General features: G+C 44.2%; 106 protein-coding genes and 1 tRNA gene (2 of these 107 cut by a window edge). 42 read left to right on the forward strand and 65 right to left on the reverse strand.

Annotated features, from left to right (window positions below; all coding sequences use genetic code 11):
• The 3 genes in view from ABHV44_RS09495 to ABHV44_RS09505 are tightly spaced (at most 39 nt apart) and all read left to right on the forward strand, a layout consistent with a single transcriptional unit that may run on beyond the window.
• Positions 1–24, forward strand: partial view of a T9SS type B sorting domain-containing protein gene (locus tag ABHV44_RS09495; protein ID WP_459074445.1) — the end only. 3,075 nt of this gene lie to the left of the window's left edge; the window shows 24 of its 3,099 coding nt (coding positions 3,076–3,099); its start codon lies beyond the left edge, outside the window; its stop codon occupies positions 22–24.
• A 10-nt stretch (positions 25–34) separates the two neighbouring features.
• Positions 35–970, forward strand: coding sequence for a PorP/SprF family type IX secretion system membrane protein (locus tag ABHV44_RS09500; protein WP_459074446.1), 936 nt, complete (start codon positions 35–37; stop codon positions 968–970).
• A 39-nt stretch (positions 971–1,009) separates the two neighbouring features.
• The gene (locus tag ABHV44_RS09505) at positions 1,010–1,624 is read left to right on the forward strand and encodes a hypothetical protein (RefSeq protein ID WP_459074447.1); all 615 of its coding nucleotides are present in this window, start codon (positions 1,010–1,012) and stop codon (positions 1,622–1,624) included.
• A 23-nt stretch (positions 1,625–1,647) separates the two neighbouring features.
• Here the strand turns inward: ABHV44_RS09505 and msrB (ABHV44_RS09510) are convergent, their stop codons facing one another.
• Positions 1,648–2,169 (reverse strand): peptide-methionine (R)-S-oxide reductase MsrB, encoded by a 522-nt coding sequence (msrB, locus tag ABHV44_RS09510; protein ID WP_459074448.1) that lies wholly within the window; start codon positions 2,167–2,169, stop codon positions 1,648–1,650.
• 46 nt (positions 2,170–2,215) lie between these two features.
• On the reverse strand, positions 2,216–5,050 hold the full coding sequence (uvrA, locus tag ABHV44_RS09515; RefSeq protein ID WP_459074449.1) for an excinuclease ABC subunit UvrA: 2,835 nt from the start codon (positions 5,048–5,050) through the stop codon (positions 2,216–2,218).
• Between the two features lie 254 nt (positions 5,051–5,304).
• Here uvrA and ABHV44_RS09520 point away from each other — a divergent pair, with 254 nt between their 5' ends.
• Both ABHV44_RS09520 and ABHV44_RS09525 read left to right on the forward strand, forming a co-directional pair.
• Positions 5,305–5,895, forward strand: a complete 591-nt coding sequence (locus ABHV44_RS09520; protein WP_459074450.1) for an RNA polymerase sigma factor — start codon at positions 5,305–5,307, stop codon at positions 5,893–5,895.
• 76 nt (positions 5,896–5,971) lie between these two features.
• Positions 5,972–6,181, forward strand: a complete 210-nt coding sequence (locus ABHV44_RS09525) for a hypothetical protein (RefSeq protein WP_459074451.1) — start codon at positions 5,972–5,974, stop codon at positions 6,179–6,181.
• A gap of 48 nt (positions 6,182–6,229) precedes the next feature.
• Here the strand turns inward: ABHV44_RS09525 and ABHV44_RS09530 are convergent, their stop codons facing one another.
• Positions 6,230–7,579 (reverse strand): exonuclease domain-containing protein, encoded by a 1,350-nt coding sequence (locus ABHV44_RS09530; protein ID WP_459074452.1) that lies wholly within the window; start codon positions 7,577–7,579, stop codon positions 6,230–6,232.
• Positions 7,580–7,669: 90 nt separating this feature from the next.
• Between ABHV44_RS09530 and ABHV44_RS09535 the strand changes: the two genes are divergently transcribed.
• From ABHV44_RS09535 to ABHV44_RS09545, 3 genes are all read left to right on the forward strand, one after another.
• Positions 7,670–8,518, forward strand: a complete 849-nt coding sequence (locus tag ABHV44_RS09535) for a peptidylprolyl isomerase (protein WP_459074453.1) — start codon at positions 7,670–7,672, stop codon at positions 8,516–8,518.
• A gap of 29 nt (positions 8,519–8,547) precedes the next feature.
• Positions 8,548–9,492, forward strand: coding sequence for a hypothetical protein (locus ABHV44_RS09540; RefSeq protein WP_459074454.1), 945 nt, complete (start codon positions 8,548–8,550; stop codon positions 9,490–9,492).
• Between the two features lie 225 nt (positions 9,493–9,717).
• Positions 9,718–10,242 (forward strand): DinB family protein, encoded by a 525-nt coding sequence (locus ABHV44_RS09545; RefSeq protein ID WP_459074455.1) that lies wholly within the window; start codon positions 9,718–9,720, stop codon positions 10,240–10,242.
• Positions 10,243–10,341: 99 nt separating this feature from the next.
• Here ABHV44_RS09545 and ABHV44_RS09550 read toward each other — a convergent pair.
• Positions 10,342–10,415 (reverse strand) — tRNA-Arg (locus ABHV44_RS09550).
• Positions 10,416–10,577: 162 nt separating this feature from the next.
• On the opposite strand from ABHV44_RS09550, the gene ABHV44_RS09555 reads away from it, so the two are divergent.
• Positions 10,578–11,168, forward strand: coding sequence for a Smr/MutS family protein (locus ABHV44_RS09555; RefSeq protein ID WP_459074456.1), 591 nt, complete (start codon positions 10,578–10,580; stop codon positions 11,166–11,168).
• A gap of 1 nt (position 11,169) precedes the next feature.
• Here ABHV44_RS09555 and ABHV44_RS09560 read toward each other — a convergent pair whose 3' ends face one another.
• Both ABHV44_RS09560 and ABHV44_RS09565 read right to left on the reverse strand, forming a co-directional pair.
• Complete coding sequence (locus ABHV44_RS09560; RefSeq protein WP_459074457.1) at positions 11,170–12,051, reverse strand: hypothetical protein; 882 nt, start codon at positions 12,049–12,051, stop codon at positions 11,170–11,172.
• Between the two features lie 131 nt (positions 12,052–12,182).
• Positions 12,183–12,530: a 4Fe-4S dicluster domain-containing protein gene (locus ABHV44_RS09565; protein WP_459074458.1), complete on the reverse strand. Its 348-nt coding sequence runs from the start codon at positions 12,528–12,530 to the stop codon at positions 12,183–12,185.
• Positions 12,531–12,631: 101 nt separating this feature from the next.
• On the opposite strand from ABHV44_RS09565, the gene ABHV44_RS09570 reads away from it, so the two are divergent.
• The 3 genes from ABHV44_RS09570 (at position 12,632) to ABHV44_RS09580 (ending at position 15,403) form a co-directional block, all read left to right on the forward strand.
• Positions 12,632–13,687, forward strand: a complete 1,056-nt coding sequence (locus ABHV44_RS09570; protein ID WP_459074459.1) for an acyl-CoA reductase — start codon at positions 12,632–12,634, stop codon at positions 13,685–13,687.
• 108 nt (positions 13,688–13,795) lie between these two features.
• Complete coding sequence (locus tag ABHV44_RS09575) at positions 13,796–14,911, forward strand: hypothetical protein (RefSeq protein ID WP_459074460.1); 1,116 nt, start codon at positions 13,796–13,798, stop codon at positions 14,909–14,911.
• A gap of 81 nt (positions 14,912–14,992) precedes the next feature.
• On the forward strand, positions 14,993–15,403 hold the full coding sequence (locus ABHV44_RS09580; protein WP_459074461.1) for a DUF7793 family protein: 411 nt from the start codon (positions 14,993–14,995) through the stop codon (positions 15,401–15,403).
• On the opposite strand, the gene ABHV44_RS09585 is transcribed toward ABHV44_RS09580, so the two are convergent.
• The gene (locus ABHV44_RS09585) at positions 15,400–15,588 is read right to left on the reverse strand and encodes a Lacal_2735 family protein (protein WP_459074462.1); all 189 of its coding nucleotides are present in this window, start codon (positions 15,586–15,588) and stop codon (positions 15,400–15,402) included. The two genes, ABHV44_RS09580 and ABHV44_RS09585, sit on opposite strands and share 4 nt — an antisense overlap.
• A 58-nt stretch (positions 15,589–15,646) precedes the next feature.
• The gene (locus tag ABHV44_RS09590) at positions 15,647–20,032 is read right to left on the reverse strand and encodes a translocation/assembly module TamB domain-containing protein (RefSeq protein WP_459074463.1); all 4,386 of its coding nucleotides are present in this window, start codon (positions 20,030–20,032) and stop codon (positions 15,647–15,649) included.
• 173 nt (positions 20,033–20,205) lie between these two features.
• Between ABHV44_RS09590 and tsaD the strand changes: the two genes are divergently transcribed.
• Positions 20,206–21,237 carry a tRNA (adenosine(37)-N6)-threonylcarbamoyltransferase complex transferase subunit TsaD gene (gene tsaD / locus ABHV44_RS09595; protein ID WP_459074464.1) on the forward strand — a complete coding sequence of 344 codons (1,032 nt, stop codon included), beginning with the start codon at positions 20,206–20,208 and terminating at the stop codon, positions 21,235–21,237.
• Here the strand turns inward: tsaD and ABHV44_RS09600 are convergent.
• The 3 genes from ABHV44_RS09600 to ABHV44_RS09610 all read right to left on the reverse strand — a co-directional run bounded on the left by ABHV44_RS09600 (position 21,230) and on the right by ABHV44_RS09610 (position 25,630).
• The gene (locus ABHV44_RS09600) at positions 21,230–21,658 is read right to left on the reverse strand and encodes an SRPBCC domain-containing protein (protein ID WP_459074465.1); all 429 of its coding nucleotides are present in this window, start codon (positions 21,656–21,658) and stop codon (positions 21,230–21,232) included. The genes tsaD and ABHV44_RS09600 overlap by 8 nt on opposite strands.
• Positions 21,659–21,907: 249 nt before the next feature.
• A complete protein-coding gene (locus tag ABHV44_RS09605; protein WP_459074466.1) occupies positions 21,908–23,725 on the reverse strand; it encodes a T9SS type B sorting domain-containing protein in 1,818 nt (605 codons plus the stop codon).
• Between the two features lie 381 nt (positions 23,726–24,106).
• A complete protein-coding gene (locus ABHV44_RS09610; protein ID WP_459074467.1) occupies positions 24,107–25,630 on the reverse strand; it encodes a DEAD/DEAH box helicase in 1,524 nt (507 codons plus the stop codon).
• A gap of 173 nt (positions 25,631–25,803) precedes the next feature.
• On the opposite strand from ABHV44_RS09610, the gene ung reads away from it, so the two are divergent.
• The 5 genes from ung (at position 25,804) to ABHV44_RS09635 (ending at position 30,981) form a co-directional block, all read left to right on the forward strand.
• Positions 25,804–26,466, forward strand: a complete 663-nt coding sequence (gene ung / locus ABHV44_RS09615; protein ID WP_459074468.1) for a uracil-DNA glycosylase — start codon at positions 25,804–25,806, stop codon at positions 26,464–26,466.
• 54 nt (positions 26,467–26,520) lie between these two features.
• Positions 26,521–26,874 (forward strand): hypothetical protein, encoded by a 354-nt coding sequence (locus ABHV44_RS09620; protein WP_459074469.1) that lies wholly within the window; start codon positions 26,521–26,523, stop codon positions 26,872–26,874.
• Between the two features lie 80 nt (positions 26,875–26,954).
• Positions 26,955–29,321: a TonB-dependent receptor gene (locus ABHV44_RS09625; RefSeq protein WP_459074470.1), complete on the forward strand. Its 2,367-nt coding sequence runs from the start codon at positions 26,955–26,957 to the stop codon at positions 29,319–29,321.
• A 21-nt stretch (positions 29,322–29,342) separates the two neighbouring features.
• Positions 29,343–30,152, forward strand: coding sequence for a DUF4625 domain-containing protein (locus ABHV44_RS09630; RefSeq protein ID WP_459074471.1), 810 nt, complete (start codon positions 29,343–29,345; stop codon positions 30,150–30,152).
• Between the two features lie 67 nt (positions 30,153–30,219).
• On the forward strand, positions 30,220–30,981 hold the full coding sequence (locus ABHV44_RS09635) for a hypothetical protein (RefSeq protein ID WP_459074472.1): 762 nt from the start codon (positions 30,220–30,222) through the stop codon (positions 30,979–30,981).
• Positions 30,982–31,144: 163 nt separating this feature from the next.
• On the opposite strand, the gene ABHV44_RS09640 is transcribed toward ABHV44_RS09635, so the two are convergent.
• The 3 genes from ABHV44_RS09640 to ABHV44_RS09650 form a co-directional block, all read right to left on the reverse strand.
• Positions 31,145–31,777 (reverse strand): 2OG-Fe(II) oxygenase, encoded by a 633-nt coding sequence (locus ABHV44_RS09640; RefSeq protein WP_459074473.1) that lies wholly within the window; start codon positions 31,775–31,777, stop codon positions 31,145–31,147.
• A gap of 186 nt (positions 31,778–31,963) precedes the next feature.
• Positions 31,964–32,359: a response regulator gene (locus ABHV44_RS09645; RefSeq protein ID WP_459074474.1), complete on the reverse strand. Its 396-nt coding sequence runs from the start codon at positions 32,357–32,359 to the stop codon at positions 31,964–31,966.
• Positions 32,346–33,488: a sensor histidine kinase gene (locus tag ABHV44_RS09650; RefSeq protein WP_459074475.1), complete on the reverse strand. Its 1,143-nt coding sequence runs from the start codon at positions 33,486–33,488 to the stop codon at positions 32,346–32,348. Before ABHV44_RS09650 ends, ABHV44_RS09645 begins: the two co-directional genes overlap by 14 nt.
• Before the next feature lie 169 nt (positions 33,489–33,657).
• Here ABHV44_RS09650 and ABHV44_RS09655 point away from each other — a divergent pair, with 169 nt between their 5' ends.
• Positions 33,658–34,062 carry a hypothetical protein gene (locus ABHV44_RS09655; RefSeq protein ID WP_459074476.1) on the forward strand — a complete coding sequence of 135 codons (405 nt, stop codon included), beginning with the start codon at positions 33,658–33,660 and terminating at the stop codon, positions 34,060–34,062.
• Positions 34,063–34,287: 225 nt separating this feature from the next.
• Positions 34,288–34,785 carry a DUF4168 domain-containing protein gene (locus tag ABHV44_RS09660; protein ID WP_459074477.1) on the forward strand — a complete coding sequence of 166 codons (498 nt, stop codon included), beginning with the start codon at positions 34,288–34,290 and terminating at the stop codon, positions 34,783–34,785.
• 315 nt (positions 34,786–35,100) lie between these two features.
• Here ABHV44_RS09660 and ABHV44_RS09665 read toward each other — a convergent pair whose 3' ends face one another.
• The 3 genes from ABHV44_RS09665 to ABHV44_RS09675 form a co-directional block, all read right to left on the reverse strand.
• Positions 35,101–36,831 carry a sodium:solute symporter family protein gene (locus ABHV44_RS09665; protein WP_459074478.1) on the reverse strand — a complete coding sequence of 577 codons (1,731 nt, stop codon included), beginning with the start codon at positions 36,829–36,831 and terminating at the stop codon, positions 35,101–35,103.
• Positions 36,832–36,931: 100 nt separating this feature from the next.
• Positions 36,932–39,448, reverse strand: coding sequence for a PIG-L family deacetylase (locus ABHV44_RS09670; RefSeq protein ID WP_459074479.1), 2,517 nt, complete (start codon positions 39,446–39,448; stop codon positions 36,932–36,934).
• 85 nt (positions 39,449–39,533) lie between these two features.
• Positions 39,534–39,695, reverse strand: a complete 162-nt coding sequence (locus tag ABHV44_RS09675; RefSeq protein ID WP_459074480.1) for a hypothetical protein — start codon at positions 39,693–39,695, stop codon at positions 39,534–39,536.
• A gap of 131 nt (positions 39,696–39,826) precedes the next feature.
• Between ABHV44_RS09675 and ABHV44_RS09680 the strand changes: the two genes are divergently transcribed.
• Entirely contained in the window at positions 39,827–41,458 is a 1,632-nt protein-coding gene (locus tag ABHV44_RS09680; protein ID WP_459074481.1) for a T9SS type A sorting domain-containing protein, read from the forward strand.
• 6 nt (positions 41,459–41,464) lie between these two features.
• On the opposite strand, the gene ABHV44_RS09685 is transcribed toward ABHV44_RS09680, so the two are convergent.
• The 5 genes from ABHV44_RS09685 to ABHV44_RS09705 form a co-directional block, all read right to left on the reverse strand.
• Positions 41,465–41,776 (reverse strand): hypothetical protein, encoded by a 312-nt coding sequence (locus tag ABHV44_RS09685; protein WP_459074482.1) that lies wholly within the window; start codon positions 41,774–41,776, stop codon positions 41,465–41,467.
• Positions 41,777–41,782: 6 nt separating this feature from the next.
• Positions 41,783–42,793 (reverse strand): ABC transporter ATP-binding protein, encoded by a 1,011-nt coding sequence (locus ABHV44_RS09690; RefSeq protein ID WP_459074483.1) that lies wholly within the window; start codon positions 42,791–42,793, stop codon positions 41,783–41,785.
• A gap of 1 nt (position 42,794) precedes the next feature.
• Positions 42,795–44,432 carry an ABC transporter permease gene (locus tag ABHV44_RS09695; protein WP_459074484.1) on the reverse strand — a complete coding sequence of 546 codons (1,638 nt, stop codon included), beginning with the start codon at positions 44,430–44,432 and terminating at the stop codon, positions 42,795–42,797.
• Between the two features lie 13 nt (positions 44,433–44,445).
• Positions 44,446–45,501: a Fe(3+) ABC transporter substrate-binding protein gene (locus ABHV44_RS09700; RefSeq protein WP_459074485.1), complete on the reverse strand. Its 1,056-nt coding sequence runs from the start codon at positions 45,499–45,501 to the stop codon at positions 44,446–44,448.
• 444 nt (positions 45,502–45,945) lie between these two features.
• Positions 45,946–46,857, reverse strand: coding sequence for a WD40 repeat domain-containing protein (locus ABHV44_RS09705; protein ID WP_459074486.1), 912 nt, complete (start codon positions 46,855–46,857; stop codon positions 45,946–45,948).
• 199 nt (positions 46,858–47,056) lie between these two features.
• On the opposite strand from ABHV44_RS09705, the gene hisS reads away from it, so the two are divergent.
• Entirely contained in the window at positions 47,057–48,436 is a 1,380-nt protein-coding gene (gene hisS, locus ABHV44_RS09710) for a histidine--tRNA ligase (protein ID WP_459074487.1), read from the forward strand.
• Positions 48,429–48,887, forward strand: coding sequence for a DinB family protein (locus ABHV44_RS09715; RefSeq protein ID WP_459074488.1), 459 nt, complete (start codon positions 48,429–48,431; stop codon positions 48,885–48,887). Before hisS ends, ABHV44_RS09715 begins: the two co-directional genes overlap by 8 nt.
• On the opposite strand, the gene meaB is transcribed toward ABHV44_RS09715, so the two are convergent.
• On the reverse strand, positions 48,884–49,933 hold the full coding sequence (gene meaB / locus ABHV44_RS09720) for a methylmalonyl Co-A mutase-associated GTPase MeaB (protein ID WP_459074489.1): 1,050 nt from the start codon (positions 49,931–49,933) through the stop codon (positions 48,884–48,886). The genes ABHV44_RS09715 and meaB overlap by 4 nt on opposite strands.
• 125 nt (positions 49,934–50,058) lie before the next feature.
• Here meaB and ABHV44_RS09725 point away from each other — a divergent pair, with 125 nt between their 5' ends.
• Positions 50,059–50,544: a DUF6265 family protein gene (locus ABHV44_RS09725; protein WP_459074490.1), complete on the forward strand. Its 486-nt coding sequence runs from the start codon at positions 50,059–50,061 to the stop codon at positions 50,542–50,544.
• A gap of 62 nt (positions 50,545–50,606) precedes the next feature.
• On the opposite strand, the gene dnaA is transcribed toward ABHV44_RS09725, so the two are convergent.
• Entirely contained in the window at positions 50,607–52,037 is a 1,431-nt protein-coding gene (dnaA, locus tag ABHV44_RS09730) for a chromosomal replication initiator protein DnaA (RefSeq protein WP_459074491.1), read from the reverse strand.
• A gap of 386 nt (positions 52,038–52,423) precedes the next feature.
• On the opposite strand from dnaA, the gene ABHV44_RS09735 reads away from it, so the two are divergent.
• Positions 52,424–52,828, forward strand: a complete 405-nt coding sequence (locus ABHV44_RS09735) for an acyl-CoA thioesterase (protein ID WP_459074492.1) — start codon at positions 52,424–52,426, stop codon at positions 52,826–52,828.
• A 20-nt stretch (positions 52,829–52,848) separates the two neighbouring features.
• Here ABHV44_RS09735 and ABHV44_RS09740 read toward each other — a convergent pair whose 3' ends face one another.
• From ABHV44_RS09740 to ABHV44_RS09780, 9 genes are all read right to left on the reverse strand, one after another.
• The gene (locus ABHV44_RS09740; protein ID WP_459074493.1) at positions 52,849–53,661 is read right to left on the reverse strand and encodes a hypothetical protein; all 813 of its coding nucleotides are present in this window, start codon (positions 53,659–53,661) and stop codon (positions 52,849–52,851) included.
• Positions 53,662–53,753: 92 nt separating this feature from the next.
• Complete coding sequence (locus ABHV44_RS09745; protein WP_459074494.1) at positions 53,754–54,176, reverse strand: hypothetical protein; 423 nt, start codon at positions 54,174–54,176, stop codon at positions 53,754–53,756.
• Between the two features lie 34 nt (positions 54,177–54,210).
• Positions 54,211–55,065, reverse strand: a complete 855-nt coding sequence (locus ABHV44_RS09750) for a hypothetical protein (protein WP_459074495.1) — start codon at positions 55,063–55,065, stop codon at positions 54,211–54,213.
• A 173-nt stretch (positions 55,066–55,238) separates the two neighbouring features.
• Positions 55,239–56,354: a tRNA-queuosine alpha-mannosyltransferase domain-containing protein gene (locus ABHV44_RS09755; protein ID WP_459074496.1), complete on the reverse strand. Its 1,116-nt coding sequence runs from the start codon at positions 56,352–56,354 to the stop codon at positions 55,239–55,241.
• A gap of 84 nt (positions 56,355–56,438) precedes the next feature.
• Positions 56,439–56,942, reverse strand: a complete 504-nt coding sequence (locus ABHV44_RS09760) for a hypothetical protein (protein ID WP_459074497.1) — start codon at positions 56,940–56,942, stop codon at positions 56,439–56,441.
• Positions 56,943–57,018: 76 nt separating this feature from the next.
• Entirely contained in the window at positions 57,019–58,017 is a 999-nt protein-coding gene (locus ABHV44_RS09765; protein WP_459074498.1) for a zinc dependent phospholipase C family protein, read from the reverse strand.
• Positions 57,998–58,747, reverse strand: coding sequence for a 2-phosphosulfolactate phosphatase (locus ABHV44_RS09770; RefSeq protein ID WP_459074499.1), 750 nt, complete (start codon positions 58,745–58,747; stop codon positions 57,998–58,000). The genes ABHV44_RS09765 and ABHV44_RS09770 overlap by 20 nt, the downstream gene beginning before the upstream one ends.
• 4 nt (positions 58,748–58,751) lie before the next feature.
• Entirely contained in the window at positions 58,752–59,858 is a 1,107-nt protein-coding gene (gene gcvT / locus ABHV44_RS09775) for a glycine cleavage system aminomethyltransferase GcvT (RefSeq protein ID WP_459074500.1), read from the reverse strand.
• A gap of 128 nt (positions 59,859–59,986) precedes the next feature.
• Positions 59,987–62,113: a S9 family peptidase gene (locus ABHV44_RS09780; protein ID WP_459074501.1), complete on the reverse strand. Its 2,127-nt coding sequence runs from the start codon at positions 62,111–62,113 to the stop codon at positions 59,987–59,989.
• Positions 62,114–62,207: 94 nt separating this feature from the next.
• On the opposite strand from ABHV44_RS09780, the gene ABHV44_RS09785 reads away from it, so the two are divergent.
• A complete protein-coding gene (locus ABHV44_RS09785) occupies positions 62,208–62,507 on the forward strand; it encodes a type II toxin-antitoxin system RelE/ParE family toxin (RefSeq protein ID WP_459074502.1) in 300 nt (99 codons plus the stop codon).
• Here ABHV44_RS09785 and ABHV44_RS09790 read toward each other — a convergent pair.
• From ABHV44_RS09790 to ABHV44_RS09820, 7 genes are all read right to left on the reverse strand, one after another.
• Complete coding sequence (locus ABHV44_RS09790) at positions 62,504–63,124, reverse strand: WbqC family protein (protein ID WP_459074503.1); 621 nt, start codon at positions 63,122–63,124, stop codon at positions 62,504–62,506. The genes ABHV44_RS09785 and ABHV44_RS09790 overlap by 4 nt on opposite strands.
• A gap of 10 nt (positions 63,125–63,134) precedes the next feature.
• A complete protein-coding gene (locus tag ABHV44_RS09795; protein WP_459074504.1) occupies positions 63,135–64,736 on the reverse strand; it encodes a S26 family signal peptidase in 1,602 nt (533 codons plus the stop codon).
• An 85-nt stretch (positions 64,737–64,821) separates the two neighbouring features.
• Positions 64,822–65,538 (reverse strand): 4-hydroxy-tetrahydrodipicolinate reductase, encoded by a 717-nt coding sequence (dapB, locus tag ABHV44_RS09800; RefSeq protein WP_459074505.1) that lies wholly within the window; start codon positions 65,536–65,538, stop codon positions 64,822–64,824.
• A gap of 16 nt (positions 65,539–65,554) precedes the next feature.
• The gene (locus tag ABHV44_RS09805) at positions 65,555–66,130 is read right to left on the reverse strand and encodes a DUF5683 domain-containing protein (RefSeq protein ID WP_459074506.1); all 576 of its coding nucleotides are present in this window, start codon (positions 66,128–66,130) and stop codon (positions 65,555–65,557) included.
• Positions 66,127–67,026: a ParB/RepB/Spo0J family partition protein gene (locus tag ABHV44_RS09810; RefSeq protein WP_459074507.1), complete on the reverse strand. Its 900-nt coding sequence runs from the start codon at positions 67,024–67,026 to the stop codon at positions 66,127–66,129. Before ABHV44_RS09810 ends, ABHV44_RS09805 begins: the two co-directional genes overlap by 4 nt.
• Entirely contained in the window at positions 67,019–67,831 is an 813-nt protein-coding gene (locus tag ABHV44_RS09815) for a ParA family protein (protein WP_459074508.1), read from the reverse strand. Before ABHV44_RS09815 ends, ABHV44_RS09810 begins: the two co-directional genes overlap by 8 nt.
• A gap of 9 nt (positions 67,832–67,840) precedes the next feature.
• Entirely contained in the window at positions 67,841–68,524 is a 684-nt protein-coding gene (locus ABHV44_RS09820) for a metal-dependent hydrolase (RefSeq protein ID WP_459074509.1), read from the reverse strand.
• A gap of 256 nt (positions 68,525–68,780) precedes the next feature.
• Between ABHV44_RS09820 and ABHV44_RS09825 the strand changes: the two genes are divergently transcribed.
• On the forward strand, positions 68,781–69,311 hold the full coding sequence (locus ABHV44_RS09825; RefSeq protein WP_459074510.1) for an NADPH-dependent FMN reductase: 531 nt from the start codon (positions 68,781–68,783) through the stop codon (positions 69,309–69,311).
• A 2-nt stretch (positions 69,312–69,313) separates the two neighbouring features.
• Here the strand turns inward: ABHV44_RS09825 and ABHV44_RS09830 are convergent, their stop codons facing one another.
• Together ABHV44_RS09830 and ABHV44_RS09835 are read right to left on the reverse strand one after the other, a co-directional pair.
• A complete protein-coding gene (locus ABHV44_RS09830; RefSeq protein ID WP_459074511.1) occupies positions 69,314–69,730 on the reverse strand; it encodes a DUF3276 family protein in 417 nt (138 codons plus the stop codon).
• A gap of 85 nt (positions 69,731–69,815) precedes the next feature.
• The gene (locus ABHV44_RS09835) at positions 69,816–72,494 is read right to left on the reverse strand and encodes a PKD domain-containing protein (protein WP_459074512.1); all 2,679 of its coding nucleotides are present in this window, start codon (positions 72,492–72,494) and stop codon (positions 69,816–69,818) included.
• 264 nt (positions 72,495–72,758) lie between these two features.
• Here ABHV44_RS09835 and ABHV44_RS09840 point away from each other — a divergent pair, with 264 nt between their 5' ends.
• From ABHV44_RS09840 to ABHV44_RS09850, 3 genes are all read left to right on the forward strand, one after another.
• Complete coding sequence (locus tag ABHV44_RS09840) at positions 72,759–73,994, forward strand: DEAD/DEAH box helicase (protein ID WP_459074513.1); 1,236 nt, start codon at positions 72,759–72,761, stop codon at positions 73,992–73,994.
• Positions 73,942–74,358, forward strand: a complete 417-nt coding sequence (msrB, locus tag ABHV44_RS09845) for a peptide-methionine (R)-S-oxide reductase MsrB (RefSeq protein ID WP_459074514.1) — start codon at positions 73,942–73,944, stop codon at positions 74,356–74,358. The genes ABHV44_RS09840 and msrB (ABHV44_RS09845) overlap by 53 nt, the downstream gene beginning before the upstream one ends.
• Positions 74,359–74,519: 161 nt before the next feature.
• Positions 74,520–75,086, forward strand: coding sequence for a class I SAM-dependent methyltransferase (locus ABHV44_RS09850; RefSeq protein WP_459074515.1), 567 nt, complete (start codon positions 74,520–74,522; stop codon positions 75,084–75,086).
• Here ABHV44_RS09850 and ABHV44_RS09855 read toward each other — a convergent pair whose 3' ends face one another.
• Genes ABHV44_RS09855 through mtaB form a run of 3 tightly spaced genes read right to left on the reverse strand, consistent with a single transcriptional unit; the run spans position 75,087 to position 78,100 of the window.
• Positions 75,087–75,548, reverse strand: coding sequence for a Cif family virulence factor (locus ABHV44_RS09855; RefSeq protein WP_459074516.1), 462 nt, complete (start codon positions 75,546–75,548; stop codon positions 75,087–75,089).
• Positions 75,549–75,575: 27 nt separating this feature from the next.
• Positions 75,576–76,772 (reverse strand): prolipoprotein diacylglyceryl transferase, encoded by a 1,197-nt coding sequence (locus tag ABHV44_RS09860; protein WP_459074517.1) that lies wholly within the window; start codon positions 76,770–76,772, stop codon positions 75,576–75,578.
• 14 nt (positions 76,773–76,786) lie between these two features.
• A complete protein-coding gene (gene mtaB, locus ABHV44_RS09865) occupies positions 76,787–78,100 on the reverse strand; it encodes a tRNA (N(6)-L-threonylcarbamoyladenosine(37)-C(2))-methylthiotransferase MtaB (protein WP_459074518.1) in 1,314 nt (437 codons plus the stop codon).
• A gap of 168 nt (positions 78,101–78,268) precedes the next feature.
• Here mtaB and ABHV44_RS09870 point away from each other — a divergent pair, with 168 nt between their 5' ends.
• The 3 genes from ABHV44_RS09870 to ABHV44_RS09880 all read left to right on the forward strand — a co-directional run bounded on the left by ABHV44_RS09870 (position 78,269) and on the right by ABHV44_RS09880 (position 84,457).
• The gene (locus ABHV44_RS09870; RefSeq protein ID WP_459074519.1) at positions 78,269–79,645 is read left to right on the forward strand and encodes an NAD(P)/FAD-dependent oxidoreductase; all 1,377 of its coding nucleotides are present in this window, start codon (positions 78,269–78,271) and stop codon (positions 79,643–79,645) included.
• Positions 79,642–81,492 carry a 4Fe-4S binding protein gene (locus ABHV44_RS09875; RefSeq protein ID WP_459074520.1) on the forward strand — a complete coding sequence of 617 codons (1,851 nt, stop codon included), beginning with the start codon at positions 79,642–79,644 and terminating at the stop codon, positions 81,490–81,492. Before ABHV44_RS09870 ends, ABHV44_RS09875 begins: the two co-directional genes overlap by 4 nt.
• Positions 81,493–81,625: 133 nt before the next feature.
• Positions 81,626–84,457: an FG-GAP-like repeat-containing protein gene (locus tag ABHV44_RS09880; protein WP_459074521.1), complete on the forward strand. Its 2,832-nt coding sequence runs from the start codon at positions 81,626–81,628 to the stop codon at positions 84,455–84,457.
• Between the two features lie 55 nt (positions 84,458–84,512).
• On the opposite strand, the gene ABHV44_RS09885 is transcribed toward ABHV44_RS09880, so the two are convergent.
• The 8 genes from ABHV44_RS09885 to rho form a co-directional block, all read right to left on the reverse strand.
• Positions 84,513–85,796, reverse strand: coding sequence for a glycosyltransferase (locus tag ABHV44_RS09885; protein ID WP_459074522.1), 1,284 nt, complete (start codon positions 85,794–85,796; stop codon positions 84,513–84,515).
• Positions 85,789–86,838 (reverse strand): NAD-dependent epimerase/dehydratase family protein, encoded by a 1,050-nt coding sequence (locus tag ABHV44_RS09890; protein ID WP_459074523.1) that lies wholly within the window; start codon positions 86,836–86,838, stop codon positions 85,789–85,791. The genes ABHV44_RS09885 and ABHV44_RS09890 overlap by 8 nt, the downstream gene beginning before the upstream one ends.
• A 79-nt stretch (positions 86,839–86,917) precedes the next feature.
• Positions 86,918–87,547, reverse strand: coding sequence for an IMPACT family protein (locus ABHV44_RS09895; RefSeq protein WP_459074575.1), 630 nt, complete (start codon positions 87,545–87,547; stop codon positions 86,918–86,920).
• Positions 87,548–87,949, reverse strand: coding sequence for a hypothetical protein (locus tag ABHV44_RS09900; protein WP_459074524.1), 402 nt, complete (start codon positions 87,947–87,949; stop codon positions 87,548–87,550).
• Positions 87,950–87,978: 29 nt separating this feature from the next.
• Entirely contained in the window at positions 87,979–89,889 is a 1,911-nt protein-coding gene (locus ABHV44_RS09905; RefSeq protein WP_459074525.1) for a polysaccharide biosynthesis protein, read from the reverse strand.
• Positions 89,890–89,924: 35 nt separating this feature from the next.
• Positions 89,925–90,644: a type IX secretion/gliding motility protein PorT/SprT gene (porT, locus tag ABHV44_RS09910; protein ID WP_459074526.1), complete on the reverse strand. Its 720-nt coding sequence runs from the start codon at positions 90,642–90,644 to the stop codon at positions 89,925–89,927.
• 41 nt (positions 90,645–90,685) lie between these two features.
• Complete coding sequence (locus ABHV44_RS09915) at positions 90,686–91,306, reverse strand: hypothetical protein (protein WP_459074527.1); 621 nt, start codon at positions 91,304–91,306, stop codon at positions 90,686–90,688.
• Positions 91,307–91,374: 68 nt separating this feature from the next.
• A complete protein-coding gene (gene rho, locus ABHV44_RS09920; protein ID WP_459074528.1) occupies positions 91,375–93,114 on the reverse strand; it encodes a transcription termination factor Rho in 1,740 nt (579 codons plus the stop codon).
• Positions 93,115–93,363: 249 nt separating this feature from the next.
• Here rho and ABHV44_RS09925 point away from each other — a divergent pair, with 249 nt between their 5' ends.
• Positions 93,364–93,834 (forward strand): DUF4293 domain-containing protein, encoded by a 471-nt coding sequence (locus ABHV44_RS09925; protein ID WP_459074529.1) that lies wholly within the window; start codon positions 93,364–93,366, stop codon positions 93,832–93,834.
• Here the strand turns inward: ABHV44_RS09925 and ABHV44_RS09930 are convergent.
• Positions 93,809–94,333 (reverse strand): metallophosphoesterase family protein, encoded by a 525-nt coding sequence (locus tag ABHV44_RS09930; protein WP_459074530.1) that lies wholly within the window; start codon positions 94,331–94,333, stop codon positions 93,809–93,811. The genes ABHV44_RS09925 and ABHV44_RS09930 overlap by 26 nt on opposite strands.
• A 146-nt stretch (positions 94,334–94,479) precedes the next feature.
• Between ABHV44_RS09930 and ABHV44_RS09935 the strand changes: the two genes are divergently transcribed.
• On the forward strand, positions 94,480–96,438 hold the full coding sequence (locus ABHV44_RS09935) for an OmpA family protein (RefSeq protein WP_459074531.1): 1,959 nt from the start codon (positions 94,480–94,482) through the stop codon (positions 96,436–96,438).
• A 404-nt stretch (positions 96,439–96,842) separates the two neighbouring features.
• Positions 96,843–97,490: a pyridoxamine 5'-phosphate oxidase gene (gene pdxH / locus ABHV44_RS09940; RefSeq protein WP_459074532.1), complete on the forward strand. Its 648-nt coding sequence runs from the start codon at positions 96,843–96,845 to the stop codon at positions 97,488–97,490.
• A gap of 13 nt (positions 97,491–97,503) precedes the next feature.
• On the opposite strand, the gene argS is transcribed toward pdxH, so the two are convergent.
• From argS to ABHV44_RS09955, 3 genes are read right to left on the reverse strand one after another with little or no spacing between them, the layout of a single operon-like run.
• Positions 97,504–99,288, reverse strand: a complete 1,785-nt coding sequence (gene argS, locus ABHV44_RS09945) for an arginine--tRNA ligase (RefSeq protein WP_459074533.1) — start codon at positions 99,286–99,288, stop codon at positions 97,504–97,506.
• A 20-nt stretch (positions 99,289–99,308) separates the two neighbouring features.
• Positions 99,309–100,250 carry a citrulline utilization hydrolase CtlX gene (gene ctlX / locus ABHV44_RS09950; protein ID WP_459074534.1) on the reverse strand — a complete coding sequence of 314 codons (942 nt, stop codon included), beginning with the start codon at positions 100,248–100,250 and terminating at the stop codon, positions 99,309–99,311.
• 16 nt (positions 100,251–100,266) lie between these two features.
• Positions 100,267–101,187, reverse strand: coding sequence for a dimethylarginine dimethylaminohydrolase family protein (locus ABHV44_RS09955; RefSeq protein WP_459074535.1), 921 nt, complete (start codon positions 101,185–101,187; stop codon positions 100,267–100,269).
• A 239-nt stretch (positions 101,188–101,426) separates the two neighbouring features.
• On the opposite strand from ABHV44_RS09955, the gene ABHV44_RS09960 reads away from it, so the two are divergent.
• Complete coding sequence (locus ABHV44_RS09960; RefSeq protein ID WP_459074536.1) at positions 101,427–102,137, forward strand: hypothetical protein; 711 nt, start codon at positions 101,427–101,429, stop codon at positions 102,135–102,137.
• Here ABHV44_RS09960 and ABHV44_RS09965 read toward each other — a convergent pair whose 3' ends face one another.
• Entirely contained in the window at positions 102,138–102,557 is a 420-nt protein-coding gene (locus ABHV44_RS09965; protein WP_459074537.1) for a hypothetical protein, read from the reverse strand.
• A gap of 424 nt (positions 102,558–102,981) precedes the next feature.
• Between ABHV44_RS09965 and ABHV44_RS09970 the strand changes: the two genes are divergently transcribed.
• Entirely contained in the window at positions 102,982–103,824 is an 843-nt protein-coding gene (locus ABHV44_RS09970) for an RnfABCDGE type electron transport complex subunit D (RefSeq protein WP_459074538.1), read from the forward strand.
• Positions 103,825–103,848: 24 nt separating this feature from the next.
• Positions 103,849–105,297, forward strand: a complete 1,449-nt coding sequence (locus ABHV44_RS09975) for a DUF2330 domain-containing protein (RefSeq protein ID WP_459074539.1) — start codon at positions 103,849–103,851, stop codon at positions 105,295–105,297.
• 70 nt (positions 105,298–105,367) lie between these two features.
• Here the strand turns inward: ABHV44_RS09975 and ABHV44_RS09980 are convergent, their stop codons facing one another.
• The 3 genes from ABHV44_RS09980 to ABHV44_RS09990 form a co-directional block, all read right to left on the reverse strand.
• A complete protein-coding gene (locus tag ABHV44_RS09980; protein WP_459074540.1) occupies positions 105,368–105,994 on the reverse strand; it encodes an LON peptidase substrate-binding domain-containing protein in 627 nt (208 codons plus the stop codon).
• A gap of 95 nt (positions 105,995–106,089) precedes the next feature.
• Positions 106,090–107,553, reverse strand: coding sequence for a glyceraldehyde-3-phosphate dehydrogenase (locus ABHV44_RS09985; protein WP_459074541.1), 1,464 nt, complete (start codon positions 107,551–107,553; stop codon positions 106,090–106,092).
• Positions 107,554–108,131: 578 nt separating this feature from the next.
• Complete coding sequence (locus ABHV44_RS09990; protein WP_459074542.1) at positions 108,132–109,592, reverse strand: Do family serine endopeptidase; 1,461 nt, start codon at positions 109,590–109,592, stop codon at positions 108,132–108,134.
• A 221-nt stretch (positions 109,593–109,813) separates the two neighbouring features.
• On the opposite strand from ABHV44_RS09990, the gene ABHV44_RS09995 reads away from it, so the two are divergent.
• Complete coding sequence (locus ABHV44_RS09995) at positions 109,814–110,389, forward strand: hypothetical protein (protein ID WP_459074543.1); 576 nt, start codon at positions 109,814–109,816, stop codon at positions 110,387–110,389.
• 235 nt (positions 110,390–110,624) lie between these two features.
• Here the strand turns inward: ABHV44_RS09995 and trxA are convergent, their stop codons facing one another.
• Positions 110,625–110,939, reverse strand: a complete 315-nt coding sequence (trxA, locus tag ABHV44_RS10000; protein ID WP_459074544.1) for a thioredoxin — start codon at positions 110,937–110,939, stop codon at positions 110,625–110,627.
• Between the two features lie 11 nt (positions 110,940–110,950).
• Positions 110,951–111,583 carry a thioredoxin family protein gene (locus ABHV44_RS10005; protein ID WP_459074545.1) on the reverse strand — a complete coding sequence of 211 codons (633 nt, stop codon included), beginning with the start codon at positions 111,581–111,583 and terminating at the stop codon, positions 110,951–110,953.
• 166 nt (positions 111,584–111,749) lie between these two features.
• On the opposite strand from ABHV44_RS10005, the gene ABHV44_RS10010 reads away from it, so the two are divergent.
• Positions 111,750–112,565: a DUF2797 domain-containing protein gene (locus ABHV44_RS10010; RefSeq protein WP_459074546.1), complete on the forward strand. Its 816-nt coding sequence runs from the start codon at positions 111,750–111,752 to the stop codon at positions 112,563–112,565.
• Between the two features lie 499 nt (positions 112,566–113,064).
• Here ABHV44_RS10010 and ABHV44_RS10015 read toward each other — a convergent pair whose 3' ends face one another.
• Positions 113,065–113,610, reverse strand: coding sequence for a hypothetical protein (locus ABHV44_RS10015; protein ID WP_459074547.1), 546 nt, complete (start codon positions 113,608–113,610; stop codon positions 113,065–113,067).
• Between the two features lie 90 nt (positions 113,611–113,700).
• The gene (locus ABHV44_RS10020) at positions 113,701–114,507 is read right to left on the reverse strand and encodes an SOS response-associated peptidase (RefSeq protein ID WP_459074548.1); all 807 of its coding nucleotides are present in this window, start codon (positions 114,505–114,507) and stop codon (positions 113,701–113,703) included.
• A gap of 218 nt (positions 114,508–114,725) precedes the next feature.
• Here ABHV44_RS10020 and ABHV44_RS10025 point away from each other — a divergent pair, with 218 nt between their 5' ends.
• Positions 114,726–115,343: the 5' portion of a choice-of-anchor L domain-containing protein gene (locus ABHV44_RS10025; protein ID WP_459074549.1), read on the forward strand. 1,233 nt of this gene lie beyond the right edge of the window; 618 of the gene's 1,851 nt are visible here — the first part of the coding sequence; it begins with the start codon at positions 114,726–114,728; its stop codon lies off the right edge, out of view.

Here is a 115,343-nt window from a genome sequence, read left to right on the forward strand (position 1 = left end):
GGAACTGTAACAATCAAATACTAATCAGACCAGGATGAAAAGACTTTTACTAATAACTATAGCTCTTGCATTTTTTAGCCAGGCCGATGCGCAGCAGTTGTTCAGAAGGACTCAGTTTATGAACAACCGGTACCTCGTCAATCCTGCCGTGGCTGGATCTCAACTTTATTCACCGGTGATGGTAACTTACCGAAATCAATGGGCAGGATTCGAGCAAGCTCCGGTGAGCTACTCAATGAGCGCGCACACCAGCTGGCCGCATGGTTTTGGCTTCGGAGTTATACTTTATTCAGATGACACCGGTGGGGCTATTTCTAGAACAGGAGCCGATCTCACAGTTGCATACAAGGCCGATCTTAATCAATTTAATAGAATCTCATTTGGGTTGAGTGGTATGTTGGGCCAGTACAGTTTTAACAACAGTGAGCTCACAGTTGAACAAGCAGACGACCCGGCTTTGAACGGAATGCAAGACGAAACTCAATTCCTCTTCGATGCTACATTTGGATTCCAGGTTTGGGGAGAGCAATACTTTTTCGGAGCAGCAGTGCCCAACATGCTTCAAACTACACTCAAGGTAGTGAACAACGCTTCTGCGGTGGAGAATCAGGACATCAGACACTATTACCTTATGGGTGGATACACTTTTGAGGCTGCGGATAAATTTGACATCGAACCTTCTGGAATGATGCGCTTCACTGAAGTGACTCCGGTGCAGGTTGATGTAAATGTGAAGGGAACATACAACGACATGTTCTCAGCCGGTCTCACTTACCGTCACAATGACGCTGTAGGAGTGATGGCAGGAGTGGAGTACAAAAACTTCATGTTTTTCTATTCTTACGACATCACCTTCACCGGGGCCAACAACCTGAGTCCGAGTACTCATGAGATTGCCGTGGGATACAATATTCAGCGTCAAACAAAATTCAATACTCAATCTAAATTCGACTCCAGATTTAGAAGATAAATCAGGAAAAAATTGTAAAATCAACACACCTGACCACTCATGAAAAAGATTGCATTAGCGGCACTGATAGCATTTTTTCCAACTTTTCTCTTTGCTCAGTTCGATTCCATTTTGATCGAAGAAGTCGATAATAAAGGACTGGTAGAAGGGAGAACTTTTCGCATTTATGTAGTCGTCAAAAATGAGGGAGATCAGGTACATGCTATTTTCGCTGATAGCAACAATGATCTTTTCATTAAGAGCACAGAGCCCTTTTATCAAAACGATTATGGTGGTGCGTTGGCATCTAATGTGAATAAAAGATTAAAGCGAGAAAAGCCTGAGCTGAATTACGATAGTTGGTTTACCATTGGATATTCTGATAATTATCGAAACCAGGTGAAAGAATGGGCACTTGACTTTTCATCATTCGAAAGTGGGGGTGACTTTATTTTGAAAGATGGAGCCTGGTTTGTTACTCCAGATGACAGTCAGGCCTATGCCAAGGCCGATAAGAAAATTCTCATTGCTCAGTTAACAACAACTGGAACAATCACCGGTAGCATAAACATTCAGGGGCGCACCGGGGAGAACGAAACCGACCAGTATGGTAATTTGCAATGGCAAACCTGGAAAGTTGTGGACATCGAGTTCACCTGTGGAGGTGAACAATAAAAATAAGCTGAAGTACAGGAAAGCTACTCTGGAACAAAATCGAGTGCAGCCGAGTTGAGGCAATATCTCAAGCCTGTAGGATTTGGTCCATCTTCGAAAACATGGCCAAGGTGACCCTTACACCTGGCGCAAACCACCTCTGTTCGCACAGTTCCGTAACTCGTATCTTTTCTCTCTTCAACAAATTGCTGCTTGATAGGGTCGTAAAAACTCGGCCAACCCGTTCCTGATTTGAACTTCGTATTGGAGTGAAATAGTGGAAGTGCGCACCCTGCACAGATGTAAACTCCTTCTTCTTTATTGTCCCAATAGTCACCTGTGAATGCGCGTTCTGTGCCGGAATTTCTCAGAATTTCGTATTCCTCATCTGTTAGTTCGGATTTCCATTCTTCCGAAGATTTTTTCACAGTAGTGCCATCCCAGTTCATGTCAAGCTCTTTCGGGAGCTCTTCAACAGATTCTGAGTTAGTGCCGCTTTCCTGACCGCAGGAACTGAAGCTGAAAATTAGAGAAACGAGCAAAAAGGTAATTACTTTGAAATTCATTTTAAAGATACTTTTAGAGATAGAACGCCTAAGTGGTCTGATTAGTTCAAGTCACTTTCGTTTGCTCAAATTTAGGCGCGAGAAACTTGGCAGTGAATGAGTTTTGGATTTCTGTCAAATCCTTTGGTGTTCCCTCGAATACAACTTCTCCACCGGCTTTTCCTCCGTCAGGTCCAAGGTCAATTACCCAATCTGCACATTTTATAACATCTGGGTCGTGTTCGATGACAATCACCGTGTTACCTTGTTCTACAAGAGCGTTGAAAGAATCTAACAACTTCTGGATGTCGTGAAAATGCAAACCGGTGGTAGGCTCATCGAAGATAAAAAGGGTGTGCTGGCCGCGATCGCCACGACTGAGGAAGGAAGCGAGTTTTATGCGCTGAGCTTCACCACCACTGAGTGTATTGGATGGCTGACCAAGCGTGAGATAGCCTAGCCCGACTTCCTGAAGTGGCGAAATTTTCTTGACCAGGTTCTCTACAGCCTTCGTGTCATTATCGAGATCTTGGAAAAACCTTACAGCGTCATCAATGGTCAGATCGAGAATATCGCTAACATTTTTACCACCAATTTTCACTTCCAGAATATCTTCCTGATAGCGTTTTCCTTTACAGACTTCGCATTGCAACTTTATGTCGGCCATGAACTGCATTTCTATAGTCACTTCACCTTCACCTTCGCAGTTTTCGCAGCGGCCACCAGGAACGTTGAATGAGAAATGGGAAGGCTTGTAAGCCCTTGACTTCGCCAATTTAGTTCTACTCAGCAAAGTTCTTATTTCGTCAAAAGCCTTCACGTATGTTACAGGGTTTGAGCGAGAAGACTTGCCAATCGGGTTTTGATCCACCGACTCCACAGCCTTCACGACTTCAATGTCTCCGGTGAGATCTCCGTAAGAGCCTGTCTTATGCGCATAACCTCCCAGCCGCTTTTGAAGGGCAGGGGAGAAGAGGTCATTCACCAGTGTAGATTTACCTGATCCGCTGACACCGCTCACTACTGTGAAAATTCCCAGAGGGAAATCGACAGTAAGATTTTTCAGGTTGTTTTCCGAAGCTCCCGAAATGGTGATTTTATCCTTCCATTTTCTGGTTTGCGATGGAATGGGAATTTCCCGACTTCCAGTAAGATACTGTGCTGTGAGACTGTCTTTTGCTTTGTTTAATTTCGAGTGATTACCCTGGAAAACCAGATTTCCGCCACCAGTTCCCGCCAATGGCCCCATGTCCACCAACTGATCAGCAGCCTTCATGATTTCCTCATCATGTTCCACCACAATCACTGTGTTGCCGAGATTTTGCAGTCTCTTCAAAACTTTAATTAGTCGATGAGTGTCCCGCGGATGCAACCCAATGCTGGGCTCGTCCAGGATGTACATTGAGCCAACGAGGCTGCTTCCAAGAGATGTGGCAAGGTTTATTCTTTGTGATTCACCGCCAGAAAGTGTACTCGACTCGCGATTCAAGGTCAGATATGAAAGACCAACATCATTCAGGTATTCGAGCCTCGAGCGGATTTCAGTGAGCAGTCGCTTTGCCACTTCATGATCGTGCGCATTTAAGCTAAGGTTTTCGAAAAACACCGTGAGCTCAGATAATGGAAGCTTGACCAAATCTGCGATCGAACTGCCATCGATCTTTACGTAGTGTGCATCTTTTCTAAGTCGTGTGCCTTTGCAATCGGGACATTTTGTTTTTCCGCGATAGCGACTCAACATCACGCGGTACTGAATTTTATAGGCATTTTCCTCGAGCATTTTGAAGAAGGCACTCAGTCCGCCAAAGTATTGGTTTCCCGTCCACACAAGTTCTCTTTGTTCTTCGGATAACTCTCTGTAAGGCTTGTGAACAGGGAAGTCGAACTTTTCAGCATTCAGGACGAGTTCTCTCTTCCAGGCGCTCATTTTGTCGCCTTTCCAGGCCACAACAGCATCATCGTAAATCGACTTGCCTTTGTTAGGTATCACAAGATCTTCATCAATACCGATAACGGAGCCAAATCCTTCACAAGTTTTACATGCACCTACTGGATTATTGAAGCTGAAAAAATGAACAGAAGGCTCTTCGAAGGTGATGCCATCCAATTCAAATCGATTGGAGAACGAAAACTTAGTGTTCTTTTCATCCATCACTTGCACCACACATTCGCCTCTTCCTTCAAAAAAAGCAGATTCGGTACTGTCGGCAATTCGAGCCTTGTTCTCATCCGTGTCTTTGGCAATTAATCGATCAATTACAATACAGATTTCATCTTTCGAACCAATTTCTTTCTCTACTCCGTCTTCAATTCTCTTTACCTCTCCTTTGTGCCAAATTCTAACAAACCCTTGTTGTGAGAGTATTTTGAGTTGGTCCTTTAATGATCTATCTGACTTGCGATGGAGTGGAGCCAGAATCAGGAGTTTGGTGCCCTCTTCTAAATTAAGGATAGCATCCTGAACATCCTCAACCCGGTGTCGTTTAACTTCTTTGCCGGAAACAGGAGAAATGGTTTTGCCCACTCTGGCAAAAAGCAATTTCAGGTAGTCGTAAACTTCTGTGGTTGTTCCAACTGTAGAGCGACTACTTCTTGACACGACTTTCTGCTCGATTGCAATTGCTGGAGATATTCCTTTGATGTAGTCCACCTCTGGCTTGTCGAGCCTGCCCAAAAACTGGCGAGCGTAAGAAGAAAGGCTTTCTACATATCGCCTTTGACCTTCGGCATAGAGCGTGTCAAAGGCCAAAGACGATTTTCCCGATCCAGAAAGACCGGTAATCACTACAAATTGATTTCTCGGTATGGCAACGGACACATTCTTGAGATTGTGTACCCGAGCATTTTTTATGATGATGTTTTTCCGGGGATCTAACTGATCTACAGACGATTTTTCGTGCAACTCTTTTTCTCCTTTTTGAGTATTCGTAATGAGTTCAAAATTAAAATGATTTGACTTTTTAAATTGTTTTTCTTTATATTTGTTTTAGCAGCGACTGGAATTACCTTCGCTCTACAGTGAAAAGAAAAAATTTGTCTGGGCGCTTTTGCCCAAATTCCATCACCAAAAAATAGGAGATTAGATATAGCAAAAACTCTACTCAACAAAAGTTTACGTACGATTAAGTATTGAATTTTAATTAAAGGGAGGGTTTTATGCACTTATCTAATGAAGTTTCAGACCGCGTATTGGTACGCCAATATTTGGATGGAGATGACAGAGCTTTTGAACAGCTCGTTTCAAAACACAAAAATGCCATCTACACGAAAGTGTTCATGATGGTAAGAGATCAGGATATCGCTGAAGATATCTTTCAGGATACCTTTATCAAGGTGATCAACACACTCAAATCAGGACGATACAACGAAGAGGGTAAATTTTTGCCCTGGGTAATGCGAATTGCGCACAACCTAACGATAGATCATTTTCGCAAAAACAAGAAGATGCCTACCGTTAGAGGTGACGATGATTACGATGTATTCGCGACCATCAGCCAAAGCGACATGCACATTGAAGATAAGATGGCCTGGGAGCAAATTCTGAGCGATGTGAAAGGATTAATCAAATATTTGCCAGACGAACAGCAGCAGGTTGTAATGATGCGACACTATTATAAAATGAGTTTTAAGGAGATTTCCGAGAAGCTCGATATCAGCATTAACACTGCGCTGGGTAGAATGAGATACGCTCTGATTAACATGCGCAAACTGATTGATAAGCACGGTATCAGATTAACCATGTCATAAATTTGTAGTTCGTTAACAATAAGGTAAGATCGCTTGTCGTTATAGCTGGGAAACCAATAAAAGTAACCACAAGCCTATGAATGATTTTACTCTAGATGATTTAGCATCTTTCTCTCGTGAAGAAGATAGCTTTTATCAAATTTTCAAAAACAAAGACATGGTAGAAATGCCGGAAGTGGAGCTGGAGCCCAGCGATGATGCTTTGAACAGGATTTTCGCGTACAACAAAGCAGTTAGCGTTCGCGAGTCTGAAAAAATGGACAGGATCAACATGGTCCTCAATTAACCTCAAAAATTTAGCAGAAAAGCTCTTCCAGTTTTGGAAGGGCTTTTTTTATTGCGCCATGCTTTCGTCCTTGAGAGGCACGACTCCTTTTAAGCCTCTTTTTTCGATATGGTGAAAAATGTGAGACTCTATAGTTTGAGAAGAGGTCATGTGAATCAGAAAGGTCTCTGCTTCTTCTACACTGCGAATAGGAACGTCATTTTCGATGAAACCAATTCCTTTAAAATGTCCGCGTTCTATCAGAATAAATGAGTGTTCGTCACTGCTTCTGCCTTTGCTTCTGAGTGCAAACGAACTTCGAGAATTATTTTCACCTTCCAGTGCCTCGTGTAGCTTTTTGTTGTGAACCTCAGGTGTTGAATCGCTTGTGGCACTTACAGGAAGACCGCAAAATTCATAAGGAATATCGTGACGGTCGGCAAACCTGAAAAGCCAGTTGCGCGCTTCGAAAGCTGAGTGAAATCTTCTCACCGGTTGGTGAGACCTGCTCACTTTTTGAACCGCTAATCTGTAAAAGCCTTTTTGATCGAGATATTTGAAAACGCCATACTTTCCGGCCTGAGATTTTTGAGCGTAATTAAATTTTGGCCACAACCTTCTGATTTCATTGTCTTCAATGAGAAATGCGATCAGCTCTGTTCCTGTTAGTTGATAAGTGATGTCTCTAATTTCCCTGGCAAATGTCTGTCGTCTTGCACTTTTCATACCCCCGCTGAAGTGCGATCGCACGCGCTTCTTGATGTTTTTTGCCTTGCCGACATAAATTACTTTGCCACTACTGTCGTGGAAATAATAAACTCCAGGCGATTCTGGCAATGCATGATAAATGGATTTGTCCAGGTTTTGTGGGAGAAAGTGATCTCCAGACCCGCGCTTTAGAGCTTTCTCAATTTCTCCGTGTTCATCATTTTGCAGAAGCTGGGTGAAGAGTTCGCTTGTTGCGCGAGTGTCTCCTAGAGCGCGGTGAGGCGCCTCGTTGTTGATCTCCCGTTGTCGGCACAAGTTGGAGAGACTGTAAGATCGGTATCCGGGAAATATTTTCCTGCTGAGTCGCACGGTGCACAGTTTCGATCGGTTCCATCGTATACCTTCGAGCTCAAAAGCTTTCTTTATGAAAGAGTAATCAAAATGAACATTGTGAGCTACAAAAACGGCATCTTTCGTGAACTCGTCAATCTCCTTAGCCAATTCAGAAAACGAAGGAGCGTCTTCTACCATTTCGTTCGTGATTCCTGTCAATCTGGTAATGTGATAGGGAATCGGTTTATCTGGGTTCACTAAACTGTGCCATTCGTCTATCACTTTTTCACCATTGTGAAGACAAATAGCTATCTCGGTGATGGTGTGGCCGCTTGCGTAGCTTCCCGTTGTTTCTATGTCGGTAATTGCGAATATCATTTCTCAAAAAGAGCTCCTTACTCCGTAACCTATTTGCGATGTGATTGAAAATATTGCAAATTCGGCAAGATTTCAATCAAACTTTTAGCGATGTTTCAAAAAGGATTTTTTCGACTAACTCTTTGCCTCTTAGTTTTCCTCGCAGCTTGTGACTCAGACACTGATAAAAAGTCTTCTGGAAACAAGAAGGAAGTAGACAAAGATACTGAACAGTCAGAACCCAAACCAACTGAAAAGGGTGATGCTGAAGCAGCGCAAGAAAAGCAAGAATCGGTCGAAGAGAAGCCATCCAAACCGCTCTACCCGAGGCTCAACGATGAAAATGCCGAGGAGTTCCTGAGAGAATACGGCAAGGATCATCCTCAAACGCGTGTTCTGATCCAAACCAATTACGGAGATATCACAGTGAAGCTCTACGAGGACACTCCTCTTCATCGAGCAAACTTCCTTTACCTAATTGAAAGAGGCTATTACGATCCGGTCGAGATTACGCGAATCATCGATGAATTCATGATTCAGGGAGGAAACTCGCAGGACAGCAAACCTTCGGACATGCGATACCTGATTGGAAAGTACACGATCCCATCTGAGTTCAGGCTTCACCACATTCACAAAAAAGGAGCACTGGCAATGTCCCGCAATTATGAGGACAATCCAGAAAAAAGGTCGTCAGCCTACAATTTTTATCTCGTTGACGGCAGAAAAATAGGCGATATGGGTTTATTCAATGCCGAAAAGCAAAGAGGTGAGAAGTACTCCGAAAAGCAGGAAGAGATTTACAGAACCGTTGGGGGCGCAGCTCACCTCGATTACGAGCACACAGTCTTTGGTGAAGTAGTAGACGGAATGGAAGTGGTAGAGGAAATATCACAGCTCAGGACTGATAAAGCAGACTGGCCGATCAAGCTGGTGGAAGTGAGAATGAAGGTGCTCGATTAATTCTTATTTTTGAACAAACCCACAAAGAGATGAAAAGATCGATTCAGGTAAATTTTGCTGCTGTGCTGTTGATGTTGTTTTCAGTGACTCTTGCCAGGGCGCAAAGCGTTAATGGAAACTCTGCGGTTATTCCGATTTACCAGGGAGGTGAAGATGAGTTTGATCCTGAAGAAAGAAATGGATTCAGCATTGGACTCACCATGGGGATGTATTTCGCCAATAAGAAAAGCGCTCAGTTTTACAACGGTGCTTGCCAGAATCAACTCGAAGATAACATTGCTAGGTGTTATGATATCGCTACCAGGTTGACTCCAATTCAGAATGGCGGAACTTTAAGCTCTAATGCCTACAACGATATTCTCGATCACTATGGAGCTTCTGGAGGTTACCTGGAGTTTCCCAGAGATATGCATCCAGCAAATATGCGCTATCGACCATCTTTCATGTACGGCCTGCAGGTGAAGTACAATTTTAATTACACCAGTGGGCTGGTATTCGCCTTAAATGTCACTAATCTCAAAACGGTTGATGTTTACACTGTGAATATCGTAGGTGCTTCTCCAGAGCAAAACGAACAGAATAACATTCAAGTACTGGACATTAATGGTACTGAAGATCGTTTTCACATGACACTGGGTTACAGAACTGGTTTTGAGACCGGGCCAAACGCCAATTTCTTTTTTGAGGGTGGTGGAACCTTATTGGGAACAAGAGTAAAGTCGAATGAAATTTTCATTGCAGAACGATCCTACGAGCTTTTCATTGGAATCGATAATCCCAATCAGGCTCCTCAGCAATACAATCCTCGCACAGAGGTAGGGATTGGCTTTTACGGAGCAATGGGTTGGGAGATGTTCTTCAATGACCGTTACGAAGTAGAACTTGGTGGAAGAATTTCAAGAGATCCAGTGAAGATGGGAACCTATGAAGAAGCGCTCTTCAGTTCTCAGATTTACCTCACTTTCTCCATCTAACCGTAGTAGCTACAAAATAAAACCGGCTCCAGTTGGGGGACTGAAGCCGGCTCGTAAACCTTAACCAAAATGATACTAACTAACTCAAATTCTTTCTTTGAAGAAGAATCTGATATCAAAGATAGGTGGCTGCTTTCGGTTAAAAGGCCTCAAATTGACTTGCGGTATCAAAAATGAAACGAACGGTCAGACTTAATGATTTAATGCAAATTCAAAACTGAGCAAATGAGTCACACAACAAACAGAAATAAAGCTCCAGAGTATTATCTCAGATACATTGAACTGGCAAATGCAAAGCAAATGACAGTTGAGGAGCTTCTGAGTGATGGGGAGCGTGAGTGGCAACAGTTGTTTCAGAACATCGATGATGAGGCAGCAGAAAAACCTTATGCAGATGGGAAGTGGAGTTTAAAAGAGCTTATTCAACACGTGATTGATGTTGAGCGAGTGATGAGCTACCGAGCCCTGATGTTCGCCAGAGGCACTGAAAAACGCCTGGTTGGTTTTGATCACGATCAGTTCGTTAGCAGATCGAATGCAAACAATCGAACCTTGCTCAATTTAATGGAGGAGTCTGCAGTGGTGAGGAGCTCGACTATTCATCTCTTCAAAAGTTTCTCTCAGCAGATGCTCGAAAAAGAAGGGCACTTTAGCGATAACGATGCTACAGCATCTGTGGAAGCACTTGGCTATATCATTGCCGGCCATCAACTCCATCACATGAAGGTGGTTCAGGAAAAGTATTTGTAAATAAAAAACCCCGACATTTTCATGTCAGGGTTTTCAGTTTCCTGGTTTTTTACAGAAGCACCGAACTGTTGCTCGGCACTCTTGCTCCAAACTGTTTTGTGACTCCGCTAGGATTCAAACCTAGGACCTCTTGAGCCGTAATCAAGTGCTCTATTCAGCTGAGCTACGGAGCCATTTCGATCTCTATCGCTTTAGAGATGCCCGTTGATTTTCTCAAACGGGGCGCAAATATATAAATTCCTTTTTATTCCAAACCAATTTTTATTGGCAATTCAATGCTCAATTGATTACCAAATCTTGAGAAACTTTGTCACATCCCTTTCTATCTTTGCCTCATGAATTTTAAAGCAGGGGATCACGTAAGGTTTTTGGACGAAGAAGGACAGGCCATTGTAAAATCGGTTATTGATAGCAAGACAGTTTTGATTGAAGACGAAACAGGTTTTGATTACGAGATAGATGCGGCCAAGCTGGTGAAGACTGCTTCTCCCGATGAAGAAAATGGAAAGTACGAGCAGGTGCAGCCAGACATAAGAAATGTTCTGGAAAGAAACCTCGATGAAAGTGCAGCCAAAAAGGCGAGTGACGACTTCAAGGTGAAGTATAAAAGACCGACAGCATCGCCAAAGCGTAAGGGCGAGTTTATGGAGGTCGACCTGCACATTCACGAAATTCGAGAGCAGAGTAGTGGGATGAGCAATTCAGAAATTGTGCAGATACAGATGGATCACTTCAATCGCATGATGCGCATGGCTAAGCAAAAGCGCCTTGACAGAATCATTTTTATCCATGGAGTGGGCAAGGGTGTGCTGCGCATGGAAATTAGAAATGCTCTGGCCAACTATTTTCCCGAATGTACTTTTCACGATGCTCCTTATACCGAATATGGTTATGGAGCCACAGAGGTGATTTTGCGAAAAGTCTAGTTCATCGTCTTCTTTCTGGCCTTGGATCGAGATAAGGTCGACTGTCGGGTCCCTGTCGGACGTCCACATTCGATTCGAGCGTCCATTTACCTTTATCCAGCTGAAGAGCATCGAAAGTGAGGTCAGGACCATAAAAAGCGTAGTTTCCTTCCATGCCGCCACTGCGGGGAGCCAGGTGGTCAAAAATGATTCGCTCTTTTCGGGGATAGAACTTCAGCGACATCGACACTTCATTTGCGTATTCGAAAATCACGCGCTTCTGCACTCCGTTTTCCAAGTGAAAAACCGATGCCCCAAATCGAGGTTCATTTCTGGAATCGAAGCTCAACACTTCAATAAATTTCCTGTTAGTGATACCGTCTTTGCCGTCCCAGCCCAACAGCACGTAGTAATCTTTTCTGCCGCGGTCCATCTCAATGATGTTGTAGTAGAGCGCGCCATACCACTCGTCAGCTCTCAGGGTGCGGTTTTTTAAATTTGAAGGAGGTCGGTTGGATTTTTCGAGCTGTACCCAACTCAACTCGCCATCGGTGGAATCATCTTTAATCAACAAGAAAGCTTCGTAGCTGTGAAGGGCATCTTCAAGCGGAATGTTCCAGTTGAAAATCCTGAAACGCTCATCTGGAGAGGTCAACACTTGCATTCCCTGAATCCTTTCAAACGGATAATCAAAAAATCCAGGTTCGTTCCAGTTGTCGTTGAGCAACATTTTGCACGAGTCACTTGCTGCAATTCTTTCGTCTACATTGTCCGAGCTACCAATAACCTCTTGGTAGTAATTGAGTTGATTTTCGATTGCTGAAAAATCTCCTTCTTTCTGAGCCGAAATGCCCGAAACAGAGATTAGTGAAAGACAGAAAAGTGCAAAAGAAATGCTTCTCATCGATTGTTATTTGTTTGTGCAAGCTAACGAAAGAAAATTCGAAATCATTGTTCAAAAATATTGCCACAAAAAAAGTCGTCCTCAGCAAAGAGAACGACTTTCTTTAAAAGTTTTATAACGATGGGAATCCCTTAGAGATGCATGAACTCTTTCTTAGCGAGGAGCTCCTCTTCAGATTCTCTGTGGTCTGGATCGTCTACACAGCAATCAACCGGGCAAACTGCAGCGCACTGAGGTTCATCGTGAAACCCAACACACTCGGTACATTTATCTGTCACGATGTAGTACACGTCCATGTCTACAGGATCGTTCTCCGCATCGGCATCTATATCTGTTCCGTCCAGTTTTTTTGCTCTTCCCTTCAGGCCGGTTCCATCGCTGTATTTCCACTCCATGCCTCCTTCGTAAATCGCGTTGTTGGGGCATTCCGGCTCACATGCACCGCAATTGATGCATTCGTCTGTAATCATTATTGCCATATCACTGACTTTTTCTTTTGAGAGATTTACTTTTGCAAATATATCAATAGAAAATCCCCGAAGACCGGGGATCAATTGCAAATTTTATCTGTTTATCATTTATGCAGTTACAACAGCGAATAAAGGCGTTTGTTCAGTTGGGTAAAGTGTTGAAGGCCATAGGGTCCAGAGGGCCATGGCCAGGTTTTGAAATTGGAGTTGGCCAGACAGAGTACGAAAGTCTCGAACGACAAGTGCAACAAGCTCAGATCCACAACAAGTGGTTTACCGAAGAAAACGTTCGAAAAGCAATGAAAGCCTGGGGTGAGCAGCTCACAGCTGAAAACCTCGAGAAGTGGCTGGAAGATTATTCAACTGATTTTGAGCAACCGATTGACAAAACGGTAGGCATTGTGATGGCCGGAAATATTCCTCTTGTTGGTTTTCACGATCTACTCACGGTTTTGATTTCAGGAGCAAAAGCCAAGGTGAAAATGTCTTCGGATGACACTGTGCTCATGCAACAAGTGATAGAAACCGTGATTTTGATTGAGCCTGATTTTAAGGATAGAGTGGAACTTGCACCAGATCGTCTGAAAGGAATTGATGCAGTGATGGCCACCGGAAGTAACAACACAGCGCGCTACTTCGAGTACTATTTTTCCGAAATGCCTAACATCATTCGAAAAAACCGAAACTCAGTTGCAGTTCTTACGGGTGATGAAAGTGCCGAAGAGCTGCATCAACTGGGGACAGATATTTTTGCATACTACGGCCTGGGATGCCGCAATGTCTCAAAGATTTACCTTCCCGAGAGCTACGATCTGGATGCTTTTTTCAAAGGAATTTTCGAGTATAAAGATGTGATTGATCACAACAAATACGGTAACAATTACGACTACAACAAGACCATTTGGTTGATGAACAAGGAGACTATTTACGACAATGGCTTTCTGCTGTTAAAAGAAGAAAAGTCTCTTTCATCTCCTCTGGCTACAGTCTACTACGAGCGGTACAACGATATAGACGATGTGAAGACCGAGCTTGAGAATCGAAGCGAAGAGCTGCAGTGTGTTGTTGGTAAGGATTTCCTTCCTTTTGGAGAAGCGCAGCAGCCGGCACTTTGGGATTATGCCGATGGCGTGAACACCCTTGACTTCATGAAATCGCTTCGTTAGAAATGAAATTTTAACCGGGGATTGTTGTTTGATTGATCTGAATTGGATCCATTTCAATTTCAGAAATGAGTTCAGTTCACTTACTTTTGTCCACCAACTTAGAGGAATATGAAATTAAGATTGATTTTCGGGTTAGCACTGCTTTCCCTCGTTTTTGGCTGTAGCACAGAAGTTGAGCTCAATGCTCCATACAAATCGACCACCGTTGTTTTCGGAATTCTGGATGCCAAGGAGAGCAGACAATACGTTAAAATCAACCGCACCTACCTCGGTGACGGCAACAATGCCGAGTACGCCCAAATTCGCGATAGCCTTGAGTACGAATGGGATGAGTTCAACTCAATCACCATGTCGGAGATTGTAAACGGTAGCGTAGTTCAGACTTATGAGTTGGATTCAATCACCATTGAGAACAAGGATACAGATGGTGTTTTTTATGCACCGGTTCAAACCGTTTATTACTTTGACGTGGCCCAGGCTGACGAAGATGGAAACTACCTCAATCCAGATGCGATCTACGAGCTGAATGTTGATTTCAAAAACAAAGAAGACGTCTCTGCGCAGACAGATATTATCGATGCCCGGGATGGAAATATCAATCAGAGTCCTTTCGGTTCAATGGTTCAAACCATCATCGGTGGTCAACCGATCTACAACGAAAACGTTTCTCTTCGCTGGACGACTTCGGCAGGAGCAAAGCGCTACGAGTATTCATTGAGGTTTTATTACAGGGAGAACGTATGGGCAGATCTTGAGCAAACTCAACTCGAGGATTCGTATATCGACAGCATTACCTGGAAGCTGGGAGAGTTTGAGACGGAGAACACCAATGGTGGACTTTTGATAGAGCAAAGCTTTAATGGACTTTCATTTTACAACAATGTTGCTTCAAGACTTGAGTCGGATCCTTACATCTCTAGAGAGATGAACATCCAGGACGAGGAGGGAGATTATGTTTCAGTTTCACTGATACTGTCTATTGCAAATGACGAGCTCAATACGTTTATCAGTGTAAATGAACCTGTCACAGGTATTGTGCAAGAACGTCCTTCTTACACAAACGTGAGCAACGGAATTGGAATCCTGGCCTCAAAATCCAGCGCGAGCAGAGGACCGATTGCACTTAGTAAGTTTTCCAGAGAAGAACTCGCTACAGGGGCGGTAACCAGTGACCTCGACTTTTGCTCCAACAGTGATCCGCAAGAGACTTTCTCCTGTGATTAATCGAATTATAACTGTTCGTAAACGTTTTTTTTCAATCGGCTTTCGTAAATTCGTTTAAAGCTAGCTAAAGCGAGAGTCGATATGACAGAGGATTTCCGATCAGAAAATTATTTTGCAACCTACAGGCTTTCCGATGGGATTCTCACCGTAGAGTTCAAGCCTGATGTCATTATTGATCTTCGTGTAGCAAAGAAGGTAGTGGCCGCCAGACACGAGCTCGTCAAAGGTCAGGTTTACCCAACGATGACGGTCATCAACAACGATTATCTTTTACTCGAAAAAGACGCTTATCGCTATCTGGGCTCGGCCGATGGAGTAAAATACATGAGTGCTGGTGCTATCGTTATCAACTCTCCTCTGAGAAGAATCCTCACCAATTTTCAACTGACTTTTTACAAACAAAAAGTGCCATTGAGAGTGTTTTCTTCTCGCAGCGATGCAAGACTTTGGCTTTTAGACTTCATTAAAGACCGCGAAGAAGTCGGCCGCTAATTCTTGCTGTCTTTTTCGTTGGCTTTCATTTTATCAATTTCGTTGGCAAGCTCTTCGGCCTCTGCCAACAGCGCATCACCTTTTGAGCGATCTGAATGCGAAATTTCGTAAGCTTTACTTAGCAGCTTTCGGTGCTTGTCTTCGAGCTTTTCGATTTTACTTTTCTTTTTGAATAGTCCAAACATGGCTGTCAATTTTAGAGAGAACAGCCGAAATCCGATATTGTTAATGCAATTGCATTAATTACTCACAGTCAATTTTAGAATCGTCCTTTCTAAAAAGATTTTTGAAACCGCAGTAGAATTCTTCCATGTCGTCAAACTCTTCGCGATACAGCACACCTACGCCTTGTGTGGTCATACTCTGGTTTCCTCGAGCCACATCGAAATCATTGCTTTCGTTGTAAACTACCAGCCTGATTTTTCCCTCTTCAGTGATCTTGTACTCCAATCGAATATCTCCGATTATATTGCTGTTGTTGGCATTCTGATTTGCAGCGGTTCCGTGAGAAACACCAAAGTTTCCGCTCAGAGAAAGCCGCTCATTAAACAGTTGTGTGGAAAGGGCAACAGCAATCTCCTCATTGGTGATTCTGTCTCCAGGACGGTATCGAACTCCAATGTCGAATTCATTGCTAATCTGCGATAGCCAGTTGCTGATTTGACTCGATAAAAACTCCGAAGAATTTTCGGCCACCCCAATAGAACCGGCTCCCTCCGTTGCCACGTTCGGTGGAGAAACAAACTTCTTTAAGACCAGAAGCGCAAAAGCCTGTCGGTTTCTTTCCTGATCTGTGCTAATGGCGCTTTCCACTCTGGTCCTGGTAATTTGATCGGCATTTGGCAGCTCAATGTCAAAAGCAATAGCGGGATTGAGTAGTTTTCCTTCCAGCTCCATGATGAGGTTTACTGGCACCCTCTGAGAGTACTGCTCTGCATTTCCGCCCATCAAATCGTAGAGTGGGGCAGTGAGCTTGTAAACCGTTTCCAGGTCGATGTCTGCAGCAAAGGGATCGCCATACCAACTGATGGTTCCTCCGGGTAAGATTGTAAACTCTTTGTTGATGAGGTTTTTGAGCGTGAAAAGGTAGTTTCCACCCTGCACTTCGATTGTACCAAACATGCTGAAATCTCCAAAATTGTTGATCTCCAGGTTCAAATGACCTTCACCGGTTCCCTGTAAAATGTCACCGGCAACTTCATCAAAAATCAGCTTGAACTTTGCCTCTGGAGTAATGTCGAGTTCAAAATTCAGAGAGATCCCACTCAGGTCGAGGTCCTGCTCATATTCGAGCGAATCAGCAGAATGATCTACAAAAGAAATGAAGTCTTCGAACTCCACCTCACCGCTGCTCCCCACGGGCATAGAAATGTCGGTTCCTTTTTCGGAGCGAGCATTGATATCGAAGATTAAATTGTCAGCATAACCAGAAACGTTTAGGTATCCGGTGGCATAGGCCTTTCCGTAGTAGAGCTCGTTCATCTCCTCGGTGGTGTTCATGCACAGAAATGGCTCTTTCTCCATGTTCACGGTTACATCGAAGTTCCACATCTTAAAATTGTCGTGAATCACAGTTCCCGTTAACCTTCCAGAATTTCCCTCCTGATCGCGGACCACAATGTTGTCCATCGTAAACATGTCGGGATAAATACCGGCCTCGTCTTCAATTTTATAGGTTGTGTTGAGGTAATCGATCCTCACACTGGTGTTGTCAAACTTCAGTCCGCCACTGAGAAGAGGTTTGTCGGGTCTTCCGCGAACGTTCACCTTTCCGTTGAGCTTTCCGTTCAGGTCGGAAATTCCTTCATCGATAAAGGCATTCACGAAGTCAATTTTGAACGCGTTAAAAGTGACATCAATATCGAGAGGAGACTCGCTTTTGGAAGGTTTGTAAAATCCATCGAAGCTCAGCGGAGTGATATCATTTCTGGAGACAAACCCACCGATCTTGAGTTGTTTTTCCCTGTCGATCCAACTGCTGACGACAGAGATGTTGCCAATTTTGTACTCGTTCACTTCGAACTGACTCACAGAGAGGTCTGAGGTGAAGAGCTTCTCCTCATAAATGTCTTCAATTCCCGCAGTTCCGTCAACTCTTCCTGAAAGTGTCAGTCCTTCGTCCTTTAAAAAACGAGAGAAAAAAGACAGGTCGAAATCCTGCAGTTCTGCATTAAGCCTGTCTTCTGGAGATTCTGATGCTGTACCATTTATCGCGATAAATTCCTTTTCATTGAAAAGTCGAAATCCATTTACTGCAACCGAGGATGAATCAATGAAAACGGTGGCGCTATCTTCAAGATCCCATTTTTTACCCTGAACTGTGAGAGAAGATCTGCCAAAATAGAAGTCGAACTTATCGTTGTCGAGAATCCGAAAGCGGCCTTTAATTTCTGCAGAGGTACTGTCTTGCTCATTGTTCCAAACCAAATCGGTGAAAAGCGTGTCGTTCTCTGAGCGCACATCCAGGTTGAGGTTTCTGAGAGAGTAGGAGTCTTTGTAGTGTACTTCTTCAGTGCCGAGTGTGAGGTATACAGCTTTCTCGTAATTCGATAAATCGAAAACCGCATTATGCACGTGAGCTCCGTAGAGGTAAAGGCTGTCTGACGCTACAACCCCGTGAAAGCTGTTTCCAGGTTCGTCCACTTCCAGTCTCACGAATGTGCCTTCTGCAATGTGCACTTTGGGCAAAAAGACCTCTTGAATGGGATTCCAGTCCTCGATTCGGAGAGTGCTTTCAAAATGTTGGTTTTTATCGGAGCGAGAGTCCTCGTAGTGATAAGCCGGAATCACGTTTGCCAGAATTGACCGAAACGAGTTTTCCAGGTTTTCAAAGTCGAACTGACCGATAATTTTTCCGGAGGCGATGGGAGATTCCAGAGAGATCCTCCTTCTTTCTTTCACGCTCTCAGCTTCGAGCTGGATGTTGTCAAAAAAGTAATCTTTTGTAAGGGTGCAGTAGCTCATGTTCTCCACATCAAGCTCTCCGATAAAGTTATCGAGGTTGTTGCCTGTTCCAGAAATGGAGAGCTCAGCGGCCAGGGTGCCGTAGGGATAATCGTTGAGGAAATTGAGGTTCACCAGATCGAGATGTCGCACATCGGACGCAAAGTTGAATGAAGGTGTACGGCCGGTAAAATCGACTCCTCCGCTGAATTCCATTATCAGGTTTTTGTCCTCGATACTCAAGTCTCCATTGAAGTAATTTTCCTTGAGTGTACCGTTAACATCGATGTTGTTGTAGCTGTAGCGATTAAAGGTTAGTTTTTCGATTTTCCCCTCAATGTCTGCTCGCATGGTCTCGAGCTTAATCCCGGATCCTTCCACAGAAAGACTGGAGGTGAGCTCACCCAGTAGTGTGTCTCTGTAAAACTTACCAAGGTTAAATCGATCGGTGCTCAGGCTTCCGGAGTAGCTGTAATCGCCAGATTCTGTTTGCTTTAAAGAAAGGTCGGAAGAAACGGAGCCGATGGCAGTGCTTAAGGTTCCATAGGCTACAAAATCCTTGAGAAAGCCGGTGAAGTTTCCGGTGAAGTTCATCCTTCCCAATCGGTAGAAGTTGGATGGGGTTTTAATGGTTTTGCCTTCGTCAAAAGGAGGGAGCGGGATTTGATCGATGGCATCCTTGTCGGCAGTGAGGTTTTTGATGCGAAGCGTGATAAAGGTTTGCTCGAAGTCTGGCATTCCATTTAAAGTAATGTCACCTTTGAAGAAGCCGTTTCTGCCAAACTGAATCATCAGATCCCGACCTTTGAGATTTTCCACCACTCCCTTAAATTTTCCATCAATTTCCAGTTCTTTTTGCAAACCTTTGAGCTCAGGTGCGAAATAGGCGAGGTCGCTCATCTGCAATGTAGATTGCTCAAAATTGTGATTCATTTCTACCTCAGAAACGAAATTGTTCCAGCCTCTGTAGGTTTCGTACTCAAAACCAATTTGCCCATTTATTGTAGAGTTGTTCGTCTTTAACCGTGAGTTCGTGATGAACGCATGTCTCGGGTCTATGATGAAATCTCCGGCCAGCGAATCGAGCTCAAATCCGGAAGACTCGTAAGCTTGCATCCTGCCAATCTTTGCCTTGATGGAGTCTCCTGCAATTGCAAAATTTTGTGCGGACAAGTTTATCTCCCTAACATCCAGATAGTCGTAATCCATCCCCACCGAATCGCGCGACTTGTTGAAGTTCTCATATCGAAAAGTTCCATCTTCCAGATCGATTTGATCAAAGTCAATTTTCCATTGATTAGAGCTGGTGTCACTTTGTGAACTCTTAAAGTAATCCGACAAAAATTGCACATTGGTGAGAGTGTCACCGTTTCTGATTTTGATGTAAAAGTTCGGGTTGTTCAGTAGAATCTCACTGGCTCGAATAAATTTTTTCTCTCGATTAAACTTGATCCCATCTACACTTAGTCGATCGAATTGGGCAAGTGTATCTCCTTGTTGGTCTTCGAGGTAAACGTTTTCGAGGTTGATTTTTGTGAAGAGATCCAAGTCAACCTTGTCGATTTCAATTTTGGTGTTGAGCTCATCTGAGAGATAGGACGCTGCTCGTTGCGCAAGCCAGGTTTGAACGGGCGAAGTCTGCACCAAAAGAAACAGCGCGATCAGCAGTAGAATGAAGATCAGCACCGAATATTTAACTATTTTGAAAAACCTTTTGATGAGCTTCCGTTTAACATCAATTATACCAAAGAAATGCCAATCATCTCCGTGCAAAATACGCTATTTTTGCCGCCACCGGCAAGTCTCAAATTACTTCGACAAATGGTCTTTGTGAAACAATGTAAACCGCTGAAATCGAAATGAGTAATCAGGAAAAAGACATTTATATTCTCGCCATTGAAAGTTCATGTGACGACACCTCGGCTGCAGTTTTTTGTAACGACAGGTTACTTTCAAACGAAGTAGCCACTCAGGCCATCCACAAAAAATACGGAGGAGTGGTACCCGAACTTGCTAGTCGTGCGCATCAAAAGAACATCGTGCCGGTGGTGGATATTGCCCTGAAAAATGCCGGTGTGGATCGTTCTCAAATTGGAGCTATGGCTTTCACACGCGGACCGGGACTGCTAGGCTCTCTGCTCGTAGGTGTTTCTTTTGCCAAGTCTTTTGCACTGGCCAGAAATATTCCTCTCCTTGAGGTTAACCACATGCAGGCGCACATTCTGGCTCACTTCATAAAAGATGAAGATGAGAAGGACGCTCCCGAATTTCCGTTTCTCTGCCTCACCGTTTCTGGTGGGCACACCCAAATCGTGAAAGTGAACAGTCATCTCGACATGGAGTTGATCGGCCACACCATTGACGATGCTGCTGGTGAAGCATTTGATAAAGGAGCTAAGATTCTTGGGCTTCCTTATCCCGGAGGTCCGCATGTCGACAAGCGCGCCAGGGAGGGAGACCCGGAAAAGTTTGCTTTTACCATTCCGAACGTGCCGGGGCTTGACTTTAGCTTCAGCGGTTTAAAAACCAGTTTGCTTTATTTCATTCGCGACAATGAAAAGGAGAACCCCAACTTTTTAGAGGAAAACCTGAATGATATTTGCGCTTCTTATCAGCAGGCGATAGTCACTTTCCTCTTGCAGAAGTTGAAGCGAGCAGCCAGAGAAACGGGAGTGAAAAATATCTGTCTTGCGGGTGGTGTTTCGGCCAACTCCAATTTGCGAAATCAACTCACAGAGTTGGGGGAAAGCCAGGGCTGGAAAGTGTTTATTCCGCGATTTGAATACTGCACAGACAACGCAGCAATGATTGGCATTGCCGGATACTTCAAATATTTAAAAGGCGAATTTGCTTCTCAGGACATAACTCCAGCAGCTCGCTTGTCTATTTAGCAGTTGCGAGTTTCTTCTTTCCCGCTTTTTCGAAATAGTTTTCCAGTGGCATCCAGTAGGTCTTGCGCCACATTTCGGTGAGCCAACCGGCACAAATCTCGGGAACTCCTATGTGGTTGAAGTTGAGTCGAGTACCGTTTTTTGTTTTTTCCAACTCGATATCGACTACACTAAATTGCTGGCCGGGAAAATTTTTGTGGCTCCATGCCTGAACGATCTTCTTGTTCTTGATGAGCTTGGTCGTAAAACCAAAAACGCGCTTGTTGCACGTTTCAAATTGTCCACCTTCCTCTTCGGAGATGGATGCTTTCATCCGCGTAAAATCACGGTGTTTCTTGCTGTTCATCAGGGCTTCATAAACCTCTGATGGTTTGGCGTTGAGTTCAACTACCTGAAAAATATTGTCCGATTTGATTTGCATATGGGCGGTTTAAATCGATTAGTAGTTATAAACAGATAAACTCAAAGTTGGGAAAAATTCGGACGCGGTCAGCAATCTGGGCTGTTAAATGTTTTCAACCGGAAGCGTTTCACTTTTAGTTGAAGTTAAAAGTTTGGTGTCAACTTTCTTGACTGTTACTGATTTCATCAAAGTCCAAAATATGTGGTAAGGAGATATGGTTTCATTCGTTCATACTTGGATTGAAGAATTAAAAGCATTTGAGAAAGTTTATCTGATCAATGATACAAAGCCTTTCAGCTCCTGAACTTCAGCATCCTCTACATGAACCTTAACTCTGTACGCATAAACTCCATTGGGCGCAAAGTGATTCGATCCCTGACCGCCCCTCCCGTCCCAGGAGACTGATACACCTTCTGTATAGTAAATTTGCTCTCCAAAGCGGTTGAAGATCCATAATTTAACTTTTTGTATTCCAATGCCCTCAACCTGAAATACTTCATTTAAACCATCTCCATCAGGAGTGAAGGCGTTGGGAATATAGATGTTTTTTTCACCTATGCATGACCGATTGAAATTCGGGTCATTTGGTTCAAGGCATTCACCGCAGTCATCAATAACAGCTGTCCCATACGGGACTCCAGCACAATCTGAACAAGACTGATTGAAACTTGATCCGGTCGGTACATTGCACTCACCGCAGTCATCAATCACCGCCATCCCATTCGGGACTCCGGCACAATCTGAGCAAGACTGATTGAAGTTTGGATCATCTGGCTCAAGGCATTCACCACAGTCATCAACTATCGATGTTCCATTGAAGACTCCAGCACAATCTATACATAACTGATTGAAATTTGGATCATTCGGTTCAAGACATTCACCACAATCATCAATCACCGCTGATCCATTCGGTATTCCTGCACAGTCTGCACAGGACTGATTGAAATCTGGGTCAATTGGTTCAAGGCATTGACCACAATCATCAATCACCGCTAGCCCGTTGGGCACTCCAGCACAATCCACACAAGATTGGTTGAAATTCGGGTCGTTTGGTTCAAGACATTCTCCACAGTCATCGATTATCGCTGTTCCATTTGGAACTCCATCACAATCTACACATGATTCATTGAAATCCGGGTCATCTGGTTCAAGGCACTCACCGCAATCATCTATCACTGCTGTTCCATTAGGAACTCCGTCACAATCTGCACAAGACTGATTGAAATTCGGGTCGTTTGGTTCAAGACATTCACCGCAATCATCAAACACCGCTGCGCCATTTGGGACTCCAGCGCAATCTGCGCAAGACTGATTGAAATTCGGATCATTTGGTTCAAGGCATTCACCACAATCGTCAATCACAGCTGTTCCATTTGGGACTCCAGCACAATCAGAAGGAATAGAAAAAAGTGCACAAACGGCATCTATGTCTGCTCCAGAGGTTGCGGTACTACAATCTCCGTCAAGGACATCTTTAATCTCAATCGCATCGAATTTAAGTTCTCCTGCTGTATATCCTGGTATTGCCAAGTCGATGTCAAAACTTGAAGTAGCTCCACCAAGAGTGCCAACTTCATAATATCCATCTGAATTTGCATCTGAAATTCCTGAGTTTTGTAATTGTGTTTCGGTAAAATTATCCAGAGGTCGAAGCGCTATGTCAATTGATTCAACAATTGCACCTATCTCAAATACCCACAAGTCATCCTGATTATCACCAGAATTAGAAAGAACGTTGTTGGTGAATCCAAGTTTAATAAAGCCTCCTTCTCCAAGAAAAACAAATGTTGGATTGTCCCCTGGTTCAAAATTATAATCAGCCACACCTAAAGCTCCTTGCGGCAAAGGGTCACTAAAAGGGCATCCTGAAGAATATTCGAATACAACATCAGCAAAACTACTCCCATCGCCACAAAGAGAACATCCATCATCGGATAAGTTGATGCAACCAGGGTCCTCGCAATCTACTAACCCATCATTGTCGTTATCAATTCCGTCTGAACACAGAATTGCGTTGTTCTCCTGAGCTATCAATAGAAAAGGTAAAAAAGTTAATGCTGTAATTGTAATGAGCTTGTTTTTCATCTTTCTTGGTGTAAGCAGATGTGCATCTAAAGAATCAATCTTTTTTATGATTTTATAACCGCTTCTGTTTTAAGTTGTTGTCAAGTTTGTTAAAGCTATTAGGTCGGACGGAAGAGCTTTCCTTCTTTGCAAAATTTTCACAAGAATTTTCATATTTAATGCTAATTCAAAATTCGCGTACTCCAATTTTGAAAGTGTTATCTTTAGCTTTGGGTATTTCCACGTTCTCAAAATCAAAACTGAAAGTACGTGAACAAAACCGAGATTACAAATCAACCTCCGTTGAAATTTCGATGACAAGCCATTCTCCGTTGAAAATTAAGGTGATAGGCATAATTATTTATATAAACCTAGCTGTCGATTCATATTTGATAAACAAGTCTACTCACTCTGGAAAATCTCTCTAACTCTTTGCTTCAATTTGCGGTCGTAGTCGTCTTTGAGCCACTTCAGGTAGTTGTTGGTGCTTTTAGAAATGCAGTAGCTGTAGCGCTTCAATCGGTATTCGATTTCTTTTTCGAGCAGTCCCATCAATTCGATGGCGTCAAAAAAGTCATCGGCATTGTCGGTTACCATGCGAGCGTGGTTCTCAATTGAGGCCTGCACTGCCAACTTTGGTTTTTCACCCTCGCGGGTCACTTTGAGGTATTCCTCTTTAATATCGAAGTTGCCAATTTCCGAGTTGGAGAATCGCTCTTTGACCTCGTCTGGCATTTCGTACTTAAACTCGCGCTCGATCTGCTCGTCAGAGTAGAGCCCATCGAGGTAGGCATTAGGCGCACGGAAGATGTCCTGCCAGTTTACGTAAGACTCCCACAAGCCAAAGCGCCTGGCGTTGTTGCCCAGGTCTATAACGGTGAATTTACTTTTGTCGGGAAGCACGCGCGATCCACGACCAATCATTTGGTGATAAAGAGTGAGCGATTTTGTGGCTCTGTTCAGAATGATTGTCTCTACCGTTGGCTCGTCAAAACCTGTTGTGAGAATCGAAACGGAAGAGAGAATCGCATTTGGCTTGGTCTTAAACCAGTGCAAAATCTCCTTACGCTCTTTTTCGCTGTGAGTGTTGTCTAGGTGGCGAATGTCGTAGCCCTCGTCCTTAAACATCTGATAAACCTGCAGCGATGTATTAATTCCGTTGTTGAAGATCAACGTTTTAGTTCCTTTTGCTTTTTCTTCGTAAGCGTAAAGAAGCTTTTCCTGCATTAGGTAATTCCCGTAAAGTCTCTCGGAACTGCTCACAGTGTAATCACCGTTGATTCCAATCTTCAGTGACTTTAGATTCACATCGTAGCTGTAAGTAGTAGCTTCCGAGAGAAACCCTTTTTCGATGAGCGCTTTAATGGAATCACCAACAATCAACTCGTTGTAGTTGTCGTGGAGTGGAAGCTTGATATTGGAGCTTAGCGGAGTGGCAGTAACACCGAGAATTACGCCTTTATTGAAAAACTTAAAGAGCTTGCGAAATGAGTTGTAGTGTGCCTCATCGACAATCACAAGTCCAACGTTGTCTACCTCAATTTTTTCGTCATTCAGACGATTATTGAGGGTTTCGACCATAGCAACAAAACAGTGGTGATCTTCAGGATCTTCAATCTCCTTCACCTTGCTGTCGATTATTTTGTTCTTCACCCCGATGTCGAGGAGCATCTGAGAGGTTTGCCCCAGGAGCTCAATGCGGTGAGTGAGAATGAGAACTTTTTTTCTTGTTTCCAGAATATACTGGCGGGCAATCTCTGAGAAAATTACAGTCTTGCCGCCTCCGGTTGGAAGCTGAAAGAGCAAGTTGTAGTTTTCCGGATGCTTGCGAAGTCGTTCGAAGATGTTGTCAATCGCCTCCTTTTGGTAGTCGTAAAGTTTCTTCCCCTGTGTCTTCTCGAGCGATTCGATTGTTCCCAAACTCATTTGTTCTGTTGCTTTTAAGATTTTGCAAAACTACACACTTTCTTAGGCCATAAAAAACCTCATGCAAAACTTGTTGAAAATTCTCTGTGAAAATCGCAGCTCTAATCCTTATGATTTTTCAATTTCACCGCTGCGAATGGAAAAGCCACACTGGCTAAAAGTCCCCAAAGGCAATGGAAGTAAAAATTGAGCCGTCCTGGAAAGAAGTTCTTCAGGACGAATTTGATAAGCCGTATTTTTCTGAATTGAGATCTTTCGTTAGGTCGGAATACAAGAACGGACCTTGTTACCCTCCGGCAAAGCAGGTTTTTAACGCCTTCGATCACTGTTCTTTTGACGATGTGAAGGTCGTGGTCGTAGGCCAGGATCCTTACCATGGGCCCGGACAAGCCAACGGACTTTGCTTTTCGGTGAAAGACGATGTGCGAATTCCACCTTCGCTGAAAAACATTTTCAAAGAAATTCACAGCGACCTCGGTAAGCCAATTCCCGAAACTGGTGACCTTACAAGGTGGGCGCGGCAGGGGGTGCTCCTGCTCAACGCGACTCTCACCGTTCGCCACAAATCTCCAGGTTCACATCAAAAGAAGGGCTGGGAAGAATTCACGCACGAAGTGATCAAAATCGTGAACGAGAAGAAAGAGAACGTTGTGTTTTTACTTTGGGGAGCTTTTGCTCAAAAGAAAGTCGAAGTGATTGACGAATCGAAACACCTGATTCTGGCTTCGCCTCATCCTTCGCCTTTTTCTGCAGATCGCGGATTTTTTGGTAATCGACATTTTAGCAAAACAAATGAGTACTTGAAGTCGGTAGGTAAAAATCCAATCAACTGGTAAAAAGAAAAGCTCAGTCAATTGTAATTCCCTACTTTTGCAGTTGTGAAAAACGGTTTGAAGACATACCAACTCTTTTTGGCTTTTGCCCTTGTGGGGGTAATCACCACTGTGGTGAGTTTTCAGACGATCCACCTGGTTCAGGAACATTGTGATCAAACACATTTTTGCCACCAGGAAGATGATCATGGAAGCGAACCAGAAGATACGGAATGTACCAGAGTTGAGGCTTCTGACGAAGAGTGCCCGATCTGTGAATTGAAGCTTCCGCTACTCTCGCCAATTGAGAAAGGTGTAGACAGTAGCTTTTCGGCTTGCAATTTTGACAACACACCGTTTTCTTACTCACAGCCACGCCCGGACTGTCGTCTGGAAGTTAATCACTTGCGTGGTCCGCCCCAGAACAGCTAAGATCGATTTTCAGAAATCGTTGCCTGCCTTTGAAGGTAAGGCTTTGACTAGTTGTTCAATTTCCAAGCATTTTATTATTAATGAAAAATTTCACGGCTCTGCTGCTGTGCTTTTACGCGTGTGTACAAATTTCACTGTCACAGTCGAAAGAGTTTAGCATAAGCGGCAAAGTGATAGACAAGTCTACAGGAGAGGCTCTTCCAGGAGCCAGCGTGAAGCTGCACGAAACCAAGGTTGTGACAAGCACTGGTCTCGATGGTGAGTTTACACTCTCCAACGTGCGAAATGGTTTGTACCATCTGCACGCCACCTTTGTGGGCTACAAGGCTTTCACAAAAGAAGTGCGTGTTAACGAACAGCCTGTGGAATTGGAAATTGAACTGAGTCCGACTTCGGTGGAGCTGCAAGAGGCCATTGTTGAGTCTGACATTTTGAGAACTGATTATGCTCAGCAGAGCCAGGATGTGGAAGTTGCAGGTGATGAATTCCTGAGACAGGAATCCGGAAACACACTGATGAACAGCTTGTCGACAATCCCTGGTGTGCAGGCCATGAACGTAGGTGTGGGAATCGCCAAGCCGATGATAAGGGGCATGTCGGCCAACAGGGTTCAGGTGAACGACCAGGGAGTCACTCAGCAGGGGCAACAGTGGGGAATGGATCACGGACTGGAGATCGACCAGTTTTCTGTTCAGCGAATGGAAATTGTGAAAGGAGCTTCTTCTTTACTCTACGGATCTGATGGAATAGGTGGAGTGATCAACCTACTGCCTGCAGCAATCCCAGAGAAAAATTCGTTTTCCGGACAGTTTACTGCCATGGGCAAAACCAACAACGATTTTGCCGGAGGTTCGCTTTCTCTGCAGGGAAACCGTGACGGTCTGTATTTCAATGCCAGAGCATCTTTTAGTGAGTTTGGCGATTACAAGGTTCCAGCGGAAGAATTTACTTACCTCACCAGGGTTTTAGACATCGAAGGTGGAGCACTAAAAAATACTGCCGGCACTGAGAAAAACCTTTCTCTTGCCTTTGGCTTGCTTGAAAGCTGGGGTAATGTACAGTTGTCGCTCAGCAGGTTTGATCAGAAGATGGGGCTTTTTCCTGGGATTATCGGAATTCCTACAAACTTTGATCTTCGCGATGATGGCGACAGCCGCGATATCGAATTGCCATATCAGACCATCGTGCACGACAAGGCACTTTTGAATGCCAATATTGCACTAGCCGATGGCTGGCTCGATTTGGATCTTGGTTACCAGCGAAACACAAGGCAGGAACGAACTCGTCCTCACCAGGTGGGCAACGAGCCAATTCCATCGAGTTCTGAAGCACTTTTTCTCGAGCTTTCAACCATCTCTGGAAACGTGCGTTGGAATAGGCGCTGGAGCGAAAAGCTAAAAACCATAACCGGCATTTCTGGCGAGTTTCAGGAAAATGAAATTGGAGGCTGGGAGTTTTTGATCCCCAGGTACCAGTCTTATTCCGCAGGCGGCTTTGCTTTTGCCGAATGGCGATTTAGGCCGGCTGTCACGCTCAACGGTGGGCTGCGTTACGATGTGAGCAACATCAATTCGGACCGCTATCGCCAGCCGATTTTCAACAATGAACAAGTGGTCATTGGCCTGGATGAAAGAGCACCGGAGTTGAATAAGAGTTTTTCTAACGTTTCGGCCGGTGCCGGAATGGCCTATCATCCATCCGATCAGTTCAATTTTAAATTGAACTTAGGGAAGAGCTTTCGCTGGCCGGTGGCTGCGGAGCTGGCCAGCAACGGAGTTCACCACGGAACTTATCGTCACGAAAAAGGCGATCCGGATTTGAACGCTGAAGAAGGCTACCAGGCAGACATCACGCTATTGTGGTTGCGCAATCACCTGCAATTCAAGGTGACTCCCTTTTTCGGATACTTCGAAAATTTCATCTACCTCCGCCCGGCTGCAGTTTTTTCTGACTTGCCAGAGGGTGGACAGGTTTATCAGTACAGTCAGGCCGATGCGATCAACACAGGCCTGGAAACCAATCTCGACTGGCACGTGATCGAACCACTGCACCTGCAGCTTACCAGCGAATACGTTTTTCAGGCCAATCTCGAAACAGGCTTGCCAATTCCTTTTACACCGCCACTGACGGTTCGGGGAACTTCGATTTATGAGAAAAAGTCGAAGCTAAAATGGCTGGAAGAATGGAGTGGAGGTGCATCTGTGCAGGTTTCTGGAGCTCAAAACAGAGTGGATCGCAATGAGGATCCAACAAGTGGTTACACCTTGCTGGCGGCATTCGTTTCAGCCGGGTTTAAACTGGGTAAACAACCAATGGAAATACTTTTTAGAGTCGACAATTTGCTCGACACCAAATACACCAATCACCTGAGCAGATACAAGCTGATCAACTTGCCGGAGCAGGGAAGAAATTTTACAGCAACGATCAATATTCCTTTTACTTTTTAAAGAAACAAAAACCCATAAAAAATGAAGAAATCAATAAATCAACGAATCAAGTGGAGTTTTCCATTGACCGTTTTTTTTGCAGCTATTTTGTTTACAGGCTGCGGTAAAGACGAAGACACAACAGCTCCATCAATAAATCTAATTCAAGTGAATGGTGAAGACGGATCGGAGTTCCACGTAGATGCCGGATCAATCATGTCCGTTTTGGTTCGCGCCTCAGACAATGAAGATCTCAACCAACTCAAGTTGAACATTCATTCTGCCGGTGATGGACACGACCATGAAGGTGAAGGTGGTGATGTGGAAGAGGTTTTTTCCGAAGGTAACTGGACAGAAGACATTGTCACAAACCTCGGTGGAGAAAACGAAGAATTGCTTTATGAACTTGATGTGCCTTCAGACATTGCTGGGTTTTGGCATTTGCAAGTGATGTGCATCGACAAGGAAGGAAATGAAGCAGAACCAAGAATTGTCACTCTTCACGTTGAAAATGAAGAGTTCCCCGAAATTCATGTTGAGTCGACAAACCCGATGGAGAATGCTGAGGGTGAGATTGAAATTGCTCCAGGAGGGACCATCACTTTTGAAGGTGAAATCACTGACAACAACGGTCTTCAGGAGATACATGTGGAGCTCGAAAATGAGGAAACCCAAACCGTGGTTTTTGAAGAAGAGATTGAAGCTGCAGGTGCGACTAGTTGGAATCTAGATCAGCTTTCAGTTGTGGTGCCAGAGGGCACAGCTAGTGGAACTCACCTTCATTTGCACATTCACGTGATTGACACAGACGGCAATGAAATTTCAGATGCCTTGGAAGTACACGTGGATTAAGCTTGCAGAACCGTTAACGATTCAGAAAACCTCCAGCTGCAGTGGAGGTTTTCTTATTTTTGACTCCATGCGAACAATCATTCAGCTAGGATTACTTTCAACTCTTGTTGCCTTGTTTTGCGCTTGCGAAACTGATGTCGATAAAAACCCTCCGGCCATTCTCGATTTTCAGGTGAATGGAAACGAAGAAGACTCGGTTTCGGTGGATGCGGGCACTAATGTCCAGTTTTCTGCCCGCCTCGAAGATGACGATGAGCTCCGCGAAATGCGGTTTGCCATTTCACTTAATGAAACAAAATACGTTTACCCATCAGAGTTTCCATCCAGGGTTGTGATCATTGATGTTTTCGACAGTGAGTACGATTTTGGGCAGGTGGTGAATTTCCCGGATACAGTTCCCGCAAGCACCTGGCAGGTTGAGCTGAGCACTTTCGATGGAAACGGAAATTTCGTGGAAGTCACAAAAGAAATGACCGTTCAAAATTCCTTTTTGCCGGCCATTAAGGTGGATTCGATTTTTCCATCGCTTTCTGTGTCCTCCAACACAGAACTCCAACTGGCCGACACCTTAGACTTCTTCGGTGACGTAGCAGGTTTTGCCAACCTCAGTCGTGTGGCTCTGGAGTTACAGCTTGTAGAAACGGGTGAAACCGTGTGGCAAATTGAAGAAATGCCTATTGCGACAAGTTTCTCCTTCCAGTCTTTTTCGCAGCTTTTGATCTTGCCTACAGAGCTAGAATTTGGGGACTATTTCCTCGATCTCGTAGCAGAAGATGCAGAAGGCTATGAGAGTCGCATTCGCTACGATGTTTCTTTCGAAGAAGATTAGCGCTATATGGCTGACGTTAAATAATTAGCTGACAAATTTCTTAGTGCTTGAATATATTGTTCAAGTTCAAGGCTTGCGAAGTTTTTTAAATAAGGAGTTTACGGCCGTAAATGACTGTTTTAAAAATAAGTATAACGAAGAAATTGGACAATAGAGTCAAGCATCAGCTCAGAAATCCCAGACCTTTAGGTTGAAACAACAGCCAGCCCGTAATGCTATCTCGTCCCGATTGTGTGGGCAAAACCTCGTGCCACAGGGTATCACTTTTGAAAATCACCAGTCGGTTTGCCAGTGGTTCAACCAGCTTTTCTTCACCTTCGAGAAAGAGTCTGAGTTGTCCGCCATCTGCCGGTTTCCAGTTTTCGTTGAGGTAAAAAACACAAGAGATCAGGCGGTTGTTCCGGTCGTTAAATTGATCGAGGTGTTTTTTGTAAAAGCTGCCAATAGGGTAGTGGGCCATGTGAAATTCGTAATCCGAAATACTCAGGAAACAAAAACGCTTCAAAAGTCCAACCAGCTCGTCAATCGTGTCGAAGTAGATCGAAGTTTGCGGGTCGTTTTCTCTGGAAATCCAGTGAATGAAATCGCCCCGGACAGATTTATTTATCTGGTGCTGAGATAGCGTCCCAATTCCGGCACTTTCAAAATCATTTTGATTTTTCTTTTCATCAAAATACTCACGAAGCTTTTTGTAGCTCTTTGGATCCATGAAATCATCGATCACCAGATAGTCGTCATTGGCGAGCCGATCGAACCGCTCCAACCACAGTTCTTCAGAAAGAATTTGTTGACTCATTGAGATGATAATTAAGGAGACAAAGATTCACCAAAAAATCCACAGCTAGTGCAAAAAGGTCTACAAATAGCGCAATGGTATAAAAGCGAAGATCAGTGCTATGAACTGCCCACAGGACTTGCAAAGAAATCGATCTTGCACAAGACCTCAAACCAGATTAGAGGTGTCATTCGAATTTCTGGAATTTCAGTTAACTATTTGTTCTAGTTTGCTTGCCGAAAGGGGTTTGTCAATATATCCGTCAATAGAAAACTTCTGAGATTGTTCCCGATCATTTGGGTTTGTGGAAGAGGATACAATGACAATTTTAAAATTTCTATTCAGTTCATTTTTGAACGCATCTAGTTCTTCCAAAAATTCGAATCCGTTCATTACTGGCATTTTAATGTCCAATAAAATTAGATCCGGGCATTCGGATTCTTGAACGGGAATGCAGTGCTCTTTCACAAATGAAAGTGCTTCGTAGCCATTTCTCGATTCATGCATATGATCGGCAATGTGCATTCCCTCGAGTACTTCCTTGTGAAGGAAATTACTAACCTGATCGTCATCCACCAGCAAGACACAATTAAACTTTTTCATCACTCGATAATTTTAAATTCACAATTGCAGTGGTTCCCTTTCCCACTTCACTCTCATACGTCAGATCACTACCTTTTTTACGAAGCAAGTTTCGCACCATGTACAGCCCAATTCCTGAACCCTCGACATGGTCGTGAAACCTTGTGAATAGATCGAAGACTTTTTGACCCTTGGATTCTGCGTCAAAACCAAGTCCGTTATCTGTCACTCGAATCTCTACACCGTCATTCGTCTTCTCAGAACTAATGGTAATCTTCAATGGGCGATCCGGATCTTTGTATTTCAGGGAGTTACTCAACAGGTTGTAGATTACACTCTTTAATGCAATCCTCGACCATTTGACGATCTTTACTTCTAGCTTTTTCTCAATTGTGACCTCAGTTGCTTCAAAGAGCATCTTGTTTTCCCTTAGAATAGTTTCGATCAGTTCATCCAGATCAATTTCCTCTTCAGCATCAAAGGGTGTCTTTTGTGATTTGATTACTTCTGTCAGTTTGTGAAGCGTAGTTTTCATACTCTGAATAGAACTATCCATATGCTTGAATACTTCTTTCTTATGATTGTCAGAATCCTCACTTTGACTTAACAAGGCAAGAAGCCCTTCCAGGTTGCTCACTGGAGATTTTAAGTCGTGTGAGGCAGCATACACAAAGGAGTCTAGATCTTCATTTAAATCTTTCAATTGATCATTTTGAGACCGCAATTCAGTGGTTTGCGAGTCAATTATCACCTGGTATTGTCTGGGGGTTTTCATTGCCAGCGCCTCTGGCAGAACTCTTCGCAGTCCGAAAAAAGCAGCCCATGAAACAATGGCGGTGATCAGTAGCACTACTGCCGAAACACGGTAGACAGGTACGTAGAACATGAAGGCATCAAGGAAGTGTGTAGTTCCACAGGCAAAAATGAAAAGGATGAATAGCAAAAAGACCTTGGTAAAGGGAAGGTCGCTTTTTCTCTTCATCATCATTCTATAGAGCAAAACTGGAATGGAGAAATAAGCCAGCCAAATAGCTACACTCGAAAATATGTAAAGCCAGCCGTGAAAATCTGTCCAGATTCCACAAGCCCAGCGTTTGGGCCATAAAGAAGTCGTAAAAAAATTCTCGAAAAACTCCCAGACCTGTTCCATAAACTCGTATTAGATTAAGTGTTGTTAGTTGAAGCTTAAAAGTAAGAAATTCGTGCAAATTGCTCTGGGATAATGGAACTTTGGGTTTTCGAAATACTTTCAGGAAAGAAACAATGGTGAATTTTGAATGTTATAGTATCTGGACGATAATTTTGAAAAACAAAATCTCATGAATACAGCAACGGCACTTCAAAATCTTCAATTTTTATCTGAACAGGCACGGAAATACCGTAAGAAAGGCTCTGTCTCAGATGACGATATGTATCACTTCGCTAACGAAATTGAGCAGTTTAAGAAAGACGCCAAACACAGCGACTTACCCAAAGACCTCAAGAAGGAAATCAGTGAATTAGACCTGACTTTCACCGACACGAAAACCTCGGCCGGTTATTTTATGATGGGAATCAGTGCAATCGCCCTCGGTGCAGCAGTGAGTGTTTTCTTTCTTTCCCGCAGGTCCAAAAGACGCGCTTTTTTGGAATTGCTCGATATGAAGGCTGAGATCCTCGCAGATCGAATTGCCGAGGGATTGAGAAGTTTGGATCCAGAAGAGTTTGAACCCGAGCATAACTAGTCGCATCAATTTAGAGCCGTTAAAGCTTGTTAAGCTCGGATTGCACGAAGGAGCAACATTTTTCTTTTAACAGAAGCTCACGAATATCTGGAAGACAGAAGACTAGCAATTGTTTAGGCTTTTCTAAATGACTGAAAATCTGGCGATTCAAATTTTCACGAATTTGGATTTCCACAGAAAAAGCCAAAGCTTTGAAAAAATTCGAAAATCAAATAATACATTTTTATGTTTAAGAGAGCAACGAAGAAATTTTTAATGATTGCAGGAATGAGTGTTGGAGCAATGCTGTTTGCCACACAGACATACAGTCAGCAAGGTATGCCGCTGAGACAACAAGGTCAGCCTACTCAATCTGCGGATTATAGTGAAGAAGAAATTGAGAAGTTTATCGAAGGAAATCAGGTGGTTCAGACTATCCAAAAAGAAAAGCGTCCTGAAATGATGCAGGTGATTGAAAAGCAAGAGGGCATGGACATGCAGACTTTCAATCAGATTGCTCAGGCTCAGCAACAGGGCGGTGGCGATTTCAGCGAAGAGAAAATGGCTGCTTTCCAGGAAGTGTCTATGAAGCTTCAGAAAAAGCAACAAGAGATGCAGCAGGAGATGGCTGAGCGTCTTCCAGAAGAAGCCGGCATTTCAATGAAGAAATTTCAGGAAATGATGATGGCTTATCGCCAGAATCCTGAATTTCAAAAAGAAGTTCAGGCGAAAATGCAGAACTAAGAAGAATAGCATTTAGAAAATAAATAGAGCTCCCCTTCGGAAACGTTGGGGAGTTTTTTTGTGTCCAATGAATTCTCGGTCTGACGTGTTTTTATCAAATACTTTCGACCAAAATGTCGTCCCTCAGGGACTTCCGACCAAATCCAGTTCTACCATAATACTGCTACTCGCAAGCTGATTGTGCATGGATGGCGTTGTCAGCTATGAAAGTATCTTGCCTTCGGGACTTGAAAGCACCAAGCACTAAATTTCAAAGCCCCAACTTAGGCTGCAGGATGTAGCCCCACAACTTTATCTCAATCTTTTCTCCAGAAATTACTCCGCATCCAGAGTCGCTGGTTTCTTATCAGGCATGATGCTCTGGAAAATAATTGCCAGCAAGACACACAACGCGCAACCTATGGCATTAAGCCAAAGGAAACCGAGATACTCATCTTCCGGAAGGTAAATGGCAAGAAAGTAAGTCGCAATAATGGCCAGCTCACTGAGAACTGCGGCCAGGAAAATCGCTTTCGCCTTGATCCACTTCAGGTAGAAAGCCGCGAGGAATATTCCCAAAATAGTCCCGTAAAAGATCGAGCCCACGATGTTTACAAACTGGATGAGGTTTTCGAACAGGGTTCCGAAACTGGCAAAGGCAATAGCAATTACTCCCCACATCACTGTGAAAAGTTTCGAAGTGTTCACCATTCCCATGTCTGTGGATTCTTTTTTGGAGTTCCTCTTGTAGATGTCAACCGTAGTAGTTGAGGCCAGGGCATTGAGCTCCGAAGCGGTACTCGACATGGCTGCAGAGATAATGACCGCAAGCAGTAATCCAACGAGTCCAGCAGGCAGGTAATTCAGAATAAAATGAATGAATACGTAGTCCTTGTCGTTGGTTTCAAAATCTTCATTCACTTTTTTGACAATGGTTTTGGCTTTTTCTCTGAGCCTGTCTTCCTTCTCGTTTAGCTGTTGAATGGAGTTGGCCAGAGCAGCTTCTGCCTGGAGGTTCCCACTTCGTTCTGCTTCCAGGTAGTTGATCTGGGTTTCTTGTTTTTGCTCGAAAAGCGTGGTGTACTCTGCGTTTACTGCAGCAAACTCGTCTTTGTATTCCGACTGGTTGATCTGATCATTTACTGAGGTATTGAAGAAAACCGGTGCCTGATTGAATTGAAAGAAAACGAAAACCAGAACGCCCACAAGCAAGATGAAAAACTGCATCGGTACTTTGAGGAGTCCGTTGAAAACGAGACCGAGACGCATCTCGCGAACTGACTTTCCCGAAAGGTAGCGCTGCACCTGCGATTGATCTGTTCCAAAGTAGGAGAGGGCGAGGAAAAGTCCACCAGTGATTCCCGACCAAAAAGTGTAACGTTTGTCGGTGTCCATGGAAAAGTCGAGCACATCCATTTTGTTGCTCACTCCCGCAAGATTCAGCGCAGCGCTAAAGTCGATCTGCTCTGGCAACGACTCGAGAATGATGAAAAATGCGGCAAACATACCGCACATGATCACAAACATCTGTTGCTTCTGTGTGACGCTGACCGCTCTCGTTCCACCACTGACGGTGTAGATGATTACCAGCACTCCAATGATAACGTTAAGCAAGTTGAGGTTCCAGCCGAGAATCGAAGAGAGAATAATGGCTGGTGCGTAGATGGTGATTCCTGCAGCCAGTCCGCGCTGGATCAAAAAGAGAATTGCGGCCAGTGAACGGGTTTTGAGGTCAAATCGCTTTTCTAAAAATTCGTAGGCTGTGTAGACATTGAGTCGATGGTAGAGCGGGATGAACGTGATGCAGATGATGATCATTGCCAGCGGCAGACCGAAGTAGAACTGGACGAATCCCATGCCATCAGCATACGCCTGACCTGGTGTGGAAAGAAATGTGATCGCACTAGCTTGCGTGGCCATTACCGAAAGTCCGATGGTCCACCACTGCGATTTTTTATCTCCAAGCAAATAGCCGTGAATATTTTTGTTCCCTTTAGTTCTCCATGCACCATAGATCACGATAAAGAGCAAAGTTGCCGAGAGTACAATCCAGTCGAGAGTCGTCATATGCTATCAGGCAAAAATTTTTGTGATCCAGTAAAAGATGACTATGTACACCGCATTTGCGATGAGGATGACCGTGTAGCTTTTTTTCCAGGTATCGACTTTATCTTTCATCGTCCATCATTTTTCCAAGTGAAAGAATGTTTGCATAAATTCGGTAAGCTCCGGGAACTCCTGCCGGCAGCTCCCTGAACCAGCTGTAGCCGGTGTAAACATAGTAGCCTTTTCCGTATTTGGCAACCAGTAGTCCACCGTCTTTGGGATCCTCTCCGGGGTCGTTTGACGAAAGGATGGCTTCAAATTCTGGAGCCCACTTATCCGCAAAGTAGAGACCGCGTTCCTGCACCCAACCTTCAAAATCTTCCTGAGTGATTTTGTTGGGCGAGTTGAGCACCGGATGATCCGGCTTCAAAAAGCGCACTTCAGCCTCTTCGACTGTCACACGATCACGAGAGAGCTGCAATTCGTAGGGAGCTGTTTCTTCAATGTCGAGATTCCAGGTGGTCGTGTACTGGCTGATCAGCGTACCGCCATTTTCAACATACTCAAAGAGGTCGTCTTTTTTGTAAGCCAGTGCATCGAGCGTGTTGAAAGCGCGAATTCCCAAAATCACAGCATCGTAATTTTTGAGCTTTTCGGGAGTGGCTTCCTTGAGTTCAATTTCCTCTACCTGATAGCCGATTTGCCTCAAGCTCTCCGGAATTTCATCTCCGGCTCCCTGAATGTAGGCCACTCGCTCTCCGCGCTTTTCTACAGCAATTTTTACAATCTTCGACTTGGCCGGCATCAGCACAGATTGGTAAGGAATGTGGTCGTAGTTGATTTCGATGAGTGACTTGTCGAACTCTTCACCATCGGAAAGAAAAATCGGATGCACTTCGCTAACGCTTTGCCCGTTTGGCGGAGTGACGGTAAAACTAAATTTCTTTGTTTCCATTTTGCGCTCCAGTTGTACGTCAATTTCCTTTGGTGAAACACTCCAGCCTGCAGGAACTTTGAGTCGGAGTTTTCCAGATAAGTTCGCGATACCGGCTTTCACTTCCACATCCACCTCTTTGCTTTCTGATGATGAAAAAATGTACACCTTGTCCAGCATCGTCACGGTGGCTTTCGGAATGATGTCGAAAGGGCGATACACTTCTCCGTCTACTGCATCGGTGAACGTGTGCACGACTTCACGTTCAATCGTCAGCGGCTTTCCTGCGACTCCGAGGTGGAATTTAGCTACTACCACAGCTGGCGTCTCGGGCTGGCCAATTAGTCCTTGCTCGTCCACCTTATACATGCCTAGAGTTCCTGGCTCTCTCAGCCAGTAAGGTGCAGTAAAATCGATGGACTCGGGAAGTTTGGCCGTAGTAGAAAAGTTGATGTTCTTGTTGTTTTCCAGTTTTGAAGAAACAGTAGTGTCCGCAACTCCAGGTACAATTTCGACCGATTTGAAATTGATGTCTACATCGGAGCGGTTTATCGCTTCTACATTAAAACCGACTTCACTTCCGGGAGTGGCAAACTGATCGGCACTGGTAGCTTCAATGAAAAGACCTGTGCAGTGCATGATGATATCTTCTATTTGGCGAAGCTTGATCTCGCGCCAGTGGTCGTCATTTAATTGGCTGATTAAACCATGCGCTTCCACAAGCTGAGGAACAACTGACGAAGGATTTGTGAAGTCGAAATTTTCTTCAACATCGTAGAGGATCTCACCGATTTTCTCTCCTCCTTCAACTCGGCTCCAGGTGGTGTTGATTCCTTCAAAAATATCATTGTTTTTTGGCATCTCGCCTTTGAGAAGTCGCAGGTACTCCATGTCGGAGCCTCTTCGGGCTGCAGTTCCAAAGCCCTGGCACTTGTGCATGCTGCGGCTCTGTGCGGCAATCTCTGAGTTTGACTCGCCCCTTACTGGGTAATAAACACCGACATCTACAGAAACCATTTCTGATTTGTCGGCCTCTTCGAAGGCTTCGCGGCTTCCGTAGAACCACCACGAAGTATTGAAAAATGCCCGCGATGGATTCCAGGTTTCAGTGTATTCTAGTTGTGATGGATATTTGCTTTCGTCTCCCGCAAGCTCAAAAGCTTCGAGCGAAAGAATGGCTGAAGCAGTGTGGTGACCGTGAGTTCTGCGACTCGTTTCAGCATCAAATCGGTTGATGATCACATCAGGTCTGAAGGTGCGGATCGCCCAAACGGCATCGGCAAGTACTTCATCCCGGTTCCAGATTTCGAGTGTTTCTTCGGCACTTTTTGAATAGCCAAAATCATTGGCTCGAGAAAATCGCTGCACTCCGCCATCTACGCTTCTGGCCATCAAAAGCTCTTGAGTTCTGATAACTCCGAGCAGTTCTCTGATTTCGGGGCCGATAAGGTTCTGACCTCCGTCACCGCGAGTGAGCGAGAGGTAGCCGGTTCGTGCATTCACCTCGTTGGAGAGATAGGCGATCATGCTCGTATTCTCGTCATCGGGGTGGGCTGCTACGTAAAGCGCTGAACCCAAAAAGTTGAGTTTTTTGATCGACTTGTAAATCTCTGCAGAGCTAGGTTTTTCAGGAGCTTGTCCAATGGCAAGTCCCAACGGCAGGCAGAATATGAAAAGAATGAATTGCTTCAGGTTGATGTGCATTTTCCTCAGTTTTGAAGGTCGAATGTAGTGATTCTTCGAAAGAATCTGATTCTGGGGAAAACCACTTTTTGGCAACTAGTGGATTTCAAAAGTTTGTGTTGCCTTCGATATTCTCAGAATTTCCTGAAGCTTCTGACGTTTCATTCTCATCTTGCATTTTTCCTGAGCTGTCATCGCTGTAAGAGCGTGCTTCAATCACAACGGTTGTATTCGAAAGACTGTCGTGCCAGCCTTTTTTTGCGAACAAGAAAGAGAACGGCTCAAAGGGAATAAAGAGACAAATGTTTCGAGCGAGCTACTGAGCGAATTTATGATAGTCAAAATTGTCGTATATTTTTATCTGTAAATTGAGTCTCTTATCTTCAAACTACATGAACTATGAAGCAACTATCTTTTCTGCTACTTCTCATTTTTCTCACTTCAAATATCAGCTACTCTCAGAATGTACAATTCGATGATGAGCGTTTCAAGCAAATCGTAGTGAACAATTATGATTCTGATTTCAATGAGGAAATCAGTTTGGACGAGGCTTTGCTAGTTGATACTTTAGTATTCACTTATGATACGGTTCAGAGCGTTTCAGGCATAGGGAACTTTGTAAATCTGACTCATCTTAATTGTAAAGGGAACCTGATTGAAGACCTTAATCTGGAACAAAATCAAAATCTTCTTTATTTGAATTGTAGACAGAATCAAATCGATTCTCTGTCGATTTCTTCCAATTCCAATCTCCAGTTTCTTGACTGTTCCGAGAACTTACTAATGAACTTGACATTGCCTACAAATTCTGAATTAATCAGTTTAAAGGCTGGAGCTAACCAAATTGAGGATGTTGATCTTTCTTCGTTAGAGAATCTGGAGGTTTTGGATTTGAGATTTAATTATCTGAGTGACCTAAATCTACAAGAAAACGAGAACTTGATAGAACTCGTTTGTAATTACAATGACCTGGAAGAGTTGAATCTGGAGAACAATATTCAATTGGAGAACTTGGAAGCAACGTATAATAGTCTAAGTCAAATTTCACTCGAACTCAATCAAAATTTGTCATACCTGGATTTATCTGATAACGATTTTACTTCTTTAGATATTAGTCAAAATCCGTCTCTCATTTACGTGTATTGCGGAGGAAACGATCTTTCTTCCTTAGAAATCGGAAACGCTCCAAACCTTTTAGAACTGAGTTGTTCACATAATGAGCTGAATTCGCTGGATTTTTCAGGTGCATCGAGTATAAATTTAATAGGATGTTCAGGAAATAATCTTACTACCCTTGCGGTCTCTAACTTAACTGAACTGGAGGTTCTCTATTGTAATTATAATGATCTAGAAAGTCTCAGTCTCTCTGGAAACTCTTCGCTTGCGTATGTTACCGCTTCCCACAATGAGCTCGAAAGCATTGATTTGTCTGGGACATCATCTCTAGTAACCTTACATCTGAACTACAATAAGTTCGTGGAGTTTCCTAATATCCTAGAATCCCCTGTTCTAAACTTGTTGGAATGCCGTCATAATGAATTTGTCACACCTACAGTTGTCCACAATAACCTGGAGAATTTATTCATGGGGTATAACCCTTTTCTTGAAGTCCTTGATATTTCGGAAACGCCCACGATCAATAATCTTCAATTGAATCATATGTACGAACACCCATTTACAGTTTGTGTTTGGGCTTTGCCTTTTCCTCCAGAAAATTCAGATCTTATTCTAGGTTTATTTTTAACTGAAAACGCAACAATTAGTGATTGCGTTGACTCTGTAAATGAAAATATTTCTTCGGAAGAAATGAGCCTCTTTCCAGTTCCTGCAAACGAATCGGTCAACTTAGAGTGCACTGAGCAAATAATTGGAAAGCAGTTCACGATCTATGATATTCTTAGTCAAGAAAAACTACAAGGCCGGATTACATCAAAAACGAGTGTTTTGGATGTGAGTACACTTCATCCAGGTATTTACTTTTTTAAAGTAAAAGGAGTGCTTCTAGAAACTGTTAGGTTTGTAGTTGAATAGGAATCTTTACCCCTCCAAAATAAAAATAGCTTCTTCCAGCTCGCCTTTGGTTTTTTGATCGCCTTGTTTTTCGGCCACTTCAATCCCTTTTTTGTAGGCTTTCAAAGCTGCTTCGTTATCGAGCTCTTCTTCGTAAAGTTTGCCAAGTTGGTAGTAACATGCCAGGTAGTCGGGCTTTTCTTCCACAAGGCTTTCGAGGCGCTTAATGGCCTCCACAATCTGTTCGTTCTTTTTGTACTCTAGCGCAATGGCGTATTGCAGAAATTCATCGTCCGGATTGGACTCTTGCATTTCGAGCAACATCTCTAATCTGTTCATGGGTTTTTATCGCGATTTAATCCAAAAAATATGCCTATCGCTGATAGAAAGTGAAATAGCCGTGCCAGGATCCAGCGGCTTGTCGTGCTGCACGGTGAGCATTTTTCCCGAGGCGGTTTCTACCTGAATTCTCAAATAGGCACCAGCCCACTTGGTGAGTGTCACCACTGCTTTTTGCTGGCCGCTGTTGTCTTCGTGCAAACGAATGTTTTCGAGCCTTACAGCGGGTTTCAAGCCTTTTTCGTTAGCGTCAAGAGCAAACGAGCCAAATTGAAATCCGCTACCTGTGGGTGCGTATTCCAATTCGAAAATGTCACCAAACAAACGGGCTACATTTCTTGTTTTTGGGCTCTCGTAGATTTCTTTGGGCGAACCGTACTGCAGGAGTTTCCCCGAATCGAGCACCGCAATTTTGTCGGCCACTTCTACTGCGTCAGCAATATCATGTGTTACAAATATCGTAGTCGTACCGGAAGCTTCCAAAATTGATTTTATCTGAGCTCTCACCTCGTGCTTCAGTGTTTGATCCAAATTGCTAAAGGGCTCATCGAGCAAGATCACTTCTGGTTGGGTTGCCAAAGCTCTGGCGATAGCAACGCGTTGTTGTTGACCACCGGAAATCTGATGTGGATATCGTTTCTCAAAACCGTCCATCGCCACCAGGTTTAGCAATTCCCGAAGACGGGTTTTCTCTTTTTTTCCTTTCATTCCGTAGCTGATATTTTGCGCTACGTTGAGGTGAGGGAAAAGGGCGTAGTCCTGAAAGACCATTCCGATTTTTCGATCTTCCGGCTGCACGTAAGTTTGATCGCTAACGAGCGTCTTTCCCTTGAGTTTGATAGAGCCTTTTTCCGGAGTTTCGAATCCCGCAACGAGCCTCAGAAGTGTACTTTTACCGCTTCCACTTTCGCCAAGAATAGCAATGGTTTCACCTTTTTGGATGTCGAAAGTGACATCGTCTACAGCAGTTGTAGAACCGAAAGTTTTATTCAGATGAGCGATTTCTATTTGCGCCACTTCAGAGTTTTTTCTGCATTAGTCGGTGAAGCAAATATATGGGAACAATTCCGGCAAGGACAATGCAAACCGAAGGAAGTGCAGCTTTAGCCAACATTTCGTCATCGGCATATTCGAATGCTTTGGTCGCCAGTGTGTAGAAGTTGAATGGGCGTAGGATTAGAGTAAGGGGAAGTTCTTTAAGAACGTCCACAAAAACCAGAATTGCACCAGCAAAAATTCCCGAACGGATCAGCGGTAGGTTGACTTTTACAAGTGTTTTTAGAGGTGATTTCCCGAGCGACATCGAGGCTTCGTCAAGACCTTTTACTTGTTTCTCAAAAGCCGAATCGATCGAGTTGTAGCCCACGGCCATAAAACGCACTATGTAGCCAAAGAGCAATGCGGCAATGCTACCGGTGAGCAGTAGACCAGAAGTGTCGGAGAGCAAGTTGTACAGTCGGTCTAGAAAGGTGAAAACGATAATCACACCCACGGCTATCACAGCTCCGGGAATAGTGTAGCCGACACGGGCGAGCATTGAAACGACTTGTCCAACCACCGTGCGATTTATGCGTTTTGAAAAACCGATAAAAACTCCCAAAACAATGATGAAAACCGCAGCCAGCACGGCCATCAAAATGCTGTTCCAGAAAAGAGTGGTGAATCCTTCGTTCCATACTTCGCTTCCTGTGAGCAGAGAGTCCGAAACAAGGTAGCCAAAGGGCAGTGCGAAGCCTGCAATAAAAATCACCGAACACAAAAGGGTAGCTCCCCATTTTTTGTATCCGCTCAGCTTAAAAGACTTTTGGAGATTTTCCACTGCAGATTCGCTGAACTGCTTGTTTCTGCGCTGCCATTTTTCCACTCCCATCATGAAGAAAACGATCACCATCAAAATTCCGGCAAGTTTGATAGCAGCGCTCAGATCGTTCATCGAGAACCAGGCCGTGAAAATTCCTGTGGTGAATGTGTTTATTCCGAAATACTTCATGGCTCCATAATCGTTGAGCACTTCCATTAAAACCAGAAAGAGCCCTCCAAAAATTGAAGGTCGCGCGAGAGGGAGCATGATTCTGAAGAAGGTCCTGAACTGTGAAATACCAAGGGAAGATGAGGCCTCACGGTAGCTCTGAAACCTTCCGGAAAATGCCACACGGGACGAAATAAAGACATAGGGGTAAAGTGCCAGAGCTAGCAAAATGACCAGTCCCGTCATGTTCATCACATCCACTGAGAGTGTGTCAGCGGTGGCCTTCGAAAAGTTGTCTCTCAAAAAAGTGGAGTAGGGGCCGGTGTAGCCAAAAATACCACTGTAGGTAAAAGCCATGATGTAGGTCGGGATGGAAAGCGGCAGAATGAGGGCCCAGGAGAAAAACCGCTTTCCGGGAAAAGAAAACAGCGAAACTAGGTATGCTGTAGAAACTCCAAACAGAAGAGTGAGCACACCGGTAGCGCCAAAAATGATGAGCGTGTTGTTCACATAATCCCACAGAACAGTGTCGAGCAGGTGGTACCACGTTTCACCGGGTTTGTCGAAAATGCGAATGCCGATCACCAAAAGTGGAGTGGCAATGCACAAGCCCAAAAAAAGCGATCCCAGTAGCCACCGTAAATGGAGACTTTTCCAGGATCGCTTTATTTTTTTATAAGCGCTCAATCAGCTATTGTGATTACTTCCACCCAACCTGGTTGAAGATCATCACCGCCTCGCGGTTGAACTCTCCAAGTTTGGAAAGTTGCAAAGTATCTTCTTTAAAATCGCCCCAGTTTTGAAGTGTTTTGGCTGGCTCAACAGCTGGATTTACTGGGTACTCGTAGTTTGCTTGTGCATATTTTTCCTGAGCATCTTCGCTCAACAAAAACTCAATGAGCTGGATGGCGTTTTCCTTATTCGGTGAATACTTAACCAGTCCGGCACCGCTCACGTTGATGTGCGTTCCTCGGCCATCCTGATTTGGGAAGAAAATTCCGGTTTGCTCGGCAGCTTTTCGCTCTTCTTCTTTTGGGGAATTGAGCAAGAGGCCCATGTAGTAAGTATTGATCACTGCTACATCACCTTCACCGGCAACGATTGCAAACACCTGATCGCGGTCTCCACCTTGAGGGTCTCGCGCCATGTTTTCTACAATTCCGCTGGCCCATTCAGTAGCTGCTTCTTCACCCTCGTGAGCGATTATAGAAGCCATCAGCGATTGATTGTAAATGTTGGAGGATGAGCGAATCAAAACCTTGTCATCCCATTTTTCATCTGTCAGCCCTGCGTAGGTGCTCAGTTCTGATGGATCCACACGATCTTTCGAGTAGGCAATCACACGCGCTCTTTTGGTGATGGCATACCAGCGGTTGTCAGCGTCCTTCAGGTTTTGTGGAACTGTCTTTTCGAGGAATGGTGAAGTGAAAGACTGAAGCAAATCATTTTGTGCAGCCTTGGCGAGGTTTCCGGCATCCGCAGTGATAAACAAATCGACAGACGAGTTTTCGCCTTCTCGTTTGAGCTTTTCGATGAGCTCATTGGCCTTGGCTTTCACCACGTTTACCTTGATCCCGGTTTCATTTTCGAACTGGGCAAAAAGCTCTTTGTCCACATCGTAATGGCGGTGGCTGTAGATGTTTACAACTTTGTTTTCTTCTTTCTTATCTGTAGTAGTGTTGCTTTCTGGTTTGTTTTCGGATCCACAGGCTACAAGTGTGAAAGCGGCTAAAATTGCTAATGCGATTCTCTTCATGAATTCATTTTTTGGGAGGGCAAATATACAGTCTTGCAGGGCTATTGGGAAATCGCATGAATGTGGTATTTAGAATCTTTCAAAATAAAGACGGGGAAGCACCAAATTACAAGCACCAAATTCCAAATGGCAGTTCCAACAGCCCGGTCCCCCACAACTTTATCTCTACTTTGTCTCTACCTTATTTCCAGAAACACCAAAGGGCAAATCACAAATTTCAAAACCCAAGTTCCAGGTAGCTACTGCCCCTACAACCTTATCTTCACTTTGCCTCTGCTTTATTATAGCTACACAAGCACCAAGCACCAAATCCCAACAGCCAGACCACAGGTAAATCCCTCGACTACTTTATTTCAACCTTATCTCCACTTTGTCTCAACTTTGATTCCAATAGCTCGAAGCAGCAAACGGCCTAACAACAAAACGCAATCACCAATTTTACTTTCACTTTTCTTCAACCTTCCACAACCGCAAGGTCTTGTCGTCACCTGTAGAAACCAGGATGTCTTCAAAGTCTGTCCAGAGCAGGTTGTTTACCGAATGGTAGTGGCCTTCTTTTTTGTAATCGAGCCGCACTGGATTATCGAAGTCATTGGCTGGCCAAATTTTTAAGGTCTTATCTCTGCTTGCCGAAGCCATGAACTTGCCATCGGGACTAAACTGCAAGCTGTAAATCGCGAAGTTGTGAGCAGGGATGGAATGAACTAGCTCAAATCCTTTGTCGAAGTTGTAGAACCGCAGATGTGCATCGCGTCCTCCGCTGATGAGTAAGGGTTTTGAGGGGTGGAAGATCACAGCGTTTACACTTTGGTCGTGACCTTCGAGGGTGTAGAGTTCATTGTAGAACGAGGTATCAAACACCCGAATTCGCTCATCGCTACAAGCCACGGCCATCAGAGAGTGATCGTTGTTAAAGGCCAAATCTCTCAATTTTCCATCACAAAGAGGCAGAGTTCTTAGGAGTTTGAAATCTTCGAGTTGCCAAACGGTCATCACACCTCCGGCACTGAGGGCGTAAAAGTGGCCCGTTTTCTCAGAATACTTCAAAGAGAAAATGGCTTTCTTCTGTACGGTGAAGTAGCGAACCTCTTGTTTTTTATCCAGGTCGACCACGTGAATTCCACCTACGGCATTGCCAATGAGTAGCAATTGTTTTTCTGGAATGTGACAAATGGAGTACACGGTAAAATCGAGTTTCACTTGAAATTTCTCCGGCTCCAGAGTTTTTAAATTCCACTCAGCCACAATGTTGTCACCGCCACCTGAGAAAACAGTGTTGGGTAGTCGCCCTTTTTCAAGAGCGTAAATTGGAGCTGCATGCCCCGTCAACTTTCCGATGTGCTGGGTGTAGATCATGATTAACAAATGTAAGACGTATGAATTACCTTTGAATGAATTTAATCAGTTAATGCCATGATGTACGTTTGGGCCGGACTGGCCGTTTTGATCGTTTTGCTTTTTATTCAATACCGAAGAAACCTGAAGAAATGAAGTCGGGGCTTTCCGTTTCAGGCTTGGTGATTCTCTTATTTTTGCCACCTAAAATTCCACAGTTATGAGCAAAGCCAGCTTGCCAAAAGGCACCAGAGATTTTACTCCAACAGAAATGGTGCGCAGAAACTTCATTTTTAGCACTGTGCGCAAAAACTTTGAGCGATTCGGTTTTATGCCGATCGAAACTCCTGCCATGGAAAAGCTCGAGACGCTCACTGGTAAGTATGGCGAAGAGGGAGATCAATTGATTTTCAAAATCCTCAACAACGGAGACTATCTTTCGAAAGCCAACGAAGAAGCGCTGCAGGAAAGAGACTCCAAAGCTCTTTCGTTTAGCATCTCCAAAAAAGCGTTGCGCTACGATCTCACAGTGCCCTTTGCTCGATTTGTGGTAATGAATCAGGCGAGTGTGGCGTACCCGTTTAAACGCTACCAAATTCAGCCGGTGTGGCGAGGTGATCGTCCCGGAAAAGGACGCTACCAGGAGTTTTACCAGTGCGATGTAGACATCATCGGAAGCGATAGTCTTCTTAATGAGGTCGAATTGGTGCAGATTTTCGACTCTGTTCTCAGCGAACTCAAAATTCCGGGCTTCGAGATCAGACTCAACAACAGAAAGATTCTCTCTGGAATTGCCGAGGTAGCCAATGTAGGCGACAAGTGGGTCGACATGACAACCGCCATCGACAAGCTGGATAAAATCGGCTGGGAAGGTGTTTCAAAAGAACTGACAGAAAGAGGTATTGACGACCAGGCGACAGAAAAAATCCGCGAGTTTTTGAACATCGAAGGCTCTATGAAAGAGCAGCTTGAGAAGGTTGATCAAATGCTGGCGAATTCTGAGGCAGGCCGCAAAGGTGTGGACGAGTTGAGAACGATTATCGACTATCTGGAGGCTGTTGGGCTAAACTCTAGCAATCCAGTTTTCGACCCAACCCTGGCCCGGGGACTCGACTACTACACCGGAACCATTTTTGAAGTCGCGGTGAAAGATTCTGGCATCGGTTCGATTTGCGGAGGCGGGCGCTACGATGATCTCACCGGCATCTTCGGATTGCAGGGAGTCAGTGGAGTTGGAATTTCGTTCGGAGCCGATCGTATCTACGATGTGATGGAGGAGATGAATCTTTTTCCGGAAAACATGTCTACAACAACCCAACTTTTGTTTGTCAACTTTGGCGATGCCGAAGCAAAGTTTTGCATGGGCTTGCTAAAAGACTTGCGCAGCAAAGGCGTGAATGCAGAGATTTTCCCGGAATCTGCCAAGATGAAAAAGCAGATGAAGTATGCCGATAACAAGCAAATTCCTTTCGTGGCCATTGTCGGGTCGAGAGAAATGGAGTCCGGCAAGATCGCTGTTAAGAACATGACCACTGGTGAGCAGAGCGAGGTTCCTGTGGAAAAACTAACTGACTTCTTAAACCAAAATATCAATGAGTAGAAAGGCCGATATCAAAAAATTAATTGAGCACGAACTTTGGGCAAACCAAAAAGTTATGGAGATGGCACTTAGTGCCCATGACCTGCCCGACCGTGTGGGAGAAATTGTTTCTCACCTGATCAACGCTCAACAAATTTGGATGTCACGTCTGCTAAAAAGGCCGCAGTCAGTGCAGGTTTGGGGAGAGGTTCCCTCTGAGAAATGGTTGAAGATGGTGAAAGAAAACAGTTCGCTGCTGTTGGAAATTCTCGAAAAAACCGATCAGCTCGATGAGGTTATCGAGTACAGTAATTCTAAAGGAACCACTTTCCGAAGTACGGTTTCGGAAATACTTTATCACCTCGTGCTTCACAGTCAGTATCACCGCGGGCAGGTTGTTGTGCTGATGAAGCCTTATGTTTCGGAACTCCCCGCAACCGACTTCATCTTTTGGAGTCGCGAAAAAGGTTAGTCTTCGTTTATGCCTAATGCCTTTTGGGCAGCCATAAAAGGAGTGATTTCTCCTGATTTTACCTTTTCTTCAAGTCGTAACACTGCCGCCTTAGAATCAGGGTTGTTGTAAAAATTTCGCTTGAGTTCAGACAGAATAGTGTCGTGCATCCAGTTAATATCTTGCTGTTGCCTTTTTTTCAAAAAGAGTCCAAGGCTTTTCATTTCACTTGTGTGTTCTTCGATTGTTTCATGAATTTCTGGCAAACCTTCTTTTTTCAGAGCTGAGCAAGTAAGCACTTTTGGTTCCCATCCGCTGGGGTTGGGAGGGAAGAGGTGAACGGCATTTTTGTATTCTCGACTTGCTTTTTGCGCAGCTTTCACATTTTCGCCATCGGCCTTGTTGATCACGATGGTGTCTGCCATTTCCATGATCCCGCGTTTGATTCCCTGGAGCTCGTCTCCGGCTCCAGCAAGCATAAGCAGTAAAAAGAAATCGACCATGGAATGTACTGCCGTTTCCGACTGGCCAACACCCACTGTTTCGATAATGATTCGGTCGAATCCGGCCGCTTCGCAGAGAACGATCGATTCGCGGGTTTTTCTTGCCACTCCACCAAGAGCATCGGCAGCGGGTGAGGGCCTCACAAAGGCATCCGGGTTTTGAGTGAGTCCGTACATTCTGGTTTTGTCGCCCAGGATGCTACCTCTGCTTCGTTGACTTGTGGGATCTATGGCGAGCACTGCCACCCGATGACCTTTTTCGATGAGGTGCAAACCAAAGGACTCGATGAAGGTGCTCTTGCCAACTCCAGGGACACCGGTGATTCCCAATCGAACAGATTCTCCGGAATTATCAATGCATCCGGAAATCACTTCCTGGGCAATTTTTTGATGTTTAGAATGAGTGCTTTCAATCAGAGTGATGGCTTCGCTCAATGCAGTTGAGTCTCCAGTTTTGATCCTGTCGATTAGGTCTGTTGCTTCGAGTTTCTTGCTTCGCCTACTGCGCAATCTCTCCAGTGCTTTTTTGCTCGAATTGCTCTGCGCGTCAGAAGTTTTGGCCATATCTACTCAGTGTTTGCTTCAAATATAGATAATGCCGATGGGCCGCTCTGGGTGGTTTCCTCACCTTTTTTCATCGAATTATCGACAATAGCCGATCCGAAAAAAATTTCAATATTTGTGACCTGATGAACAGCACCTTAAAAATGAAAGTCTCCCAATTGGCTTTATTCGCTTTTGTATTAGCTGCCGCAGGATGTGATGAACCAATGAACAAGAGCTTCGAGGTAGATCAAATCGTTGGTAAATGGCGCGATTCTTCAAAAAAGAACGCGTACTATGAGCAGTGGTCGAAGTCGGATAGCATTTACATCGGCAATGGTTTTGTGATGGCCGATAAAGACACCGTTTTCATTGAAAACCTGAGAATTCAGGAAGAGGATGGTCTTTTGCATTACTATGCCCAGGTTCACAACCAGAACGAGGGGAGTGCAGTTCCTTTCACAGAGGAAGAAAAAAGCGAGACGAAAATCACTTTCTCTAATCACCAACACGAATTTCCACAGCACATCACCTACGAGATTGTAGATGACTCTACATTGAATGTTGTTGTGGATGGTGAGGAGTATGGCAAGTACCGCAAACTAGAGTTTGATTTTAAAAAGATTGAGTAAAAGGATTTTGGTGAAAGAGCATAAAAAAAGGAGATCGTTTTGATCTCCTTTTTTAACGTGACTTATTGAATACTCAATTTTTTCTCCAGGTCATCCAAATACTTTCGGAAGTGCTTGTCAGTTTCCTGAAGGTTGTTCACCGTTCGGCAGGCGTGGAGCACAGTCGCGTGATCTTTTCCACCGCAGTGAAGACCAATGTTTGCCAATGACGATTTGGTCATTTTCTTGGCAAAGAACATTGCAATTTGTCTGGCCTGTACGATTTCTCTTTTTCGGGTTTTCGACTTCAGCAATTCAATTGGCAGATCGAAATAATCGCACACCACTTTTTGAATGTAGTCGATAGAAACTTCGCGAGCTGTGTTTTTGACAAACTTGTCAATCATTTGCTTGGCGAGGTCGAGTGTTATCGACTTCTTGTTGAGAGATGACTGTGCGATCAGAGATATTAGCGCACCTTCGAGTTCACGGATATTTGTAGTGATACTGTAGGCCAGATATTCGACAACTTCTTTCGGAAGGTCGATTCCATCAGCATACATCTTTTTCTCAAGAATCGCTATTCGCGTTTCAAGTGAAGGCGTTTGCAAGTCTGCACTAAGCCCCCATTTGAAACGAGAAAGCAGTCGCTGTTCCATACCCTGCATCTCAACTGGCGGTTTGTCTGATGTTAACACCAGCTGCTTGCCTGTTTGGTGCAGGTGATTGAAAATATGGAAGAATACGTCTTGAGTTTTCTCCTTACCGCTAAAGAATTGAACGTCATCTATAATCAGCACGTCCATCATTTGATAGAAGTGACTAAAGTCGTTGACGCTGTTGTTTTTAACGGCATCGATAAATTGGTGCGTGAATTTTTCTGAAGATACGTAGAGAACAGTTTTTTCCGGATACTTATTCTTGATTTCAATTCCGATAGCGTGGGCAAGGTGAGTTTTACCGAGTCCTACGCCACCGTAAATAAGCAGTGGGTTAAAAGCTGTCCCTCCTGGTTTGTTTGCCACAGCGAAACCTGCTGATCTCGCCAACCGATTGCAGTCGCCTTCAATAAAGTTTTCAAACGAATAGTTGGGATTGAGGTTTGAATCTATGTTCAATTTCCTCAGGCCGGGAATAACAAAAGGGTTTTTAATTTGCTGAGTGCTGGCATCCATAGGAACCTGCACTGACTTATTCTTAATCGCCTTTTTGTTGGTAGTTGGCACGCGCACCGTGTAGGGGTTGGAGTTATTGTAATTGTTCTCCATAATGATGCTGTATTCCAGCCTCCCTTCGGTGCCCAATTCTTTTTTGATGGTTTTCTTGAGAAGTGACACATAGTGCTCTTCTAGCCATTCGTAGAAAAACTGAGAAGGAACTTGAATGGTTAATACATTCTTTTCGAGCTTGATCGGCTTAATGGGCTCAAACCAGGTTTTGAAACCTTGCATACTAACGTTGTCTCTGATCACGCTGAGACAGTTGGTCCATACCTGATTGTGATCTTTGCTCATTGTCCTTATAAACTAATAGGTTAAATTAAAATAATTCTTGGCCCCGACAGCGTGAGAGAATTGGTGCTTCTCTCGGAACGCGATGTCAAAGTACGAACAAATATTTGGAGAAAAAAGTGAAAAAAAAAACCGATTACCCCTTGACTTTAAACTTTTTTTGACTGTAGAAAATAATTCCCCGAATATTCAGATTTACCAACCTTTGGCATAGTTTTAAATCTGTCGTAACTATCAGTATTTCAGTAATTAAATATCTGAAGGAGCTTAATCCTTTCGGGGTCAAAGTGTTAAGCCAGCGTTACGACAGAAGCGAAGAATACTGTGGAAATTATGCCCCTTTTATACTCGAATTTCTACCTTTCAGAGACCAAATATAGAAGATAAAAATGATAGAGTTTGATTGGAAATTAAGAGTGCGATACGGAGAGACTGACCGAATGGGGTATGTGTATTACGGAAACTATGCGGAGTATTTCGAAGTGGCTCGTGTAGAAATGCTAAGAGCAGCTGGGGTTAGTTATCGCGATCTTGAAGATAAAGGCATCTTGCTTCCGGTGCTGGAGTATTCTGTGAAGTATTTTCAGCCTGTTTATTACGATGAAGAGATCACGATTACCATAAGCATGCAAGAATTGCCAGGTGTCAGAATAGTATTTGACTACGAAACCAAAAACGAAAGCGGTACTGTGGTAAACAAGGCACAAACAACTTTGGTTTTTGTCGATCGAAAATCCGGAAAGCCCGTGAAATGTCCAGCCGATGTTTACGAAGCCTTTGAGAACTGGCGGTAAAAAGGGCCAATTCCTTTAGCCTATTTCTTCATTTTGAATTCGATGCGATCGTCTACAGTTCCTTCCAAATCCAAAATGTTAGTAATCTGAAGCACAGCGTATAAATTGTTGATCGTGTCGAACTCTGTGATGAGGATATCATCAATCTGCAGGTTCGAAACCAAATTCACAGGTGTACTTGAAGTATAAGTTCCCTCGGCACTTTGTTGAGTTGCCTCTGCGTAATTGAAATCGTTGTTGCGGGCAAACTTTACACCTGAATACGAAGTGATCGATCTGGTTAGCACGTCATCATTGGTGGTGTCGAAGTTTACGAGATCCACAGAGCTCGAGTCCGGGTTTGTTGCCAAAACTAGCGGTTGAGTGTTTTCAATATTAAAAGCACTGTTCTCTTCTGTTGCAAATTTTGAGTAGAGCCTGTGTCCTGTCGATTCAACCAGAGGGCTGCTTCCTGAAATCGACACCTTTCTGATAGCTCCACCGTTGTCACCTTCCTGATCGTAAACTTTAAAAGTAAAATTGAGATTGGCCTCCTGAGAATTGGCAATAAGGTATGGATAGAAAAATTCTGCTTCGTCACCTGCCAGTGCGGTGTCCAGAATGGTTTGGGTAAGACCACCCTCAGGTTTCAACTGTATCGTCAGATTTCTCAAGTCTGAATCACCGGCTTCAGCACGAACGCTAAATTCAACATACTGTCCCGGGCTAGCGGTGAAATTGAACGCTGTCGGGCTAACAAAAATTGCAGGACTTTGCAGTTCGTCATTGCATGAGATAGCCGAAAGACTTAAAATGGCCAGTACTGTCCAGAAGGTAATTTTACTCTTGAGCATGTTTGTGACTTTGTATTGAAAAAGCTGGTGTAAAAATAAAAAAACACTTGCCCATATTGGACAAGTGTTTTTCAACAAATCTATAGAGATGTTTATTTGTCTTTAATTCTGAAAGCTTTTGCTTTAACAGTAAGGTTGACTTTTCTCCCGAGAAATTGCTGCTCAGTAACTGTTTCGTAAGAAACTGGCAAAACAAAATCTGCATCTGGAGATTGCATCAACGCATCGTAAAGAGCATTGTTTAGACCACGGCTCTGTGGAAGGTTAAGTCCAAGGCCTGGCTGTTGGTTCAAAAGGATTCCACTGTGGTACTGGCGTCCACCGTAAGGGATGCCAAATACATAAGACTGAACAGTGTTTCCTGTCACTTCTCCAATGTACTCCAGGTCGTCCATGTCAAAGTTGACCTGAGCGTTAATCGGAGCCAGTGGAGTTGCTTTTTGCCTCATAGTGCAAGATGTGAACACACCTGCCACCATTATAAAGGCAAAAAGATAAAAGATTGCTTTTTTCATAATTGAAAATTCTTTTTAGAGGCGGTTCACAAAATTAACGAGAGAAGTAGAAGTTGATGTTCAGACGAACGTTGTGGTTTGTGTCCATGTTGAACTGACGCTTGCTGAAATCAGTGTAGATGTTTCCTGGATCATCTGGGTCTGTGTAAAACTCGTTAGATACAGTGTCATCAGTTGAAGAAGCTGCAAATTCAGTTTCAACAAAAGTTCTGTCTCCGAAGAGCCATTTTGCTGAAAGACCGTACTCGATACCTACAGAAACTGGAAGTTGAGCTACAAAGATGTTCATACCAACAACACCACCAAGTCCGAAAACAAAAGCGTTTGTTGTTTCAGTTCTGAAGTTTCTTCCACCTTCTACGAAATCTGTTCCATCAGCTTCCCAGTAGATTTCGTTATTCATAGTCTTCATTTTATTGAAACCTATGAGAACATCACCACCAGCATAAACATCCCAGATGTTGCTGCTAGAAAAGTGTTTTTCAATACCAGGAGCGATGAGGTATTCGCGCATCACATCCTGATACTCTGCTTCTCTTACTTCTCCCGGTGCAGTCACGAGGTCTTCATCAGTTTGCTCACCACTTCTCTTTGTGTTGTCAGCAGACATGTGAATACCAAGACGGTAAGCTACATCTGAAGTGTTGTAGTAACGGAAAGTCAATACCTGACCAGCTCCAAAGAGGTTTCCGTTGTAAAGACCTGCGTCTTCACCATCGTTTCCGCTTCTTCCTACTACAGGAATAGTGAATGTGAGGGCGGCATCACCAGCTACTGGGCGTGCACCCAAGTTTACGTTGGTGGCGTCATTGTCACGAGTAGACAATTGTGCGAACACTGAACTGACGCTCACTGCAAGCACTGCCAAAAGCATAAATGTTTTTTTCATGGCACTTTAAATTTTTGGTTTTCTGTTTTTGCTTTTTTATTGCGCTCCAAAAGTATGTTTTATTCGAAAAATCAAACATTATTTTTAGCAAAAATTGCTAAGTGAAAACTGTTAATAGGTTTTAACTAACAGGAAATCAGACCTCTGAAGGCCTTGTGTCTTGTCCTGAAATGCTATTTTTTGAGGTGTTTTTCCACCAATTCCCTCCACTTTTGGTCGTATTCTCGTATAGTCACCTCCCAGTCATAATGAAGGACGGCATTTCTATTATCCACTTTTTCAGATGAAATGTTACTCTCGATCTTATCTTTTAAAATCGATAGGAGCTCTGAATAGCTATCGTAAAAGAGGTCTTTAGTTGTGATGTGTTCGGGGTAAGCCAACCTATTCGGGAGAATCGGTAGGCACTTACAGTAAATGGCCTCAATGATGGAGATACCAAAAAAGTCTTGAATCGAAGTGACTGGGAGAATGTCTGATTTCCAAAGCCACCGAGCGTATTCTTCGAAGCTTTCGCAAAATCCAATGTGGAGTAACTCGTTAGAAAGAACTTCTTTAGCTTTTGTGAAGATTTTAGGATGAGTCCGAAAATGTGCACCGAGCACAACGAGCTGAAAGGAATATCCTTGTTCTTTAATGTCAAAAAGACACTGGAAAAAATCGTCTGGGTTTTTGTCGTATTCCCATCGGTGGTTCCAGAGAATAATTGGTACTTCATTGGGTTCCCATTCCTTCGCTTCAAACTCATCGAATTTCTTCAGGTCTATGCCAATTGGCAGCACAGAAGACTTCTTTTCAATTTGAGCAATGGTGCTCATGTTCTTATGATCCGGGAATGTGGAAATAAAAGGCTTCAACGCATCCAGAAATGAGTTCATGTGGTATGCGGAGTTGAAGTAAACACGATCGGCCACCAGTGCAGACGAGTAATTGATGAATTGATAGTGACCCGCTTTTTCATCCTTAGCATCAGGATCGCGGTTTGACCATGGATATGTCAATTGGTTTTCGTGAAAGTAGAGGGCAATAGGAGTGAGGTTGTGAACAGGGGAGAGCAAGGACTTAAATACTGACAGATCCATCATGTCAGTCACAACAATTAGGTCGAACGCAGTCTCAATCTCATTTACTTTTTTAGCCAGTGATATGGCAGCACCGTGCATTCTCCATTTCCAGTTGCGACCAGGCAGCGTAAATAACTCAATAGAATAAGAAGAGTGTCGCTGGAGTTCTGTTGCCCAACTCTTGTGCGATCCGGAAAAATATGGCTCAACCAGTGCAATGCGCATTGAGCAAAAATAAAAACACCATCCAATCACAAGGGATCAGATGGTGCTTCAGGTTAAATTTAGTTGCTGTATTTGATCTACAATTTATTGCATCGCAAGGCTGTAATATCTTTCATTCATCTTTTGCTGGTAAGCGATGTCCCACGCGATCGAGCCTTTTTTGGTGTCGTAGAAACATTTTGCGGCCGGAATATAGCTGAGCTCGGTCATTGCTTCTGACTCGTCATTCTCGTGAAGCGTGACTTTGCTTGCGACTACATCACCTTCAAATTCTTCCTTTGGAGTGTCTTTGAGGTTATAAACGAGTTGCTTTTCAAAGTATCCTGACTTACTAAAGATGACAGTGTACTCAAATCCTGGATTGAGAACATAGTCAAACTTGCCTTCAGCTGTTGCAAAGAACTGCTCGATAATTTCATCCTGGCAATAAACTGTTACCAATGTGTGTTGGGTGGGCTCAATCTGTTCAAGATTCGTTGGAATAACTCCTTCTGTCTGAACAGAGCCTTCAATGATTACTTTTCCGTTTTGCGCCTGCACGCCTACGGTGAGAAAAAGGAAAAATGCGGTAGTGATAATGAACTTCATAATTTCAGTAAATTTGATACACTCCTTTCTACTGAAATATTGAGTCAGGGTTTCACTCTAAACCGGTTGATTTTCACTAATTGTGATCTCTGACTTTCTCGTCAAGCTCTTTCCGTTTGGTCTCTTTTTCAATTTCTTCCAGCAATCCTTCTGAGGGCTGTTCATTTTCGATGTCGGTGAGATCGGGCTGACCGGCATTCACCCAGGCAGTGTACCACAAACTTGCAATGCCGTGAATGGCACCACGAAGTCTGCGTTCCACCTGTCCATCTAACATCTGGTGGTAAGTTTCGGCATATTCCTGTGAGTAAACTTTCACTACTGAGCGACCGCGTTCTTCATAGGAGTACTTTTGATCCGGGGAGAAGCGATCATTCAGCTCAGCTTCGAAAGTAAGCACAGAATCCAGGCCGGTGTGGCTTTCTCTTACCGACTGCCAGGCGAACTGCAGTGGCGACTCGATGTATCTGGCGTCATCCACAAAGTAGTCATAGTTTTTATCGAAAAGCTCTGGCAGCCGTGTTTCCCAAAAGCCGTGAATTCCCCGTTGCCCGGACAATTGGCCGTTGTAGTTCTCAGTCGTGTGAAGAGGAACGTGAGCGTCTCCAACGTAGTGACCGAGTTCAGCAGAAAGCCTTAAAATGTTGTCGATGTCTTTTTCCCTGAAAGCTTTGGTGAGCCAGTGAGTCATGGAGTTGATGTGCCAGGGCAAAATTCCATACTCCTGAAGTGTGTCTTCAGAGAACTTTTCTACTGCATCGTTCCATTTGAATGGTACAACTTCAAAAGGGTCGCACTCCTGACTGTGACAATAGTGGTCAATGTCGATGTAGTGTCTCTGTGCTTCTCCTTTTACTCCGTATCGTCTTTTGTCGGGTGCAACACTTTGGTCGATGATGAACTGAATATTCCGCTTGTAGAATCCAAAGAGGTCTTTAGGCAAAGCATAAACTGCCATTTCGTTTATCTTTCTATGGCTGTAAAAACCCCAGGCTGCTGCCGGTCCGAAGTCGAAAGACAACAAAACTAAAATTAGCCAGGTGGCAATTATTTGTTTACGCTTTTTGCGGTACATGTTCTGGTGTGAGCTTTTCTATCACTCCGTCTTTTAGAATCGGGATGCAATCCAGGTTGTTTGGTGTGAGGCAGTAGAGAATGTCTTCGTTCAGATTTAGTTTTTTCAGTCTTCTTCTATGAGAAGAAGCTTTGAGGTATCCGAAAATATTGTCTTTCGCAGAGCGCGAGATGTATTTGGCAGCAATGGTAGAGTCTTCTTCAGCTTTGAACTTTCCGCTTTTAATAAGCTGATCGGCAATGGCACCAGCGCAAATGGTGTCTTCGAGGTTAAATTTGTCTTTCCACCCGGAACCCAGCAACAGCGTGTCTTCGTGTTGGTCGATCAACCAGTCGCAAAGCGCATCCAAATTATTGAGTGCGCCAATCACCACTATCTCCATGTCTTTGGCCATGTTGATAGCCTTTGTTCCATTGGTGGTAGTGAGTACCACAGTCTTTTGCCTCAGGTCTGGATCCATAAAAGCAAAAGGGGAATTACCGATTTCAAATCCTTCAACAATTTCTCCATTACGCTCTGCCGCTGCGAGATAGCCTTTTTTCTGGAAAGACTTTGCTTCTTCTACCGTGGACACTGGCAGAATCTTAGTGTTGTTGTTAATAGCAGTGCAAATGGCTGAAGTGGCACGCAAAACATCAATCACCACGCAAATTTTGTAGTCGGCTTTATAAAGTTCGTATTGCGTGGGAGCAAAGCAAACTTCCACTCGCTTTTTTGGAGAGTTGATCATAGGCTTAGAGCGATTTTAGAAATGGATATTTCACGACTTCGGCTGGAATCTTTTTCTTTCTCACCGCAATGAAAATTTCCGAACCAGGCGAAATGAAGTCGTTTTTAACATAGCCCAATCCGATGGCTTTCTGAAGCGATGGACTCATAGTACCTGAAGTCACTCGGCCTATCACATTGCCTTCGCTGTCTTCGATTGGGTAATCCTTTCTGGCAATTCCTTTTTCGTTGAGCACGAATCCTACTAGTTTTTGATCTACTCCTTCTTCTTTCTGTTTTTCGAGTGCTTCGCGATTCACAAAGTCGTGGTTGAATTTAGTGATCCATCCAAGCCTGGCTTCGATAGGAGAGGTGGTGTCGTCAATATCGTTTCCATAAAGAGCAAACCCCATTTCCAGTCGCAGTGTATCTCGTGCTGCAAGTCCTGCTGGTTTGATTCCAAAATCACTTCCAGCTTTCATCACCGCATCCCAAATTTCTTCAGCATCATCGCTGTGGCAGTAAATTTCAAATCCTCCGGCACCGGTGTAGCCCGTTGCGGAAATGATTACGTCTTCTTTTCCGGCAAATTTTCCAACTTTGAAAGTGTAGAAGCCCATGTCGGCCAGGTTCACTTCCGTGAGCGACTGCATGACTTCGGCCGTTTTCGGACCCTGAATGGCCAGCAATGCGTAATCGTCTGACTGATCACTCATTTCTGCACCAAAGGTGTTTTGACCTTCTATCCAGTTCCAGTCTTTTTCGATGTTGGAAGCGTTCACCACAAGAAGATAGGTCTCTTCATTGAATCGGTAGATGAGCAGGTCGTCCACAATTCCTCCCTTGTCGTTGGGCATGCAGCTGTATTGCACCTTGCCATCGACCAGTTTTGAAGCGTCATTCGATGAGATTCTTTGAACGAGATCCAGAGCATTAGGTCCAGTGATAAAAAACTCACCCATGTGAGAGACATCAAAAACACCTAGATTCTCACGCACGTTGAGGTGCTCTTCATTCACGCCTGTGTACTGCACAGGCATTTCAAACCCTGCAAAGGGAACCATTTTGGCACCCAGTGCTTCGTGTTTAGACTTTAGCGGAGTCGACTTTAAAGTGGTTTTGGATTCGCTCATCTGTTGTTTGTTCTGCGGTTTCAGGAATTTTTGACGATTGATAAGTTACATATTTCTTATCCTTCATCGAAATTTGCCGGCAAAGGTAGAAATTTCAGCTCTCTGGAAAGATCACAAAGGAGCACTTCTTACAGCCCAGCTTTAATGTATTCAATCACCTTAGTCATCAGGTGAACGCGGTCTTTTCCGTGCACGTTGTGAGGGTGGCCTGGGTATGCCATAAAGTCTATTTGCACTCCCTTCTCAATTGAAGCTTTCAATAGTGCCATGTTGTGCTGAAGCACCACAACATCGTCTGAGGTGCCGTGGATCGATAGGAGCTTGCCCTCCAGGTTTTCTACGTACTGCGGCAAAGCTGCTTCCTCAAATCCTTCGGGGTTAGTTTCCGGAGTGTCCATGTAGCGCTCAGTGTACATCACTTCGTATAACTTCCAATCGATAACAGGGCCTCCGGCTACGCCAACTTTAAAGTTTCCTGGTTTGCGAAGCATCAAAGATGTAGTCATAAAACCACCGTAGCTCCAGCCGTGAACGGCAAATCTGTTTTCATCTGTGTAAGGTTGTTCCTTCAGCCAGTTGGTGAGATGCAGCTGGTCTTGCATTTCCAGATTCCCGAGATTTCTAAAAACAGCTTGCTCGAAATCGATTCCTCTGTTTGCCGATCCTCTGCCATCAACAGTGAAAACTATAAACCCATCTTCCGCCAGACTGTGCATCCAGAGTGAGGCAGCACCGAGCCAGGTGTTTCGCACAAGCTGCACATGAGGGCCGTTGTAAACGTAAACGAGAACAGGATATTTTTTGCTTTCATCAAAGTCGCTGGGCTTTATCATTCGACACCACAGTGGTGTGCCATCTTCTGCTTTGTGTGAAAAAATTTCCGTCTGTCCGTATTGCTTTCCTTTTAGCGGATTTTCAGCCTCGAATAAAACAGCTTCTTCCTCGCCATCCTCATCTTTGAGAGAGATCACTCGTGGAGTTTCAACACTTGAAAAAGAGTCAATAAAATACTTTCCGGAAGTGCTCAGTTTCGCAGAATGTGTGCCGGGAGTGGAGGTGAGTCTCGTCATCCCGCTTCCATCAACAGCTGCCTTGTAGATATGACGCTCGGTTGGGTTTTCTCCGGTAGCCTGAACGTAGATGAAATCACCTTCTTCGCTGAAACCAAGAAAATCTGTTACATCAAAATTGCCGGAAGTCACCTGATTTTTCAGATTCCCTTTGGTGTCGTACATGTAAAGGTGGTTGAATCCACTTCGTTCGCTAAACCACAGAAGATAATACTTAGATTTTTTAGTGAAAATCGGGCCGTGCTCTGGTTCCACGTATTCGTCATCGCTTTCTTCCAGAACCTTACCTAAAAACTGCCCTTTGTGAGATGACCAGGCTCCGAGATACATTTCATTCTGATCTCGGTTGACTACCGCCAGGTAAATCGTGTTGCCGTCTTCGCTCCAGGTGAGGTTGGTCACGTAAAAACTGTCATCTGCTTTTCCATCCTCAATGTCCAGATAAAGGAGTCTTTCGTTTTGAATGTCATACACACCAACTTTTGGAATTTCGCTGTCTTGCCCAGCCATCGGATATTTTATGGTTTCATCGGCCGCGGGAACCTTCGTGTAGTCGGGAATAGGGTAGTCACTAACCGGGCGTTCATCCTTTTGGTAAAAAGCCAGTCGCTTACCACCTGGCGACCAAAAAGTTCCTTTGGTAATCCCAAATTCGTATCTGTGAATGGCCTGCCCACTCACGACACCTTCTGGCTCGTCAGTGATCTGAATCGTTCGTTTGCCATCGTTGATAAAAAGATTGTTCTCTTTTGTGAAAGCAACCCGATTGGTTTGCTGATGATAGTCAGCGTTTTCAGCATCTTCATCGTACTGTAAAACAATCTCTGTCTTATCTTTCTTCAGGTTGGTTTTGTAGTAAGATTTTCCACGGCTGAAGAAAAAATTGTTTTTGTTGATCCATGTGATTTTTGGAAAGCTCGTCAGAGAGTCTTCTACCTGTTTATTCAGTTTATCGAGAGTTAAGCGCACGTTCGTTTTACCTCTTCGATTGACAACAATCAGGTTATCCTCATCAATGTAAGTGGCTTCGTCTTCGCCTTTTATCCACTGAAGCTGGTCGAGATTTTCGGGGTTCAACTCACCGTAGTTACCCATTACGGCTTCTTCGATGGAGAGCTCCTGGGCGAATGAAATGCTACTCAGGAAAGCTGTTAAAAAAATAAGGATTAGCGTTTTTTTCATCATGTTTTTTGGTCTGAAAATGGGCTGTAAATATAGCCAAATCGACTTGGTGAAATTGACACTGGAATGAGCGTGGATAAAGTTTTAAATTTGTCGCATGAAAAGATCTAAGGTGATTGTTACTGATCGTGCAACGGCTTCTTTTAAAAGAATCATTAGTGGGCTCAAGGAGGTGTCTCTAATTGGAGGAGAAGATGCCCGTCTGGCAATTTTAGACAGCATCAGAAAGCTAGGAGTAAATCCAATGGCCAACTCAAAACAGGCCCGTTTCGAAAGACTCGATGGAGAGTACAGAAAAGTGGAAGTTTGGGATTACCTTATTTACTACAAGGTGGAAGAGTCTCGCGTGATCGTTCTTGACATCATCATCCAACCCGGCAAAAAAGGAAAGCGCTAATCAACTGACTCTTTCTCGAGATAAGTCAAACTTTCCGGTCCAAGATTAAAGATCAGATCCAAAAGTGATAAGTTGTGCTCGAAAGCATGCCTGTCTGAAAAAACCTGCAAGTAACTCCGGTTTTCCACCCATCGCTGTTTCGATTTGAAATTGTCTTTCAAATCTTCGTCTGAAGACCCCTTAAAAAAATCAGAAGTGTATTTTTCTTCGCGGCTTTTACCAAGCCAGTTCAAAATGAGTTTGTGTGTGCTCATGTTGAAATCGACCAATTTCTCAGGCCTTGAAAAGAGGACATCGTAAAACTCATCCTTGTAGAAATCGAAGAAAGGCGAACGTTGGTAGGCTGTAACGATTGACCTCCAATGCAAAGTCGGCCAGTCGTCTTTGTAATCGATATCTATTTCACAAACCGGAATTTTCTGCCCTTTTTGACCAACTACAGGAATGGTAAGACGTTGTCTACCATTAGGCCCGAGAATCTCGTAGCGATTTCTGTAGGTTTGTTTGGGATAGTGTTCCCACTGTTCAAAAATCACTTCATCAGCTGCAAAATAGCTCGAGTAAAAGTCAATGTTTCCGAAAGGGCAAATCGGTAAAACAATGGTTTTGCTGGCCATAAATAAGAGGTTATTCTACCAACTTAAACATCCTGTCCCAACGAATGTCACTACCGTGGTGCTGAGCACTGTTTTCTTTAGAGAACCACGTAAACACTGCTTCACCAACTACGTGATCGAAAGGCACAAAGCCCCAGAATCTGGAGTCGAGTGATTGGTGACGGTTGTCTCCCATTAGCCAGTAGTAATCCTGTTTGAAAGTGTAGCTGTCTGTCTTTTCACCGTTAATGTAAATCTCATCTCCTTCAACCCGGAGGTCGTTGTTTTCATAAACATCAATCACTCTTTCGTAAATCGGTAGGTTGTCGGTAGTGAGTTCTATGGTTCTTCCTTTCTTAGGTATGTAAAGAGGGCCGAAATTATCAGGTGTCCAATCGTAATCCGGGTGATGCGGGAAAATCCTGAGAAAACCCAGGTCCATTTCGCCTTTTTCTTCATTTTGGACGTAGACCGTGTCGACATTCGACATGCGCTTAATCACCTCCGCTTCACTAGGCTCAATGGTAGCGCGAATGCGGTTTCCCTGGATACCGATGGAAGATTTGAGTCTTAAATCGAGTCTTCGTTGAATGGCGTTAGCTGTAGATACAGTATTGGTGCTTTCAATAATGTAGTCGAACTGCAAGTGTTCGGGGTTTTCTGCGGGCTCGCCATTGATCATGATTTGTCGATCTACAATGCTCAGAGTGTCTCCTGGCAGTCCCACCGCTCTCTTGATATAGTGTTCTTTTTTATCTAGTGGTCGCACATCCAGCCCGTACTGGTTTTCGAACATTCTGCTCGCTTGCTGACGATACTTTTCATCCACCTTCATAAATCCTTCAGGAGTTGGCTCCTCTACATTTCTTTGGTAGAGATCATATGCTTGTCTGCGAACGTACTGGTAATAGTCGCGGGTCGACATGTCGGGTTGATTGATGATCGTATCCCCGTGCGGAAAGTTGAAAACCACTGCATCGTTTCGCTCTACATCTCCGAGTCCCGGAAGTCTGAAATAGGGCATCTTGTACCACTCCACGTAGCTTTTAGTTCCCAGAATTGGCATGGTGTGGTGAGCAAGTGGAAAGCTCACCGGGGTCATTGGCGAACGAGGCCCGTAGTTCACTTTACTTACAAAGAGGTAATCTCCTACGAGCATCGATTTCTCCATGGAAGGAGAAGGAATGGTGAAAGCTTCTAAAAGAAAAGTTCTGATTACTGTAGCGGCAATGATTGCAAAAATGATTGCCTCGCCCCATTCTCTCGTTGTGCTTTTCTTTCTCTTTTTCCAATCTCTCGGTCCCACGTACTTCACTTCTTCATCTTTGAACGCCATCATAGGAAGAGCAATCCACGGAAGCACTCCCACAAACCACTGCGACCTGGTGGATCTTTTGTTGAAAACAATGGCAAGCTCAACATTCATGATGATCAGCATCAGCAAATTCACTCCGGGAATCAGGAGAAGGATAAGCCAATACCACGGGCGGTTGGTGAGCTGCAACCAGATGTAAAAGTTATATCCGGGGATGTATCCTTTCCAGGATGGTTTTCCTGCTTTTTCAAAAAACTTTGGCAGAACAATGAAGTATTCTGCAATGAGGAGTAGAAGTAGTATTTCGGGTAAATTCATGTTGTCAAAATTATGCTCCTAAAACGAATACTTCAGCTAAAATTGTAGCCAAAATTACGAGTGGCAGCAGGTCATTATGAATGGCTCAAATTTGCAGTAAATCTTCCATTCCGTATGTTCCAGAGGATTGGTTTACGATCCATTCGGCCGCTAAAATAGCACCTTTGGCGAAACCTTCACGACTGTGAGCTTTGTGCTCAATGGTGAGGTCATCTATTGCACTTCGGTAGCTCACGCAATGCGTGCCAAAAATCTCGCCCTCTCGGTAGGCTTTCACTCCAATCTCATTTTCGTTTGGTTTTTCGGGAGCTAAACTCCAGCCGGTCTTGCTATCTAGTTTATCGATCATTTGTTCCACAATGGAAACAGCAGTTCCACTGGGAGCATCTTTTTTGTGAATGTGATGCCACTCTTCAACTGACGGTGTGTAATCCGGTTGAGCGTTCATTAGTTTAGCCAATGACTTGTTTACCTGGAAGAAAATATTGACTCCCACGGAAAAATTACTGGCGAAGAAAAAGCGTCCTTTCTTTTCTTCAACAGTCTTTAGCACTTCTTTTTTTTGATCGTTCCATCCCGTAGACCCTGTGACAACTGGAATATCGTTCTGAAGGCAGAGCATAAAATTGTCCACGGCACTTTCGGGGTTGGTAAACTCTATCGCCACATCGCATCCAGAGAGATTTTCGGAAGTCGCAGGGGAGGAGGAGGTGGCTTTTAAGACTATTTCGTGCCCGCGTTCAACTGCGAGTTTTTCAATGGTTTTACCCATTTTCCCGTAACCGATGATCGCAATTTTCATGAAGCAAGAATCTTTTTCAGAATTGGATATTGAGTGAAATGCCGGTAGACCCTGTTGGAGCCAGGTTGATATCAGGCGACCAGTTCAGCGAGATGTCGTCTGAAATGTCGAAGTGAAAAAAGTGAGCATCGACATTGGCATCAATGATTTGAAGGATGTAGACTGCTGCCAGTGACACGTAAGAAAGATCGAGCCACCTGCGATATGTATTCTGAAGCTGATCGAGCTGCGAGCCATTAAACTGAGTGGTGTTCACAGTGTTTGGGTCATCATCTCTCACTGCAATCAGTGCATCGCGATAGCGTCTGAAGCTTTTTCCGTTCTCTACAATGAAGTAGACACAGGTGCCAATTCCGGCATAGACTATCGGGATCTTCCAGTATTTTTTGTTGTAAGCCTGGCCAAGACCGGGAAGCACGGCAGACATGATTGTTGCTTTTCGGGGAGGATGCGATGCAAAAGGATCGCTTTCATCAACACTCTCCACATCGGTTGTGTCTGCCTGTTCGACATCGTAAGTTTCATTTTGAGAAAAACACGAAATGGTAGCAAGCAAAAACAGGAGGGACGCTATGCTAATTTTGAAGCTCAAAGCTCAAGTAAGTCGATTAGCTGTTGGAGTTCTTCTTCAGAGCGGAAAGGAATTTCGATTTTGCCAGTACCATTTTCACTTCGCTTTAACCCAGCGCCTTTACCGAATTTTTCTTTCAGTTCATCGCGCACCTTTTGGTGAGCCAAGGAAAGCGAGCTACCGGCCGATTTACCATTTTTCGATTTCGACTTCTGGTCTCCGTTTCTAACGAGCTCTTCGGTTTGTCTTACCGAAAGATCATCCTTGAGAATTTTCCTAAAAACGTCAACCTGCTTTTTTTCCGATCCGGCATTGACCAATGCACGGGCGTGGCCCATGCTGATTTCTTTCTCGATTATTCCTACCTGGATTTCTGCGGGCAATTTGAGTAATCGCAAGTAGTTGGTTACTGTAGTTCGGTTTTTGCCAACACGTTCGCTCAGCTGTTCCTGGGTCAAAGAGCACTCTTCAATCAGTCTTTGGTAGCTGATGGCAACTTCGATGGCATCGAGGTTTTCGCGTTGAATGTTTTCGACCAGCGCCATTTCGAGCATTGCCTGATCGTCAGCTTCTCTTACGTAGGAGGGAATTTCTTCAACTTCTGCAATTTGAGAAGCTCTAAATCTGCGTTCACCAGAGATTAATTGGTAGCGCTGGGCGCCAATTTTTCTAACAGTGATGGGCTGGATAATTCCCAACTCGCGAATGGAAGTGGCCAGTTCCTCAAGTGCTGTAGAGTCAAATTTTGAGCGAGGCTGAAATGGGTTCGCTTCGATCTGAGAAATTTTGAGCATGGCGATATTGCCCGCTACATTCCCAATACTTCCTTTGCTTACAGGTTTTCTAGGCTCTGGTGCACTTCCCGAATTTTCCAGTAAGGCACTCAGGCCTCTTCCCAACGCTTTCTTCTTAGCCATTATCTAAGTTGATATATTTTTCTTCATCACTAATTTTCGTCATCTCATTCTTCTGCAGAATTTCTCTGGCAAGGTTGAGATAGTTCACCGAACCTTTGCAACTTGCATCGTGCATGATGATGGTTTCACCAAAGCTCGGAGCTTCACCCAAACGAGTATTTCTGTGAATGATTGTATCGAATACAAGTTCCTGGAAGTGCATTTTTACCTCTTCCACAACCTGATTGGCGAGTCGGAGGCGAGTGTCGTACATTGTCAATAAAATCCCTTCGATAGACAACTCTGTGTTGAGTTTCGACTGAACGATTTTGATCGTGTTCAACAACTTGCCAAGGCCTTCGAGTGCAAAGTACTCGCACTGAACAGGGATAATCACAGAGTCGGAAGCCGTAAGTCCATTGACAGTGATTAGGCCCAAAGATGGTGAGCAATCGATGATGATAAAGTCGTACTCGTCTTTGATGGGCTCCAGGGCCATCTTCATCATGTACTCCCTGTTGGGCATGTTGATCAACTCAATTTCAGCTCCAACCAAATCGATGTGCGCTGGTAGAATGTCGAGATTCGGGTTCTCAGTTGAGATGATGATGTCTTTCGGGGGCACATCGTTAATGATGCTTTCGTAGACACTGGTCTTCACTGTCTTGGGGTCGATACCAACACCCGATGTTGCGTTAGCCTGAGGATCTGCATCCACAATAAGCGTTTTGTACTCCAGCACGCCAAAGCAAGCGGCAAGGTTAATGGCGCTTGTTGTTTTTCCAACTCCACCTTTCTGATTCGCTATTGAAATAATTTTTCCCATGTCCCTCGTTTAAATGGCCTTTGACGAACCGATTTCCATCAGTTCGAGGTTTTTTCCGGCCTTGTTGAATTTTGTTTTAGCCTCTTCGTGGTCAATTTTTACTGGTGGAAACGTATCGTAATGCATTCCAATTACATCATTGCACTGAATAAAGTCGCAGCAAATGACAGCATCTTCAATTCCCATGGTGAAGTTATCTCCAATTGGCAAGATTGCCAAATCGGGTTTGTGGTACTTACCTATGAGCTGCATGTCCATGGTTAGTGCCGTATCTCCTGCGTAGTAAATTGTCTTTCCTTCGATTTCAAAAAGAAATCCTCCCGGATTTCCACCGTAAGTTCCATCTGGCAAAACACTGCTGTGAACTGCATTAACGTATTTCACACTTCCAAAATCAAACTTCGCTTTCCCACCGTGATTCATTGGGTGCACGTTGTCGTGACCTTTGCCCTGGATCCAACCGATGATTTCAAAGTTGGAAACCACCTGACAGTTTTTGTTGTTTGTCAAAACGGTGTCTACATCTGCCACATGGTCTTCGTGACCGTGAGAAAGCAATAAGTAATCACAAGAAATATCATTTACATCGATATTCTTTGCCAGCTCGTTTGGGCTGATAAAGGGATCGATCAAAATCTTTTTGTCGTTGGTTTCCAGAAGGAAGCAAGAATGTCCAAAGTATGTGAGCTTCATAAATCGTTCTTCGCTTTTTTCGGGTTAAAATCTGTGCATTTGTTGAAGGCCAGGTGGATTACTTAGATTTGGCCTTATTTTCAGCGTTTCCAGCGCCTTTGAAATATTAGGTAAAGATAGGTTTTCTCAAGGCCTTGAAGGGTGTGATGGAGGGTAAAGTTTTACACAGATTTTTTGTTAAAATCACGTTGATAACAAACATCCAAAACCTGTAACAGTTGAAGATTTTGATTTGAGCTAATCAGTAAAATTAATCATGAAACAGAAGATTACGGTAATTGCCGGAACCAACAGGGAAAACAGCAACAGCAGCAAAGTAGCCGAAGAATACGCCAGATTATTAAATCAAAAAGGGGCCGAAGCACAGGTGTTCAATTTGCGCGAAATGCCGCACGATTTTTTGGCTAGCGATATGTATGGATTGAGGTCAGAGGAAGTGGAGCGGATTGTTGAGAAGTATATGCTCCACACCGATAAGTACATCTTTGTTGTGCCGGAATACAACGGTGGATTTCCAGGAATTCTGAAGGCGTTTATCGACTGTATGAATCCAAAAATTTTTACCGGTAAAAAGGCCGGGTTGATAGGTTTGAGTGCAGGAAGAACTGGGAGCCTTTTAGGAATGGATCACTTTACAGGAATATTGCACTATCTGAAGGTGCACGTACATTTCTCGAAACCTAAGCTGAGTTTGATAGAAACTATTTTGGACAATCAGGAAGGAAAACTCGATCGGGAGACACTAGAAAGACTGGATGAGCACGCCAGCCAAATGATTGATTTTTAAAATTAGTCTTCGAGATCTTCAAATTTCACGTCAGAAAACTCTTCATCGGATCGCTTGCTATCGGAGTTGCCATTTTCGCTAAACTTTGGCGTTTCATCACCATCTGAGTCGTTGTCGTAAGCATCGTTTCTAGGTGAGTCGTCTTCACTTAAAAACTCATCTGTAGCTTGCAACTCGCGGATTTTATCGATTGTCTCGGTGAGCCCATCAGCAAATTTGTCGAAGTCTTCTTTGTAGAGGAAAAGTTTGTGCTTCTCGTAAAAGAACTTACCATCATCGTTGTACTTTCTTTTGCTTTCGGTGATTGTGAGGTAGAGGTCGCTACCCTTGGTAGACTTTACATCGAAAAAGTAGGTTCGTTTTCCCGCTCGGATGGCCTTCGAATAAATATCTTCCCTGTTGTTCCTGCCGTCTGACATGCTCAATTTGGTTTTTGGTTAGAGAGTTACGTTTAATCAAAATTAGAAAAATAATCCAAAAACCGAAATGCAGATCTAGAAAGGGTCAACGGATGAGGTTGATGTGGCCTGTGTAGTCGTGTGGCAGCTGTCTGAGGTCTTCCAAAAAAACCTGGTAGGTGTAAACGCCTTGAGGAACCGGCTCACCTTTGTAAGTGCCATCCCAGCCTACCTTCGGGTGGATAGACTTAAAGATTTTCTTTCCCCATCGATTGTAGATGTACATGGTATACTCACCAACACCCACAGATTTTGGCACAAACACGTCATTGATGCCGTCACCATCAGGCGTGAAAGCATTAGGGGCGTAAAACAAATGGCCCGAAATCTCTACCGGATAGTAGGCAGTGTCAGTGCAGCCAAACTCATTTGTCACTACCTGCATTACGTCCACGTAGCCCGTTTCTGTGAAGGTGTGAAGAAAATCGCAGGAGTTAGAAGTTGATCCGTCTTCGAAATAATAAAAGCACGAGATCGCGCCTTCCGACTGATCGATAATCTGCGCATTTGGATCAATGGCCGCCATGGTCTGCGGTTCGACAATGAATCCCGCATCTGGCGAATCGAGAACCTCGACTGCATCGACCTGAACCTCGCTAACTTCATCTACACATCCCTGGTTCGAATTGATTGTCAGTGTCACTGTGTAAATTCCAGGATTCTGATAAACGTGAACTGGGTTTTGATTTGTGGCAGTGTTGCCATCGCCAAACTCCCAGAAATAGTTAATCGGTGTGGAGTGTTCACTGGAGTCGGTGAATGTTACCATGAATGGCGGACATCCGGAATCATGATGGAGAGAGAATTCAGGTACAGGGTTATAAATGACTTCTACAGAATCGAGATAGTCTCGTTCACAACCGTTTTCGGCAATAGTCAAATGGACCGGATAAGTGCCGGCCTCTTCAAAGGTTATGTTCTGAGGATTTGGCTCATCGCTCGTTTGTGGAGAACCAAATTCGCTAAAATCCCAGGAGTAAATTGCTTCGTCAGATTCTGCACCAAGACCTTCGAAATCGAAGTTGTGCCCATTAAAACACTGAGAAGATTGAGCGGGAAATGACGGGTTTAGCAAAGTATACACTTCAATTTCTTCGGTGTCTGTCGTTGGACAGGTTTGAGGTGCAAAAGCCGTGAGCTCTACCACGTAATGACCAGTGTCGGGATAAGTGAAAGTTGGCTCGAAGCTATTCGATCCGCCATCCCAGGTTCCGTTAATATCCACATCCCATGAATAAGATTCAGCATTCTGAGATTCGTTGACAAAGTCGTAAGTGAGCCCGTTGCAAAACTCAGTTTGTGGGCCAATCTGCGCTTGTGGTGTGGGGGGCAGGTCGATGATTATCTCATCAGAAACGGTGCAGGCGTAATCTTCCACAGTAAGAATGATTGTGTTTTGCTCACCCGGATTGAGCGGTGCTGAGGTGAGCAAGCTGTCCGTTCCCATGTCTGAGCCATTAACGGACCAGCTGTAAATGACATCCTCAGAAAAGTTCCCTTCCGAATCAAAGGAATAAGTTTCCTGGCCATTAAGGCATTCAAATTCACCTTGCAAGATGGTGGGAGCAACTTCTGGATAAACTTCAAAACTTGCCGATGCGGAATCTACGCAGCTCCAACCTTCATTAATAATTAGCCACACTTCGTACTCCCCAATTTCATCGTAGGTGTAACTTGGATTAGGCTCTGTGGAAGTGTCATCTTCCGTGTTTGGGTCACCAAAATCCCACAGGTAACTCGTTGCATTCACGGAGTTGCTCGTGAAATCCACAGTAAGACCCTGACAAAACTCTTCGGTAGATTGTTCTTCAATTGCGGCACTCACATTGGGGTCACAAATTGTTACATTAAACTGAAAGTCACGCCTCACGGTGCTGATAAGGTCTCCATCCCGATATTCTTTCACACAAATCCCCATAGCGTACTGTCCTTGCTGAGTGGGTGTGCCAGTGATCACTCCTGTTGTTGGATCAATCTCAAATTGTGGATCGCTTGTGATCGGCTCTGGTGCATTGAACCCCGGAGCATAGGTCACTTCATCGTATGGTGGGGGAAAAGGCGGATCAGGAATAATCATCGCATCAGTATCCGGTCCACCTCCATGCAGTGGTGCGCAAAATTCATAGGCAAGCGAATCTCCATCAGGATCGATAGCGGAATGGTCAAAAACAAAGGCTCCATTCGTGCAAAGTGCAACCGGGGGAAATTCCTGAAAGACAGGGCTGCTATTAAAGTTATTGCCAATCTCGAAAGTGCCTGGGATGTGAGTTTCCAGCGTTATTCCTAAATCTTGTGGGTTCGTGAGGTTATTGATGGATGGGTTTCTACAGCAGCGTTGATACACTACCTGGTAGCCGTTTGGGTTTGGTGGCAGTTCCACCACTGTTTCGTAAACAGCTTCTTCCACACAAAGCTCCGGTGGGACTATGAAGCATGGATTTTCAAGCTCAAGCGGAAGTTCATTAATCTGAGTAAAATTCGTTGGGATATTGATGCTGAAGTCGAGGTTGCCATTTACAAAAAAGCCAACGGCTGCGTTATCGTCAAATCCAGTTTGATTTGTGTTGGCAGGGCCGCAGTCCCGATAAATTTTCAGCGTTATCAGATATTCGCTTCCTCCCAAATATTCGTAATAAATCTCACCTCCAACTATGTGCGTTCCTCTCATAGGCATGGCCAAAGCCAGGAGTAGAGCAAGTGTTAGAAGTTTCCAGAGCTTAAGCATAGAGTTTCACGAAATTTCGGGCGGTGTATAAATTCTTCATAAAGTACTATTCCAAAGTGTCTGTTTTCCCTAATCACTAACTCAGCAAATTTTTTTAATCACTGAAATCTAGTGCTTTAAGGTTGTAAAATGCTAGTGGCATCAATCTCTAAATTAGCAAAATAATTGCTCGATGAACAATTAATGACACATTACCATTTTCAATCGTTAGATTTGGCATCTAATCAGAATCCGTTGTGATTCATTATCAAAAGATAGACTAATTTGAAATTCGAAAAGTTGCAATTGCACGCTGATTTACTCGAAGGTATCAGCGCCATGGGCTTTGAAGAAGCCACTCCGATTCAGGAGATGGCTATTCCCCCCATTTTAGAGAAAAAAGATCTTATCGGAAGCGCTCAAACGGGAACTGGAAAAACCGCTGCGTTTTTGCTCCCGGTCATGAATCACATTCTCAATAATCCTAACCGGGATCACATCAATGCTCTCGTGATCGTTCCTACAAGAGAACTGGCAGTTCAGATTGATCAACAAATTCAAGGCTTTTCATACTTCACGGATATCTCATCCATCGCCATTTATGGTGGTGGTGATGGCAGTGATTTTTCCAAAGAGAAGAAGGCACTCACCACAGGTACAGACATCGTGATTGTGACACCAGGTCGAATGATTTCTCACCTCAATTTGGGTTACGTAGACTTCTCTCATCTCAACCATTTGATTTTGGATGAGGCAGACAGAATGCTCGACATGGGCTTCTATCAGGATATTTTGAGAATCATCAAGAATGCCAATAAGGATCGCCAAACCCTGCTTTTCTCGGCTACCATGCCGAAGCGAATCCTGGAACTTTCTAAAGAAATTTTGAACGATCCGGTTCATGTCAACATCGCGCTTTCGAAACCTGCGGAGGGAGTTCTGCAGGGAGCCTACTTGGTTTTCGATAATCAAAAAGTGGATCTGATCACGAGTTTGGTCGACAAGGAAGAGCTGAAAAGCGCCATTATTTTTGCATCGACCAAAAAGGCAGTTTCAACTCTTCATCGGGCTTTAAAGTCCAAAGGTCTCAACGTAGGAGAAATTAGCTCCGATCTCGATCAGGACAAGAGACAGGAAGTTTTGTTGGCTTTCAAGAATAGAAAAATTGCCATCCTAGTGGCTACCGATGTTGTAGCTCGTGGAATCGACATTGACGGGATCGAATTGGTAATCAACTACGATGTTCCTGGAGATGCAGAAGATTATGTCCACCGCATTGGAAGAACTGCTCGTGCAGATAGCACCGGGGTGGGACTAACCCTCATCACACCCAACGACCAGCGCAAATTCTATCAAATCGAACAATTGATTGAGACCACTGTAAGAAAATTGGATCTTCCTCCTCAACTCGGGCCTGGCCCGGAGTACAATCCGAAAACTGGTGGTGGAGGAAACAAAAAGAAGCACTATGGCAAAGGAAAAGGTAGAAAAGGAGGATTTAAAAAATCTAACCGAAAGTGATTGGAAGGAGCGACTGTCTCCGGAAGAGTTTCATGTTTTGAGACAAGCGGGAACCGAAAGACCATTTTCCGGAAAATTTAATATGCACTTTGAAGATGGAAAATACAGGTGCAACGCTTGTGGTAATCCGCTCTTTGAATCCGAAACAAAATTTGATGCAGGCTGTGGATGGCCGAGTTTCGACAAGGCTATTCCAGGCTCTGTGGAGGAGAAAAGAGATACCAGTCACGGAATGATTCGCACTGAGGTCCTTTGTGCAAATTGTCACAGCCATTTGGGTCACGTTTTTCCCGATGGGCCCACCGAGACAGGTATGCGCTACTGCATCAACTCCGTTTCTATCGACTTTGATAAAGAAGATTAATCCGTCTCTTAGCAAAAAGTTAATTTCGTTATCAAATCCTTTTCGATTTTACTCTAAATTGGCAGAAAAGGGGCGAACCGCTATATTTGCCTTTGATCATAAATGTGAGATGCTGCTTCTAAAGTGCCAACAGACAGTGTCTCAATGTCAAACAAATAATATTGAGTTTGGGAGTCAATTACATCCGCAGGTTTTGGAAGGACAAACAGGTCGCCTCAATTACACCTTCCTCAAAGTTTAGTGTTCGCTATTTGCGAAATCGCATTGATTTTCAAAAGGCCAATGTGGTAGTTGAATACGGTGCCGGCAACGGAGTTTTTTCGAAAATGCTGGCGGCAAACATGCACGAAAACTCCAAACTGATTCTATTCGAAACAAACGAAGACTTCGTTCGCGACCTCAAAAATATTTTTAGCGGAGACGATCGCATTCATGTTGTTTGTGAAAATGCGCTGGATGTTTGTAAGGTGCTCAACAACATCGGAATAGACGATGCCGATTACATCATCACAGGTATTCCCTTCACCTTTCTCGATGACAAAGAGCGTAAAGATTTGATTCAGAATTCCTTCAACATGCTCAGTGAAGGTGGTCGTTTAATCTCTTATCAATTTTCGATGACGGTGAACAAGTATGTGAAGAACCAATTTGGCGGTTTGAAGATGAGTGTACAGCCACTCAATATTCCTCCGCTTTTGGTTGTGGAAGGCGTTAAAGATCTCAGCTAATTACTGACCGTAGCTAATGTGGCTGTGGACAATCCTCCAGTTACCGTCTTTCTTTTCCCAAATATCTGTGCTTGACCCTCGCATCACATCGCCCTGGGCCTCAATTCTAAATCGCGTGTAACTCCAGGCATTCGATGGGTTTATTGGGAAGATTCGAAACTCGTCTGAGTAAGCCTGTCCCATGTATTCGCCTTGAGGATCCTGCTCAATCGAAGTGTCCAGGGCTCTTTGCCACCCATAAACAGCCTGTGCACCGCTGGCCACCCGAAGCGAGTCTGACTTCCAAAACATTTGCATGTAGCCGCGCATGTTTTTGTTGTTCCATTCACTCACAGCTTTATTGTAAACTTTATGGATCTCTTTTTTAACCTCCTCGCGTGTTTTCCCCTGTGGATCTTCCGAACAGGAAGTGATTGCCAGGATAAAACTGATTGCCAAGACTGGAAGAATTAACTTTTTCATAGAACCAAAACTGCGTGTTTGCTAAAATTATTCTGCTTTTACAGACTGCTTCTTATCCCATCGTTTTTTGAGGACAACCATCATCACAATTCCCGCAATAAAGAGCAGAGTTGAAATAATCTCTGCCTGAGTGATTTCCATGCCCAGCAGATTGTAAGTGTCGTTCACGCGAATTTTCTCAATCCAAAATCGCTCAAAACCATTGAAGGCCAAATAAAGGGCGAAAATCATTCCGGGGATTTTAATTCTTTTTCTCAGGCTCCACAAGATGAAAAAGATGATCACGGCCATGATCGTTTCGTAAACCGGAGTGGGGAAGACCGATGGTACGAGATGAGTGCAGTAGCCATCAAAACAGGGTTCACCGTCAAATGGAACTCCCATGCGATTAACGTTGTTTGGATAGTCGTAAGACCACAGCCAATCGGGAAGCCAGCTCATCCAGCCAGGTTTTGGAGACGTGTTTACTATTCCCCAGTCGCCATCACCAGAAACCTGACAACCGATCCGTCCAATTCCGTAGGCAAGGATTAGTCCGGGCGCTGTTGCATCGGCAATTTTAAGCATGGGGATACCATGTCTCTTCGCATAGAACAAAACGGCAGCTCCACCTACAATCAACCCTCCATAGATCGTGAGACCACTCAACAAATTGTCGATGCTTGGATTTCTGAAAAACTCCAGAAAGTTGTCGGGGTCTTCAAACAGGTGAAAAAATTTGGCTCCTACAATTCCACCGACAGCAGCAACCATTGTGATTGTGCCTGTCAGTTCAAATGGGTGTACAGTAATCTCTCTTTCTTCCGGTTCTGGAAGTTTGTTTTTTTGTCCTTCGCGGTAGCGCATAAAAACAAAAAGTGCTGCCACGATTATTCCTCCAATCAGGTTTCCTTCTGCAGAAAGCAGGTACTCCTGAGGCCGACTTCCATTTCCAAAGGCATCCTGAGCATTAAAAACAAGACCGAGAACCTTGTAGCCAAGGAGGAAGCCCATGGCGCCATTCAGCAGGTAGCTCATAGGACTAACCGGCTTGCCAACAACGATCTTCTTTTTCCGCGCCTGGAGTTCACCATTTTTTTCCATACGCTTGAGCTCCCTCGAAAGCAGCCAGCTAGCAACTACAAATGCCAGAGCCACAAAAAAGCCAAAGCTGTTCAGGAGTTTGAGCCACTGCCAGTCAACTCCGATAAGGTCTTTGAGGGCGTGGTAAATTGTTGGGTACATAGGGTTGAGAGAATTTAAATTTCTACTGCCTCTGCAGTGGTGATTTTCATTACACCGTCTCTGTCGAGCTCTTCGAGTTGCACGGTCATTTCTGTATTAATTAACTCAGGGTCGAAAGGCGTTTTTACTTTCACGTAGTTTTCTGTGAAGCCGTGCATCACACCTTCGTTGTCGTCTCCTTCAAAAAGCACTTTTTCTACTCGTCCCTGCTGCGATTCGTAAAAAGCTCTTTTCTTTTTTGAAGAGAGAATTCGCAGCATTTTGCTTCGCTTTTGACGAATTTCCATAGGTACTACATCATCGATTCTGAGGGCTGTCGTGTTGGGCCTCTCTGAATAGGTGAAAACATGGAGATAAGAAATGTCCAGGTCTTTCAAAAAATTGTAAGTCTTCTCGAATTCTTCTTCGCTTTCTCCCGGGAACCCTACAATTACGTCAACGCCAATGCAGCTTTGAGGCATCAGTTCTTTGATTCGTCTCACCCGGTTTGCATAAAGGTCCGTGAGATAACGTCTCCGCATTTTTTTCAGAATTGCATCTGAACCAGACTGGAGCGGAATGTGAAAGTGCGGTACGAACTTTTCCGATTTCGAGCAAAACTCGATGATCTCGTCAGAAAGCAAGTTCGGCTCTATGGACGAAATGCGATAGCGACTAATTCCTTCTACTTTGTCGAGCTCTTTGATGAGATCAAAAAACGACTCGCCATTGTGTGTGCCGAAATCTCCAATGTTGACTCCGGTGAGCACAATCTCTTTAGCCCCTTCGCGAGACGCTTTTTCAGCTTGCTTCACTGTTTCGGCTACGCTTGCGCTCCTGCTGCGTCCTCTTGCGAGCGGGATGGTACAAAAGGCACAAAAATAATTGCAGCCATCTTGCACTTTTAGGAATGTTCGGGTGCGGTCGCCAATAGAGTAGGACGGGACAAACTCTTTTGTGGCTTTAATTTCCGTTGCTTCTACTTTGCCGGTTGTGGCTGTATCGGCATTCTCCAGGTGCTCAAGCACGTTGAATTTTTCTTGCGCTCCAAGAACTAAATTCACTCCCGGGATTTCAGAAATTTCCTGTGGTTTTAATTGCGCGTAGCAGCCAATGATGATGATGAAAGATTCTGGATTGATTCTCCTTGCTTTGTTTACAATCTGTCGGCATTTGCGATCTGCATTGTCTGTCACCGAGCAGGTGTTGATCACGAAAATGTCTGGATCATCGTTGAAATCCACCCTGGCGTATCCGGCATCTTCAAAACTCCTGGCAATGGTAGAAGTCTCCGAAAAATTGAGCTTACAGCCCAGCGTATAAAAAGCTACCTTGTGAAACTGCATCATAAGGCCGCAAAAGTAATAAATCTGCACTTGAGCGGAGACTGCATTTTTTTCAAGTTCGTTCTCTCAATATGTTGGATGAGAATGTGTTTCTTTTGTTACTAATTCGTGATGTCAGATCAGAATCGGGAATTTAATTTTACTTCTTGAGAATTAATACTCAATTGATCAGTGGAAAGTAGCGACCAAAAACATGTAGTTATTATCGGGAATGGAATTGCGGGAATCACCGCGGCTCGCCATATCCGCAAAAAGTCTGATCATAAGATCACTGTGATTTCTGCAGAGTCAAAGCACTTTTTTTCCAGAACCGCACTCATGTACATTTATATGGGGCACATGAAGTACGAGCACACCAAGCCGTACGAAGACTGGTTTTGGGAGAAAAATGACATTAATCTGGTCTACGATTTTGTATCTGAGGTCAACACCAATTCGAAACTACTCCAGCTCAAGAGCGGCAAGCAGATCAAATATGATGATTTGATTTTGGCCACCGGTTCTAAGTACAACATGTTTGGCTGGAAAGGACAAGGCCTGAAAGGTGTTCAGGGACTTTACAGCGTTCAGGACCTCGAAAAACTCGAGGAGAATACTCATCCTCCTTTCCCCAAACCGCAGGAAAAGAAAGTACACCGAGCTGTAATTGTTGGCGGTGGACTGATTGGAGTAGAACTTTCAGAAATGCTGATGACGAGGGAGGTTGAGGTTACTTTTTTGGTCCGTGAGAGTCGCTACTGGGGAAACGTAATGCCCGAGGAAGAAGGTGCACTGATCGACCGCCACATGAAAGAGCACCACGTGGATGTGCGCTACAACGAAGAGCTTGAAGAAATCATAGGTGATGAAAGTGGCAGGGTGAAAGCTGTGCGTACAGTAAGTGGCGAGGTGATCCCTTGCCAGTTTGTTGGAATTACAGCAGGTGTCCACCCAAACATCGAAGTAGTAAAGCATTCTCGAGTGGAAACCGATAAGGGGGTTTTGATAAACGAATTTCTGGAAACAAACATTCCCAATGTTTACGCAATTGGCGACTGCGCTCAGATGCGCGAGCCGATAGGCGAGCGCAAACCCATCGAGCAAGTTTGGTACACAGGTAGGATAATGGGAGAGACCGTAGCATTCACGATCTGTGGAGAACGAACAAAATATCAACCTGGAGTTTGGTTCAACTCAGCTAAGTTTTTCGATATCGAATATCAGACCTACGGTTGGGTGATGAGCGAACTACAAGAAGGAGAGGAGAAGTTCGTTTGGACTGACGATTCTGGCAAGAAGCTGCTGAAGTTAGTCTACGACAAATCGAGTAGAAAGCTCAAGGGCATCAACACTTTCGGTATCAGGTTGAGGCACAACATCTGCGCAGATTGGATCGAAAAAGAAGTGTCAGTAGAATATGCACTGGAAAAGTTCAGGACCGCCAATTTCGATCCCGAATTTTTCAAACGCCACGAAAAAGAAATTATCAACCAGTTTAATTCGGAAAACGGAACTTCGCTGAAGCCTGCTGGTAAGAGCTGGAAACGAATCTTAGAGTTTTACAAATGAATCAACCGAACTATCAACGAATAAAGAAACTCAACACAATCCAGTCTGTTGGAATCGGACTGTTTTTGCTGTCTTTCTTCGTGTTTATCAGTGTGTTGTTTATTGGAGGTTATCGACTCGATGAGTCTGTCCTAAAGTCAAGCTTGAGTCAGGAAAAGTACACATCTGTGATCGAGACCAACGCTGATGCCTGGAACGAAATGAAAGGTGAGCGATACTCCAATCAGTTTACGTTTGTGAGCGATCTGTCTAATTTACTGGAGGAAACCAACAACTATGTGAAATCCAATTATGGCCTGACGAGTTCACAGGTTGATCAGCTGGTGCAGAAAGCGGAAAATGATGGTTCATGGAATTACAACGCTGCGACTATTGATCAGGTCCTGAAAGACAATGCCGAACTTGCCGAAAAGCTGAATGCATCTACCAACTGGATGTTTGAAAAAAGCTACAACTCTGCAGAAGCCCTTAGAGGAGACCTTCAGAGCAAGGTCAGTAGTGTGAATAACTCAATTCTGGAAACACGAGGTTTTCCCGAAGGCTCCATCAAAGGCCTTAAAAAATCGATTACAAAAGCATCTACTGTCGGTGTGGTCAAGGATTATCAAAACACTTTTATCTTCATTTGCTTTGCTCTCACTTGTCTTGGTGGTTTGCTCTACATCATTCCCGCTGTGAAACAAGGACCTGCAGGAATCAAAAATGATCACATTTGGTTTCGATCAGGGCTAACCGTTGGCTCAATAGGTATCGGAGTGGGAATTTTCCTCATCAGCTTCTATGTGCTGCTCTACTGGTATCCGGAATACATCACTAACTGGATTGTCATGGTCGATCCTTTGCGGCAGCTTATCACTGGCGAGTCAGCTAGCGAGTGGTTCCTCTACGGACTGATGTACACATTAGTCATTCTGGTAATGGGAGTGAGGATGTTTATCAAATATCGCAACAACAAGTACCAACTCTTTCGCACGGCTTCAGTCATGTTTTTCCAACTTGGCTTTGCATTCCTTATCCCGGAGATCCTGGTGCGACTCAATCAGCCCTACTACGATTTCAAAAATATTTGGCCGCTGGATTACGACTTCTTTTTCTCCTGGCACTTAAACGATCTGCTGGCTAGCGGAACACTCGGGCTTTTCATGCTCGGCTGGGGAATTGCGCTCATTGCACTTGGTGTACCACTGTTCACATATTTCTATGGCAAACGCTGGTATTGTTCCTGGGTGTGTGGCTGCGGTGGACTTGCCGAAACACTCGGGGATCCATATCGCCAACGTTCCGACAAAACACTCAAGGCCTGGAAGTTTGAACGGTTTAGCGTTCACGGTGTGCTTGTGTTTGCAGTGGTCATGACCGGTCTGACACTTTACACTTATTTCACAGACGACTACGAGCTGCTTGGAGTACAAACGGCTTCCATCCAGACGACCTATGGATTTCTTATAGGAGCTGCTTTTGCCGGAGTGGTGGGAACAGGTTTTTATCCTTTCATGGGAAACCGAGTTTGGTGTCGTTTCGGTTGTCCACTAGCAGCCTACCTTGGGTTGGTTCAGCGGTTCAAATCGCGTTTTAGGATTACAACCAACGGTGGTCAGTGTATCTCTTGCGGAAACTGCTCTACCTACTGCGAAATGGGGATTGATGTCCGCTGGTATGCCCAGCGCGGACAAAACATCGTTCGTGCTTCCTGCGTAGGTTGCGGAATCTGCTCAGCAGTTTGTCCTCGTGGAGTTCTCAAACTGGAAAATGGCCCCGAAGAAAACAGATTCAACGACAATCCAATTGTCATAGGAAGCGGAGGCTCGCAGTTGGCACCACAGCTACTTTCAGCCTCTTCTAAGTAGTTTTTAGGTTTTCATTAGTTGCGACTTTTTGAAGTTGGATTCCAATCTCTGGAAAATCGAAATTTGGTTTAATGTGCTATATTTAGAGCATCTTGAAAGTAAACCTCAAGGAAAACCAAAAATTTTTAAACCAATGAAGAAAACTTACTTACTCTTCGCTGCTGCCTGTGCATTTTCGTTTGGCCTCAGCGCACAATCCTTTTCAGATCAATCAGGCCTTTTAAACGACACTTATTACAGTGGTGGCGTTGTGGGCGTTGCCGACATGAATAATGACGGAATTGACGACATCGTCATCATGGACGATAGTAAAAATGTCAAAATCGAGTATGGAAACCTCGATAGCGGATTGTCTTTCACTCAAGAAGAATACACCAACGTATCTGGAGCTAATCAGTGGGGAATGGTTTTAGGAGATGTCAGAAATGACGGCCACAAAGACGTTTTCTCTGGAGGAAGCTACGATGGTACGCACTTCGTGGACATTCACTCACAGGGAAACTTCGACTTTTACGACCTGGCAATGGGTAGCTTGTTTATGCAGGCTTGCAACATGGCCGACATCAACAACGATGGCTGGCTCGATGCTTTTGGATGTCACGATCAGGCTGAAAGCAGAATTTGGGGAAATGATCAGGCCGGAAACCTGGTTCCTCAAAACGACTGGATCGATATGGCCACTGTGCCCGAATCAGACAACTCTGGAAACTACGGTTCGGTATGGACAGACTACGACCACGATGGTGATCTGGACCTGTTCATTGCAAAATGCAGACAGGGTGTGAATGACCCAAACGACCCACGAAGAATCAACGCTCTGTTCGTGAATGACGGAAACGGAAACTACACCGAACAAGCAGCCGATCACGGCTTGGTGATCTACGAACAGTCCTGGACTGCAGATTTTGCCGACATCGACAACGATGGAGATTTCGATTGTTTCATCACCAACCACAGTGGCACACTCACTCTTTTAGAAAATGACGGAAGCGGAAACTTCACTGATATCACTGCGGGAAGCGGCCTCGAGATCAGTGGATTCTTCCTTCAGGCAATTCTCAAAGATTTCGACAATGATGGATATGTAGACCTAATTTACAGCGGAGGAACTCACAAGTATTTTAAGAACAACGGAGATTACACCTTCACTGAAGTGCCAAATATGTTTCCGAATGACGATACAATGCACTCCTTCGCTATTGGTGACCTCAATAAAGATGGCTATCTAGATCTGTACGCGAGCTACGGAAATACTTATGTGAATCCAGACTACAATAATCCGGACATCCTTTGGATGAACGATGGAGGACTGAATAACAACTACATTGCTTTCGATCTTCAGGGAGTGATCAGCAACATGGACGCTGTTGGAGCTACTGTTGAAATCTACGGTGACTGGGGAGTTCAAATTCGAGAAGTTAGAGCAGGAGAGAGCTATGGAATCACAAACTCTTTCCACCTGCACTTCGGCCTTGGAACATCGGCTTCTGTCGACTCTGCTGTGATCAGCTGGCCTTCTGGAATTGAACAAACGATTCAGAATCCAGACATAAATCAGTACCACGAGCTCGAAGAAATTGGCTGCGTGAACGAAGTAGCAGATCTTACAGTTGATGGAGAAACGGAAATTTGCCCGGGAGAAACGGTTGAGATTACCGCACCGGATGGGGCTTCTTCTTACGACTGGAGCAACGGTGAATCTGGACAAACAATTACAGTGAGCGAAGCCGGAAACTACTCAGCTACACTCTACTTCGATAACGAATGTGTTGGTTTTACGAACATTGCTAGCATCGAAGTAATAGAAGAAGAGTCTCCGGAAATTCAAACCCCACAAGACCTAACGGTCTGTGAAGGAGGAAGTGTTCTTCTCGTAACAGACGCAGAAAACGCAACCTGGTCTACAGGAGATCAGGTGCAGGAACTAATAGTTAGCGAGTCGGGTGAATACACGGTAACCCGGGAAGGCCTTTGCGGAACCCTCACTTCAGAGCCCGTAACTGTCCTGGTAGTTGAAACTCCTACCGCTTCAACAATTGATGAGATTTCAGTTGGAGTTGGCCAGTCAGCCACTCTTTCGAACCCGTCCGGAAACTACACATACTGGTACGATGAAGAGACAGCAGAAAACCCAGTTTACGAAGGAGCGGATTACACAACAGATCCGATCACTGAAACCACTCAGTTTTGGTACGAAGAGGATGTAGACTTCCAGGGAGTGCCCCAATTCGGTGGACCTGAAAACAACGATGGCCCTGGAGCTTACCACGACAATAGCCTCTACTGGATTGAGTTTGATGCTTACACCGATTTCGTTTTGAAATCCGTGAAAGTCTATGCCAATGGAGATGGAAACCGGAGCATTGTGGTTGTCGATAGCAACGGTGATGTAGTAGTTGAAGACGTATTTTTTATTGAGGACGGTGAATCTCGTGTAGACGTGAATTTTGAAATTCCTGCAGGCACAGGATATGGACTTAAGTCGAACAGCCAAAACCCACAGCTCTACCGAAATGGAATTGGAACCGAACCGGACTTCCCCTACGAGATCGGATCGACCTGTGCTATCACCGGAACGAACATCGAGAACGGAAACGATCTTGAGTACTACTACTTCTTCTACGATTGGGAAATTGAACCAACAGTAACTTGCCGCAGCGACCGCGCGAGTGTGACTGTGACAATTACCAATATCAACGAGATTGAATCGGTTGCGAGTTTGAATGTTTTCCCAAATCCAGCGAGTGATGTAATTAAACTTTCAATGGAGTTGAGCAAAAACACTCCTCTGACAGTTTCACTGCTCGACCAACTTGGCCAGCAAATTGAGACCAGAGAGCTGAACGATTTGCGAACAGGATCGAATGAAGTAGAAATGGATGTGAGCGACCTCTCAGGCGGAGTTTATTTCTTACAAATCGAATCTGAAGGGCGCGTGGCCACAAGAAAAATTGTAGTTCAATAAGGAACTCGAATAAAAAATGAAAGCTCCATTTGGCACCTGCCGGATGGAGCTTTTTTTATACTTTTAAGATAGATCTGGCGTAGTTTTCCCAGCTCATGTCTTTGGCCTTGTCGTCTATGTTCTCTCGTGGAATTGGCTTTTCGGTGAGCTTTATCATCTGCTCGGCCATGGAGTCCGTGTCGCGGTCTTCGGCCAGGTAGCCATCTTTGCCATCTGTCACAGTTTCAGGGAAGTGGCCAACCTTTGTGGCCAGTATCGGAAGCCTAAAGTTGTAGCTCAACGATTCGATGCCAGATGGGGTTGCGGTGAGGTAGTAGAGCACAACTGCATTGCTCACCTGAAAATATTTGTGGACGTCTTCATTCGGAATAAACTCATTGAAAACAACTGTTTTGTCTCCGATGCCGAGTTCGTCAATTTTTGCCAGCGGATTATAGTTCCTTTCGTCATCCTGTCTTTTGAGGAATATTCGCTTAGCGATTCCAAAGAGCGAGTTTTTCAATTTAGTGGTCCACTTTGTCTTGTCAAGTGTGTTCCAAAACGACTCACCACAAATGAGAAGTGAAACGTCATCGCGCTGTTCAGCGACCTTGGCGAAAGCCTCGATAGCGTTGTGAAGTCCTTTGTACTTTCTGATAAATCCAAAGAACAAAAAAACGTGCTTTTTGAGTCCGAGGTCTTTTTTAAACTGCTCGGTATCAAAGTCTGGATTTGGCTTGAAGAGGTCATAAATCGGGTGGTAGAGCTTAATCACAGGAGTGGAATCTCCTTTGCGACTTCTCTGACCATCGTAAGTCAATTCGAATTTTTTCTTTGGGAAAAGCTCCTGCAATTCGCGGTGAGTTTTCAGTGCGTGCACGATGAACGTGTCGGCTTTTGAAATGCCTCGCTTTGTAAAGTACCTGTCGATGTTGCTGTTTTCTTTTTGAACGACAAAGTGCAGGTCAACCACAACCTCGATCTTCGGATGTCTCGAAAGCTTTTTAATGATATTTCCGACCGGTAGCCCCTGAATGGCAATCGACCACTGGAAGATTACTTTTTCGGGCTTCAGGCTCACGATGTATTTGTAGGTTTCTTTCCAGGATGCAGGATTGTTGTAATTGGTGATGTACTTCACTTTTACATCGCTGCCTTCTAGCAAATCGGCTTTACTAGATTTGTCGACAAACTCTCGCGGAATGATTGCCGGATACTGCTGTGTCCACGAAACTATGTGTACGTCAGTGTCTGGCTGCCGGTCGAGCGCCAGCGCCAGCGAGGTGTTGTAATTCGAAATCCCTCCTTTGAATTTTGGCCCAGGACCGAAGCAGACAATCGTTCTTTTTTGATCAGCCATTGGCGTTTCTTTCTAACGCTTTTTCGTAAACTCTTTTCATCCCTTCTTCTATGGAAATTTTCGCTTCCCAGCCTAGCTTTTCTTTCACGTAGCTCATGTCGCAGTAGCGAGAGTGCACACCCACTGGCTTGTCGAGTAGGGGCTTTATCTCCGGCTCGTAACCGGCAAACTTGCAAAACACTTCGATGATATCTCTGAAGCTAGTCAACTTGCCCATTCCAATGTTGATGGCTGTGCCATCTGTGATGTGATCCATGGCTAAAAGGATGCAGTCGATCACATCGTCAATGTGAACGAAATCGCGCCCCTGGTGACCTGATCCCCAAACCTCAAAAGGGTCTTCCTTCGCGGCAGCTCTGGCTGCAATGGCCGGCACCGGATAGCTCAAATCCTGATCTTCCCCATAACCGGAAAAAGGGCGGATGCAGGTCACGCTCACTCCGTAGTGCTCTGCGGCAATTTGCGCGAGGTACTCTCCTGTGAGTTTGCTCCATCCGTAGGTCATGTCGGGCTTTCCAATTTTATCAAAATCGATGTCACTTTCTTTGAGTGCAATGGCATCTGACTCTGTTTGCAGGTCTACCGGGTAAGCAGCACTGGAGCTTGGGTAGAGAAAGCGATCGGGCTTGTAGGTGCACACCCAGTCAAACATTTCAGCATCGATAGACAGGTCGAGAGCAACGGCCATCGGGTCGCCATCAATTTTTGCCCTTCCTCCAACGATGGCTGCAAAGTGAAACACATCGTTGATTTTCGGAACGTTCATTCCATATGTTTTCTCGAAGTAAGTCTCATCATCGATAAACGAGCGAATGATGTTTCTCACATCACTTTTTAGAAACAACAGCCTTTTGTCATCACCGTAAATTTCAAAATTGTCTCCAGATGATTGCAATTTTGCATCGAGCCACTCCGATGGGTGTGTGCCCACAGTGAGGTTGTCGATAAAAATTATTTGATCACTAGTAGTGGAGAAAAGTCGCTTCACCATGTTTCGGCCTACAAATCCGCAGCCTCCGGTAACTAAATGCGTTTTTTTCATTGGATCTCGAGTTCAGAGCTTTTAAAGGTTGCGAAAGATATCATTATGTGCTCAGTTTATAAAGTTTTAGCCACCCTGATCAGCCTCTTTTCAAAAAAGTGGTGCTCACACCTTCAATTTTTTCAAAGCCCTCGATAATTCGATCGGCCTCTTCAAGTCGGACAGAGGTTTGTAGACTGCACTTTTGTCGAAAGTCCTGATTACTCTGCGGTAGGTTTTCCTGCCCGAGGTAAGCCATCACGGCACTCATTTGGTCGTAGCCAAAGTGAATTTTGTAGTGGTTCATCACTGTTTGCTCAATGATGGTTCCACTTTCGATGGCAGCTTTTGCAGCAGTTTTGTAGGCGTCAATCAATCCACCAACACCTAGTTTGGTGCCGCCAAAATAGCGCACCACAACTATGAGGATGTTCGTCAGGTCGAAGCTTCGGATTTGCCCCAGAATAGGCTTGCCAGCAGTACTGCTTGGCTCTCCGTCATCGTTTGCCCGGTAAAGCTTTTTGTCCAATCCGAGGCGGTAAGCATAACAGTGATGTCGTGCCTGATGGTGTTCTTTTTTTACTTCTTCGAGGCGTTCCTTCACTTCATCTTCGTCATACACAGGAAAAGCGTAGCCAAAGTGTTTGCTACCTTTTACTTTGTAGAGGCTTGTAGATGGAGCTTTGAGAGTTCGGTATGTGTCTGGCGCAGTGATTTCTAACGCTGGTATTTACGTTAGAGGATTGAGCATCACGCTAAAAACAGTGATGGCATTGGGGTCACGGTCGTAAAAAAGTTTATCGAGCGCACCAAGAATATTTTTTGCACTGAAGTAGGACGTGTGAAGATTTTTTTCACCGTGTATCGACCACTGAATAGTGTACGAACTCTCTTTGTCCTTGTAGTTTCTCACGTACTCGAGCATGTTTTTCAGTGCGTCCATTTTGTCGAGTCCCTCTGTAGAATGGAATAGAAAAGATTGGTTGTGTCTCGGATTCACCGTGATGAGGTGAAGTGTGATTTTTCCATCGATCTCATCAAAGTCGTAGATCAGGCTGTTTGGTCCCAGTCCGATGTATTTTTCGATCTCGCCCTGGGTGCGAGCCAGTTCAATATTTTTGTCCACTGCCATAGTGATTTATTTTTTCAAAGATTTGAAATTCAGTGATTTTCTTCTTGTGGATTTTCGGCTTCTTTTGGGGCGTCTAATTTAGAATAAATGGAGTTATTGCTGATGTATTCCGGTACCAATTCTTTGAGCTTTTTCACGATCGTGGCGTTGTCCTGCCTGTCAAAAAGTGAGATGAGGTCTCTGACTTCTTCCAGCAGGCTATCAAAAGAAACTTTTCTCACTCTTGCGCGCATAATTTTTGGATGATGTGTGGAAGTTGTGTTCTCGTCAGAAGTGAGCAACTCTTCAAACAGTTTTTCTCCAGGTCTCAAACCAGTGAATTTTATCTCGATGTCTTTTCCGAGTTCGAGTCCCATAAGCTTCACCATATTTTTGGCCAGGTCGATAATTTTTATCGATTGTCCCATGTCAAAGACAAAAATTTCTCCGCCCTCGCCCATTGCCCCAGCTTCCAGAACCAGCTGAACAGCTTCGGGGATGGTCATGAAGTAGCGAGTCACTTCGGGATGCGTTACTGTGAGTGGGCCGCCATCTTCAATTTGCTTCTTAAACAGAGGAATCACAGAACCATTAGAGCCGAGCACGTTGCCAAATCGAGTCGTCACGAAGTTGGTTTTCGAAACGGCATCTTTCGATTGGGCATACATTTCGGCCACGCGCTTTGTAGCTCCCATGATGTTGGTTGGGTTCACGGCTTTGTCGGTGCTGATCATTACAAATTTTTCAACTCCGAATTGATCAGCAGTGTCGACAAGGTTTTTTGTGCCGAGCACGTTGGTGAGCACAGCTTCCGAGGGATTGTCTTCCATCAGCGGCACGTGTTTGTAGGCCGCAGCATGAAAAACCACCTGGGGTTTGTAAAAATCGAACAACCTTTTGATGCGATCTAGCTGACGGATATCACCAATTACGTAATCGATTTTGCCTTCCACTTCGTGAAACTTCATCTCATTCTGCAAGTCGTAAAGCGGAGATTCCGACTGGTCGAATAGCACGAGCTTCTCAGGATCGTAGGCATTAATTTGCCTTGCGAGCTCACTCCCGATTGAGCCGGCAGCACCGGTTACTAAAACGGTTTTGCCTTTCAAGTCATCGCGCACAGACTTGTTGTCGAGGGTAATGGCATCGCGGCCCAGCAGGTCTTCAATTCGGATATTGCGAATTTGGTTGAGACTGAGCTCTCCGTTGATCCACTGCTTAACGGGAGGCACGTTCAGCACTTTCACGTTGTATTTCAGTGCCTGATTCACCAATTCAGCTTTTCGCTCGCGACTGATCTGCTGAACTGAGATAATTAACTGATCAATATTTCCCGAGTCGAAAAGTTCATCGATTTTAGAGCTGTGAAAAATCTTCACGCCTTCTAGTTTCTTTTTCGCCTTGCGCTTGTCGTCATCGATAAAAGCTGTGATGGTCAGGTCAGTATGCTGGCTTTCGTCAAGTGTTCTCTTGGTGATAAATCCAGATTCTCCTGCACCAAATATGGCAACTCTTGTAAGTGCCTGTGCGGGAGTTTTGAGTTCTCGATAGAGCGTCTTCAGTGCGATTCGGCTCACAACCATGATGAAAAGCGTGAACAGATATTCGATAATGATTACCGAGAAGGGCAGGAAATACTTTCCATCAAAAATGTAGAATCGAATGAGGTTCAGCGCTGCAAAAAGTACCGACCCGATAGTGAGAACTGTAAAAATACGTTGAGCATCCTGAGTCCCGGTGTAGCGGATGATGCCGGCATAGGTTTTACCAATCCAAAATGAAAGCAGTCTGACTCCTAGAAAAACTCCAAAAAACTTGAGTGCGAGATCAACTTCGTGCGAAGGTACACTGAATTCGAAACGAACGAGGTAGGCCAGCAAAAATGCAAATGAAGTGATGCAGGCATCGATAGTGAAAACGATCCAGCGTGGAGTATTTTTTTTTGGAATAACTGGGATCATACTTTGTCCGCTAGGCAGCCATCGGCTGAATTTGATTAACCTTCAAAGGTAAAAGAAACAACGAAAGTGCGAGTGCGCAGACTCTCCAGAGGAGAAGAAATGTAGTTGTTTTCCTGAATGAGGATGTTGGGCATCCCGATGCCAATCTTGGCTTCAATAGCAAACTTGAAGTAGGGGAGGAAGAAGTCGAAGCCACCACCGGCTTCAAGCGACCAGTCATTTCTTTGGGCTTTTAGCACGATGTCCCCGGATTCTTCATCAACGTCTTTTTGCGACTGCATGTCGGCACTCCATTTAGCTCCGAAAAGTCCGTAGGCAGCGAAGTTTCCAACGCGGTTAGTACGAACTTTGAGGTTAATTGGAAAGTCGAGGTAGACCTGCTCCAGGCGATGCTCTTCGGTTTCTATCTGGAGTTCAGAGTTCAGGTAATTGTAGGTGAGTGATCGATCCTGAAAGGAAAGGCCCGGAATAAAACGAACGTGAAAATTTGGAGTGATGTCCCATGAAGCAATCAGTGCCAGGTTGAATCCGCCCTGAGGTGTATCTTCAATGCGAAGTAGGGAATCGGAAAAGGTGTAATTGTCTGCGTACTCTGTGTAGAGCGATGAACTATTTACAGCCAGGATAAAGCCAAAGTGATACTTCTTATTGTCAAAACCGGGTAGGTTGACCGGACCTTTTCTCTGTGCCAGAGCCGTATTTGTGGCCAGTAAAGCCAGAATAAAAATTACCGTATTTCGGCAGAGTCGGTTCATTTCTTTAGACATCAAGTTCTCACAACGTATCACCCCTCAGCTTATTGCCTGCCAGGCTTTCGATAAAGCAGTTTTCTGAAAATTACAACGAGTATCAGAGAGTATAAAATTGCAAGTAGAAAAAGCCCGAATAAGGTAAGTGATGTTTGCCTTCCCGGGCTGGTCCACTGTTCGGCACTCTCTCGCACGTTTTGGATGTATTCTTCTTTCGAGTAGTTTTGGAGTTGTGGTGCGTTTTCCAAAACCTTTTCCCAGCTTTCGTCAGTGGCTGTTTGTTCCCTGGCCATTTGTACGCGCTGATCAATTATTTTTTGGCCATAGTCCGAATCAATCAGGCTGTAATAAATGAAGACAAAAGCAGCAACGATCAGGATGTACTTTCCGGCAGCTTTCATGCACGTTTTTACATCGTCCAGAAAATTGGAGTCTTGCGGAAGTAGCTTGCGCTCACCGCCATTTTCGAAAACTTCTTCTTGCGAGATGCTCACGAGCGAGTCGTATTTCAACTTCAACGCCCAAAAGCAGATGAGCAAGATGAAAAGTATGTTGGCCATTCCTCCTGCGTAGAAGCCCTGCTCTGAGTTTCCTGAAAAGAAAAAGCTCAGCTTGATGATGATCCAGATGAGGCCGAAACCTGCAACTATTCCGTTTTCTTTTGACATGGTTCAAAGATTAAAAAAAGGGCTGAACACCGAGGTGACAGCCCTTAAGAAATTTATTGCAGAATTTTTTAGCTGTTCATGCTAATAAGAAACTCTTCATTGTTCTTCGTGTGCTGCATTCGGTCTTTCATAAACTCCATTGCTTCCACGGGGTTCATGTCTGCAAGGTGTTTCCTCAAAATCCAAATGCGCTGCAGTGTGTCTTTGTCGAGCAAAAGATCTTCTTTTCGAGTTCCCGAAGCCAAAATATCGATGGCCGGGAAAATTCTTCTGTTCGATAGTTTTCTATCGAGCTGGAGCTCCATGTTACCAGTTCCTTTGAATTCCTCGAAGATTACTTCGTCCATTTTCGATCCGGTGTCAGTAAGAGCCGTGGCGATAATGGAAAGTGAACCTCCGTTTTCGATGTTTCTGGCAGCACCAAAGAATCTCTTCGGTTTGTGAAGTGCGTTTGCATCAACACCACCGGTAAGAACTTTTCCAGATGCTGGTGAAACAGTGTTGTAAGCACGCGCAAGTCTTGTAATCGAATCGAGGAGAATGCATACATCGTGTCCGCATTCAACCATTCTTTTGGCTTTTTCGAGAACGATGTTTGCGATTTTCACGTGTCGCTCTGCCGGCTCATCAAAAGTTGAAGCTACAACCTCTGCATTCACATCGCGCTTCATGTCGGTTACCTCTTCAGGACGCTCATCGATAAGCAAAATGATCAGGTAAGTTTCTGGGTGGTTCTTTGCAATTGCATTGGCCACTTCTTTAAGCAAAACTGTTTTACCGGTTTTCGGTTGTGAAACGATCATTCCACGCTGACCTTTACCGATAGGGGCAAAGAGGTCGAGAAGACGTGTAGAAAGATCTGTAGTGTTGTCTCCCAACTTGAATCGTTCACTCGGGAAAAGGGGAGTAAGATATTTAAAAGGAACGCGGTCTCTTACGAATGAAGGGTCGCGACCGTTAATTTTCTCAACCTTAATGAGTGGGAAATATTTCTCTCCTTCTTTGGGAGGACGGATAGAACCACGAACGGTGTCTCCTGTTTGCAGTCCGAAAAGTTTGATTTGAGACTGCGAAACGTAAATATCGTCTGGTGAGTTGAGGTAGTTAAAGTCCGAAGATCTCAAGAAGCCGTAGCCGTCTTGCATCATTTCCAGAACTCCCTCTGCTACAATCAATCCATCAAAGTTGTAGCCGTGCTCATCTGGCTTGCCGTGTTTTTGTTTTCTACCACCACCCTGGTTGTTTTGGTGCTGATTGCCAGATTTGTTGTGTTGGTCTTGCGAATGTTTTTTGTTGGAATGAGGTCTTCCTCCTTGTTGGTCACCTTTTTGCTGGTCGTTTCGGTGCTGAGGCTTACCATTGTCTCTTGAGTTGTCCTGGTTGTTTTTAGGCCCCTGATTTCCTGAAGGCTTGCCTTGCTGTCGGTTGTCTGGTTTGCTTCCACCTTTCGAGCCCTGGTCTTCCGCATCTTTCTGCTTCGCTCTTGGAGAACGCACTCTTTCCTGCTGTTCATTAGGTTTTTTGTCGTCCTGCTTGGAAGAACTTGCTTCTTTTTGCGGAGCTTTAGAAGGCTTCTTGTCTGCGGGTGGTTTTGAAGCAGCTTTTTTTGGCGCTGGTTTGCCTTCTGTTTTTTTCTCGGCAGCGGGTTTGCTGTCGCTTTTCTTAGGAGGGTTTATCGCTTGCTCATCCAGAATTTTGTAGATGAGGTCTTGCTTTTTAAGTTTTTCAACTTTCTTGATGTTCAGCTCTTTCGCTATCTCTCGAAGATCAGCTACTTTTTTGCTGTTCAGTTCAATAATATCGTACATAAAATCAGTGAGTTATTAACACTTATATTTTCAGTTGTTGATCCGCCTCAATAGCATTCTAAGGGCGGCAAAATTTAGTTTGTGGAGAAATCCTTCTGTCGACTGACAAAAAGTTGGATTCGACACTGCAAGTATACAATTAATAATTCAGCCTACAGTGGACACTATCATAATTTTCACCAGTGTAGTGTTGATTTCAAACCCAATCATTCGTTTATATTTGTCGCGATTCATAAAAATGACTGGTTCATGATTCAACGCATTCAGACGATCTATCTCTTTCTCGCCATCATTTGCATGGTGGCGATGTTCTTCATTCCCATTGGACTATTCACTGCAGATGGCATAGAATACATCTTATCTTTTGGTGGCCTGCAGTCGGCTACAGGTGAGGAGATTGAAGTATCAGCCAACATCATTTTGCAGTTTTCTATCCCTCTGATTTTGCTCGTGCTGGTCATTCAGTTGCTCTACTTCAAAAAGCGCCCGTTGCAACTGCGCCTCGGCAGATTGCTTTATCTGCTTTTGGCTACCTTAATTGCCAGCCTCATTTATTTGATGGGAGAGAATCAGGCTCATTTGCCAAATCCTGAGATTGCTGAAGTGCAGTATGGCGTAGGTTTTTTCCTTCCCGTAGCAGCAATTGTTTTTGAGTTTTTAGCCAACAGGTCGATCAAAAAAGACGAGAAATTGGTTAAGTCGCTCGATCGTTTGCGCTAAGAGCACCTCGTTTTCCCAGCTCAATTACTTCTAGATTTTTCACTTTCGAGTTTTCAAGTTCAAATCGCAGTAGCGTGCGAACCTGATGAAATCCGTGTTTTCCTGCGGCTCCCGGATTGAGGTGAAGCATGTTGAGTGACTTGTCAAACTGAACTTTGAGAATGTGGCTGTGCCCGCAAATAAAAATGTCGGGAGTGTTTTTTTTCAGCTCTTCTCTTACCCGCTGATCGTAGCGGCCTGGTCGTCCTCCAATGTGCGTTATCCAAACATCTGTTCCTTCCACCTCGAACCGATTGTCTAAAGGAAATTGTGCTCTAAGTTCGTGGCCGTCAATATTGCCAAAAACCGCCCTCAGTGGTTTGAACTCGGCCAACTCTTTTGTCACGTGATCAGCACCTATATCTCCGGCATGCCAAATTTCATCGCAGTTTTCAAAATGGTGAAAAACGCGTTCATCAAGCCAGCTGTGGGTGTCTGAAATCAATCCGATTCGGGTCATGGGCAAATGTGCTCAGAGAATTTTCTTTTCACAAGCTTTTCTTCAATCGGTTTGAAAAGAGAATTGTTTTGCGGCCAACTGAACTATGGCCGTAGATTTGCATAAATTAGTCGTTTTCTAATTCTTCAAACAGCAAAAAAGATCGCATGAAGCTGAGCATTTCCATTCTTTTTACCCTTGTTTTTTCAATTTTTCAACTCGTTTCTTTTGCCCAGCCTGGCAGACAATACTCTGTGGACGACAACAGGGCAATTAAACTCTACGAGAAGGGAATCAGTTCTTACAATCAGATGATGCTTAACGAAGCCGAAGACTTCATGATTAGAGCGGTAGACAAAAACGAGAACTTCGTTGAACCGCACATTCTTCTCGGTCAGATTTATGCCGAAAAAAATATGGTAGAAAAGGCCATTACTCAAATGGAAAGAGCTGTGCAGATCGATCCAGACTTTTTTCCGAACAATCACTTTTTCCTGGGAGAGCTCTACTTGAGTGAGGGAGAGTACAAAAAAGCCCTGTCGAGTTTTCAAAAGTTTGAAAGCTATGGAACTGGTACTCCCACACTCAAAGATCGGGCATTATTAAATATCCGTTCGTGCGAATTCGCTCTCATGTCGATGGCGAATCCCATACCATTTGAACCAAAGAATCTGGGTGAATCGATTAACTCTGCGGCAGACGAATACTATCCCTGCCTGACAGCTGACGAACAAACGATGCTCTACACCAGAGCAGTGGCGAGTCGCGAGAGCCGCACCGGTTACCAGGAAGATTTTTACCTCTCTAAAAAAGTGGATGGAGATTGGACCAAAGCCCAGCCTGTGCAGGAGATCAATACTCAAAAAAATGAAGGTGCACCAACGCTCTCTCCCGATGGACAGGTTTTGATTTTTACGGCTTGCGAAATTGATGGCGACTGGGGAGGAAATCGAAATGGCCTGGGGCACTGCGATCTTTTCTTTTCTCAAAAAATTGGTCCGCGGTGGAGTGAACCTCGCAATCTCGGTGAACGCGTAAATTCCTACAGCTGGGAGTCGCAGCCAAGTTATTCTGCCGATGGCCGCACGCTCTACTTTGTGCGCGGAAAAACCACTGCCCGCGGAGTGAAAGAGCAGGACATTTGGGTTTCGAAACTTCACCCGCAGGGCTTTTGGCAAAAGCCGACAAAACTGGAGGGCCCCGTAAATACGCCATACGAGGAAGAGTCGGTGATGATCCACCCGGATGGAAAGACGCTTTACTTTTCCTCCAACGGTCACCCGGGAATGGGTGGGCTCGATATTTTTGTGAGCCGAAAAGATGAAGATGGCAACTGGGGACAACCTCAAAATCTTGGATATCCAATCAATACCAAAGATGATGAAAACAGTCTTCTCGTGTCTGCAACCGGTCGCATTGCCTATTTTGCTTCCGATCGCGAGGGCGGACAGGGCGGTCTCGATCTCTACAAATTCGACCTTTACGAAGGTGCGCGCCCAGAGATGGTGACTTACGTGAAAGGAATCGTTTTCGATGCCAAATCAAAAGAGCGACTGGGCGCACGCTTCGAGCTCATCGATTTGGAGAGTGGTGAGCAGGTCGTGGAGTCGTACTCGAACCCAGGAAACGGGGAGTTTCTGGTGAGTCTTCCGGGTGGCCGCGATTATGCGCTCAACGTTTCCCGTGAGGGTTACCTTTTTTATTCCGACAACTTTACCCTTTCTGAAACAACGGCAGCTGCACCACAGGAGCTCGAAGTGCCGCTGAAGCGAATTGAAGAAGGAAGTTCGGTAGTTCTCAATAACGTGTTTTTTGATGTCGATCAGTACAAATTGAAGCCGCAATCCAAGGTTGAATTGGACAAGTTGATTGAATTCTTGAAACTTAACCCGGAACTGAAAATTGAGATCAGTGGACACACAGACAATGTGGGAAGTGATGAATCCAATAACGTGCTTTCGCAAAACAGGGCGCAGTCGGTAGTAGACTATCTGATGAAAAACGGAATTGACCGGGACCGACTGAGTGCCAAAGGCTTTGGAGAGTCAAAGCCAATTGCAACAAATGAGACTGAGGAAGGAAGAGCGAAGAACCGAAGAACCGAGTTTGAGATTATCGGAAAATAAAAAAGGCCGGCCCCGAAGGACCGACCCCTACTTAAGGTTTATTCCCCCGAAAGGGAGTTTCTTAAGTATGCCCGCTGGAATATACTTGTTTAATGATGATTTTGATACAGATTTGAAGTGTTATTTATAGGGATCTTGGTTTTAATTGCGTCAAAATCAACAACTAAAGAGTTGATGAAGCAGCCATAAAATCAGCTGTAGATGATTGTAGAGTGCAGAAAATGATGAATTTAGCTATCGGAAAACTTTGGTTGACGTGAAAAGAAACAATGTCCAGAGATCATGGAAAACAAATTGTTTTTAAATAAGATTACTCAATTGGTGGGTGCTTCGGAAATTGATGGAAAGCGAGATTTTCCAGTTTTTAGAAAAGGAGCCGTCCAAAAAAGAAATACAGAAAAGAAATGAAGAGTGAAGAACTAAAAACGGTCAGAAAAGACTACGACCGTGACAAACTATCGGAAGAAGAAATCACAGAAAACCCTTTTGAACTTTTTGAAATGTGGTTGGCTCACGCAAAAGAAGCTGATCCGAATCATTTCAATGCCATGACCTTATCGACAATTGGAGAAGATGGGTTTCCACACTCGAGAGTGGTCTTGCTCCGCGATGCAAAGAATGGAGCGTTCTCCTTTTTTACAAACTACGAATCTACCAAGTCCAAAGACATTGAGAACTACCCGAAGGTGTCACTTAATTTTTTCTGGAAAGAGCTCGAACGTCAGGTACGCATCGAAGGGACAGCCGAGCAGGTGAGCGTACAGGAGTCTGACGATTACTTTGCTACTCGTCCGCGCGAAAGTCAAATTGGTGCCTGGGCCAGCGATCAGAGTTCGAGGCTGGAGTCTCGTGAAGAACTCGAAAAGCGGGTGGAGCAGTTCTCGAAAAAATTCAAAGGAAAAAATATTCCACGTCCACCATTTTGGGGTGGTTTCAAAATCACTCCTGTTTACTTCGAATTTTGGCAAGGCCGCATGAGTCGCCTTCATGACAGAATCGACTACCGCCTAACTTCGGAGAAAAAATGGATGCACAAGCGCCTTTTTCCTTAGAGACCTCTGGAATCTACATTCTTTCCGGCATGTGGATTCCAAGCAGTTTCATTGCTGCTTTGATCACCTGACCTACTTTTTCTGTGATGCCAATTCGGAGTTTTTTCAACTCCTCGTCTTGCTCATGCAAAATCGGATTGCTCTGGTAAAACGCATTGTAGTCCTTCACAAGATCAAAAGTGAAGTTTGCCAAATGAGATGGGTTCATCGAGTTGGCCGCTTCAGCTAAAGCTGCTGGGAAAGAGTGAATTTTTTTGATGAGGTTTTTCTCAGTTTCAGGAAGCTCTTCCAGGTTGCCGAAGTTTTCTGGAGTTTGTGCGTCCCATTTGCGAAGCACAGCGCGAGTTCTCACATAGCCATATTGAATAAACGGCCCCGTGTTTCCGGCAAAGTCAACCGAGTCGAGCGGATTGAAGAGCATGTTTTTCTTTGGATCTACACGCAATAGGAAGTATTTGAGAGCACCGTATCCGATCACCTTGTAGAGCTCTTCCTTTTCCTCCTCTTCGATGCCATCGAGCTTGCCTTGTTCATCGGCAATCTTCTTGGCAGTTTCTTTCATTTCTTCCAGCAAATCGTCAGCGTCAACTACAGTTCCCTCGCGAGATTTCATTTTTCCTTCAGGCAGTTCTACCATTCCGTAGCTCAGGTGATAGTTGTTAAGAGCTCTCTCAAACCCGAGCTTCTCCAGAATGTGGAAGAGTACTTTGAAATGGTACTCCTGTTCATTTCCTACAGTGTAAATCTGCTTCTCGAGATTTGGGTAGTCGCGGAAACGCAAAATTGCCGTACCGATGTCCTGAGTCATGTAAACGGCCGTGCCGTCTTTGCGCAAAACGAGTTTTTCATCGAGTCCGTCCGGAGTGAGGTCGCACCAAACTGATCCGTCTTCCTTCTTAAACAAAACTCCCTGATCGAGGCCTTTTAGCACCTCATCACGACCGAGAAGGTAAGTGTCTGATTCGTAGTAAAGCTTGTCGAACTCCACACCCATTTCGGTGTAAGTCTTCTCAAAGCCTTTGTAAACCCAGCCGTTCATTTTATTCCAAAGATTCATTACCTCAGGATCGCGCTTCTCCCATTTCAAAAGCATCTCGCGCGCTTCCACCTGGATTGGGGCTTCTTGCTTTGCCTCGTCTTCGCTCATGCCTTCTTCCACGAGCTCCGCGACTTCTTTTTTATATTGCTTGTCGAACAGGACATAGTATTTCCCAACGAGTTTATCCCCTTTGGTTCCTGACGTCTCTGGAGTTTCGCCTTCGCCAAACTTTAGCCATGCCACCATCGACTTGCAGATATGAATGCCGCGGTCATTGATGATTTGAACGCGGACCACATCGTGTCCATAAGCTTTTAGAATTTCGGCAACTGAAAACCCGAGAAAATTATTTCTCAGGTGGCCGAGGTGTAGAGGCTTGTTTGTGTTGGGCGAGGAGTATTCCACCATCACCTGCGACTTGCTCAACTCGGGGCTGTAGCCAAATTTTTCGTCTCCGAGAGATTCTGAAAGAAACTGCTTCCAGTAGTCATCGCTGATACTCAAGTTCAAAAATCCCTTCACTACGTTGAAGCTCGTAATCAGATCGAGCGACTTTTCGAAGTATTCACCAAGTTCCTGAGCTGCTTTTTCAGGTGCCTTACGGGCTATTTTGACGAAAGGAAAAACCACAAGGGTAAAATCGCCTTCGAACTCTTTTCTAGTGCCCTGAATCTGAATTTGAGCTTCTTCAGCGTCAGTGCCATAGAGCTCCTTGACAGCTTTTTTGGTTGTTTCTGTAAGGACTTGTTCGATATTCATCGCAAAGGATTTTTTCTGATTTAGATTTTTGGCAAAAACACTTCGGCCATCATGCAGCGAGCGCTACCTCCACCGAGTGCTTCAATAGTATCGAGCGAGCTGTGGACGATCGGGCAGTATTTTTCGATCGTTTCAATTTGCTCAGAAGTAAGTGAGTGGTAAGCCGAACTAGACATAACCAGGAGAGGGTTGCCCTCTTCGTTGAGCACCTCGAGCATGTTTCCTGCAAATCGGTTTTTCTGCTCTTCAGTGATCGCGATTATTTCTTTTCCGGAAGCTTCAAGAGAGTCGATCACTTTTTTGCGCTCCTTTTCATCGTCAATGCTGTCTGTGCAAATCACCGCAAATTTGCTTGCAATGCACATCATCACATTAGTGTGGTAAATGGGCATGCGTTCACCATCCACAGTTTGGTTGGCGGTAAACGAAATGGGTTGATAGTCAAATTCTTCACAAAAGTGAAAAAGTGCCTGCTCATCTGTGCGCAGAGAAAGGGCAGCGTAGGCAATTTTGTTTTCTCGATCGAGCACCATGCTACCGGTTCCTTCCAGAAATTTATCGTGATCTTCAAATTCAGTGAAGTCCACAATTTCATTCACTTGCAGTCCCCATTCGTTTCTCACAAACTCAAAAATTTCCTCTCTTCTCTCTGCTCTGCGGTTTTCGGCAAACATAGGGTAGAGGCCAATGCGGCCATCTTCGTGAAAAGTTACCCAGTTATTTGGAAAAATTGAATCTGGAGTGTCAGGCGAATAAGTGTCTTCCACAACAAGCACCTGCACGCCTTTATCAGTGAGAATTTGCACGAACTCATCAAACTCCCGCTGCGCGTTTTCCTGTGCCTTCTTAGGAGTTAGGTCGTCCAGAACTTTCTGATAGTAATTATTTTTTGCCGTTTGGGCGTTGTAGTGAAAGTTGACCGGACGAATCATCAAGATTCTTGAAACTGACTGTTTTGTCATGGCTTTAATAAAATTCTTAGTTGTTGTCGCGAACTAGTGGCAAGGTGGAGCAACGGAGTAATCCTTCCATTTTGGCTGTTTCTGCATAGGGAATTTCCTCTACTGTGAATCCATTTTCTCTCAGCACGGAGTTAAGTCTTGTGAAACCCTTTTCCGATACCACGACCTCAGGACTGATTGAGAAAACGTTGGAGTTCATCTGATACATTTCCTCTCTATTGATCTCAATGCATTTATCTGTGCCGAAGAATCTGCGAATGAATTCTACATCATCCTGATTCTTGAACCCTCCAGGATACAAAATACAAAATCCTCTTCCCAATGGTTGAAAGCAGCAATCGAGGTGAAGCGCATTGTCTCTGGGATCGGTATCACTTTTTCTCAGCTCAAATCCAACTACCTTTCTGTTTGGGAATGTTTTCTTCACGAACTCAAGACCTTCTTCATTTGTTCGGGCCACTGTGTACTTTTCGAAGTCTTCTTTTTTGGAGTATCCCAAAAAGATATGACCTTCCAAAGGCATGATGTCGCCACCTTCTAGCTTGGCGTCTTCGGGCATTCTCAAAATTTGAGAATCCGGAATGTCTTTTAAAACATGATCCAGTGCTTCGATTTCTCTCTGGCGATCTTCAAGCATGTTGGTGATCACAAACTTGTCGTCAATCACAAATGCAATGTCGCGCGCAAAAATTTGATTGTAGTTGTTGATTACTTCAGGTCTATAAACCTTTACCCCGTATTTCACCAAAACTTCATTGAAAGCAGACATTTCCTTACGAATGTCGTCTTCACCAGGATAAGTGCCTTTAAGGATGTGTTCCTTGGATTTGGGATCGTAAGCTTCTTCGAGCTTCGGCACATCACCCAAACTCCGGGGAGTACCCAAAACCACTTCTCTGAGTGGCGAAAATTCATCTTTTACATTCAATTGAATCATATCCCAAAAATGATCGTTTAGCAGCGTGCAAATTTACAGTTTCTGCGAGGTTCCGAAAAGAAATATTCACTTTGCTGAAACTCTGTGTTTGTCAAACGGGTAAGGGGTAGAGTGACTTTGATGAATGCAAACAGTTATAAATCGGGTAAATCGTTTTGGGAAGTTCAATTTTTGTTGAATTTTGCGATGCGTAAAACCCTGATCAAAAGGACGTAAACTGCGTTCGCCAATTAAATTGAATGACTAACATTTTATCCTATATCTCTCGCATTGGGGCTGTGGCCCTTTTCACAATTCTGGTGGCTTCCACTCCCGGCTGTAAGTACATTGATAAAAATGCAGCTCACACAGAGGGCGAAATCATTTACGATGTAAATTTTCCAGATCAGGAAAAAAGTATCCTTTTGAACGTTTACCCCTCCGAGATGAAAATGTCTTTTAAGGACAACAAACTCCGCGGAAAACTGGAGTCGATAGGAGGGTTAGTGAGTTCAGAAATTGTTGTTGACACAAAGAAGAAAAGCTACTGGCAACTGCTCAATAGCTTCGGGGATAAAATTAGTTGCGAACTCAACGAAGAGCAGGTAGCCGAATTTATCACACCAACTCAGCACAATCTCGAAGAGACCGGCTCATCTGAACATCTGGAAATGGACTGTCGCAGCTACAAAATTTTGACAGATGATGGTAAAGAGCGAGTAGAGGTTTTGACAACTGAAGAAATTGAAGTTGAAAACCCAAACTGGTACACACCTTTTGCCGGTGCAGAAGGAGTTCTGCTAAAGTATGAACTCGAGCAATGGGGAATGCGCATGACTTTAACTGCCCGAGAAATTATTTTTAAGGAAGTGTCAGACGAGCAATTTGAAATCCCAGCTTCTTACAAAGAAATCTCTGCAGACAGCATGTATTTGCATCTTGAAGAATTGCTGGAAGAGATGCCGCGATAATTATTCTTTTGAGTAAGATGAGCAATCGACTCCTTTTTCTTTGATTTCGAAAAGAACTTCATAGTCGAAATTTTCACCGAGTATCTGCTCATTAGTCAGGTCACAAGACTTGAAATAAATTCCATCTAATTTCCCTTTTTTGCTCCTTCCAGCATTCACGCAAAATTCTTGCGGTGGGAATGTCTCCTGAAGAGCCATTTTGAAAAAGAACTCGGCACCTACTTCGTAGATCACGTCTTCATCAGATGTGTTTTTTACCCAGATCATTAAAATCTTCGGACTGTCTTTGTCAAGCCATTTTTCACGTCCAATTTTGGCGTAAACTTCAACTCCATCTTCTTCGGTGATAAGCTGATAATCTTCCTGAGCGAAAGATTGCATCGTAAAAAGTAAAGCGAAAAGAACAAGCAGTGATTTCATGATTTTATCTCTTTTACTGATTAGTTTAAAAGCGTTTTTTCCAAAATTGTTTTCAAAGACGAGAGCTCCAAAATTCTCCGGAGTCCGATTTTGCCACTGCTCAACAGCAGATTTGCTCATCAACAAATCTAATGTAATTCAATTGGGAGCAACAAAATGACTGCGTTTAAAATTGTTTCTGTTTAAAGATCAGAAGATTGTGGTTTTCGCAACTAAATCGAGAGAGGATTAAGTAACAAAAACCTACCGCTGGCAGTATAATCAACCATCAAGATCCACCCGAGGAGACTGATAGGTTTACTACTATAATTTAGCTTTAAACCAGTTCCGGGAGGGGCGATTTGCTTTCGCAAATCGCCCCTCTCTTTTTTTATTTTGAACCGATTCGAAAGTTCCGTGTACAGCTCTCCAAATTCAGGAGCTTATGACCGGAATAGAAAACATCTCGCTACTCAGACCTATCTTCTCCATTCGAGATTTTACGGGCTGGTTTACCAAAGATGGTAGACATTTTCAGATTCTCTACTTGTCGCTTTTTTTGATCTACGGCATCTTCAACCTCGGTTGGAATGTAGGGCTCACCAAGTTCACCGTGATCTTTGCTGTGGGAATGGCCGTGCAAGCCCTGGCGCTTTATTTAGTAAAAGCTCCAATGCACGGGCTCAAAAGTGGAATGATCACTTGCCTTGGGCTTTGCCTGCTTTTGAAAGCGGATTCGCACTGGGCTTTGGCAATTGCCGCAGCCGTTGCCATCGGCAGCAAGTTTCTCATTAGGGTCCGTGGAAAGCATCTTTTTAATCCGGCTAACATCGGGATTATTGCAGCCATCACGCTGACCAACGATGCCTGGATTTCTCCGGGACAGTGGGGAAGTAGCATCATTCTACTTTTCCTAATCGGAATTCTCGGATTGGTGGTTCTGTTCAAGGTGGGTCGAGTGGATACAAGCCTTGGATTCCTCATCACTTTTGCCGCTCTCGACTTTTGCCGAACGGTTCTTTACCTCGGCTGGGAGCCAGAAGTGTGGCTCCACAAAATGCAAAACGGATCGCTGTTGCTGTTCGCCTTTTTTATGATCACCGATCCGAAAACTACCCCCAACGCTCCTGTAGCCAGAATAATCTGGTCGATGCTGATTGGTGTTGCCACGTTTGTGGTTTCCAACTGGCTCTACTTTCACACAGCTCCCATTTGGGTGCTCTTTTTCATTGCACCGCTCACGGTGCTTTTCGATCGCTTTTTCAAACACAAACCATTTCAGTGGTAATTGATAATTAAAAACACAAGAGTTATGAAAGCAGTAAAATTTTTAATAATCCTGTTGGCTTCGCTCGGTGTTACCGAAACCTACGCCTTTTGCGGGTTTTACGTAGCCAAGACAGATGCCAATTTGTTTAACAACAAGTCGGAAGTGATTTACGTCCGCGATGGTAAAAAATCGACCATCACCATGAGCAACGATTTTGATGGAGAAGTGAAAGACTTCGCCATGGTAGTGCCTGTGCCGGTTGTGCTCGAGGAGCAAGACATCAAAGTTGTAGACCGCGGAATTTTCGAAAAGCTCCACGACTACTCAGCTCCGCGGATTGTGGAGTACTACGACCAAAACCCCTGTCAACCGGTTTACGAAGAAGTGATGGTACAGAAGGATTTGGCACGCGCAGAAAGCGTCACGGAATCGTTGTCCATGAATATGGCTGTTGAAGATGACTACCAGGTCACCATCGAAGCGGAATACGAAGTGGGAGAGTACGACATCCTCATTCTTTCTGCTAAAGAGTCAGACGGTTTAAAACGCTGGTTAATCGACAACGGCTACAAAATCCCCAACCAGGCGGAGGAGGTTTTGCAACCTTACATACGCTCTAAAATGAAATTTTTCGTGGTGAAGGTAAACCTTGAGAAGTACAATCAAAGCGGATTCGAGTACCTCAGCCCAATTCAGATCAGCTTCGAAGACAATCGATTTATGCTGCCCCTTCGTCTCGGAATGGCGAACTCTAAAGGCAGCCAGGACATGCTGATGTATTTCTTCACGAAAAACGGCCGAGTGGAAAGTACCAACTACAGAACGGTTGAGGTTCCCTCAAACAGAAACATTCCTCTTTTTGTGGAGCCAAAGTTTCAGGATTTTTACCGTGACCTGTTCAAAAACGCCTACCACGAAGAGAACGAAAATGCAGTGTTTGTGGAATATGCCTGGGATGTGAGCCCCTCAGCTGGAGTAAAGTGCGACCCTTGCGTTTCGCCTCCGCCTGTTTTTACCGAATTTCAAAAAGCTGGTGTAGACTGGGTTTCTGGAATGAACCGTTCGAGTCAGGTTTTCTTTACCAGACTTCATGTGCGCTACACACGTAACGACTTTCCTCAAGATCTTTTCTTTCAGGAAACGCCAAACTCAGAGCGCTTCCAGGGACGCTATGTGATTACTCACCCGGCCAAAGGTGACTTTAGCTGTGACGAAGGGCAGGCCTATCTCAAAGAACTGGAGCGCAGACGCAAAAAAGAAATGGATGAGTTGGTGGCTCTTACCGGCTGGAAAGACAAATACGGAGAAAATTACGTGAAAGAGTTTTCGAATCGGATAAAAGAAGAAAGCACTCCCGTTGTTTCGCCATCAGACAATGATGGGTCAGGTGGAGGAGGATTTGCTCCTCAGTCGCTGTATCTACTGTCGCTACTGGCTTTGGTCGGTGTGGCCTGGATGTTGCAATTCAATTTCAACAGAATGGAAGTCTAAACTTCCAGGTTTTTGTGGTTCAATTAAAAAGAGAGGTGTTTCGGTCCCCATCGAAGCGCCTCTTTTTTATTTAATTCATGTAGAAGTTGAATTCCTTGCGCCTTTCCTGCTGTGCGATTAATCTCGTAAACTTGATCATGTTCAGCAGTTGCTCTTCCTGTCGCGGAAAGTCGTTTCCGCTGAGAAAGTTGTATTTGTCCGAGCTGCTAAGATTTAGAAATGCCAGAACAGTGAGTATCGGAATTTTCAAATCCTCCGAATCGGAAACGATCGGCTGGTCAAAGGCTTTTTTGAGCTTTGTAAACTCTCTTTTCACACAGCGATCGGCCATCCACGTTTTGTAGTGATCTCTGATTTTTACCTTTCCCGATGGAAAAGGTCGGTCTTGACTCTTGCGATTGTAGCCTTTCAGTTCAAAAATTGCAACTCCCTCCACGAGAATGTCTTTTTCACCACTTGGATATTCCTTGACTACATCCACCAATTTCACTAGCGAACCTAGCTTGTGGTTGTGTTTTACGAAATACGGAATTCCGAAAAGTTGGTCGTCACTCGACTTCACCCGTTGCACCAGCTCTCTGTAGCGAGGCTCAAAAATGTGTAGGTGAGTCTGTTCTCCTGGTAGGAGAAAAAGGCTGAGAGGAAAAAGCGGAAGGTTTTCGAGATCAGTATTCATATTCAATACTAATCTAAACATTTCGAGTTGACGAAAAGTTTGTAGAAACTTAAAATGAAAAAGCCTTCTCAGGCTAAAAGTTGCTGAGAAGGCTTTTCAAATATTTGATGCTCTACTTAGTAGTAGATGTTTCTTCTAACGTTTGCAACGTATTTCGCGAGGCGAATAACTTGTTTGGTGTATCCAAATTCGTTGTCGTACCAGGCGTAAAGTACAATGTCTTTTCCGCTGTCTGCTACGATGGTTGCAGGACTGTCAAACACAGAGCAGCACTCGTTTCCGATGATGTCGTTTGATACGAGCTCTTCGTTGATCGAGTAGAAAATCTGGTTCACCAGGTCTCCGCTCATGGCCGATTTTTTCACCATTTCGAGGATCTCTTCTCTGGTGGTTTTTTTGTTCACAGACAAGTGCATGATTGCCAAAGAACCATTCGGTACAGGAACACGAACCGCGTTGGCAGTTAATTTTCCTTCGAGCGATGGAATCACTTTTGTAACTGCTTTTCCGGCTCCAGTTTCGGTAATTACCATGTTGATCGCAGCAGAACGACCTCTACGCTCTTTCTTGTGCATGTTGTCCAACAAGTTTTGGTCGTTGGTATAAGCGTGCACTGTTTCGATGTGTCCTTTTTCGATACCGAGGTTTTCTTCGATTACGTGGAGTACCGGAACAATAGCGTTGGTTGTGCAAGAAGCCGCGCAAATAACTTTATCGTTCTCGATATCGAGTTGCTTCTGATTGATTCCGTAAACAACGTTCGGAATTCCTTTTCCAGGAGCAGTGAGAATCACTCGCTCAACACCGTTGGCTTTCAGGTGGATCGAAAGCGACTCTTTGTCTGTAAACGCGCCAGTGTTGTCGATCAATACCGCATTTGAAATACCGAAAGACTCATAGTCGATGCTGGACGGGTCGTTGGCGCCAATCATCTGTACACGTTGACCGTTGATGATGAGCGCGCTGTCGTTGTAGTCGATATCGATCGTACCAGGGAAACGACCGTGAACAGAGTCGTTCGCCAAAAGAGCGGCACGTTTCTTCAATTGTTTTTCGTCTACAGTTCGGGTTACGATAGCGCGTAGACGAAGCTGCTGACCTTTTCCGGCTTGTTTAATAAGCTCTCTGGCAGCAAGTCGGCCAATTCGTCCAAATCCAAAAAGGATTACATCGCGCGGTTCTGGCGGACGGTTGTCGCGGGTGCTAAATTCACCGAGATGATGATCTAGAAAATCGCGGTGAGTTTCAAAGTTGTCTCTCTCCTGAAGCCACTCATCAGCAAGACGGCCAATATCGATTTTGGCAGGAGCCAAGTCCATTTTAAAGATTTCACGGGCCAGCTCGGCAGTATCGAAAACACTGATGGGTTTGCCCACTACTTCTGCAGCGTATCGGTGGTAGCGTAAAATATCGGAGATGCTTTTGTCAACGAGGTGGTTGCGGAAGAGCACCAACTCAATTGATTTCTCGAAAAGTAGTGTTCCGATCGAGTGGATCAGGTCTACAGCTGCTTTTTCTTGGTTGACATACACTTTTAGCTCGTTGCTGTATGTCTCTGCGTGGAGTGCGTTTTGTGACATTTGTACTTTAATGAACTTAGTTGATTTTCCTTTTCGGCAATAATCACTGCTAAAATTGTGCTCATTTCGGCTAGTGTTTTGCGCTGCAAAAATAGCCAGTTAAAATGGAATAGGAAAGGTAAAAAGGAGGATAGAAGTTGGAGTCTCGAATGATGCTTGTCAATTCTCGTGTCTTTTAATTTCAACGATCAATAAATAAAATTCATCGATGGATTTGGAGTATTCGAAGAAAGTATCTATATTTGATACAATCTAAACCGACTGATGATACTTATCCAAACCATAGCAATCTTAGTGACCACAATATGTTGCTGCTGCATTCCTAAGTCGGGAAGTCAGTTTTGCTATGCGACAATTAAGAAATAACAGTCTAAATACTTTATCTTAACCAAAGTGCGATAGGAAAAGGTCTTCCCAAAAGGAGGACCTTTTTTAATGGCATTTTTGAATAGAGGTTTTGGTTCAAATTCATGGTTAAGTGTTTTTGTTGTTTTGATTTAGGGAAAAGAAAAAGTCCAGGAAGCAGATGCCGCCTGGACTTTTTTGTGTACTAATCTACTTAACTCTACATTCAGAAATTACAATCCGAATCCGTAGTAAGCTTTTGTTCCATTTGGATAAACACCTTCGATAAGTACTCCACCAGATTTAGAGCTGAGTACTTTCTCAAGATCCTCGGGAGATTCGATCTTATTTCTGTCGATGCTCGTGATAATGAAACCTTCTTTGATTCCTATGTTCTTGAACTTGCCTTCACCGAGACTCTCGATTTTTGCCCCTCCAGAAATGTTGAGTTTACCTTTGAGGTCTGCAGATACTTCAGAAAATGAAGCTCCCAGCTTCTCGATTTCGTAAGCTTCAGCTTTTTCAACAATGGCAGTAGTTCCTGAGCTGTTTCTCAATGTGAGATCGAGATCCTTGGTTTTTCCATCTCTCCAAACGGTGACATTCACTTTGTCTCCTGGACGATACTTACTAACTTGCTCTTGAAGCGAAGGAACAGAATTCACATTTCTTTCATTGACAGAAAGAATGATGTCTCCTTCTTCGATTCCCGCAAGAGCCGCAGCGCCATCTGCCATGAGACCGTTCACATATACTCCGCGAATGGCATTGAGTCCAGATTCTTCGGCAACTTCTTCATTCACCTCGCTAATTTTTACACCGATATAGCCGCGCTGAACATTTCCATATTCGATAATGTCGTTGGCGACTTTCTTAACGATGCTCGAAGGAATGGCGAAAGAGTAGCCAGAGTACGAGCCCGTTCTGGAGGCGATGGCTGTGTTTATTCCGATCAACTCTCCTCTGGTGTTGACAAGTGCTCCACCGCTGTTGCCTGGATTCACTGCTGCGTCCGTTTGTATGAATGACTCAATCGGGAAAACCTCTTCATTTTGATCGTAGCGCAAGAGATTGATATTTCTCGCTTTTGCGCTCACAATTCCAGCGGTAACAGTAGATGTCAACTCAAAAGGATTACCGACTGCCAATACCCATTCGCCAACTTTAACGTTGTCGGAAGTTCCAAACGCAATGGTTGGTAGGTTGGCTTCGTCAATTTTTAGAACTGCCAAATCTGTGGCCGGATCGTGACCTACCAAGGTGGCATCGTAAGATCTGTTGTTGTTCAAAATTACCTTGATGCGGTCAGCACCGTCAATTACGTGGTTGTTGGTAGTGATGTAACCGTCCTCGGAAATAATCACTCCTGAGCCAGAACCTCGCTGAACGTGTGGTTCGCTGCTTCCACGGCTTTGTCCAAAAAATTCTGCCCATGGATTATAAACGTTTTGAACTTCCTGTTCTGTTTTTACGTGAACCACAGCATTAACCGATCTTTCGGCTGCCATCACAAAATCATCCGAACTTCCTTCTGGAGGAGTTACATTAGGCATGTTTACATATTTCACTTGCTGTGAAGTGAATGGCGATTGTTGTAGTGTTGTAGTTTCAGGCTCGAGGTAGAGCTTGTAAGTACCCAGGGCGACAAATCCACCCAGGGTTGCAATTAGAAATGCACTGAGAAATCGTTTCATTTTTTATCTCGTTTTATTTAGTCCTTTAATTCAGTTTGTCGATGTGCGACTTTCAAATTTAACGCCAGAGATTCCCGATTTGATCAGTTGGCGTTCTTAATAATTGTTAAGCATTCGCCTGACTGGCCTACAATGACGATAAATCGAAAGATAGCTGGCAATACTGTCAAAAGTTCAAGTGCAGGTTGAAATGTTTGCAGTGATCAATGTAATTTTGACACATGACCAAAGCCATAGACCTGGTACTTTTGCCATCCGAAAACTTGAAACAGGAACTGCTGGAAATAAATGATCGTCTTGAAAAAGACGGTATTGATTTTCGATCGGGTTGTCTGCCGCATCTCACCCTGGCGATGGCAGCCGTGGATCAGGAACTACTGCCAGAATTGTGGGAAAAAATGTCAGCTCTTTTCACGGGTATAAAACTGAAACAGAACGGAGTGGTAAGTCTGCATCACCGACAGAAAGCGCTCTGCCACCTGAAGTTTGAGCGCAGTGACGAGTTGATGAAGCTGCACGAGCAGTCAGTTTCCACCATGCGGGATTTTCAAAAGAAGGCACCGGAAGAGAGTATGTTTTACAAAGGTCGGGCAGGTGAGGGCACGGTGAATTATGCGCGTTCTTTTCTGGCTGAACATACTGGAATCAACTTCGATCCGCACATTACGCTTGGATATGGCGAGTCGGAGTATCAGATGAAGCAAGAGGTTTATTCATTCGACAAACTGGCTCTGTGCCATCTGGGAGACCACAACACTTGCAGGGAAATTCTTTTTGAGCTCGATCTGGAGAGATAACTTTCTCGCCAAGCCGCATAAGGTGCAATGTTTGCCGCTATGTTTTTGAAACATTAAGAAATTAAGGGGTTTCATTAAGGTTAATTAAGCGTCCTTAATGCACCTTAAAACCTGAACTCTCTTCATGTTTTCTCTTTACGCTGTCGTAAAGCCTTTTTGGCAGTAAACTTCCAAATCGGTCAACCATATCCAGGGATGGTCAAAAACTCGTAATTCGTAATTGATCATCCATAATTCATCCTTGCGCCTCAGACTTCAAGCCATTAATGACCTGCTCCAACTCGCCCGCCTGAGCAACTCCGGACTTTCTCCATTTCACTTCTCCATTCATGAAAATCATGAGAGTGGGAATACTTCTCACCTGATACTTTACCGCCAGCTGCTGATTCTTCTCCGTGTCAATTTTCACAATCTTCACGTCATCGCCCAATTTCGATTTGAGCTCTTTTAAAATTGGAGCCTGCATTTTGCAAGGCTGGCACCAATCAGCGTAAAAGTCGATAAGTACGGGTTTGTCACCTTTGATTATTTCTGAAAAATTAGATTTCATTTTGTTTGATTTTAATTTGCAGCACCTATAGTTACTTCATTTTTGATGAGGTCGGCAATTTCCGACTGAATGCTCTTTGCTTTGTCTTTGGCATACCACTTTTGAAGATCCTTCACAAATTCCGAATACTCAGGTTTGGGCTCTGACTGTGCTTTATAGTTCTTCACTTTTTGCTGCAAAACCTCTGGACGAGGTCCCCAGGTGAAAAGCAATTCGTCCTCGTTACTCACACAAATCAGTTTCGGAATTGATTTTCCTCCATTGGTCAAAAACATGTCCATAAGCTCAGGATGATCGTCCCGTAAAACGAGTTTCAAATTGATTTTGTCCGAAGCTTCTGCCATTGCATTTATAACAGGCAGGCTCTGAGCGGCATCGCCACACCACGCTTCGGTGATCAAAATCCAGGTGAGTGGCTCATCGATCGAATCTAAAATGTCTTGAGTCTCATCGTAAATTTTGACATTCCTCCCGATGCGATCCATGCGGTGCTTATTCAATTTGCTGTATTCGAGCAGCACATCCGATTGAACCGCGCCAGTCGTTTTTTCTTCGTTGTGAAGTTTGTCAATTAGCTGGCAATATTCGGAGTAAGACAATGCCGACTCGTAACCGGCCTCAATCAATTTATCTAGTGCATTCATATTCGTGCAAAGTTCTTTAATTCTGTTGCAAAGTTCCGTGATTTAAGTCACACTCGAATCCCGAATTCGTTATGGAAATGTCAACGGGAACTCGGCTGTTTCTTTTGATTAAACAAATTTGATAGTTCGTAAGTTTGCCTGCAATGATCAAAATCAATTTTGGATAATGGAAAAGACCGGTAACATTCGCAAGATGCGCACCTCACTCGAAGACGAAGTGCAATACAGACTGCCACTTTACGATGTGCTAGAGGAAGATGAGGTTGTGGAAATGAACGAATTGATCGGCAAGGAAATCAGTTTACGTTTCCAGGGGCAGATCAACTGTGTGGTTACCGGTAAGAAGATCAAGAAGACGTTTGGAGAAGGGATGTCGTGGGAAGCTTTCAAGACCGCTCCTCAGGCAGCTGAAAGCATTATCCATCCTGAGCTCAGTCGTATCCACGAAGGGATAGCGCTAAGAGACAAGGAGTGGGAGGAGAAACATCACAACCAACCGCATGTGGTTTATCTCTCGCTTACCGGAGGAGTGAAAGTGGGAGTTACCCGCGAGACGAATATTCCCTACCGCTGGATCGACCAGGGAGCTGTGGAAGCGCTGTTGCTTGCGGAGGTTCCGTACCGACAATTGGCTGGATTGATAGAAGTGGAGATGAAACAACACATTGCCGACAAAACCAACTGGCGGCAGATGCTGACCAACAAATTCACCAATGAAATGTCATTGACGGAAACTAAGGAGCACTTGCTGGATTTCATGCCCGAAGAGTACCACGATTTTGTGGTGATGGAAGACGAGATCACCGAAATAAAGTATCCGGTTTTAGAGTATCCCAAAAAGGTGAAATCGGTAAAGCTCGACAAGGTGCCGGTAATCGAACAAAGACTCATCGGAATCAAAGGCCAGTACCTTATTTTTGGAGACAACACCGTGATCAACATGCGATCGCATGCGGGGTATAAGGTGACGGTGGAGGTTTAGAGTTGTTTGGGTTAGTTTCTTTCCTTCTAGATCCTTCTACAACAATAAACCTACTCACTTTTCCCGGTGCACAGAATTAAGCCATTAATACTTAGATAGGGTGGTTCTCGATAAGTAAAATATGGCTTAACTGAAAGAGCTTCTACTTGTAGACTCAAGTCATGTAGTTTTTGCATCCGATCAACTATACCTCCCGCATAGATCCAGAGCTCGTTAAAACAACCTGTTTTTAATGAGTCACTAGTTACGATGGTTAACACATAAGAATAACTGTAATTTTCAGGTAGTTGAGAAGTACGGAACTTTAAGTCGTTTGCAATTGAGTCTATTTCGTTATTGTTTAGTACACGATAATTACACGATGAGGGTTGGTCAAGAAAGATGCGAATAGGCCCATTATTTTCGAATACCAGATCTTGACAGAAAAGACCAAAAGGCAGCAGAAATGCTAAAAATAATAGGGATAGTGATTTACTTTCCATTGCTCTACTTTTTCACTTTATCTTAAAAGAAACTGCATTTCAAGTGCGAGAGTATTGCAATCATCCTCTTTGATAGATTTACTAACATCAGAAATGTCAACACGATTCGAATTTTCTCTGATACGCGATAGATTCTTTTCGCCATAGGTTTCCTCAAGGGTTCTGTGGATCACAGCAATATCGTCTGATGAGTAACCTTTATGTTTAGCTAAGATAAAATCTCTGATTATTTGTGCTCTTCTCCACCCAATCATGGGGTCAATTTCATGTTCCCAAATACAGCTATTTACTAACACCAATACTAGGCCATCTTGATCCATAAAGAATTCAGTGAAGTCGATAATTCTCGATTTTGCCTCTTCAGAAAGTACACTTGATAAATATTCAAACTCAATCGTCAATGGTCCATGGGCATTGCTTCTTTGACACATTGACTGTGAAGTAAATAAGAATGAAAACATTAATATGATCAAAGCATGTTTTGGAAAAAGCCTCTTTCTTCTGTCCTTCACGTTGTTTTTCCTCATCTCTGCTTTTCGTTGATTGTGTTCTTTCTGTATCATCAATTTATTTACTTCGAAGTGTAATATTTTGAGCCTACCTCAAATAATCTTCGCTTACTAAATCTACCAATTACCAAAATACCTAACCACCTACTCATCCTTTCTCCTTTGTCTTGCTGGGCTTTCGCCCATTCCCCAGAGTTGGAGCATTTCTTCAACTGAATAGTCGTATTCTTTTTCAACGCGCTGACCCACTGGCTGCAGCAATGACATTTCGTGATTTCGCGGGTTTTTGATGTCTTGAGAAATCGGGTAGGCGTTCATTTCATCTGCAGGGTAGGGATTGAGAAGTGATGTGATTTCATTTAACGCAGCTTCGGGATCGAGCCAGAGGTTTTCGTCTTCCGGTTTTAAAATCACCGGACTGCGGTGGTGTCCGACCTTTTGCAAAACCCGATTGGCAGTGGTTGTGATGATTGAGAATCCATTGGAGATCTCACCGGTTTCTTTGTCTACCCACTGATCGTAGAGGCCGGCAAAGGCAAATGGCCGTTGGTTGTTTTTCAGGTAAACCACATAAGGCTTGCTCAACTTTTCTTTTTCTGGTCCTTCGATGAAAGCATCAGCAACCACCAGGCAGCGTTGCGAGCGAATAGGCTTTCGGAAAGCCGGTTTTTTGATGATACCCTTTGCCCCGGAAAATTGGGGATCGTTCTCTTTGTTGAGGTCGCCCTCACTGCGAGCGTTAAAGAGATACATTCTTTTTTTAGCCCAAAAAGGAGTGAGGCCAAAATTGAAAAACTGACCCGTTTTGGGCTCTTCCTGGGTAATTACCAGTCCGGTTTGTCCAGGTCCCAGGTTAGGGTTGGGCACGTGTTTCTTTGGCTCCGGGATAGTGATCTTGAACCGCTTTTCGATGCTTTCAACTTTGCTGATGGTAACGTATCGCCCGCACATTTGAAAATCGCTTTTAGTGAGTGATGAAAGGTAAAGAAAAATGGTGGGTGGAGAAGGGGCTGATTGCGCTACAGGTACTGAATTTTCTGTGTGTTGTTTTCCAGTCTTGCAAGCTTGAATAGGTTTCTAAGTTATAAAGTTCGAGATTTTATTGTTGAAGATTCATTTGCTCGTAAACCCTATATTTGCTCCTCTTTTATACCTTTATTAAACTTACCATGACTAGAATTTTAAATTGTAGAAAACTCCTATTTGCCTCGTTTTTCACTTTGTTCTCACAAATCGTTGTCGCACAATTAACAACTAACAGTGATGTCACGCCTGAGCAAGCGGTAGACATCCTCACGGGCAATGGCGTTGTAATCTCCAATTTGGAATTCAGTGGAGGTTCTGAGCAAATTGGTTCCTTCAATTGTGAAGACTGTGGACTAGGGCTGGAAGATGGTTTAGTGCTTGTAACAGGTGATGTAAGTCTTGTTGAAGGTCCAAATGACTCAGCCAATGAAACAGTCGGGGGAGTATATTTGGAAGCTTCTGATACGGACCTCGAGTTACTAGAAAACTCTGAGTTACATGATGCCGCTGTCCTTGAATTTGATTTTGTAGCTACCAGCGATTCCATAAGTTTTGAATTTGTCTTTGGATCTGAAGAATATCCCGAGTATGTAAATTCAATCAATGATGTGTTTGGTTTTTTTCTGAGTGGACCAGGAATTGAAGGACCTTTTTCCAATGACGGTATTAACATAGCTCTGATTCCTGGTACCGATACCCCAGTGTCTATATCAACCGTCAATAATGGAGAGGATGGAACTACAGGGCCTTGCGTGAACTGT

The sequence above is a fragment of the Halocola ammonii genome (assembly GCF_049334165.1).
GTDB lineage: Bacteria > Bacteroidota > Bacteroidia > Flavobacteriales_D > Sanyastnellaceae > JBEGHD01.

Excerpts from the sequence above, each read along its gene's own strand:
- ABHV44_RS09500 (WP_459074446.1), top strand. The coding sequence starts at position 35 with ATGAAAAGACTTTTACTAATAACTATAGCTCTTGCATTTTTTAGCCAG.
- ABHV44_RS09505 (WP_459074447.1), top strand. The coding sequence starts at position 1,010 with ATGAAAAAGATTGCATTAGCGGCACTGATAGCATTTTTTCCAACTTTT.
- msrB (WP_459074448.1), bottom strand. The coding sequence starts at position 2,169 with ATGAATTTCAAAGTAATTACCTTTTTGCTCGTTTCTCTAATTTTCAGC.
- ABHV44_RS09520 (WP_459074450.1), top strand. The coding sequence starts at position 5,305 with ATGCACTTATCTAATGAAGTTTCAGACCGCGTATTGGTACGCCAATAT.
- ABHV44_RS09525 (WP_459074451.1), top strand. The coding sequence starts at position 5,972 with ATGAATGATTTTACTCTAGATGATTTAGCATCTTTCTCTCGTGAAGAA.
- ABHV44_RS09530 (WP_459074452.1), bottom strand. The coding sequence starts at position 7,579 with ATGATATTCGCAATTACCGACATAGAAACAACGGGAAGCTACGCAAGC.
- ABHV44_RS09535 (WP_459074453.1), top strand. The coding sequence starts at position 7,670 with ATGTTTCAAAAAGGATTTTTTCGACTAACTCTTTGCCTCTTAGTTTTC.
- ABHV44_RS09540 (WP_459074454.1), top strand. The coding sequence starts at position 8,548 with ATGAAAAGATCGATTCAGGTAAATTTTGCTGCTGTGCTGTTGATGTTG.
- ABHV44_RS09545 (WP_459074455.1), top strand. The coding sequence starts at position 9,718 with ATGAGTCACACAACAAACAGAAATAAAGCTCCAGAGTATTATCTCAGA.
- ABHV44_RS09555 (WP_459074456.1), top strand. The coding sequence starts at position 10,578 with ATGAATTTTAAAGCAGGGGATCACGTAAGGTTTTTGGACGAAGAAGGA.
- ABHV44_RS09560 (WP_459074457.1), bottom strand. The coding sequence starts at position 12,051 with ATGAGAAGCATTTCTTTTGCACTTTTCTGTCTTTCACTAATCTCTGTT.
- ABHV44_RS09565 (WP_459074458.1), bottom strand. The coding sequence starts at position 12,530 with ATGGCAATAATGATTACAGACGAATGCATCAATTGCGGTGCATGTGAG.
- ABHV44_RS09570 (WP_459074459.1), top strand. The coding sequence starts at position 12,632 with ATGCAGTTACAACAGCGAATAAAGGCGTTTGTTCAGTTGGGTAAAGTG.
- ABHV44_RS09575 (WP_459074460.1), top strand. The coding sequence starts at position 13,796 with ATGAAATTAAGATTGATTTTCGGGTTAGCACTGCTTTCCCTCGTTTTT.
- ABHV44_RS09580 (WP_459074461.1), top strand. The coding sequence starts at position 14,993 with ATGACAGAGGATTTCCGATCAGAAAATTATTTTGCAACCTACAGGCTT.
- ABHV44_RS09585 (WP_459074462.1), bottom strand. The coding sequence starts at position 15,588 with ATGTTTGGACTATTCAAAAAGAAAAGTAAAATCGAAAAGCTCGAAGAC.
- tsaD (WP_459074464.1), top strand. The coding sequence starts at position 20,206 with ATGAGTAATCAGGAAAAAGACATTTATATTCTCGCCATTGAAAGTTCA.
- ABHV44_RS09600 (WP_459074465.1), bottom strand. The coding sequence starts at position 21,658 with ATGCAAATCAAATCGGACAATATTTTTCAGGTAGTTGAACTCAACGCC.
- ABHV44_RS09605 (WP_459074466.1), bottom strand. The coding sequence starts at position 23,725 with ATGAAAAACAAGCTCATTACAATTACAGCATTAACTTTTTTACCTTTT.
- ABHV44_RS09610 (WP_459074467.1), bottom strand. The coding sequence starts at position 25,630 with ATGAGTTTGGGAACAATCGAATCGCTCGAGAAGACACAGGGGAAGAAA.
- ung (WP_459074468.1), top strand. The coding sequence starts at position 25,804 with ATGGAAGTAAAAATTGAGCCGTCCTGGAAAGAAGTTCTTCAGGACGAA.
- ABHV44_RS09625 (WP_459074470.1), top strand. The coding sequence starts at position 26,955 with ATGAAAAATTTCACGGCTCTGCTGCTGTGCTTTTACGCGTGTGTACAA.
- ABHV44_RS09630 (WP_459074471.1), top strand. The coding sequence starts at position 29,343 with ATGAAGAAATCAATAAATCAACGAATCAAGTGGAGTTTTCCATTGACC.
- ABHV44_RS09635 (WP_459074472.1), top strand. The coding sequence starts at position 30,220 with ATGCGAACAATCATTCAGCTAGGATTACTTTCAACTCTTGTTGCCTTG.
- ABHV44_RS09640 (WP_459074473.1), bottom strand. The coding sequence starts at position 31,777 with ATGAGTCAACAAATTCTTTCTGAAGAACTGTGGTTGGAGCGGTTCGAT.
- ABHV44_RS09645 (WP_459074474.1), bottom strand. The coding sequence starts at position 32,359 with ATGAAAAAGTTTAATTGTGTCTTGCTGGTGGATGACGATCAGGTTAGT.
- ABHV44_RS09650 (WP_459074475.1), bottom strand. The coding sequence starts at position 33,488 with ATGGAACAGGTCTGGGAGTTTTTCGAGAATTTTTTTACGACTTCTTTA.
- ABHV44_RS09655 (WP_459074476.1), top strand. The coding sequence starts at position 33,658 with ATGAATACAGCAACGGCACTTCAAAATCTTCAATTTTTATCTGAACAG.
- ABHV44_RS09660 (WP_459074477.1), top strand. The coding sequence starts at position 34,288 with ATGTTTAAGAGAGCAACGAAGAAATTTTTAATGATTGCAGGAATGAGT.
- ABHV44_RS09665 (WP_459074478.1), bottom strand. The coding sequence starts at position 36,831 with ATGACGACTCTCGACTGGATTGTACTCTCGGCAACTTTGCTCTTTATC.
- ABHV44_RS09670 (WP_459074479.1), bottom strand. The coding sequence starts at position 39,448 with ATGCACATCAACCTGAAGCAATTCATTCTTTTCATATTCTGCCTGCCG.
- ABHV44_RS09680 (WP_459074481.1), top strand. The coding sequence starts at position 39,827 with ATGAAGCAACTATCTTTTCTGCTACTTCTCATTTTTCTCACTTCAAAT.
- ABHV44_RS09685 (WP_459074482.1), bottom strand. The coding sequence starts at position 41,776 with ATGAACAGATTAGAGATGTTGCTCGAAATGCAAGAGTCCAATCCGGAC.
- ABHV44_RS09700 (WP_459074485.1), bottom strand. The coding sequence starts at position 45,501 with ATGAAGAGAATCGCATTAGCAATTTTAGCCGCTTTCACACTTGTAGCC.
- ABHV44_RS09705 (WP_459074486.1), bottom strand. The coding sequence starts at position 46,857 with ATGATCTACACCCAGCACATCGGAAAGTTGACGGGGCATGCAGCTCCA.
- hisS (WP_459074487.1), top strand. The coding sequence starts at position 47,057 with ATGAGCAAAGCCAGCTTGCCAAAAGGCACCAGAGATTTTACTCCAACA.
- ABHV44_RS09715 (WP_459074488.1), top strand. The coding sequence starts at position 48,429 with ATGAGTAGAAAGGCCGATATCAAAAAATTAATTGAGCACGAACTTTGG.
- meaB (WP_459074489.1), bottom strand. The coding sequence starts at position 49,933 with ATGGCCAAAACTTCTGACGCGCAGAGCAATTCGAGCAAAAAAGCACTG.
- ABHV44_RS09725 (WP_459074490.1), top strand. The coding sequence starts at position 50,059 with ATGAACAGCACCTTAAAAATGAAAGTCTCCCAATTGGCTTTATTCGCT.
- dnaA (WP_459074491.1), bottom strand. The coding sequence starts at position 52,037 with ATGAGCAAAGATCACAATCAGGTATGGACCAACTGTCTCAGCGTGATC.
- ABHV44_RS09735 (WP_459074492.1), top strand. The coding sequence starts at position 52,424 with ATGATAGAGTTTGATTGGAAATTAAGAGTGCGATACGGAGAGACTGAC.
- ABHV44_RS09740 (WP_459074493.1), bottom strand. The coding sequence starts at position 53,661 with ATGCTCAAGAGTAAAATTACCTTCTGGACAGTACTGGCCATTTTAAGT.
- ABHV44_RS09745 (WP_459074494.1), bottom strand. The coding sequence starts at position 54,176 with ATGAAAAAAGCAATCTTTTATCTTTTTGCCTTTATAATGGTGGCAGGT.
- ABHV44_RS09750 (WP_459074495.1), bottom strand. The coding sequence starts at position 55,065 with ATGAAAAAAACATTTATGCTTTTGGCAGTGCTTGCAGTGAGCGTCAGT.
- ABHV44_RS09755 (WP_459074496.1), bottom strand. The coding sequence starts at position 56,354 with ATGCGCATTGCACTGGTTGAGCCATATTTTTCCGGATCGCACAAGAGT.
- ABHV44_RS09760 (WP_459074497.1), bottom strand. The coding sequence starts at position 56,942 with ATGAAGTTCATTATCACTACCGCATTTTTCCTTTTTCTCACCGTAGGC.
- ABHV44_RS09765 (WP_459074498.1), bottom strand. The coding sequence starts at position 58,017 with ATGTACCGCAAAAAGCGTAAACAAATAATTGCCACCTGGCTAATTTTA.
- ABHV44_RS09770 (WP_459074499.1), bottom strand. The coding sequence starts at position 58,747 with ATGATCAACTCTCCAAAAAAGCGAGTGGAAGTTTGCTTTGCTCCCACG.
- gcvT (WP_459074500.1), bottom strand. The coding sequence starts at position 59,858 with ATGAGCGAATCCAAAACCACTTTAAAGTCGACTCCGCTAAAGTCTAAA.
- ABHV44_RS09780 (WP_459074501.1), bottom strand. The coding sequence starts at position 62,113 with ATGATGAAAAAAACGCTAATCCTTATTTTTTTAACAGCTTTCCTGAGT.
- ABHV44_RS09785 (WP_459074502.1), top strand. The coding sequence starts at position 62,208 with ATGAAAAGATCTAAGGTGATTGTTACTGATCGTGCAACGGCTTCTTTT.
- ABHV44_RS09790 (WP_459074503.1), bottom strand. The coding sequence starts at position 63,124 with ATGGCCAGCAAAACCATTGTTTTACCGATTTGCCCTTTCGGAAACATT.
- ABHV44_RS09795 (WP_459074504.1), bottom strand. The coding sequence starts at position 64,736 with ATGAATTTACCCGAAATACTACTTCTACTCCTCATTGCAGAATACTTC.
- dapB (WP_459074505.1), bottom strand. The coding sequence starts at position 65,538 with ATGAAAATTGCGATCATCGGTTACGGGAAAATGGGTAAAACCATTGAA.
- ABHV44_RS09810 (WP_459074507.1), bottom strand. The coding sequence starts at position 67,026 with ATGGCTAAGAAGAAAGCGTTGGGAAGAGGCCTGAGTGCCTTACTGGAA.
- ABHV44_RS09815 (WP_459074508.1), bottom strand. The coding sequence starts at position 67,831 with ATGGGAAAAATTATTTCAATAGCGAATCAGAAAGGTGGAGTTGGAAAA.
- ABHV44_RS09820 (WP_459074509.1), bottom strand. The coding sequence starts at position 68,524 with ATGAAGCTCACATACTTTGGACATTCTTGCTTCCTTCTGGAAACCAAC.
- ABHV44_RS09825 (WP_459074510.1), top strand. The coding sequence starts at position 68,781 with ATGAAACAGAAGATTACGGTAATTGCCGGAACCAACAGGGAAAACAGC.
- ABHV44_RS09830 (WP_459074511.1), bottom strand. The coding sequence starts at position 69,730 with ATGTCAGACGGCAGGAACAACAGGGAAGATATTTATTCGAAGGCCATC.
- ABHV44_RS09835 (WP_459074512.1), bottom strand. The coding sequence starts at position 72,494 with ATGCTTAAGCTCTGGAAACTTCTAACACTTGCTCTACTCCTGGCTTTG.
- msrB (WP_459074514.1), top strand. The coding sequence starts at position 73,942 with ATGGCAAAGGAAAAGGTAGAAAAGGAGGATTTAAAAAATCTAACCGAA.
- ABHV44_RS09855 (WP_459074516.1), bottom strand. The coding sequence starts at position 75,548 with ATGAAAAAGTTAATTCTTCCAGTCTTGGCAATCAGTTTTATCCTGGCA.
- ABHV44_RS09860 (WP_459074517.1), bottom strand. The coding sequence starts at position 76,772 with ATGTACCCAACAATTTACCACGCCCTCAAAGACCTTATCGGAGTTGAC.
- mtaB (WP_459074518.1), bottom strand. The coding sequence starts at position 78,100 with ATGATGCAGTTTCACAAGGTAGCTTTTTATACGCTGGGCTGTAAGCTC.
- ABHV44_RS09875 (WP_459074520.1), top strand. The coding sequence starts at position 79,642 with ATGAATCAACCGAACTATCAACGAATAAAGAAACTCAACACAATCCAG.
- ABHV44_RS09880 (WP_459074521.1), top strand. The coding sequence starts at position 81,626 with ATGAAGAAAACTTACTTACTCTTCGCTGCTGCCTGTGCATTTTCGTTT.
- ABHV44_RS09885 (WP_459074522.1), bottom strand. The coding sequence starts at position 85,796 with ATGGCTGATCAAAAAAGAACGATTGTCTGCTTCGGTCCTGGGCCAAAA.
- ABHV44_RS09890 (WP_459074523.1), bottom strand. The coding sequence starts at position 86,838 with ATGAAAAAAACGCATTTAGTTACCGGAGGCTGCGGATTTGTAGGCCGA.
- ABHV44_RS09900 (WP_459074524.1), bottom strand. The coding sequence starts at position 87,949 with ATGGCAGTGGACAAAAATATTGAACTGGCTCGCACCCAGGGCGAGATC.
- ABHV44_RS09905 (WP_459074525.1), bottom strand. The coding sequence starts at position 89,889 with ATGATCCCAGTTATTCCAAAAAAAAATACTCCACGCTGGATCGTTTTC.
- porT (WP_459074526.1), bottom strand. The coding sequence starts at position 90,644 with ATGAACCGACTCTGCCGAAATACGGTAATTTTTATTCTGGCTTTACTG.
- ABHV44_RS09915 (WP_459074527.1), bottom strand. The coding sequence starts at position 91,306 with ATGTCAAAAGAAAACGGAATAGTTGCAGGTTTCGGCCTCATCTGGATC.
- rho (WP_459074528.1), bottom strand. The coding sequence starts at position 93,114 with ATGTACGATATTATTGAACTGAACAGCAAAAAAGTAGCTGATCTTCGA.
- ABHV44_RS09925 (WP_459074529.1), top strand. The coding sequence starts at position 93,364 with ATGATTCAACGCATTCAGACGATCTATCTCTTTCTCGCCATCATTTGC.
- ABHV44_RS09930 (WP_459074530.1), bottom strand. The coding sequence starts at position 94,333 with ATGACCCGAATCGGATTGATTTCAGACACCCACAGCTGGCTTGATGAA.
- ABHV44_RS09935 (WP_459074531.1), top strand. The coding sequence starts at position 94,480 with ATGAAGCTGAGCATTTCCATTCTTTTTACCCTTGTTTTTTCAATTTTT.
- pdxH (WP_459074532.1), top strand. The coding sequence starts at position 96,843 with ATGAAGAGTGAAGAACTAAAAACGGTCAGAAAAGACTACGACCGTGAC.
- argS (WP_459074533.1), bottom strand. The coding sequence starts at position 99,288 with ATGAATATCGAACAAGTCCTTACAGAAACAACCAAAAAAGCTGTCAAG.
- ctlX (WP_459074534.1), bottom strand. The coding sequence starts at position 100,250 with ATGACAAAACAGTCAGTTTCAAGAATCTTGATGATTCGTCCGGTCAAC.
- ABHV44_RS09955 (WP_459074535.1), bottom strand. The coding sequence starts at position 101,187 with ATGATTCAATTGAATGTAAAAGATGAATTTTCGCCACTCAGAGAAGTG.
- ABHV44_RS09960 (WP_459074536.1), top strand. The coding sequence starts at position 101,427 with ATGACTAACATTTTATCCTATATCTCTCGCATTGGGGCTGTGGCCCTT.
- ABHV44_RS09965 (WP_459074537.1), bottom strand. The coding sequence starts at position 102,557 with ATGAAATCACTGCTTGTTCTTTTCGCTTTACTTTTTACGATGCAATCT.
- ABHV44_RS09970 (WP_459074538.1), top strand. The coding sequence starts at position 102,982 with ATGACCGGAATAGAAAACATCTCGCTACTCAGACCTATCTTCTCCATT.
- ABHV44_RS09975 (WP_459074539.1), top strand. The coding sequence starts at position 103,849 with ATGAAAGCAGTAAAATTTTTAATAATCCTGTTGGCTTCGCTCGGTGTT.
- ABHV44_RS09980 (WP_459074540.1), bottom strand. The coding sequence starts at position 105,994 with ATGTTTAGATTAGTATTGAATATGAATACTGATCTCGAAAACCTTCCG.
- ABHV44_RS09985 (WP_459074541.1), bottom strand. The coding sequence starts at position 107,553 with ATGTCACAAAACGCACTCCACGCAGAGACATACAGCAACGAGCTAAAA.
- ABHV44_RS09990 (WP_459074542.1), bottom strand. The coding sequence starts at position 109,592 with ATGAAACGATTTCTCAGTGCATTTCTAATTGCAACCCTGGGTGGATTT.
- ABHV44_RS09995 (WP_459074543.1), top strand. The coding sequence starts at position 109,814 with ATGACCAAAGCCATAGACCTGGTACTTTTGCCATCCGAAAACTTGAAA.
- trxA (WP_459074544.1), bottom strand. The coding sequence starts at position 110,939 with ATGAAATCTAATTTTTCAGAAATAATCAAAGGTGACAAACCCGTACTT.
- ABHV44_RS10005 (WP_459074545.1), bottom strand. The coding sequence starts at position 111,583 with ATGAATGCACTAGATAAATTGATTGAGGCCGGTTACGAGTCGGCATTG.
- ABHV44_RS10010 (WP_459074546.1), top strand. The coding sequence starts at position 111,750 with ATGGAAAAGACCGGTAACATTCGCAAGATGCGCACCTCACTCGAAGAC.
- ABHV44_RS10015 (WP_459074547.1), bottom strand. The coding sequence starts at position 113,610 with ATGATACAGAAAGAACACAATCAACGAAAAGCAGAGATGAGGAAAAAC.
- ABHV44_RS10020 (WP_459074548.1), bottom strand. The coding sequence starts at position 114,507 with ATGTGCGGGCGATACGTTACCATCAGCAAAGTTGAAAGCATCGAAAAG.